Source organism: Pseudomonas sp. TE12508 (assembly GCF_056279485.1).
The window spans coordinates 113,398-217,151 of the sequence record NZ_JBWCCN010000014.1; the positions used below are offsets into that span (position 1 = coordinate 113,398).

Here is a 103,754-nt window from a genome sequence, read left to right on the forward strand (position 1 = left end):
CGACGCCGCCCACGAATTACGCACGCCGCTGGCCGTGCTGCGGGTGCATGCGCAGAACCTGCAGGAAGCCGGCACGGAACAGGAGCGTCGTGAGTCCCTGGCGTTTCTGATTGCCGGGGTCGACCGCACCAGCCGCCTGGTCAATCAGTTGCTGACCATGGCCCGTCTCGAACCCAAAGCCGTGGCACCAGTGGAGCAAAGCATCGACCTGAGCGAAACGGTGCGCGCCAGTCTGGCCCAACTCACGCCCTGGTTATTGAGCAAGAACCTGGAGCTGGCCTTCGATGTCGCTGACCAGCCTTTTGAAGTGCTTGCCGACGCTGCCACCATCGACATCGCCCTGAACAATCTGGTCACCAACGCCGCGAATTTTTCGCCGGAGCATGGTGTTATCACTGTGCGATTGAGCCAGGAGGACGGGTTCTACAATTTGAGCGTCCAGGACCAGGGGCCGGGCATCGACGAAGCGGATCGCGCACGGTTGTTCGAACGTTTTTACAGCCGCGGAAATACCGGGGGCGCGGGGTTGGGACTGACCATCGTCAGCACCATTGCGACGCGGCTGGGTGGGCGGATTACGCTGGTCAATCCACCTGAAGGCGGGGTGCGGGCGACCCTGTCGATTCCTGATGGCCAGAACCACAACCCTGCGCAACGGACGTCCAATGGCTGAATGTCTGTGCGCCGAACGCAGGTTTGATCATGGTGAAACTCCTGATTGTTCATTAGGAGCTACCTGCATCACTTGCAGATGATAGGTGGCAGCTAAGTGCGGGTCTGCAAGGCCGGGAAACCAGGAACCCGGCAGATCCGAAGATCTCCCGCACAAAGCCGCCATTTCGCGGACATAAACGAGCGTCCTGTGGCAGGGCTATGCGACTGGTATTCCGACGGGCTTGCAGACCCGATCACTGATGAGCAGTGACGGAAATCAAGTTACCGAGCGAGCCCAAGGCGCACAAGCCGGCGGATTCTGTCTTACGCGTAGGCGGTGGCGCAAGGCGTTGTAGCCTTTGGATGGTAACTGCAAGCTTCATTTAAACGATCGTGATTTTTCTTGTTTAAATGGGCTGAGAGCGAGCTGTTGGTGGGTTGGGATGGGCCAGAGAATTGCAATCTGCGCCCTTCCCGCCTTACTCGAAAGCCTTCTCACTCACGTTTTAGCGCTCGCCAGATAATGCGCAACCAACGCATTGGCATGACCATGCCCCATACCGTGTTCAGCCTTCAGCCAAGCCACCATTTCCATATGTTTCTTGCCACTCACTGTTCCGAGCAGATCCAGCCAATGGTCGATTGGCTGGCCGTACTTTTTTTCAATTGAGGGGAAGTACGACGCCGGCCCTTTCACTTTTGTATCTTCGGTCATGCTGCAAGCTCCCTTGTTCGCGACAGAGTGTCGGTGGACGCTCCTTGTCTTCATCCCAAGAATTGAAGTCCAGGACGGCTGCGTAGTCCAGCGCAAACAAGCTCGCCGTTAATAAGCAATGATTAAAGTTATCGCGAAGCGCTCTAATGAACTGTCAGTTCTAACAGGTCACTTTCAGTTTGGCCGGGGCTAAGCTGCCCCCACTGGAATGAATTGAGGTGTTCATCATGTCCCGAAATCGTTACCTGTTGCCGCTGGGCGTTCTCTTGTTGGCAATGCTGCCGGTGTTCCGCGATGTTCAAGGCGGCCAGTGGATACCCTTACGATCCGAAGTGAACTTTCAATGCGACAACGGCGTCACGACGCGGGACTACAGCGTTTATGTTGTCGGTAAGAGTTAGGTGATTGGGATCCGACCAAAGCAGTAAGGCTCGCTCCTACTTCCTACTTCCTACCCTACATGGACCGGCAAGGTACTTTTCCCAGGCACGGACGACGGCAAAGATGTGGAATGGAAGTGTATCGTGCGCCACGAGACCATACCGACCGACGTGCAAAAGTGGCAGGACGATCCCAACAACATAGTGAAAGTGACTTTCACAATAACGAGTGTCGGCACGTTTTGAGGCGTGCGTGAACATATGGAAAAATGAATCTGACACTCTCCCAAGATCAAAAGATCGCGGCCTTCCGGTAGCTCCTACACCTCTCCCTTAGGAGCCGCAGAAGGCGGCGATTTTTTGATGTTTACTATCCCAGCAACAACCCCTGCTCGCGCTCACACAACTCCACCACGTAATCCCACAGCACCCGCAACCGCACCGACTTGTGCAGCTCGCGCCGCGTGCTGATCCAATAACTGCGCTGGATGCTTTCGTCCGGCAGCAACGGCACCAGCTCGGGATCGGCGCTGGCCATGTAACACGGCAACACGGCGATCCCCAGGCCCGAGCGGGCGGCCTGTTGCTGGGCGATGACGCTGGTGCTGTGAAAGACCACCTGGGGGTTGCGGCAGAAGCTGTTGAGGAACATCAGTTCCTGGCTGAACAGCAAGTCGTCGACGTAGCCGATCCACGCATGGCGACCGAGGTCTTCGCGGCTGCGCAGTGGTGGTGAACGGTCCAGATAGGCCTGGCTGGCGTAGAGCGCCAGGCGATAGTCGGTGAGTTTGCGGGTGACCAGCATGTCGGCGGCCGGGCGCTCCAGGTGGATGCTGATCTCGGCTTCACGGTTGAGAATGCTGACGAAGCGCGGCACCGCCACCAGTTCCACTTCCAGCCCTGGATAGCGTTCGAACAACCCGTTCATGCGGCTGGCGAGGAACATGATGCCCAGCCCTTCCGTCACCCCAACGCGGATCTTGCCCAGCGGCGCGGATGACTGGGTGATTTCTTCCTGAGCCAGCAGCGCGACATTTTCCATGGCTTCGGCGTGTTTGAGCAGCGCTTCGCCGGCCGGGGTCAGTTCGTAGCCCTGGGCATGCTGGACGAACAGCGCAGTGCCGAGGCTTTTTTCGATGGCTTCGATGTGCCGGGCCACGGTGGCGTGAGTGGTGTTCAAACGGCGAGCGGCCGTCAGCAAGCGGCCGCTGCGCTGCAATTCGAGAAAAAACCGCAGGTCATTCCAGTCGAACATGAACCATCCTTGACGTTATGCCGTTAATGACGCTGTTTAAAAACGCACAGCGGCTGCGCAAAAACTAACATTCTTTTAACGAAAGCTAACAACTAGGATGACCGACAACAAGAACAACAATACGAGGTCAGGGATGCAGACTTCCCTTGATGAATACGACTACATCGTGGTCGGCGCCGGGCCGGCCGGTTGTTTGCTGGCCAATCGACTGTCAGCCAACCCGCAGCATCGCGTGTTGCTGCTCGAAGCCGGCGGCCGCGATAACTACCCGTGGATTCACATCCCCGTGGGTTACCTGTTCTGCATCGGCAACCCGCGCACCGACTGGTGCTTCAAGACCGAAACGCAACCGGGCCTGCAAGGCCGCGCCCTGAGCTACCCGCGCGGCAAGGTGCTCGGCGGCTGTTCCTCAATCAACGGCATGATCTACATGCGTGGCCAGGCTGGCGATTACGACGGTTGGGCGGCCGAGGGTAATGCCGGCTGGGGCTGGCAAGACGTGCTGCCACTGTTCAAGCAAAGCGAAAACCATTTTGCCGGCGACTCGGAATTTCACGGCGCTGCCGGGCAATGGCGAGTCGAGCGGCAGCGGCTGTCGTGGCCGATCCTCGATGCGTTTCGCACGGCGGCCGAGCAAAGCGGCATCGCCAGCATCGATGACTTCAATCAGGGCGACAACGAAGGCTGCGGCTACTTCCAGGTCAACCAAAAGGCCGGAGTGCGCTGGAACGCGGCCAAGGCGTTTCTCAAACCGATCCGCCAGCGCGCCAATCTCACGGTGCTGACCGACGTCGAAGTGGACCGCGTGCTGCTGGAAAACGGCCGTGCTTCAGCGGTCAGCGCACGTTGGCAAGACCAGGCGAAAACCTTCAAGGCGCGCAAGGAAATCGTCCTGTGTGCCGGTGCCGTCGGTTCACCGGGCATTCTCCAGCGTTCCGGCATCGGCCCTCGCCCGCTGCTGCAAAAACTGGGCATCGGCGTTGCCCATGAACTGCCCGGGGTGGGCGGCAACCTGCAGGACCATCTGCAACTGCGGCTGATCTACAAACTTGAAAATGCCCGCACCCTGAACCAGATCGCCGGCACGCTGTGGGGCAAGATGGGCATGGGCCTGCGTTATCTGTATGACCGCAGCGGCCCGCTGTCCATGGCCCCGAGCCAACTTGGTGCCTTCGCCCGTTCGGGGCCGGAGCAGACCTCGGCGAACCTCGAATACCACGTGCAACCGTTGTCGCTGGAGCGTTTCGGCGAACCGTTGCACGCCTTCCCCGCCTTCACTGCATCGGTCTGCGATCTGCGCCCGCAAAGCCGCGGCCGAATCGACATTCGCTCTGCCGACCCACGGGAAGCGCCGCTGATTCAGCCCAACTACCTGAGCCATCCCGAAGACTTGCGAGTGGCAGCCGATGCCATCCGCCTGACCCGCCGCATTGTCTCCGCTCCCGCCTTGCAAGCGTTCAAACCGGTCGAGTATCTGCCCGGCGACAGCTTGCAGAGCGAAGAGCAATTACACGAAGCCGCCGCCCGGATAGGCACGACGATTTTCCACCCGGTGGGCACCTGCCGGATGGGCAACGATGCGCACGCGGTGGTCGACGCCGAGTTGCGCGTCCACGGCATCCCCGGCCTGCGCATCGCCGACGCCTCGATCATGCCGCGCATCACCTCGGGCAATACCTGTTCGCCGACGTTGATGATCGCTGAGAAAGCCGCGCAATTGATCCTCGAAACTACCGCCAACACCCCCACTGTGGGAGCGAGCCTGCTCGCGATAACGGTCTGACATCCAACATCTATGGTGACTGATACACCGCCATCGCGAGCAGGCTCGCTCCCACAGGGGATTGCACTCCAACAGGGATTGCAGCTGATTCGCGAGCATTGAGCATTACCCCAGCAAGGAACACGCAACACCAGTGGAACAACAAAAACAATCACTGTGAGGGATACCGATATGTCAGAACATGTTCAGCCCCTGGAAGCCGTCCGCAGCGCCGGCACCAGTCAGGAAACCCAGAAAGTCATCTTCGCTTCGTCCCTGGGGACGGTGTTCGAGTGGTACGACTTTTTCCTCTATGGCGCCCTCGCGGCGGTTATCAGCAAACAGTTCTTCGCCGGGGTCAACGACACCACGGCGTTCATCTTCGCGCTGATGGCCTTCGCCGCCGGCTTCATCGTGCGGCCATTCGGTGCGCTGGTGTTCGGACGCTTGGGGGACATGATCGGGCGTAAATACACGTTCCTGGCAACCATCGTCCTCATGGGGGTGGCGACGTTCTGCGTCGGCTTGCTACCGACCTACGCGAGCATCGGCATTGCCGCGCCGATCATCCTCGTGGTGCTGCGTATGCTTCAGGGTTTGGCACTGGGCGGTGAGTACGGCGGCGCTGCCACTTACGTCGCCGAACACGCACCGATGGGCAAACGCGGTTTCCACACCAGCTGGATTCAGTCCACCGCCACCCTCGGCTTGCTGCTGTCGCTGCTGGTGGTGCTCGGCTGCCGCTACTTCACCGGCGACCAGTTCGAAGTCTGGGGCTGGCGCATTCCGTTTCTGTTTTCGATCGTGCTGCTGGGCATCTCGACCTGGATTCGCCTGAGCCTGCATGAGTCGCCTGCGTTCGTGAAAATGAAAGAAGAAGGCAAGCTCTGCAAGTCGCCGCTGCGCGATTCTTTCGGCAAATGGGACAACCTCAAAGTGGTGCTGATTGCGCTGTTCAGCATCAACGCCGGGCAAGCGGTGACCTTCTACGCGGCGCAGTTCTATGTGCTGTTCTTCCTCACCCAGTTCCTGAAAATGGACCCGGCGCTGGCCAACAGTTTGCTGATCGTCAGCGTGATCATCGGCGCACCGTTCTTCATTTTTTTCGGCTGGCTGTCGGACAAGGTCGGGCGTAAACCGGTGCTGATGATCGGCCTGTTGCTGGCCACCGCGCTGTACTTCCCGATCTTCAAAACCTTGGCCCACTACGCCAACCCGGCCATCGACCTGGCCAGCCGCCAGGCCCCGATCACCGTGCTGGCTGACCCGGCCACCTGCACCTTCCAGTTCGACCCGGTGGGCAAGGCTAAATTTGATAGCCCGTGCGACAAGGTCAAAACCTTCCTGGTCAAACAGGGCCTGCCCTACAACAGCGAAGCGGCCCCGGCCGGCAGCGCCGTGCAGGTGAGCATCGGCGAGGTCAGAATCGATGGCTACGATGAAGCCGCCCTGCGCGGCGCAGTGACCCTGGCCGGGTATCCGTCACAAGCCGACACCCAGCTGATCAACAAACCGATGATCGTGGCGCTGATCGTCGCGCTGATCATCATCTCCGCCATGTGCTACGGCCCGCTGGCGGCGCTGATGGTTGAACTGTTCCCGACGCGCATCCGCTACACGTCCATGTCCCTGCCCTACCACATCGGCAACGGCTGGTTCGGTGGTTTCCTGCCGACGGTGTCGTTTGCCCTGGTGGTGTACACCGGGGATATTTTCTATGGGCTGTGGTACCCGGTGGTGATTACCGGGGTGAGCCTGGTGGTGGGGATGATCTGTTTGCGTGAGACGAAGGATGTTGATCTGGACAAGAACTGACGGTACGAACCTCTAGCGGAGGTTTCCTGTAAGAGCGGGCTTCCTGTGGCGAGGGAGCTTGCTCCCGCTCGGCTGCGAAGCAGTCGCAAGACGGCCACCATGCTCTATCTGAACTTCTGCGCGTTGACAGGTTTCGGGGCCGCTACGCGCCCCAGCGGGAGCAAGCTCCCTCGCCACAATGCTTTCTGCAAATCACGTATCGAGCACCTCAAACGTCACTTCTTCAGGATAAAACGCCACATACCCGCCAATCTGCGCAACCGACACCTTCGGATGCTCATAACTCCATACCGCATTGGCGCCTTCATGCCCGGGGATTTGCAGGCTGAAATAGCTGGCATCGCCCTTGTACGGGCAATAGCTGGTGTGGTCGGTGCGGGCGAAATATTGTTCGGCGATGTCCTCCCGCGGGATGTAGTACACCGGAGGATAATTGGCCTCATGCATGACCAGCGCCCGAGTGGATGACGCCACTTGAATGCCATGGAACTTCACCACCACGCAGCCGGGTTGAGGGCTGATGGCGATGGGATTACCGGGTCCGGGGGCTTTCATAGAGTAGGATCCTCTGTCGCTGCTGCGCTGTATCGCGATCCGACAGGTATACCTCATGTTTCGGTATCGCGACTGCTTCACAGCCGAACGGAGCATGCTTGGGCTACAGTGAGGCCCCAAAACAGCATGCCTCAACCTGGAGAGCAGCATGGACATTGCCAACATCCCCTTCGGCACCACCGACTGGTCGCAAATCGAACCCACCGAACACCCGGGTGAGACTGGCAGCGCCCTGTGGCGCACCCGGCAGTTCGGCGCGATTCGCGCGCGTATCGTCGAATACACGCCCGGGTATCTGGCCGATCACTGGTGCTCAAAGGGGCATGTGCTGTTTTGCCTGGAGGGAGAACTGCACACCGAACTGGAAGACGGTCGAGTCTTCGTTCTCACACCGGGCATGAGCTATCAAGTGGCGGACAATGCCGAAGCGCATCGTTCATCCACCGCCATTGGCGCCCGGTTGTTTGTGGTGGATTGACCGCTGTCATCAACCGCAACAGCTTAAGCTGTACATCCATACAGATAAAGATTGCTCCATCGCTCATCAGCCGCCATTCTGTGCACCTCTCGAACACTGATTGATGATGGTGGTTATGCAGCTGTACCTCTGTGAAAAACCCTCCCAGGCCAAAGACATCGCGGCCGTACTCGGCGCCAAGCGCCGGGGCGACGGCTGCTGGCTGGGAACGGGTGTCACGGTGACCTGGTGCATCGGCCATCTGCTGGAAACCGCACCGCCGGATGCCTATGACGCGCGTTACAAGCGTTGGGTGCTGGCGGATCTGCCGATCATTCCCGAAAAATGGAAGATGACCGTCAAACCGCGCACGGCCAGCCAGTACAAGGCGGTCAAACGCTTGCTCGGCGAGGCCAGTGAACTGGTGATTGCCACCGACGCCGACCGTGAGGGCGAGATGATCGCCCGGGAGCTGGTGGAACATTGCCGTTATCGCGGGCCGATCCGGCGGCTGTGGCTGTCGGCGCTGGACGATGCATCGATCCGCAAGGCACTGGCGGCGCTCAAGCCAGGGGCCGAGACGTTCAGCCTTTATCATTCGGCATTGGGGCGCTCCCGGGCCGACTGGCTGATCGGGATGAACATGAGTCGGCTGTTCACCCTGCTGGGGCGTCAGTCCGGCTATCAGGGTGTGTTGCCGGTCGGTCGGGTGCAGACGCCGACCTTGCGCCTGGTGGTGGATCGCGATCGCAGCATTGCCGATTTCGTCCCGGTCGCTTATTGGGCGATCGATGTGCAACTGCTGCACGACGGCACCGCGTTCACCGCCCAATGGCGCGCGGCCTCCGACGCTTGCGATGATCAGGATCGCTGCCTGAATCAGGCCTTGGCGCAACAGGCAGCCTACGCAATGGGCAACGCAGCAAGCGCTCGGGTGATCAAACTGCGCACCGAACGCATGCGCGAAGTCGCGCCTTTGCCGTTCGACCTGGGCACGTTGCAGGAAGTCTGCTCGAAGAAACTCGGGCTCGGCGCCCAGGAAACCCTCGACATCGCCCAGGCGCTGTACGAAACCCACAAAGTCATTACCTACCCGCGCAGCGACTGCGGCTACCTGCCGCTGAGTCAGCACGGTGAAGCCCCAAGTATTCTTGCTGCGCTGCGGCTGGCCGACCCGGCCCTGAACGCCTTGCACGATCACCTGGAGCCCCAGCGTCGCTCACGGGCCTGGAACGATGCCAAGGTCAGCGCTCACCACGGCATCATTCCCACTGCAGCGGCGAAAAATCTCGAGCGACTGGCAGGCAAACAACGGGCGGTCTACACCCTGATTCGTGCTCGTTACCTGGCGCAGTTCCTGCCCAACCATGAATACGACCGGACCCAGGCCGACTTCGACTGCGCCGGTGAAGCCTTGCGCGCGGTGGGCAAGCAGATTGTCGAGCCTGGCTGGAAACGCGCCCTGCCCGAGGCCCTCGCACCCGCCAAGGGCCGCGAAGCACCGGCACCACAAACACTGCCGGCACTGGCCGAAGGGCGTGACTGCGCGGTGGCCGATGTAAAGCTCAAGGACCTCTGGACCCAGCCGCCCAAACCGTTCACCGAAGGCGATCTGATCAAGGCGATGAAGAACGTCGCCAAACTGGTGGAAGATCCACTGCTCAAGCAAAAGCTCAAGGACACCACCGGCATCGGCACCGAAGCCACACGCGCCTCGATCATTCAGGGTCTGTTGGACCGCGGCTACCTGATCAAGAACGGCAAGGCCCTGGCGGCGACACCGGCAGCGTTCAGCCTGATCGATGCCGTGCCGCGCGCGATTGCCGATCCCGGCACCACGGCGATTTGGGAACAGGCCCTGGACATGGTGCAGAGCGGTGAAATGAGCCTGGAAGAATTCGTCACCAAACAGGCGGCGTGGATGAGCAAGCAGGTGGCACGTTGCGCCGGCCTGAACCTGACCATCAGCGGGCCGGCAAGCCCCGCCGGACGTGGCGCCACACCGTGGAAAAACAAACGCAAACCGGCCAAACGCAAGTCTTCGACCGGTGCCAAACGCGCAGCGAAACCGGGTTGACGCAAAGGCTCAGGGCGTGAAGAGGACATACACTGGCATCAGGCATCAGCCCCTGCTTTCTGAAAGGTACAACCATGACGACAGTCAGAAGCCAGCCCTCAATAGAACTGCACGCCGCTCAGCGCGACGAACTGGAAACTATCGAGAACCTGATGCAGTTCTACGTGTATGACTTCAGCGAATGGTTGCCGCTGAAACTCGGTGAACATGGCTTCTTCAACATCCAGCCCAAACAGAACTACTGGCGAAACCCGGCAACCAGGCCGTTTCTGATCAAGGTTGACGGCGAGCTTGCCGGTTTCGTGACCGTGGATAACGAAACCCATGTCGTCGGTGCGGAGTTCAACATCGGCTACTTTTTTGTCAGCCGCCGCTTTCGTGGCCAAGGCGTCGCGAAGTTTGTCGTCTCTGCCCTCTTGAACCGATTCCCCGGTCAATGGCAGATTTTCCACATCGATGCCAACCAGCCTGCGCGTCGGTTCTGGGCCAAGGTGATACCCGATCTCACGGGCTCAGCATTTACCGTGCATCAACTGGCAGTGGACGGCTACCCCTGCACCGTTTACCGCTTTAAAAGATCGCAGCCTTCGGCAGCTCCTACCCCGGCCCCGTAGGAGCTGCCGAAGGCTGCGATCCTGACGATTCCAGCACCGCCAAAGCTCTGCTGGTGCTAGCCACGCCGACTTTCTAATTCCAAAACCACTTTGTCCGACAATATGTAGTGAACAAAAATAATCACTACAAAACCGTTGACGCCTCCGATTTGCCCTTGCATGATGCAGACATCTCCCCGATCGGGAGTACAGGCAACACGTTTGAGCAAGCTCGTCTGACCGCCGAGCTGTTTTTCCCGGATACACGCTGCCCACAAGGCAGATTGAAGAAGCTGACCTGGCCTGAACGTCCAGTACAAAGGACGAGAAGCGCTGGCGATCAATCCTCATGAAGCTTGTGGCCGACCCTGAAAATGTCGGCAGTGGCCTCCAGGTTTTCGCTGCTTCTCTTCGTTGTGACGCTATTGCGTAGCAGTTATTCAACACGACTACATGCAACAGACGCGAGACCCCGTCGTATTGACGGCCGACCGCTGACGTCCTGGTTTCGGTGCCAGGGATCAACTAACCGATGGGCTACTTGTATTAGCGAATCAACTTTGAAAGATCACCAAATGGTCAAGGGGCTTACAATGAATCTGAACAATCAACCTACTATCGATGAACTGGCTCGCTTGTTCGCTGCGCAAAAAGACAGCCAGGACAGCCATATTCTGTGGATCAGCAAATCGGGCCAGGTCCATATCGACTGCCTGTCGCCCCATGCCCACGAAGAAGAGTTCGACCGGAACAACCAGAACCTGCTCGCCCGACTGAAGATGTACCGTCGCGGCCAGGGTTATGTCGGCAAGAAAGCCGCGGCCGACAAAGACTTCATCGGTAATGTGCTGCAAACGCTGAAACAGGCGTGGGCATCGATGCAGAACCAGAACGAAGTTCGGGTGATTGATCGGTTGTATTGATATCCCCCTCAGTAAAGAAAGAAGGCCCCGCTCGGAGTATCGAGCGGGGCCTTTTCGTTTGTTTCGTGCGCACCAAATAAAGCTATGGTTAACCGTATGTCCTGCTGGATCCCTGGAGGCTTGCGATGAACAGAATCCTGACATTCATAGTGTTGGCAATGGCCAATGTTGCCCACGCGAACACCCTCCCTGGCATTCCCTCATTCGATGTGGACTGCCCCGGTAAAGTCGTCGTCCATGCGGATCAGGACGGCCCGGTATTGATCAACAGTAAAGAGGCGGTAACCAAAGCCATCAACGATCGCCACTTCGAAGCCAGGGGTTCGGGCATCACGATCTCGATCATCCTCGCCGATGACGATTCGGTGACCGTGTCCTCCACCGGCAAGGCTCCCAATGGGCTGTGCCAATCAGTGGATGACTGACTTCGCCGACTCGACCGCAGCCGCGCCCAATACCAGATCCATGAAGGCCACCGACGCCGCACTGTGATAGTTGTTTTTGCGCCGAAGCAGCGCGGCCCCTCGGTTGGGCGCCGCCCCCTGCAGCGGAATTTTGCGCAATGCCCGTTCTGCGGTGGCGATGGGTTCCGGCAGGATGGTGGCCATCGGCGCGTGACGAATGACCTCCAACAGCGTACTCACCGAGTTCACCTCGATCGCCACTTTGGGCGTGATGTTCTGTTGCCGAAAATACCCGTCGATGGAGGATCGGGTGATGAAGTCCTGCGTTAGCAACGCGAAATCCAGTTGCGCCACTTCCTTTGGTGATAGCGGGTTCTGGCGCTCGTACAACGGATGACTGCGCCCGACCATCACGCCCAACGTCTCGACAAACGCCGGCAGGCACTCGATGTCGGGGCTTCTCACCGGGGTAAAGGCAATGGCGATATCCAACGAGTCATCGAGCAACCCGGCCTCGATGTCATCCATCGATAACTCGAAAATCTGCAGATGGATGTTCGCAAACTTCGCCACGTAGTCGCGCACCAACGGCCCCACCAGATACGCCATGAACGTTGGCGTCATGGCCAGTCGCAAACTGCCGCGGGACAAATCCTTCACGTCATGCAGCGCGCGTTTCCCTGCTTCAAGTTCCACCAGTACCCGACGGGCACTTTCGATATAGGCCAGCCCCGCATCGGTCGGCTTGACCGTGCGCGAGGTGCGGTCGAACAGGCTGACGCCGAGGGTTTCCTCCAGCTGCCGGATCTGCTGGGACAGCGTCGGTTGGGAGACATGCAACGCCTCGGCGGCGCGGGTGAAGCCGCCGTGGTCGGCGACTGCCAGCAAGTAGCGCAAATGTCGGAGCAGCATGGGGCACACCATCTATAGGCAAGACTTATGCGAAGCATTGTATATCGGTCTTGGACGCTATGGATCAATCGACCGAAGATGGCTGCACTTTCCAGCCACAACCGATAGGAGTCACACCATGCAACAGTCCCATGCTTACCAAGACCCGAGTCTGGCCCTGACCACTTCGATCCTCGATGCCAAGGCGCGCAAGCATCTGTCCTGGCAGGATCTGACCGATGGCACCGGCCTGGGCCTGGCCTATGTCACCGCCGCCCTGCTCGGCCAACATCCGCTGCCCGAAGCTGCCGCCAAGGTGATTGGCGAGAAACTCGAACTGGACGCCGACGCCGTGGCTCGCCTGCAGGTCATTCCGCTGCGCGGCAGCCTCTCGGGTATCCCGACCGACCCGACCATCTACCGTTTCTACGAAATGATCCAGATCTACGGCACCACGCTCAAAGCCCTGGTTCACGAGCAATTCGGCGACGGCATCATCAGCGCGATCAACTTCAAGCTGGACATGAAGAAAGTTGAAGACCCGGAAGGTGGTTCTCGCGCAGTGATTACCCTGGACGGCAAGTTCCTGCCATTGCGTCCGTTCTGAAATAGCCCGCACCAACTAATGCCAGTCAGTTAAGAATTTGAACACTGCCCCCTGTGGGAGCGAGCCTGCTCGCGATAGCGGCGGGTCAGCCAACATTGATGCTGAATGTACCGCCATCGCGAGCAGGCTCGCTCCCACAGGGATTGTGCCTAACTGACTGGCATTAGCCCCTTTCTCATTCATTGCAAGGAAGTCCGCCATGAAAGCCCTCATCGAAGGTTTATTGAAGTTCCAGAACGAAGCCTTCCCGCAACGTACCGACCTGTTCAAACACCTGGCCACCACCCAGCATCCCGGTACGTTGTTCATCACCTGCTCCGACAGCCGCGTAGTGCCGGAATTGTTGACCCAGCAAGAGCCCGGCGAACTGTTCGTGGTGCGCAATGCCGGCAATATCGTGCCCTCGTACAGTCCGCATCCCGGCGGTGTGTCGGCCACGGTCGAATATGCAGTCGCGGTATTGGGCGTGACGGACATCGTGATCTGTGGGCATTCGGACTGTGGCGCCATGACCGCCATCGCCCAGTGCACATGCATGGATCACCTGCCCGCCGTCAGTGGCTGGTTGCAACACGCCGAGTCGGCCAAGGTAATCAATGACTCCCGCCCTCACGCCAGCGACGCAGCCAAGGTAAGTTCGATGGTCCGGGAAAATGTCATCGCCCAACTGGCGAATATCCAGACTCACCCGAGCGTGCGTCTGGCCCAGGAAAAAGGCCGGCTGAATCTGCATGGTTGGGTTTATGACATCGAGACCGGCACCGTCGATGCGCTGGATGCCAGCCGGCGCAACTTCGTGTCTCTGGCCGAACATCCGGACACCTGTGCGGTGTATGGTCAAGCGGTCGAAGCCGCCTGAAGGTTTGGCGCAGCGTTACAAAATGGGCTGGCACGCGACTACGCCCGTCCACGGCTGCGAACAGGCATGACACTCACTGGATCACCATAGTCATTTGTCGTCTGACGAGGGTGGCCGACGCTCAGTGGTCTCTTCGGCATTCGGTGCTTCTGGAGAATGTCCTGGGGTGAACACGTGAGTGAGCAATTCGCTGGCATCGATATTGACGACACCAGGAACCGAACGGGCCAGAGCAACAGCCTGCTCACACTGCCTGTGAGTGTTGACGCGACCGCTCAATGCCACCGTGCCCGCATGGGTTTTGACATGGACATTCAGGCCGAGGGTGGTTTCGGCCAATGCCAGGGCAGACTTCACCCGGGCGGTAATCCACGTGTCGTGAACGACCGTTTCCAGACCATGAGAATAATGTTGAAAGGAATGAAGTTTCATGGCGCAACCCTCTCTGACGTAATCAGATGCGCTGTCCGTCCCCGCAGACACGGACACACATTAAGTATAGTGCGTGCCGTTGCCTGCGGTCGGGGGGCTGTCCCTGATGCCGGTAAGATATGAAGAGCGACGAATATCCTGTGGGAGCGGGCTTGCTCGCGAAGACGGCGGCACAGTCAACAATGATGTCGCCTGACACGCCGCTTTCGCGGGCAAGCCACGCTCCCACAGGTTTGCGCGGCTGTTCTGGAGTGCCGTCTCAGCGCTTGACCGACAGACTCGTCTGCGTCATGCGGCTACGGATGGTAAATACGCCATCCCCCGAGAGAATCGCGCTGCGCGCAAACAGGCGCCCACTCTCCCAGTTCGAAAGCCCCAGTTCCGGCTTGTTCAGCGCGTACTGACCGTCAACCCAGCGGGTAATCCCGTTGCCAACAAAAGGCGCGTTGACCGCGTTGTAGAAACGCTCCTGCGCCGGGGCATCTTCACTGATCAGCGACACGGTGAATTGCGGGCTGTAGCGGTTGAACAAGACGATGGCCTGGTCCAGGTCGTCGACGATCTTCAGGCTGACTTCCGGGGTTTCTTCCCATTCCCACTCGCGACCCAATTGATCCTCGGGCAGCGGTTCGGCCAACGCTTCGGTCTGATAGCCTTCGGCGCGGTACACCTCGACGCTAGCGGTCTGCCAATCGGCCGGCAAACAGGCCTCGCTCCCCTCGACGATATGCAACTTGCAGCCCTGGCCCCGAGCGGTGCCGGCCTGTTGCAGTGCATCGAGAAACAACGGCACCAGTTCGGCGGCGCGGTCGCGGTGGATCAGGCAGACGTTCAGGGTGTTGCAGACTTTGCGGTCCAGCGAGTTGCGCACCACGGCGGCAAAGCGCTGGGCATCAGCATCCTTGTCGGCGATCAGCCAGGCGCCACCGGTGCCGTGCAGGCTGACGGCCGTGCCGGCCTGTTGCGCGATGCTGCCCAACTGGCTGACCGCCCGTCCCGACCCACGGGCCACGGCCAATGACAGGCGCCGGTCGGCGAACATCGCCCAACCGGCGGCGTGATTGACGCTTTCCACTAGCGAAACTGCTCCGGTCGGCAATCCGGCGTCAGCCAGTGCCGGATTCAATGCATGGGTGACGATGGCCTGGGCGGTGCCCAACGCGTCGCTGCCAATGCGCAGCACTGCGGTGTTACCGGTGCGTAATACACCGGCGGCATCGGCAAAGACATTCGGTCGGCCTTCGAACACGAACGCGACGATGCCCAGCGGCGAGACCACTTGCTCGACTTTCCAGCCGTCGTGCTCGACGCAGCTCACGACCTTGCCGCGAGTGGCCGGTGCATCACGCCAGGCCCGCAGGCCGGCGATCATGTCGCCGCGCATGCGTTCATCGGCCAGCAACCGCGTGGTGGAACGCCCGCGCGCCTTGGCTCGCTCGATGTCGGCCAGGTTGGCGGCTGCAATCAGGGCCCAGCATTCCGGGGTTTCCAGGCGTTGTGCAAAGCGATCGAAGAATTCGCTGATGGCTTGGTCCGAAACGCTGGACATCGCGGCGAACGCCGCTTCGGCGCGCTCGATGGCGACCGCCGCCGCTTGCTGGTCCGCTACCGGGATCAGCAACAACTCGCCGCTGACCTGCTCCACCAGCAGATGGTCGCCGGGCTGAAAGCGCGCCGCCAGTTCGGGGCTGACGACAGTGACACGATTACCGGCAAAAGGGATTGGCGTGCCAGCGACTAGACGTTCGAGCGCAAGAGACATGAAACGGTTTCACCATGCAGGAGAGCGGCCAGAAAATGTATAGGAAAATCCATGAAGCGTCATTCACCGGGGCACACTGGCGGTTACTTTTTTGCCAGTCGAAATACATCTTGCTCCAGGCGATTGCTCCCCTGTTTGCGCCACGCGGCGTTTGCGTCATAGACCACCAGCAGCAAGGGCTCTTCTACGCCGGCGGTGCTGACAAAGGTCATTCCTTCGGCATGATCGCGGCCTTTATCCTCTCCTTGCCCATAAGGAACCTCCAGGGCCGGCGTCAGTTGTTCGCTGAAGACAAAACTTTCGTCTGTTGGTCTGGCGCCGTTGTGCCATCGAAACAAGCTGACAGGCCCGTCGAGGTTCATTGTCGGCCCGGCCAGGATCAACATGTCGTCACCATCGATGCATAAGTCCCTGACGCCGAGTCCATCCAGCTGGAGAAAATGCTTTCGGTATTTGCGCCCCTTGGGCCCTATTTTTTTCAGCGTCAGCGTGTGGACGGCCTTGGGATGGTCTTCGGGTTCGACCTCCAGAACAATGGTCCAGCCCCGCAGCACAGGCCCTCGCAACCCGATAAAAACCCGCTTGCCATTGACCTCGAGGCCTTCGGTATCGAACCCGTTGTCCTTACCGGGAATGTGCAGAAATGCCCCTATATGCTCGTCGTCCTTGAGTTCATCGAGCAATTCGTTACCCAGTTGATCGCCGGACAATTGGGCGGCAACTCGAGCATCGTTGATGGTGCTCTTTACCAAAGTGAACGTCCCGTTTTCTTCGACCACCGGAATCCGGGCCAGGAGAAAACGATTGCCATCGCGGCTGACAGTTGCCAGACGCTCGGCGTTTTTCTTCAGGGACTTGGTGCTATCGGGTTTTTTCCGTTTCAGGCTGTGAGACCCCACAACCCAGAGATACCCCGTGTCGCGGTCGTAGCTCATGCCTTCCAGGTCTGCCTCAACGAATTCTTCGCCAATCGTCGGGATGACCGGCAGCGCCAACAGGGACGCCAACGGGAATTGTTGGTGCTGATCAAACAGAAACTCGCCCGCACCGACGCGCTCACGCAAGGTGAAGCGCTCCAGGCTCAAGGATTCATCATTGGCGACCCACAGGGTGTCGCCAATCTGGACCACGGCAGACAAGCCTTTGCGCAAATGAGTGTCCGGGTCATTGAAGACTAGAAGCGCGGAACCGAAATTCACCATGAAGTCACCCGCCCCTTGAGTCAAAGAATGCCTGCTTCACGGTAGCGTTCATCGGACGCTAGTCAAGACAGGTCATCAGAACACCGACCAGCCAATCCGCTGACTCAACAACTCCAGCGCGGCCATGCCAGCCAGGGAGTTGCCGGCAGCGTTCAATTCCGGAGACCAGACGCACACCGTGAATTGCCCCGGCACCACCGCGACGATGCCACCGCCCACGCCGCTCTTGCCCGGCAGACCGACGCGATAGGCGAAATTGCCCGCTTCGTCGTACAGCCCGCTGGTGGCCATGATCGAGTTGACTTGCTGGGTCTGGCGGGCGCTGAGGATCTGTGCGCCGCTGTGTTTGCAGAAACCGTCGTTGGCCAGAAAACAGAACGTGCGGGCCAGATCCACGCAACTCATGCGCAGCGCGCAATGGCTGAAGTAGCTGCGCAGCACGGCTTCGACGTCGTTATGAAAGTTGCCGAACGATTGCATCAGATAAGCCATGGCCGCGTTGCGCGCGCGGTGCTGGTATTCCGACTCGGCGACCTTGCCGTCCACCATGACATTCGGGTTGCCGGACAAACGCCGGACAAAATCGCGCATCGACAACGCCGGCGCGGCAAAGCGTGATTGGTTGATGTCGCAGATCACCAGCGCGCCGGCGTTGATGAAGGGATTGCGCGGGCGCCCGCGCTCGAACTCCAGCTGCACCAGCGAGTTGAACGGCTGCCCGGACGGTTCGTGGCCCAGACGCTCCCAAATCGCTTCGCCGGAATGGTCGATGGCCTGCACCAGGCTGAACACCTTGGAAATACTCTGCACCGAGAACGGCGTGTCGGCGTCTCCGGCACAAAACAACTCGCCGTCATTGCCATACACGGCAATGCCCAACTGATTGGACGGCACGGTGCCGAGGGCGGGAATGTAGTCAGCCACTTTGCCCTGACCGATCAACGGTCGGACTGCGTCAAGGATCTCGTTCAACAGCGCTTGCATGCCGGGTTCCGAAGTCTCGCCCCATGGGATTGCGGGGACACTGTCCCTAGACGCCGCTGGTCGGGGCTGAATCACTTTTGTATGGGAATGTATCTGGCGCGCCCCGGGATACATGAACTTGCGCCGGGCGATCTTTCGGACATACCGCCTATACACCCGGTTGAAAAACTCCTGCTGTCCGCTGACCACCGGCAAAAACCGGGTCGGCCCATTGCTCAGGAGTGTTGTCATGATGACCCAAATTCCCCGTTACCACGGCTGGTCGTTGTTTGGCCTGCTGTCCTTGCTGGTGCTGGTGATGACCGGCCTGATTCTGTTGCTGAACCCGGATCTGGTGGAAGCCACCCGCAGCGCCATTCGCGCTACCGCGCGCACTTCGTTTGCACTGTTTCTCGCCGCGTTCACCGCCTCGGCCTTCGCGGTGCTGGTGCCCTCGCCTTTCACCCGTTCATTGGTGCGCGAACGACGCTTCATCGGCCTGGCCTTCGCGTTTTCCCACCTGGTGCACGCCCTCCTGATCTACAGCTATGGCCAACTGAACCCCGAGTTCTGGCCCGGCCGCACCACGGTCGGCAACATCCCGGGCTCGGTTGGTTACCTGTTCATTCTGCTGATGGCGCTGACCTCATTCAAAACCACGGCGCGACTGATCGGCCCCAAACCCTGGAAAGCCCTGCACGTCAGCGGCATGTGGGTGCTCGCGGCGGTGTTCACCTACTCCAACTTCAAACGCATCCCCATGAGCGCCTGGTACGGACTGCCGTTCGGTTTGATGTTTTCGGCGATCGTCGTTCGGCTGCTGGGCAAGATTGCGCTGAAGTACAAACGGGCGGTCAGAAACACGCTATTGACCGAATGAAACCCCATCAACACCAACATTCCCCTGTGGGAGCGGGCTTTTGTGGCGAGGGGGCTTGCCCCCGTTCGGCTGCGAAGCAGTCGTAAACCCGTTACATGCGGTTTGACTTTGAAATGCCGGGGCCGCTTCGCGACCCAACGGGGGCAAGCCCCCTCGCCACAAAAGCCCGCTCCCACAATGAATGCACCTGTCGATCAAACCCCGGAGCTAAAGCCCATGAACACCTCTCTCTCATCGGCCCTCAAAGGCCTGCACCTGAACCTCGACCGTGCCGGCAGCTGGATCGCCCCCCTGACCTTGCGGGTGTTTCTGGCCTGGGAATTTTTCGAGTCCGGCCTGGAAAAATGGAACGGTCAGAACTGGTTCGCCGACATCCAGAACCGCTTCCCGTTTCCCTTCAATCACTTGCCGGCCACGCTGAACTGGGAACTGGCGATGTGGGCCGAATTGATCTGTGCCCTCGCCCTGCTGGTGGGCCTGGGGACGCGGGTTTCGGTGGTTATTCTGACCGTGGTCACGATCGTCGCGACCGCTGCCGTTCACTGGCCGGCTGATTGGTCTACATTGAGTGAACTTGCCCAGGGTTATGCCATCAGCAATAAAGGCCACGGCAACTTCAAACTGCCGCTGATCTACCTCGCAGCCCTCATGCCGTTGCTGCTCTCGGGGGCCGGAAAGCTCAGCGTCGACGCGCTGCTGGCTCGATACTTCTGGCGGCGCAGTCACCGCTGATCCATCGGCGTCTCGATAACCCCTCCAACTTATATAAAGGAGCCATCATGAGCGTAACCACCCAATGGATCGAGATCACCAGCACCGAGGGCACCTTCGGCGCTTACCTGGCCATTCCCCACATCCGTAAAGGTCCGGGGATTGTGCTGATTCAGGAAATCTTCGGCGTCAACGAGCACATTCGCTCGGTCGCCGAGCAATACGCCGCCGACGGCTACCTGGTGATTGCGCCGGATCTGTTCTGGCGCCACGGCCACCGGACCGAACTGGGCTACGACGAAGCCGGCTGGAAACGCGCCGTCGAGCTGATGAACGCCACCGACACCCAAAAAGCGCAGGCCGACATCAAACTGGCCATTGACGCCCTGAAGGCTCATCCGGGGCTGGACGGCAGGATCGCGTCTATCGGTTTCTGCTTCGGTGGCATGCTGTCGTACAACACCGCGGCCAATGGTTTCGTCGACGTGGCGATCGCCTACTACGGCGGCGGCATTCAAAACCAACTGGATCGAGCCGGTGAAATCAAGGTGCCGATGCTGATGCACTTCGGCGAACAGGACAGCCACATCCCCATCGACGCCGTGAAGCAAATCGCCGAGCGTTTCGAGTTCAACGATGACGTCGATATCGAGGTGTATCCGGGGGCCGAACATGGCTTCAACTGCTCACACCGTGACAGCTACAACCAACGGGCGGCGGTCGAGGCGCATGGCAATACGTTGCTCTTTTTGAGTCAGAACCTCTGACCCCAAAAAGCCTGACGCTCGCACCCGCCGGGTTGGTTGAATGTCGCTTCGCCACGGCAAGCGCCAGGATGGTTGCGCCTATGCAATGAACTGTGACGTCGGCAACCCACAGCGTTCGCTGAAGTCCCTGCGCGCGGACTCCACGACAATGGGGGCACCACACGCGTAGATATGGCAGTGGCGCATATCTGGAAAGTCAGCCATGACCGCCTGATGTACGTTACCGCCGCGCCCGCTCCATTGATCCTCTGGTTGCGGATCGCTCAGCACAGGAGTGAACGACAGGCAGGGCATCATCTCCATGACGCGCGCCACCCATGACTTCAGGTAAAGATCGGCACCACAGCGACCGCCCCAGTAAAGGTGGACCGGATGTTGCGAACCGGTTTCAAGCAACGCTTCGATGATCGCCTTGATTGAACTGAACCCGGTCCCGGATGCCATCAAGATGATCGCCGAACCCGGGGCCTGCGGTTCGCCACGGTAATAGAGCTCCCCAAAGGGCCCCGCAATGGCCAGGCTGCCTGTCTTGCCACGGGTTTCCAGAACATTAGCAATGAACTGACTGCCCGTGACCTCCCGGACATGCACATCGATCGTGCTCGACGTGCATGTGCCGCTGGCAATGGAGAAGCTACGTCGTGAGCCGTCGGCCAATACCAGATCGATGTACTGGCCTGCTCGATAGGAAAAACTCTCGGCATCCAGTGCCAGCGTAATGCCGAGTATGTCCGTGGCGAGTCGGTTGACGTCCTGAATCTGGCACGCGATGAGTCCTTTCAAGTGTTGCTCCACTCTATGGTTTCAAGTTGGTTATCGGTCGAGGGTTACTCGTCCAGCGCCGGGTAGATGACGATCCCGTGGCCCGAGGCAGCCGAACCCTGCAGCGCAGGCAGAATCCTCTGAACCTGCCCCGTGGAAATGCTATGGGTGGTGATGATGATGTCGGTCAGGCCACCATCACCTTCATCCTGGAAAATGGCACTGACCGACACGTCGGCATGGGCAAAAATCGAACTGACTTCAGCCAGTACACCTACTTTGTCTTCAACCTTCATCCTGAAATAGAACCGGCTTTGCCTGGCGTCGACGGCAAGGTACTGCCGGGCCTTGATCGCGTTCCGTTTGAAGCCCATGTTCGGCAGACCTACGTAGTGGTCACCGCGCGAACCTTGCGCCAGATCAATCAGGTCTGCGAGTACCGCACTCGCGGTCTGCACACCACCGGCACCGGACCCGTAGAGGAAAGCGGAACCGAACAGGTCGCCGATCAACGCGATACCGTTCATGGAGCCATTGACATGCGCCAGCATGGAGGCATTAGGTACCAGCGTAGGGGCTACCGAAACCCACACTTGATCATCGTGCAACTGCGTCTGGGCAATGAGTCTGAGCTGATAGCCAAGCCGGGCAGCCGCGGCAATGTCGACGGCCTCAACCTCGGTGATGCCTTTGAAATTGACCGCGGTGAAATTGACTGGCACACCAAACGCCAGCGAAGAGAGCAAGGTGATTTTATGCGCCGCGTCTTCGCCATTCACGTCCAGGGTCGGATCCGCTTCGGCGTAGCCTTTTTGTTGGGCCTGGGCCAGCGCTTCGTTGAAAGAAGCACCGTGCTGACTCATTTGCGTCAGGATGTAGTTCGAGGTTCCGTTAAGAATGCCGATGATCGAGGTGACCCGATTGGCGGCTACCGACTCCTTCAGCGTTTTGATGATCGGGATGGAAACCGCCACGGCGCCTTCGAACAGGACGCTCACGCCCATTCGGTCGGCGAGTTCGAAGATGGCTTCACCATGATGAGCCAGCAAGGCCTTGTTGGCTGTAATGACGTGCTTCTTGTTGCTAATCGCACGCATCACCAGATCCTTGGCCAGCCCCGTGCCGCCAATGAGCTCGATGACGACATCGATAGCAGGATCGTCGACCACCGACCAACAGTCCGTGACGATCTCGCACCCCTCGGGCACATACCCTTCAGCTCGTGCCGCAGTGCGGGTGGCAACCTTGACGATCTCCAGCCGAACGTCGGTCTTGGACGCGATCAAGTCCCGATTCGACATGAACTTCTGTACCGTCGCCGAGGCCACGTTGCCGAATCCCAATACACCTATTTTCATGATTGCCTCACTCTGTTCGAAATCGTTCTTCAGGTACTCAACTACGGCGTCCTGCCGCTGTCATTGAGCAGTGGATTCAATAACGGTGCTGTCCCGATCACGTAGCCACTCGAGCATGTCGTCGGTCAAGGGGATATCCAGGTCGAACCCCTTGCCGGGAAGCTGACCGGTAAACCAGGTGGCATAGGTGGTTTCAAATGCAGGCTCAGCCATAAGCCGCTCCAGCTCGAAGTCGACTTCGGCCTGGAACATCGCATCGTCAAGGTGAATCATGAAACCGTAAGGCTCGGCACCGAGGCGATGTGGCAGCAGTTGCACGCTGGTAATAGCGGCGTCGAGCATCAGGGCTTTCAGGATGACCTCATCCGCCACCATGGCGTCGATCTGCTCATCCCGGCGAAAGCGCTCGAAGGCTGAAGAAATGTTGGCATAGCCGCAGAATCGATAGTCGACATTCGCGTCAGCCCATTCCATGAGCGCGGCATGGCTGGTCGAGCCCTGTATGCCGACGACCGTCATCGGTTTTCTCGGTTCACCAGCGCGCGTCAGGGCTGCATTCTTGACCAGAATCCGATGCGCCGTGAAAAAAATCGGTCTGCTGAAGCGGTTACTGTTTCTGCGCTCCGGCGTAATCGTAGTGGAGCCGCATTCGACATCGATGTGTCCGTCTTCAAGCAGCGCCAGACGTGTAGCAGACGTCACTTCAACAGCGCGAATTTCGCACGTGGCGATTCCATACCTGCGGGCAATACCGGTCAGGACCTGACGGAACAGATCCACCGAATAGCCGAGCGGTACGAATGGGGCATCGGTGCAATATGAGAAGGGTGGCGTGTGCCGCTGAAAACCGACTCGTATCACTCCTTCTTTGCGGATCTTCTCAAGGACAGATTGTGTCGGCATGGGTTTTCCCGGTGGCGATGATTCGTTTCATGTAGTCGATGATTTGTCGCTGAGCGCTCAATGGGTACAGATGACCTCCCGCAATCTCGGTCAATGCAAACGAGCCGGTAGTCAACCTCGCCCAGTTTTTCATGGCTTGCCGGTCCACAAGGCCGTCGTCGCGGCCATACAGGCAATGGACGTCCAGCGGATAAGGCCCTGGAGGCGTCCCCGCAAGTTCCCGATCCATCCAGTTCAGGTCATGCTCGAAGGTCAGACAGAACAGCGCCCGGACCTCTGGATGATCAAGCGCAACGGGATAAGGCTCGCCCATCCGCGCAAACCAGTCCCTCAGATCAGCGGTGGGCTTCAGCGCGCCAACGCGCCGAGGGTCGGGGGATTGCGCCGAAAGGATCAGTGTGGGGCGCACACCATAACGCTCCCACAAGATGCCTGCGACCGCCCAGACTATTGAGGCTCCCATACTGTGCCCGAATAGCACGAGTGCGCGCGGAGCGAGCCCCATCAGAGCCTCGGCGATTAGCGACGCGATGTACGTCAAGGGTTGTGTCAGCGACTCCTGGAGCCGATCCTCCCGCCCGGGCAACTGGACGCAAGCGAGTTTCACGCTATCGCCCAAAAGGCGATGCCAGTCCTTGAATACCGAGACACCCGCGCCTGCATGAGGAATGCAGACGAGTACGTCACGGGAGGCGGCATCTCTAACCCGCACCAGCCGGGAAGGATCCAGCGACATTGAGGGCTCAGGGCTGCAATCGTTCAAGGTTATCCCGGTATTCATTGGCCAGTGCCTGATACTCCAGAGCCGTATCCCTGAGGTTTTGAATATCACTCTTGCTCAACTCCACCAGTCGCTTGGCCGGAGAGCCGGCAATCATGCTTCCGGGCTCAAACCGAGGCCCTGCACTCAAGATCGAACCGGCAGTAACCAGCGAGTCCGCCGGTACACTGGAGCCATTAAGCAAGATAGCGCCGATGCCGATCACCGAGTTTTCGCCGACAGTGCAGCCATGCAGGACTGCTGCGTGCCCAACGGTGACGTTTTTATCGATGGTCAGTGGATACCCGGGGTCGGCATGCAGGATCGCGTGCTCCTGAATATTGCTGCCTTCCTTGATCACGATAGGTGCCTTGTCTCCCCGGATGGTCACCCCAGGCCAGATGCTGACGTTCTTCTCGATGCGCACGTCGCCAATAATGACGGCATCGTCGAACACATAGGCATCGGAGTGAATTTCGGGCGTCACGCCCTTGAAGCGGTAAGTGGTCATTGCTGCTCACGTATCAGAGAGGAAAGAAGGCGCAGGCTGTTCAAGGTGTCGTCGCGGTTCACGCCAAAGTCGAGCAGGCAGGCCACCTCATCGACCCCCATCGATTTGAAGGATTTGAGCACCGTTGCCGCGCGCTCGGGGCTGCCGATCAGGGAGCTGGTATTGATGTAGCGACTGAACACCATATCGACGAAATCATCGTTGTCCGTGCCGACCGCGCTGATGGCATTGACCTTCGCATCCTTCTCGGTATTGGCCGTCTGGTGTTGCCCCACGAACGACTTCAGGTACTCGCTCAGCGGCGCCCGGACGGTTTCGATGGCGGCATCGTCGGTGTGATCCAGGTAAGTGTGGAGCATCAGCGACACCACGCCTTTGGCCGGATCCAGCCCCGCAGCGGACCTCGCTTCACGGTAGATCCGAATGCGCTTCTCCAGATCCCTGGGACCAAAGTTGATCAACGCCGTCAGCACGTTCAACCCGTTTTCGCCGGCAAAGCGCCAGGCGTCTTCCTTCTGCGAGGTGGTGAGCCAGAGTGGCAACTGCCGTTGCACGGGACGTGGGTAGGTGACGATGCTCTGCATGGCGCCATTGGCATCCATCCTTGAGCTCTCGCCGCCTTCCCAGAGAGAAGCAAGTTCACGGCGGTACGCATTCAGAACGTCAGACCTTGCGACAAAATTCTCCGGTTTCAGGACGAAATCACGCACATGCCAACCTGGGGCCAGCGCCAGATCCACACGGCCGCCGGACAGGTTGTCAACCACCGCCCACTCCTCTGCCACTCGCATCGGATCATGCAGCGGCAGGTTGATGCTGCCGGCCCGTAGACGGACATTGCGCGTGATGGTGGCCAACGCGGCTGCCAGCACGGACGGGTTCGGGTAGGCTCCGCCCACTTCGGTGAAGTGTCGTTCCGGAGTCCAGATAGCATTGAACCCGTTTTCATCGACGAACTTCGCCACCTCCAGCAGCAATTCGTAAGGATTCTTGCCGGCACTTAATCCGGAAAAAAAGATGACGCCCAGTTCCGGGATCGTCTTGACCGAGACCGGCGTCTTCGCGCAAGGGTCCTCGGCGGGACGTAGCGCCTTGAGCCTGGCATGCAACGCCGCCAATTGACTGGACGAAAAAGTGACTGCTTCAGACATGTTCAACCTCGTCCTCTAGCAGTTGTTCGGCGATCTGCAATGACATCGCGAACACCGAGCTGTTGTCATAGAAACCACGCAATGGAATGTCCAGATTGAAGGTCTCGCGCAGCTTGTTGATCATCTGAATGGCGATCAAAGAGTTACCGCCCAGATCGAAGAACGATAGCGACGGGTCGATCCCCTCCCCCAGATAGGAGGCGTAGATGCCCGAGACAATGGCTTCCACCGGGTTGGTTTCACCCATGGCCTGCTGTGCTGCCGGGGACGGCTCGGCACGGACGACGCTCACCGGAGCAACAGGCCGTGCCGTCTCGGCACAGGCGGCTTCCCTGCGCGGTCGGAAGCCGATGACCGGGTCGATCCAGTGCCGGGTCTTTTCGAACGGGTAGACAGGAAGCACGGCATTGCGCTTACCCTCGACGAACGGTGCGAGCTCAAGTTTCCCGGACAACGTCCAGTAGGCTGCGAGGACCGAAAGGAACGATTGATACTCCTCCTCCACTGCGCCGAGCGCTGGCACGATGCGCACCGGATCGGCTGATTTCCCACCCCAGTTCGATTGAATCAAGTGCTTCATGGCAAAGCCGTGACCGACCTCCACGAAGGTGCGTACTCCCAACTCGCGCAAGGTCTGGATCGACTTGGAAAACTGCACGGTTTTGAGCAGGTGATCTGCCCAATAGATCGGGTTTTTGTACTCGTACTCGGTGAGCAGATGGCCCGTGATATTGGAGATCAGCGGGATGCGCGCCTGGCCAAACTCGACATCTTTCATGAACACCAGAAATTGCGAGGCGCCCTCTTGCATCAGTGGCGAATGGAAAGCGTGCGACGTGCGCAAGCGTTGATGCGCCACGCCCGCTACGGTTGCCTGGGCGATGATTTCGTCGATGCGGTCGAACGAGCCAGCCAGCACGCTTTGCGTCGGCGAGTTGTGGGCGGCGATGGCGACCCCGCCGAGCAGCGGCCCAAGCCCATCCAGCCGTTCGATAGCTAGCATCGCGCCGGGCTCGCATTGATCCATGCATTGCGCACGCCTGATGATCAGGGCGGCGGCTGTCTGCAGATCGAATACCCCTGAAAACGTCGCGGCGATCACTTCGCCCAGGCTGTGCCCGAAAACGAAGTCCGGGACGGCGCCGAACTCGCTGAGAGTCTGCGCTGTTGCAAGTTCCACAGCGAACAACAGCGGCTGGGTAATGAGCGTTGACGTAATGTCCTGGGCTTTGTCGAGGTGCCAGAGATAGGCCCCCAGATCGAGGTCGTGTTCTTCCTTGAAGATCGCGAGTATACGTTCAAGGTTGAGTTTGAAGGCCGGGCATTGCGCGGCGAGGGCAGCCCCCATCTCGATATTCTGGGTACCCTGTCCGGAGAATACGAACGCCGACAGGTTGGATTCGCCGCCAATGTACTGATGAAAGTTGCCGGCGGCCAGCAGCGACGCAGCCTGGCGGTTGGACTGCGCAACCAGCGCGACCCGGCAAGGCAGAATCGGTCTGCCATGGTAGGCGGTATGCACCGTATCGGCGAAGACCGTATCTGTCTCATCCTCGAAGTAATGCTGGTAGCGGGAAACCAGACGCTCGATGGCCGGTCGGGATTTGGCCGAAAAGGTAAAAATTCCCGGTTTGTCGGTCTGCTCCACGGCCGGCATCTCAATGGCGACATCCGGATAACCTTCGAGGATCACATGGCTGTTGGTCCCGCCCATGCCAAAGGCACTGACAGCGACCACCTGCGCTCGTTGCGGATCCAGCGATCGCGCCTGAGCGGTCACGTAAAAACGCGAGTCGTCCAGGGACAGGAGCGGGTTTGGTGTCGAGACATGCAAGGTCGCCGGAATGGTTTTGTGTTTGAGAATCAAGGCGGCCTTGATCAGACCAATGACCCCTGCCGCTATGTTGAAATGACCGAAGTTCGCTTTCAGTGAGCCAATGCCACATGCATGGCCGGCCTCACCGTAAGCCTGCTTGATCGCTTCGACTTCAATCGGGTCACCCAGCGCCGTTCCAGTACCATGGGCCTCGATGTACTGGATGTCCTCGGGGTCGATACCGGACACTGCAATGGCTTCGGTCAAGGCTTGAACCTGCCCCGTCACGCTCGGCGCAGTGAAGCCAACCTTGCTGGCGCCATCATTGCTGATGGCTGCACCCTTGATGATCGCGAAGATCTCATCGCCATCGTGAATCGCCTGTTCCAGAGGCTTGAGCAGTACAAGACCCAGGCCGTTGGTGAACAGGGTTCCATTGGATTGCGAATCGAACGGGCGGCAATTGCCGTCGGGCGAGAGCACACCATCCTGTTGGTAGAGGTAGCCCGCATGCTGCGGCACCTTGATGTTTACTGCGCCAGCAATGGCGGTGTCGCATTCGCCGAGCATCAAGCTTTGACAGGCGGCATGGACCGCGACCAGTCCGGTTGAACAAGCGGTCTGAATATTGACGCTCGGACCACGCAAATTCAGCTTGTAGGAGATGCGGGTCGCCAGGAAATCCTTGTCGTTGCCATGGCGAACCATCATCTCGCCCAGCGAGTCGACCACGTCACTTTTTTCCAGAACGCCGAACAGGTAAGAACTGAACGACGAACCGGCGAACACACCAATCCGTCCCGGGTAACGTCCCGGATCAATGTTGCCGCGGTTGAGCAGCGTCATCGATGATTCCAGCATTGTGCGCTGCTGCACATCGAGAACATCGGCCTCGATGGCGCTCATGTCGAAATACTGCGAGTCGAAACAATCGATATCCGGCAATACACCCGCGCGTTTGACATAGTTGGGATGGCTCAGGCGCGATTGCGCTACACCACAGCGCAGAATATCGTCGTCATCAAGGTCGGACAGGGTGCATGTTTCGTCACTGAGCACGTCCCAGAATTGTTCGATGTTGGCAGCGCCCGGAAGCCTGCAGTCCATGGCAATAATTGCGATTGCGCCCTGGTCATGGTTCTGTTCGATGGTCATTGCACACTCGCATGGTTGGTTCGACGAACTCGCGAAGCGATCAGGCTCCGTCGATTCACAAGTCTGGGATCAGACGCGTTCTTGTCGGCGCGCAGAGCCGTTGTTTCGCCAGAATGCGCACGGACCAGTTCGACTTGGGTTTCAATGGTGGAGTACTGAAACAGCCGAACGAGGGGGATCTTCAGGTTGAATTCCCGCTGCAGGCGTTCATGCAAAACCACGATGGAAAGCGAGTTCCCTCCGAGGTCGAAGAAGTTCTGCGTTCTGCTCAACTGTTGGCGCTCAAGAACTTCCCGCCAGACGTTTTCAAGCCGGTGTATCGCACTGCGACTGTCGTTCAGGTGGGCATTGGGCGAGAACTCGATCGGCTTATTGGCCTGTTCAGACAAGCGCTTGCGATCAAGCTTGCCATTAGGCAATCGCGCCAATGTGCCGTGGACATGCATATCGGAGGGCACCATCACCGAAGGCAGTCTGTCGCGCAGATAACCGAGCAACTCCTCGACTACGCAACACTCGGACTCAACGAAAGCGACGATCGCCTTGGTAAAGCGCGTACTCCTGGCACAGACAAAAACATTGGTGATGCCCGGATACCCCAGGATCACCGATTTCACTTCCCCCAGATCGATTCTTACGCCATTGATCTTGATCTGGTCATCCTGGCGTCCAAGGATCTCGAGCTCGTTATTATGACTGCGGCGACCGATGTCACCGGTGCGATACACCGCAAGGCTCGGGTCAGGGGCAAAAATCCCTTCGACAAAGGGCGATACCAATGCCCCCTCGACGAAATATCCGTGGGAGCGGAAAGGCGTTGCGATGCAAATTTCGCCGGTTTCGCCGGCACCGCAGAGCCTTCCATCCTCGGCAAGCACAAAGCTCATCGCACCTTCCATGGGACTGCCCACCGACTGAATGCCATCCGCCAGAGGTGCACACACACGCTTGAAATGCTTGGCCAGCGTAGTTTCGGTTGGCCCATACAGATTAACCACTTGTGAACCCGGGAACAGGATCGTCCACCGGGCCACCAACGCAGCATCCAGCGGCTCGCCGGCAAAAAACGACACCCTGAGCGATTCGACAGGAAGCTGATCAGCCTGCTGATTGAGCCATAGGCCCGCAATGGAAGGCACCACATGCACGGCGGTGATTGCGTTATCACGGATGAACGAAATGGCCGCCTGCGCACCGAGTAATCTTTGCGCAGGAATACACACCGTCGCCCCGCTGATCAACGGAGTGAAAACATCCCGAAACCAGACATCGAACGACAGATTGGTGAACTGGGCGAAGCGATCCTCGGGCGTGATCGAGAACTCGATGCTTTGCCAGAGAAGAAACTGCGATAACCCATTGTGGCTGCCAACAATCGCTTTGGGTTTTCCCGTGGATCCGGACGTAAAGGCGATATATGCGTAGTCACTGCCAGCCTTCTGGAACACGCCGGCCCCCTCTTCGGCCGCTGGCTCTAGGATCTCGATCATCGAGTCAGGGTCAGCCACATCCCTCGCTTGGCAACGTATTACCGCGCGCGTCGGAACAGCGTTCAACATGGCGTGCTGACGCTCGCCGGGCAAGCCGGCATCAATCAGCATGAGCGTACAGTTCGCGGCCCAAACGGCCAGTGCAGTGGCTATCGCCTGCGCAGAACTCTGCGCGATGACTGCCACGATACTGCCCTCATCCAGTTTGTAGCCTGCGATGCAGGCCTTGAGCACTTGTACGGTACTTTGCAGCTGCGCATAGGTTATCTGCTCATCGCCCTCGCAAATGGCGATACGACTGGCATGCGCCTCGCAAGCGCGCTGGAACAGCGTATGGACGGAATCGAACGTACTGACTGACGATGTTTGGTCTTCCATGATGTGCCACCTGAAAGATGAATTAGATGCCAACCTGGTGGAAAGTCGTCAGAACGGCCGCCGCTACCATGAACAGGAAACCGAACACCTTGTTCAGCATTTTCATGTGGGCTTCGGTTTTCAGGTAGGACAGGGCTTTGGAGGCCAACCCGGTGTAACCCGCCATGACCACCAGATCGGTGAAGGCGAAGGTGAGTGCGATGAACAGATACTGAGCGGGCAAGGAGGCTTTGTAGTCGATGAACTGTGGAATCACTGCCAACATGAAGATGTAGCCTTTGGGGTTGACCACATTCAATGCCCAGCCTTTGGACACGAGGCGCCCCAGGGAGGTATTGCTAACCTGATCGCGGTTGATGCTCACCGGCGAACCTTTTGACACCCACTGGCACACGCCAAGGTAAAACAAGTAAGCCACACCAGCCCACTTCAATAGGTTGAAAGCGAGTGGGGATTCCTGAATCAACGCACCCAGTCCGATGACCACTGCAATGAAGACGGTCCACAAACCGAGCACTAGCCCGACGACACCGAAGTACCCGCGGCGAAAGCCGTAATTCAAGCCGTTGGTCATTGAAAATACGGAACCCGCTCCCGGCGACAATGAAAAAATCCACGATGCCAAAAAGCATGTAACCCATATACTGACGGTCATATTTAATTACCCCTGATAAGTAACTGCCAAACTAAAGGCAAAGTAACGCCGCGACCGTTATATTCGGCCATGTTCGCTTATTGCCAGGAAAGATATTATCGCCAGAAACGATAATCAAAATTCGGACATGCGAAATACGTCAAGTCTTCATAGAGGAATGACCTTATTGTGATGTCTATGGCAGTGCATGCTCCAAGCAACCCTACTTTGACGGAACGTCACGTTAAACGCGATTCCCGACTGAGCATCGACGCATACGCCTTGATTCACTAGCGCCCAAGGCAACACAGGCCGACAAAGGGATCATCCACACGCTGACAACAAGCGAAGGCTTGCAGATATATATATTCAGGAATGCAGACTTGCACTAAAAGTGAGCACAGCTACAGTGCGCTGCACTATTTTGGGATTAATTGCTTCATTACTATCCTTAGTAGTTGGATCCATGTTTGGAAATTATCAGCTGCGCGACCCGTCGTCAAACCAATACCCAAAATTAAATAAAGAAACCAAGCAAATTTATAATTAAGCAATTTTGTCTTCCCGAGCAAGCGAAGGCAGGCGTGGTACTGGATGCTAGATAGGTACATTGAACATTAAACCCGAATACATTGACGCCGGATATTTGGCGCAACTTGCATGTTGTACGTTGTCATGACAAGGCTATATATCTGCACTTCAGATTCGCGGGAACATCTTAAGCTAGTGTGGAGAGAGTGATGTCCATAAGCGGTGAACGGTTCACCCCGCCAACAACCGCTATGATCCATAGATGTCAACGCAGTCATGCGAGAGCCTGATGTTCATCGAGGACGCAACATGAACAAACACCTCTCAAAGCCCAAACCGGCCTCATTACGTATCCCCTCCACGGTCTGGGCCCTGGGTTTTGTCAGCCTGTTCATGGACCTGTCTTCAGAGCTGGTGCATAGCCTGCTGCCGGTGTTTCTGGTCACGACCTTGGGCGCGAGCGCTTTGACCGTCGGGGTGATCGAGGGCATCGCCGAGGCGACCGCGATGCTGACCAAGATCTTCTCCGGCGCTATCAGCGATTTTATCGGCCGGCGCAAAGGCTTGCTGTTGATGGGCTACGGTCTGGCCGCCTTGTCGAAACCGCTCTTTCCCCTCGCGCACTCGGTCGATGTGGTGTTCACCGCGCGTTTTCTGGATCGCATCGGCAAAGGCATCCGTGGCGCGCCGCGAGATGCGCTGGTCGCCGACATCGCCCCCGCCGAAATCCGTGGCGCCTGCTTTGGCTTGCGCCAGTCGATGGACACCGTGGGCGCCATTCTGGGTCCGATTCTGGCCATCGTGCTGATGCTTTGGCTCGGGCAGATCCATCTGGTGTTGTGGTTTGCGGTGATCCCGGCGGTGATATCGGTGGCGCTGATTGTCGGTGGGGTCAAAGAGCCGAGCACTGTCGCTGGCGAACGCGCCTTTCGCTCGCCTATCCACTGGAAAGTCCTGCGCGACTTCTCCCGCGATTATTGGTGGGTGGTGATCGTCGGTGGGCTCTTCACACTGGCCCGTTTCAGCGAAGCCTTTCTGGTTTTGAAGGCGCAACAAACAGGTCTGACGGCCACTTGGGTGCCGACGGTGATGGTGGTCATGTCGCTGCTCTATGCCGTGTCCGCCTACCCTGCCGGCTGGTTGTCCGACCGGATCAGCCGCACCAAAGTGCTGTGTGTCGGCATCGTCCTGCTGATCCTGGCGGACCTGTTATTGGCGCAAGCGGATTCGATCATGACCATGCTGGCAGGCGTGGCCCTGTGGGGTCTGCACATGGGCTTCAGCCAGGGCATTCTCGCGACGCTGATCGCCGACAACGCGCCCGAACACCTCAGGGGCACGGCGTTCGGCCTGTTCAATCTGATCAGCGGCGTGTGCCTGTTGATCGCCAGTGTGCTCGCCGGTGCGCTGTGGGAGACCTCGGGCTCGGCCAGCACCTTCATCGTCGGGGCGGTGCTGGCGGCTGCGGCGTTGTTGTTGCTTCTGCTGCGCAAGCCCTAGTCCACAGCGGCGGCAAACCCGTGTTGCAAATCCTCGATCAACGCGTCGACATCTTCCAGGCCGATGTGCAGCCGCAGCACCGGGTTCAATGCACGATCTGCCGCGCTGTTGCGATCCTTGGTATCCGCGACGGTGACCAGGCTTTCATAGCCGCCCCAGGACGCGCCCAGACCAAACACCTGTAGCGCATCGATAAACCGTTCGACGTACGTGGCGTCGGCCTCGCGCAGTTCGAAGGAGAGCAAACCGTTGCTGCCATTGAAGTCCCGCCGCCACAGTGCGTGATGGGGATGATCGGGCAGCGCTGGATGGAACACCCGTTTCACCTGCGGTTGCGCCTGTAGCCATTGAGCGATTTCCAAGGCTTGGCGTTCGTGTACGTCGAGGCGCGGCGCCAGGGTTCGTGCACCTCGCAGCACCAGATAGGCATCGTCGGGGCTGACGGTGATGCCAAAGGTGTCACTCATGGATGCCAGTGGCTGCCAGACTTCTTGCCGGGTACAGACGCTACCCATGACCACATCGCTGTGACCACACAGGTACTTGGTCAACGCCATGATCGAGATGTCCGCGCCCAGGGTCAGCGGCCGGTACAGGTAGCCCGAGCCCCAGGTGTTGTCCACGGCCAGTAGAATGCCGCGCGGTTTGCACAATGCGGCAATGGCCGGCAGGTCGCAGAGTTCATACAACAGCGAGCCGGGCACCTCGGTGTAGACCATTTTGGTATTGGCTTGCAGTTGCGCTAGCAGACCGCTGCCGTCAGGCGCGAAGTAGCTGACCTGGATGCCGAACGGCTCAAGCAGCTCCCGGGCCAGACGCCGCACGGGCGCGTACACCGCGTCGGTGATCAGCACATGATCGCCGGGCCGCAGATAGGCCAGGAACGTCTGCGCCACCGCCGCCAGCCCGGTGCCGTACAAGCGGGTGCGGTAACCGCCCTCCAGTTCCGTCACCAGATCTTCCAGGGCGAACGTTGTCGGATTGCCTCGGGCGCCATAGCTCAGAACCCGTTCACTATCACGGCGAGCACGGGCGTCGCGCATTTGCGCCAGATTGTCGAACAGCACCGTGCTCAAACGAGTGACTGGCACGTTGACGCCCCGGCTGCCACTGCCCTTTTCAGTTCGCGCCGAATGCACCAGACGGGTACGAACCCGTGCATCACGGCTGGCTTGAGACTGCGCGCACAGCGGTTTGAGGCTGGCGATTTCGTCTGCGCTCATTTGCGCCAACAAGCCTATTTCCCAGGCCAGGTACTGACGCGCCGCGTCTTTGTTGCCGGAATGGCGATCATGGGTGAAGAACAGAAAATCGATGCACTGGTGATCGGGCGGTGTGTTGGCATCCTCCTGCAGCGCAAACCCCGCCGCACGCCAGGCGTCGAGACCGCCGTCCAACAGGCGGGTTTGTGCACGCTGAGCGTCGGGCAACTCCAGCGTCGCGAACGCAGCCAGCAGCGGATCATCGGCCAGCAGCACCAGAGGCCGCTGTTCACCGGCCACGTCACTCGCCAGCAACGAGCGGATCGACCAGCGCGAGCCTGCGATATGGGCTTTGCGATGGTTCATGCTCGGGCGCAGGTCAATCAGTGCCACGGCGTTATCCTTCAGCGCATCGTTCAGGGCTTGTGCCGTGATCACTGGCAACGCTTCGTGAGCGAGGGGCTCAACCGCAGGCAACGCCAGATCGCTATTCACCCCGTCCGCTAGAACATAAGCCTCATGTCCCAACTGCCGAAGCCAACTGGCAACAATCGGTGCCCGCACGCCATCGCTGTCAATCAGCACCACCCGCGCCTGGCGCACGCCGATGTACAGATCGGTGGATTGAATCAGCTGGCCACCCGGCGTATGTTGCGCGCCCGGCAAACTGCCAGCGGCAAACTCCTCGGCGGTACGCACATCACACAAAAACAGACTGCGTTCGGCCTCCCCGGCCCACTGCTCAACCTGCGCGGTCGCAACGGTTTTTACCCCGGCCCGTTCGGCCAGTTGTGCCGCGGCAAGACGCTGTTGCGGCAAGGTCTTCGATGACACCTCATCGGCATAGCGACGGGTGCTGCCATGCTCCAGCTGAAGGTCTTCCAGGTACCAGCCCTGGGTCCCATTTTCCAGGGCGTAGACCGGGTTCTTCAGACCCAGATTGATCAGGGTCTGGGCGCCAATAATGCTGCGGGTACGACCGGCGCAATTGACCACGATCGGCGTGCTGTCGTCCGGCACCAGATCGTGTACGCGATAGCCGAGTTCACCATTCGGGCAACAGACGGAACCGGGGATGGTCATCTTGCGGTATTCGTCGAACGGCCGACCGTCCAGCACCACCAGCGATTCGCCCCGGGCTTGCCATTCGGCCAGCTGTTTGGCGGTGACATGCGGCGTATGAGTGGCCTCTTCCACCAACTCGCCAAAGGCCTTGGACGGCACGTGCACGCCGGCAAACAGTTGCAGGCCGGCCGCCTGCCAGCCATCGGCACCACCGTCGAGAATATGCACGCGGCCATACCCCAACGCCTGCAGACGCTGAGCGGCGCGGGCCGCGACGTCCCCACCGTTCTGGTCATAAATCACCAACCGCACCTGTGGATTCGGCGCCAGGCGTCGGACCTCCAGCTCCAGGCGGCTGTAGGGCAGGTTCACCCCGTGAAACAAATGGGCTTCGCCATATTGGCCGTGCTCACGCACGTCAAACAGGGCAATTTCCTGCCCGTCGAACAGCCATTGCTGCAGTTGCCCTGGAGTTACGGTCTGGCTCATGAGAGTCCCGCTTTGAAAGATAAAAAAACCAAATTATTGAAGGGCTAACGACCAAACCTGTGGCGAGGGGGCTTGCCCCCGTTGGGTCGCGAAGCGGCCCTTATTCCTGTAATCGCGGTGTGTCAGATACGACGCATGCACTGGTTTTACGACTGCTGCGCAGCCGAACGGGGGCTAGCCCCCTCGCCACAGGTTTTGTGTTCGCCTCAGCTCCTTGCGCAAGATGCCGATCTTCAAGCCATTGCCAGTGGGCCAGATCGATCATGCATAGGCCTTGATCGACGGTGCCATCTGCGAGGCGTTGTAATTGAGAATGCGCCCGTCGGCCTCGACCCCGTAACGGCCATTGAGCGATTCCAGCGGCAAGCCGTACAGGTGGAAATGCAAGGTCGGTTGTTCGCCCTCGACACGGATGCCATGCAGGTCTTCACCGAGGAACGAGATCGAGGTGCCAGGCTGCACGATCACTTCTTTTTCCAGGTGCAGGGTGGTGAACCCAGGCTCGCGGCCCTCGTCATCACGGGCGTAGACGTAGTTGATTTCCTGGCCTTCGACGGCGCTGATGATCGCCCAGGTTTCGTGGTTGTGAGCAATGGTGCTTTTGCCCGGCAACAGCGAGTTGAGGTACAGCGTCGGCGTGTCGCCATCGTCGTTGAGACGGTAGCGGAACGCGGTGCTGCCCTGCCCCGGCACTGGCGCCGGGAACGCGTCGAAATTGAACAGATCGCGGCGCTCAGCCAGGGTTTCGAGCAAGGCGACGATTTGCGTCAATGCAGCACGGTCGACGCCGCGTTGATTGATGACGCGGATTTTCTTGAGGAAATCTTCGATGACGGCGGCACGGTTATCGGTACTCATGAACAGGCTCCTCGGTATTAGACGGACAGGCTGTAGCGGCTCAGGTTGGTCAACAGATACGGATCGTTGGCGACGCGGGGACGGCGTCCCGGATCGCCCAGGGCATGACGCAGAAACTCTTGAGTGCGTTCGCTGGTGGGGTGCTGGAAAATCTGCGCGGCGCTGCCGTGCTCGACGATCACACCGTTTTCGGTGAAGTAGACGATGTCGCTGATCTCTTCGGCGAAACGCATTTCGTGGGTCACCAGCACGCAGGTCATGCCCTCTTCGGTCAACTCGCGAATCACCGTCAGCACCTCACCGACGGTTTCCGGGTCGAGGGCCGAGGTCACCTCATCGAACAGAATCAATTCCGGGCGCATGGCCAACGCCCGGGCAATCGCCACTCGCTGCTGCTGACCGCCGGAGAGTTGCCCCGGATAAGCATCGGCCTTGTGCTCCATGCGCACTTTGGCCAGCAAGGCGCGGGCGTCTTTCTCCGCCTCGGCGCGGTTGCGCCCCAGCACTTTGCGCGGTGCGATCACCAGGTTCTCCAGCACCGACAAATGCGGGAACAGGTTGTACTGCTGGAACACAAACCCCACGCGCGTGCGCAACTCGATGCGCTGGGATTCCTGGGCCAGGGTGTGAACCTCGGTGGTGCCGACGCGAACACTGCCGCGCTGAGGCTGTAACAGGCCGGTGATGCAACGCAGGATCGTCGACTTGCCGGAACCGGACGGGCCGATGATCGACACGGCCTGCCCACGGTGCACGTCGAGGTCGATGCCCTTGAGCACCGGGTTGCTGCCAAACGACAAGTGCAGGTCGCGCAGGCTGACCAGGGGCTCGGCGACGGTTTCAGTAGAAGGCATAACGTCGCTCCAGGTGTTGGGTGAGTCGGGAAATCGGGTAGCAATAGGCAAAGAACAGCACCAGCAGGCTCAGGTAAATCACCACGGTAAAACCGGTCAGGTTCACCGTATTGCTGGCGATTTGCGCGGTGTCGATCACGTCATGCACGCCCACCAAAGACGCCAGCGCGGTGCCCATGGTGATCACCGCGTAGAGGTTCATCCACGGCGGCAACATGCGCTTGAAGCACTGCGGCAGGATGATCGAGCGAAAAATCTGCCCACGGGTGAACGCCAGGGAGCGTGCGGCTTCCCATTGGGTACTGGGGATCGAGGCGACCGCGCCACGGAAGATTTCCGCGACGTTGGCACTGGCCGGCAACGCCAGGCCAAGGGTGACCTTGACCCAGTCCGGAAACGAGACATAGGCGCTGCCGATGTGGATCTCGAACGGGAACACATAGGTGGTGAAATAGATCAGCACCAGCCACGGCGCATTGCGAAAAACCTGCACCCAGATCCGCGCCGGCAAGCGCAGCAACCACAACGGCGACAATGCCAGGGCCCCCACCAACAATCCGAGCAACGACCCCAACCCGATCGCCACCAGGCTGATCAGAATGTTCTGACCAAAGCCCACGACCAGCGCTGGCGACCATTGCAGCAAGGCCTTGAGCACCGGGCTGTGCGGGGCGAAGTAGACCAGCCAGAGCACAACGCAAATCAACAGCAGCAACTTGCCGACATGCCGACGCGGCCAGGCCACTGGCGCGGTGACGGACGATTCAATGACCATAACCGGGCATCCTCAGGCGCGCTTCAAGCAGGCGCCCCACACAATTGACGGTAAAACTCAGCAGACCGAAAAACGTCAGGATCAGAATCATCAACTCCAGCACGTTATCGCTCTGGGTCCAGATCATGATCGCCGCGTAGGTGATGTCGCCGACGGCAATCGCCGAGGCGACGGCGGTCATCTTCACCAGGTCGATCAGGTTGTTGATCAGCGACGGCAAGGCGAAGCGCAGGGCCAGCGGCAGTTGCACATTCCACAACAACTGCCGACTGCTGAACGCCAGCGAACTGGCCGCCTCCATCGTCACCGCCGGCACGGCTTCGATGCCGGCGCGCAAGGCCTCGGCATGGAACGCGCCCTTGTGCAGCGAGATCACGATCACCACCCAGGCGAACGGTGTCAGCGGGTTGGCCGCGCCGACGGCCTGGGTCAGCAGCATGTTCAGCACCAGGAACGCGCAATACAGCTGCACCAGCGTCGGCGTGTTGCGGGTGACTTCGATAAACACCCGCGCAGGTTTCGCCAGCCAGGGGTTACCCGAGGTCAACATTGCCGCCAACCCGACACCCGCCAGCAGGCTGCCGACGATAGTGAACAGGCACAGCAACACCGTAGTCAGCGCACCCTGCTCCAGGGTGCCGCGCTGATAGGCGTCCAGCAGAAAGCCGTAGTTCAGGCCGAACCCGGCGGCCCAGTGGATGAACAATTCCAGCCAGTGATTCATGGTTCGCCCCGCAATTGCCCGCAGGCTTGAGCGATGCGTCGTCCGGCCTCGGCGACGGTTTCAGTTGCAGTGGCAATGGACAGGCGAAACCACGGCGACAAGCCATAAGCGCTGCCCGCTACGCCGGCCACGCCCTCCTCCAGCAAATACGCAACGACGTCGGCATCGGTTTGCAAGCGCTGACCGTCCGGGCGATAGCGGCCCAATAATCCGGCGCAGCGGATAAATACGAAGAAACCACCTTGAGGTTCGAGCACTTCGAGGCCGTCTACTTTGCGTAAAGCACTCACCAGTAAATCCCGGCGTTGCTGATAGGCCGCGACCTGCGACCGCAAGAAATCCAGTCCGCCCTCGAAAGCTGCCAACGCGGCGGCTTGCCCTACCGAAGAAGCGCCCGAGGTGGATTGCGATTGCACGACGGTCATCGCATTGGCCAGCACTAGCGGCCCGGCACCGAAACCGATTCGCCAACCGGTCATGGCGTAGGTCTTGGACACGCCGCCCACCAGCAGGCAGCGCGACTGCAAATCCGGCGCGACGTTGAGCAGGCTCTGGGCCGGCCGACCGTCGAAGCGGATATGTTCGTAGAGCTCATCCAGCAGAATCAGCACCTGGGGATGGCGCCGCAGCACCTCGGCCAAGGCTTGCAACTCGGCCGCGCTGTATACCGCGCCGCTGGGGTTGCCCGGGCCATTGAGGATCAGCCAGCGAGTTCGCTCACCGATGTATTGCTCCAACTGCTCGGCCGTCAGCTTGCAGCCTTGCGCCAACCCGCATTCGATGAACACCGGCTCGCCACCGTTGAAGCGCACGCTGTCCGGGAAGGACGGCCAGTATGGCGTTGGCACCAGCACTTGATCGCCGTCGTCGAGGGTGGCGGCGAAGGCATTGAAGATGATCTGTTTGGCACCGTTGGCAATCACGATGGACTCCAGCGGGTAGTCCAGATGGTTTTCCTGCTGGAGCTTGCGTTGCACCGCAATTCGCAAGGCCTTCACGCCCGGTGTCGGCGTGTACTTGGTGGCACCGGCAGCGATGGCGGCATAAGCGGCTTGTTTGATGTGGTCCGGAGTGTCGAAATCCGGCTCGCCGGTGGTCAGGTCGAGGATGTCGTGACCGGCCTCGCGCAGGGCCGTGGCTTGGGATTTGGCGGCGGCATTGGCCGACAGCGAGACGCGCTGCACACGTTTGGACAGGCGAACATTCATGACTCGATCGCCTCCAGTACCTTGCCCGGATTGAGCAGGTTTTTCGGGTCCAGCGCCTGCTTGATCCGGCGCATCAGGTTGAGTTCTACCGGACTTTTATAGCGCCCGAGCAAGTCCCGTTTGTGCTGGCCGATACCGTGTTCAGCGCTGATTGAACCGCCGTGGGCGTGGGCGCTGTCGTGCACCAGTTGGCTGAGTGCCGCGTAATGGACCATGTGCGCCTCGACCGTTGAATCCTGCGGATGGGCGACGTTGTAGTGCAGGTTACCGTCGCCCAGATGGCCGAAGGTGTAATGCCGCACACCGGGAAAATGACGCTGCAACAAAGCATCGGTATGGGCGACAAACGCCACCACCTGGGAAATCGGCACCGAGATGTCGTGCTTCATGTTGCGACCGGCACGCTTCTGCGCCTCGCTCATGTTTTCGCGCAATAGCCACAACGCCTGGCTCTGGGCGAGGCTTTCGGCGATCAGCGCATCGGCCAGCAAGCGCTGTTCGAAGGCTTCGCCCAGTACCTGTTCAAACGCTTCGCGGGCATGATCTTCACTGTGGTTATCGGACAGTTCCAACAGCGCGAACCAAGGCTGACGGGCGCCAAGAAAGGGTTGCGGACCTTCGGGAAATTGCTCACGCAGCAGCGCGAGGCACTCGGCGCTGAGCAGTTCGAACGCAGTGAGGCTGGCACCGAAACCGGCGCGGGCATGGGACAGAAACGTCACCGCTTGGGCCAACGAGTCGAAGGCTAGCAGCGCCGTGGCTTGGGCCTTGGGCAGCGGAAACAGTTTCAGGGTCGCGGCGGTGATAATGCCGAGGGTGCCTTCGCTGCCGATAAACAGGTCGCGCAAGTCGTAGCCCGTGTTGTCCTTGCGCAAACCGCGCAAGCCATTCCAGATTTCGCCTTGGGCGGTGACCACTTCCAGGCCGAGGGTCAATTCGCGGGTATTGCCGTAACGCAGCACCGCGGTGCCGCCGGCATTGGTGCCCAGATTACCGCCGATGGTGCAGCTGCCTTCGGCGCCCAGGCTCAACGGGAACAGACGCCCGGCGTCACGGGCGACATCCTGAATGGTTTGCAGAATGCACCCCGCCTCGACGGTCAAGGTGTCGTTGTCGGTGTCCACCGCCCTTACGCGATTCATCCGGTCGAGCAGCAGCAACACCGCACGCCCACTGGCGTCCGGGGTCGCGCCACCCATCAGCCCGGTGTTGCCGCCCTGCACCACCACCGGCGTATCACACGCCACACAGGCACGAACCACCGCGGCGACTTCTTCAGTGTTTGCCGGGTGCACCGCGGCCACGACCTGCCCCACATAACGACCCTGCTTGTCGGTCAGGTACGCAGCGGCCTCTTCGTTGCTCTGCACATGACGGGCGCCGAGCAGTTGCTGCAAGACGACGAACAACGGCCGACTCATGGCCGCACAGCCAACGGTGCCGCGTTGCGGTATTGCTCGTGCAGGTCACGCAAGGCCTGCGACGGCGCCATGCCGGTACGCTCGCCCAGTTCGATCAACCAACCGCTGCGGTGCCAGTCGCGCACAATGGCATCGAGTTTCGCCTGGGTATCGTGTTCGCCCTTGCGGATCCAGATTACCGAGTTCGACGGGATCAAATCACCCGGCAGCGGGATTTCATAGTCGGCCCACTCGGCATCGCTCAACAAGGTATGCATGGTCGGGCTGACATGCACCGCCGCCACGCAGCCATTGCCGCGCAACGACAACAACGATTCGGACTGGCTGCGGAACGCCTTGATCTGCGCGCCGTAGGTTTCCTGCAAGGGCTTGATGAAGTTGCTGCCCTGGGACACGCACACCGGTTTGCCCTTGAGGTCGCTCCACTGGGTGATGCCCGCACCTTTACGAATCAACGCGGCACCGCCGACTTCTTCATAAGGCGTGGGCACGTAATCGAGAATCTCGGCGCGCTCTTCGGTGAACTGCATATTGGCGATCAGGATGTCGACCTTGCCCTGTTGCAGGAACTGCACCCGGTTGGGCGCCAGCACAGAAACCGTTTGCGCCTCGACGCCCAGCGCCTTGGCGATGCCCTTGGCCAGTTCGACGTTGTACCCCAGGTGCTCGCCGGTCTTGGGGTCGAGAGTGCCGAATGGCGGGCCACTGAGAATCACCCCGACGCTGATGGCGTGGCGTTGCTCGATCTTGTCCAGTGTGGCGTCGGCCTGAGCGAGGCTGGCGCCCAGCACGGCGCATCCTGCCAGGCACAACGTGGCCAGGCCTCTGGCGGAAAAATATCGGTTCATGCACGACTTCCTTGAACGACCGCCGAGCCAGTCGGCGGCTTATTGAAACGATGAGGTGGACCGGTCAGGCACCGTTGGCCTGGAACTGTTTCTGTAAATCCACCAAGGCCGGTGACGCGGGGGTGATGCGATTGCGGGTCTGGGCTTCGATCAGCCAACCACTGCGATGCAGTTCCTTGACGATCGGGTCGAGTCGAGCCTGGGTATCGCGCTCGCCAGGTCGGGTCCAGATCACTGAAGGGGCCGGGTTGAGTTCCGGGCTGAGCGCGCGATAGCCCTGCCATTCGGCGTTGTCGGCGATCAACGGGTTGATCAGCGTGGCGTCATGCACCGCCGCGACGCAGTTGTTGCCACGCAGCGCGAGCAAGGATTCCGACGAGCTCTTGAAGGCCTTGATCTCAACGCCCAACTCGGTGAGCGGCTTGATGTAGCTGCTGCCTTGGGAGGTGCAGACGGGTTGGCCTTTGAGGTCTTCCCAACGGGTGATTTTGCTGTCCTTGAGCAGCGCCGCGGAACCGCCGACGCGGTAGAACGGCGTCGGCACAAAACCGAGAATCTCGCCGCGTTCGGCCGTCCATTCCATGTTGGCGATCAGCAGATCAACTTTGCCCTGCTGCAAAAACTGCACGCGGTTGGCGGGCAATACCGGTACCAGTTGCACCTCGGCGCCCAATTGCCGGCCCAGCTCCTGAGCGAGGTCGACGTTCAAACCCCGTGGCTTCTGGGTGCCCGGATCGATACTGCCGAAAGGACCGCCGGACAGTACAACCCCCACTGTCAGCACATGGCGTTGCTGGATCTTGTCCAGCGTTGCATCAGCCTGAGCACCGGCACTGGCGGCCAATGAGATCAAGGCGCCCAGCATGGCAGGCAACAATCGTTTTACAGGTGAGCGCTCAAGCAACATGGATTTCCCCTCATGGAATGATCGGCGTCCCCCGACCTGATGTGAGGGCATCCTAGGTACAGCGTTGGTGTAACGGAAATTCAAATATCTAATATCGTTATAACTTGCCGTGTTGTCGCTAAGCGACAATCATCACAACCCCAGTAATTACTGAGCCTTATGACATGAGCACTAAAATATCGCCAAAAACACATAAATAAATGTAATGTTTATGTTTGCAGCCTTGATATAAGGAATGGCCATGTCGACCTCATCTACCCTCGATCTCGAATTACTGCGCACCTTCATTGCCGTGGTCGATCACCACAGTTTTGCCGAGGCCGGCGCGCAACTGGCTCGCACGCAATCGTCGGTCACCCAACACATGCAACGCCTGGAACAACAAGTCGGGGTGAGCCTGTTCGAGAAGCGCGGGCGACAGAAGCAACTCACCGAACCCGGTTTGCAGTTGCTGCGCCATGCACGGCAGATGCTTTCGCTCAACGACGATGCATTGAACTCCCTGCGCGAAAGCAACTTGAGCGGTGTATTGCGCATCGGCTCGCCCCATGACATTGCCGACACCATCCTGCCGCCGATCCTCAGCCATATCGCTCGCTCGGCCCCTCGTTTGCGCCTGGAGATCGATGTCGGCCGCAGCCCGTTTTTGATGGATGATCTGCATCGGGGCAAGGTCGACATGGTGATTTCCACTCGCGAAGACCCGACGCTCGAAGGATTTGCCTTGCGCACTTCGCCGGTATGGTGGATCTGCTCGGCGCAGTACATCCATACGCCCGGCGAACCTTTGCCGCTGATCCTGGTGGATGAGCCAAGCATCTATCGCCGCTATGCGCTGGAAGCCCTGGAACGCGCGAACATTCCCTGGCGCCAGGCGTACCTGGCGTCGAACCTGATCGGCATCAAAGCCGCGACGCGTGCCGGGCTGGGCGTCACGCCCAGAAGCATGGAAATGCTCGGCCCGGACATGCGCGTACTCGGCGAGACTGATGGCCTGCCACGGCTGCCGGACGTGACCTACCACTTGTGGATTCGGCCCAACACGGTGAATCCGCTGGTGCGTCGGGCCTATGAGTTGATCAGAAGCAGCCGGGGGCTCTGACCCACTCAGCTTCCCTCGCTGCTGTGTGCTTCCTCAAAGAAGTAATCCTTCCAGCTGGCAGCCTTGTTTTTCAGCACACCGAGTTCCTGGAGTTTCTCGGCGTAGATGAAGGTGCGCTGGGGCACGACGGTGAAGTCGATTTCAGGGTCGGCGACGATTTTCTCAACCAGTGGCAGCGCCAGCTTCGATTGTTCCACCCGGATATAGGTCTGGGCGGCTGCGGGCTTATCGGCCTTGATTATTTTCTCGGCCTCGGCGAGTGCCGCGTAAAACGCCTTGTAGGTTTTCGGATTTTCGTCGTGGAATTTCTCGGTGGTGTACAGCACGTTAAACGTGGCCTGGCCACCCAATACGTCGTAGGAACTCAGCACCTTATGTACGTTGGGACTCTGCAGCTCCTGGTACTGGAACGGCGGACTGGAGAAATGTGAGTTGATCTCCGAACCGCCGGCAATCAGCGCCGACGTCGCATCCGGATGGGCGAGGCTGATCGAGATGTCGTCAAACTTCTTGAAGTTCTGCGCGCCAAACTGCTTCGCCGTTTCGATTTGTAAAGTGCGCGACTGAAAACCTACCCCTGCTGCCGGCACCGCGATGCGGTCCTTTTCGGTGAAGTCCTTGAGGCTTTTTACGTTCGGATTATTGGTCAGCAGGTAATTGGGCATCGACCCCAGCGAGGCGATGGCCTTGACGTTTTGCTTGCCCTTGGTCCGGTCCCAGATCGTCAGCATCGGCGGCACGCCTGCCGACACCACATCCAGCGCACCGGCCAACAACGCCTCGTTCATCGCCGTGGCACCCGAGATGCTGTTCCAGTCGACCTTGATGTCGAGGCCCTGCTCCTTGCCATGTTTCTCGATGAGCTGCTGATCGCGCACCACATCCAGGATCAGGTAACCGATACCAAATTGCTGGGCAATGCTGATTTTGCCTTCGGCCTGAGCGCCGGGGCTGAGTAACGCACTCACCGCAGCCACGGAGGCTGCCAACCGTGTCAATGCGGAGCGCTTGAAAGGAGTCGCCATGAAAACCTCAACGTTATGGAAGTCAAGACGCAGACCCTGTAGGAGCGAGGCTTGCCCGCGAAGAACGCTGACGCGTAATACCTGAAAAAATTGCGATGCATTCTTCGCGGGCAAGCCTCGCTCCCACAGGATTTTCGTCGCTCAAATTTCAATTTCAGAGCTTGGCGATCGACACCTCGGTGGATTTGACGAAGGCAATCACCTCGCTCCCCACCTTCAATTCAAGGTCGCGCACCGAACGGGTGGTAATCACCGAGGTGACGATCCCGGAAGCGGTTTGCACGTCGATTTCGGATACCACTTCGCCCTCTAGTATTTCCTTGATGACACCCTTGAACTGGTTGCGGACGTTGATCGCTTTGATGGTCATGATGAGGCTTCCTGTCTGGTGTCGGGCGCATCCACATGGATGTGCAGGCCCTCAAAGTGCACCACCTGAACAGACAACAAAAGAAATAGATAATTATCTGCTTATTCCTTAATAGAATATAAATTCAAATAACCAAAATGAATTAACAAATACAAAATCAGTATTTATAGTTATAAAAATATCCACGTACTCTCAGCTCATCCCGTCATTCATCACCACAGTGAAGTGCCCTATGAATCCGACTGACAACCTCATCGACTTCGCCAGTTACCGCAAACGCAAACAGGCTCAGCAACGGGCACGGGCCATGTGGGAAATGTATGCACGTAACGCCGGCCTACAGGCCTATCAATGGGTCCAGGCCGCTCATTCGACCGAGACCCGTCACGCATGAACGCGCAGCAACCCTCGCGATTTCTGGCGAGCGCAGACGAACCCGTGACGGACTTGAATAATCTGGAGCCGCTGGAAGAAAACCCGATCTGCGAGCGAGTCGCACAGAACCTGCAACGGCTGCGGGGCAAGCGTCACTTGTCCCTCGACGCGCTGGCCCGGCAATGCGGTGTGAGTCGGGCAATGCTGGCGCAGATCGAGTCCGGACGCAGCGTGCCTTCCATCAAAGTGCTGTGCAAAATTGCCAAAGGCCTGAAGGTCTCGGTGGCCGCCTTTCTGGAGCATCGGGCCTTCGAAGGTGTGGCCGTGCTGTCGGCGCGAGAGAGCAAACGCTTGGTCAGCGCCAACGGAGCCTTCATCAGCCGCGCCCTGTTCCCGTTCGACGTGGCACGCCAATCGGAGTTTTACGAACTGCGCCTGAGCCCTTTGGGCGAAGACCACAGCGAGGGGCATGGGCCCGGTGTCCAGGAGAACCTGGTGGTGTCGCAGGGCGTGCTGGAAATCAGCGTCAACGATGAACGTTACCTGCTGTCTACCGGCGACTCGATCCTGTTCTACGCCGACCAGCCCCACCGCTACCGCAACCCCGCTGACAGTGAGGCAGTGGCTTATCTGGTGGTGACTTACCCGGAACGGCTGGATTAAACACCCTCAATCTAATTCCTGTCCAAGACACAAGCGGGCTTGCTCGCGAAGACAGTGTGGCAGGCGACATCAATATTGACTGACAATCCCCATCGCGAGCAGGCTCGCTCCCACAGTTTGATTACCGTCACCCACAAATACCGCGTCGAACCCAAATCTCCTGTGGGAGCGAGCCTGCTCGCGATGAGGCCAGTACATCCAACATTGATATTGGCTGACACGCCGCCTTCGCGGGCAAGCCTCGCTCCTACAGGGGGATGTGGTGCCTTCTGGAATGAAAAAGCCCCCGTAACCATAAGGTCGCGGGGGCTTTTTTGTGCTGTTTGCCGGGATCAGCAGGTGCAGCACATCAGCGGCATGCCATTGCAGCTCATCATCATCGGCATGCTGCAATCGTTCATCATTTTCATCATCAAGTCGCAGCAGCTTTTCATCATGTCCATGTTCATGCCGGCCATCGGCATGATTTTGCACATCATGCAGTCGGCCATCATCGTGCATTCCATCACGCACTTCATCGACGGCATCGGCATGCCCATCACCGGCATTGGCATCATCATGTTCATCATCGGCATGGCCATGCTCGCCTGGGACATGCACATCATGCTCATATTGCCGCAGTGCATCATCATCGGCATGCCGCAGTTCATCATCATCTGCATCATTTCAGCGCTGTTCTTGAACATGGTCATGTCCATGCCAGCGGCCGGCATCATTTTGCACATCATGCCGTCGTCCATCATTTCGCAGCTCATGGTCGCCATCATCATCGGCATGCCCATCATTGGCATCATCGGCATGTTGGCGTTCATCATCGGCATTGGCATCTGCATGGCGTTCATCATGGTGTAACTCCCTAAGCGATTCGATAGTTGGACGAAGCTGATGGAGGCGGATTCTAAGGACTGGCGAAGGGACGACAAGATGATGGCCGAGCAGCAGGATTTGATGTTGAAACCGATTTAGTGGCGTGGTCGGCACGGCGCCGTCTGTTATAGCGGCGATAGCGTCTTCATCGCATACAGAATCAAAACGAAGACGTGGTTTTATCAGTTACGGATATTCGCCCCAGAGCTATATAAAGAACCGAAAGAAATAATCGATCTAAACAGTGCCGATTTTTTATTCGAGAGCCCTAGAATCGATCAGTTAGCCGCCTAGAACAATTTACGTCGACGTATTGAGCGCCACCGCCGCACGAATCAGCATCTTCAACGCGTCTTCATCCATCCTGTCGCCCTCATGGATATCGATGGCACGTCGGGTGTTGCCCTCGAGGCTGGCGTTGAACAGACCTGAAGGGTCCTCCAACGAGGCCCCCTTGGCGAAGGTCATCTTTACGACATTCTTGTATGTCTCACCGGTGCAGATGATGCCGGCGTGCGACCACACCGGAACCCCTCTCCACTTCAATTCCTCAACCACTTCAGGGTCGGCCTGCTTGATCAGCGTTCGAACCCGAGCGAGGGTCTCACCCCGCCAGTCAGTCAGCGCCTTGATTTTTGCTTCTATCAGTGCAGAGACAGAGCCTCCCTCCTCGCCGTCTTTTGGGTCGATCTTCTTCATGATGGTTGTCACTCCTCAGGATGGGCGCCGGTAGAACCAGGCCAGCATAAATTCATGCTTATGCGTTATAGCACTGGTTCACAATGGGTATATCCGCGCTCCGGCATTCGGCTACCGTCAACGTATATATGACTTGATTGCACAGGCTCTGCTCCTGTGCGTTGAGGCCCCCAGACACGAGGAAACCATGATGATTGCCCACAAAGCGGCCGCTGTTTTGTTGGCCTTGCTCAGCCCTGCCTTTCTGACATTGACCGCCCTGGCCGAGGAAGCGGGTTTTATTGCCGCCACCCCATCCGGACTCAACTGGAAACCTGCGCCGGCGGTGGGCCCCGGCGCAATGATTGCTGTGATTGAAGGTGACCTGAAAGCCGCCGAGCCCTTCACCCTGCGCTTGAAGCTGCCGGCCAATACAAAAATCGGCGTGCATACCCATCCCGTGACCGAACGCGTAACCGTTATCTCGGGCACCTTCTACTTCGCCACCGGAGATACATTCGATCCGGCACGGGCCAAGGCCTATCATCCGGGTGACACCCTGATCATTCCTGTCGGCATGTCGATGTTCGGCGCCAGTCGAGAACAGGAAACCGTGCTTCAACTCCACGGCACAGGGCCTTGGGGAATCACTTACCTCAACCCGGCGGACGATCCCAGGAACAAAAAAATGCAGTGAGCGATAGCCAGACACAATGAATCAATCATGCCTGGCCACCGCACTATCACCCCTGCGAGACACTTTTGAAGTCCGGCAACAGGCTTTTGGCTGGCATCGCTGAAGACACAGCAACAATGTCCGCTTGGACCGTTTCGGGCTTCTGCTCCGCGGCCTCCCCGTTAAGCGCTTTGTGCATCTTGACGGTATCCAGCGCCCCCACCCATTTGGCAATGGCCATGGTCCCGACACCGTTGCCGATGGTGTTGGTGATCGCCCGCGCTTCCGACATGAACCGGTCGACGCCCAAGAGCAGCACCATGCCCGCCACCGGAATGGTGCCGAGGGACGATAACGTCGCTGCCAGAATGATGAACCCCGAACCAGTCACCCCCGCCGAGCCTTTGGAGGTGAACATCAGCACCGCCAGAACGATCAACTGATCCGTCAGGGTCAGCGGCGTGTTCGTGGCCTGGGCGATGAAGATGGCGGCGATGGTGTAGTAGATCGCCTGGCCATCCGGGTTAAAGGTCAAGCCCGAGGGAATGATCATCCCGGCAACGGGTTTGGAAACACCGGCCTTTTCCATCTTGGAAATCATTTGCGGCAGCACCGATTCCGAAGAGCTGGTGCCCAGTACGGTGAACAGTTCTTCCTTGATGAATTTCAGAAACTTCCACAGGCTGAAACCGCTGTAGCGGCAGATCGGACCGAGTACGAAGATCACAAACACTGCGCAGGTCAGGTAGACGCAAGCCATCAGTTTGCCCAAGGAGAACAGCGAACCGAAGCCATACTTGCCGATGGTGAAGGCAATCGCCCCGAAGGCGCCAATGGGGGCCAGGCGCATCACCATGTTGACGATGCGAAACATCCCTTGCATCAGACTATCCAGCGTGTCGACGAACACCTTGGCGCGTGGTCCGACATGCGCCAGGGCAACGCCCAGCAGAATGGAGAACAGCAAGATTTGCAGAACGTTGCCCTTGGCAAAGGCATCCACGATGGTGTCGGGGATGATGTTCATCACAAAGTCCATGAACGACGCATGCTTCACCGCCGTGGTGTAGGTGGCCAGGCTGGATGTATCCAGCGAGGCGACATCAATGTTCATGCCTGCACCGGGTTTGAACACATCGACCACGACCAGGCCGACCACCAGCGCCAGCGTGGAAACCACTTCGAAATAGATCAGCGCACGAAAACCAACACGCCCCAGCTCTTTCATGTTCTCCATACGTGCAATGCCCGTCACCACCGTGAGGAAGATTACCGGTGCGAGCAGCATTTTGATCAATTTGATGAACGCGTCGCCCAAGGGTTTGAGCGCTGTTCCGGTTTCGGGAACGAACACCCCGACAATGGCGCCGAGGATGACTGCGATGAGCACTTGTACGTAGAGTTTGCCAAATATTCTTTTCATGACAGGGCCCTGATTTTTTATTGTTGTCAGGAGATGCCAAGGGGTCGGACTCAGTGATCCGCCCCTTGGCGTTGTGCCGCAGTACTACTTTGAATCGCTGGAAAATTTCAGCGGTTGATCAAGGCGATGACGGCATCGGTGATCTGTCGGGTGGTGGCGTTACCGCCGAGATCCGGGGTATGCAGACCGCTTTCGGTCACGGCTTCGATAGCCGACATCAGCTGTTTGGCCGCGGTTGTCTCGCCTAGGTGTTCGAGCATCATCGCCGCTGTCCAAAACGTCGCGATCGGGTTGGCAACACCCTTGCCAGTGATGTCGAAGGCCGAGCCGTGGATGGGTTCGAACATCGAGGGGAATTTACGCGAAGGGTTCAGGTTGGCGGTCGGCGCGATACCCAGGCTGCCGGACAAAGCGGCAGCCAGATCGGACAGGATGTCGGCGTGCAGGTTGGTGGCGACGATCACGTCCAGCGTCGACGGTTTAAGCACCATGCGCGTGGTCACCGCGTCGACCAGTTCCTTGTCGATCTTCACATCCGGAAAATCCTTGGCGACCTCGTAGAAAATCTCGTCCCACAACACCATGCCGTGACGCTGAGCGTTGGATTTGGTGACCATGGTCAGGTGCTTGCGAGGACGGCTCCGGGCCAGTTCGAAGGCGAAACGGTGAATACGCTCGACCCCGGCACGAGTGAACACAGACACTTCCGTGGCGACCTCTTCAGGCAGGCCCCGGTGAACACGACCGCCGTTGCCGGAGTACTCGCCCTCGGAGTTTTCACGCACCACGACCCAATCGATTTGATCACCATTGAGCAGCGGGCTTTTTACCCCTGGCAATACGCGAGCCGGACGCACATTGGCGTACTGGTCGAAGCCTTGGCAGATCGGCAGACGCAGGCCCCACAAGGAGATGTGATCCGGTACGTTGAGCGCACCGACAGCACCGAAGAAAATGGCATCGAAGGTTTTCAGTTCTTCCAGGCCACCTTCCGGAATGTAGTAACCATTTTTCAGGTAGTTATCGGAGTTCCAGTCGTAGTGTTTGAAAGTCAGGTCAAAACCGGATTTTTTCGACAGGGCTTGCAGTACCTCGACGCCTGCGGCGATCACTTCAACACCGATACCATCACCGGGAACTGCAGCAATTTTGTATGCACTCATCGTTAACTCCACTCTCGTCACGTTCTTGTTGTGCCTGTCGAACGGGGGTGTTCAATCAGGGTGTGAGCGGAGTATATGTAGTGAGCAAATGAGCGTGAGTTACTCCAAATCACTACATAGATGAATTTGGGTTATCAATGAGCCAGACACTGGATTTGTCTTTTTTCTACCTGCTGGCCAACAAGGGCAGCCTGGCGGCGACGGCTCGAGAGCTGGGCGTGACACCACCGGCGGTGAGCAAACGCCTGACCGCGCTGGAAGCACGACTAGGCATCCGCCTGGTCAACCGCACCACGCGCTCAATGAGTCTGACCTCGGAAGGTGAACTGTATTTTTCCCATGCCGCCCGCATCCTGACGCAGATCGATGAGGTCGAGCAGTTGCTCAGCAGCAGCCGGGCAACCCCTAAAGGCCTGATTCGCGTCAACGCTTCGCTGGGCTTCGGTCGGCGCTACATCGGCCCCGCATTGGGCGCATTCTTCGCGCAGTACCCGGAGGTGGAAATACAGCTGGAAATCAGCGATCACCCGCTCGACCTGGCGACTCACGGGTTTGACCTGGGCATTCGTTTCGGCACCCTGCCGGACGCGGCCTTCCATGCACGCAAGATCGCATCCAATCGCCGCCTGCTATGCGCCTCGCCGCTGTACCTGGAAAAGCATGGCGTGCCGCAACGTTTGGCGGATTTACAACAACACAACTGCATCTTCCTGAGACAAAACGAAACGCCCTACGGCGTGTGGAGCTTCACCAACGGCGGGCGCACGCAAAACATCAAAGTGCGCGGCGCCTTAGGCTGTAACGACGGTGAAGTGGCCCTGAATTGGGCGCTGGAAGGTTACGGGATTCTGCTTCGAGCCGAATGGGACATCGCCCGTTACGTGCGCAGTGGGCGCCTGCGCCTGGTACTGGAGGATCAGACACCGACCCGCGCCGATGTCTATGCCGTTTACCCGCAACAGTTGCACCTGTCGGCGCGAGTGCGCAGCCTGATCGATTTTCTGGTCGAGCGCTTCAAGCACATCGATCATCTGGACGAACCGGAATCTTCGCTCGACTGAATAGTGTTGGCTGGGTTCTTTGGAGACGCTGACATAGAATTCAAACTTGAACTGGAAGCAAGCAACACCGGCGGCATGGGTGAATACCTGGCACAGAAAGACCCCTTTATCGAGGAGCTTATGGGGTCAGCAAGCAGAGGTGCAGCCGGGTGCGACACCGATTGCGACCCCTCACGATAGGCAGCTTCCGGGCCAGCGTGTGTAAAAACGCATATGGATTCGCGGTGGAGGTTACGCAGCCGGTTCGAAGACACCTGCAGGGTGCGTCCAGGAAATCAGGAACGATTCAAACCTGTTGTTCTGATCAACGATCAAGACGCTCCCCTAATGACTCTGCCATCCGAACCAAATCAGCAAACGACTTTGCGTGCATTTTTTTCATTGCATGCCCGCGGTGAATTTTCACGGTGATCTCGCTCAGATTCATCTGCCCTGCAATCTGTTTATTCATCAGACCTTTGACTGCAAGGGCCATTACCTCTTTCTCACGAGCTGTCAGCGTCTGATAGTGGGCATGCAGATCTGAAAACTGCTGCTCAAATTGCCGGCGTTTGACATCGGCCTGCAGTGCGGCAGACACCGCATCCAGAAGGTCCTGTTCACGGAACGGTTTTGCCAAAAAATCCACCGCGCCGGCTTTCATCGCCTTGACAGACATTTCGATGTCCCCATGCCCGGTGATGAAAATAATCGGAATACTGGCATTGGACTTAGCTAACTGGCTTTGAAACTCAAGACCACTGTTACCTTGAAGTCGTACATCAAGGATCAAACAGCTTGCACCCTCTGTTTTTGGCTGTTGAAGAAACTCCGCAGTGGATGCGAACGTCTCGACTTGTATACCGGCAGAGCGTAAAAGATTGCTTAATGCATTGCGCATGGAAGCGTCGTCATCCACCACGAACACCATAGAACCTTTACTGCTTTGCTCATTGGATGGTGGATTTCCGTTCATGCACAGCCCTCTTTGGTTGGTTGAGGGAAAAATTCTAGCACAACACTTTACGTTGCGTAAGCGTGCACACAAACATGGTTATAACCACCCGAAAACACTGGGAAAAATCATGCAATAAAATACAGTTCCAACGCTGAAATAAAAGAAAGCAGATAACGTGGGCAATGGAGAAACGCCCTGACCTGGACACTACAACTTTCCCCACTAATGCACCAGTTGCAAAAATGCTCGCAGTTATTGGACAGAATCCTGTATTGACTTTCACCCATTCTAGAATGCGCACGACGGACAATTTCATCGCTTGAATATTCACACGTTTCCCGTATCAACCAGACTGGCTTACCGTTTGCGAAGCTTTCAAGGTCAGTCACTTCGATGGGACCTGGCTTGAGTGAACTGCTAAATCCAGAGTAATGAGCTATGTCTCCACGCCCAAGGTATATGCCATGATGCGCATAAAATTTGCGCGGACTAACCAAGTGCGAACCTATTGGCAAATCACCCACATCCTTTTCGACATGCACTAACCCCAATGGAAACATGAAAGATCTTCTTGGCGACTGACTACCATTGCAGCGCTCGACAAACAGACAACTTTCGAGTATCAGCGCTTTCAAATAACCAGCGAGGTCTATTGCCATTATCGTCAGACAGAAAACGATTGCTGATCGAAGCGATGAAAATCCACTTATCAACTTGATAGCTAGAGTATTCACGACAAACTCTCCGCAGACCCTTGTCATGTAATATATCGCCAGGACTGCGAAGCTTCATTTGTACAAATGATTAATTTAAGCAACCATTAATATACCTCCCCGAAACCTAAGTATTAAACAGAACACTTGGTTGCAGGCGACCAGACTGCAGTAGATTCAACCATGCTCGACAGGAAGGGTGAATTGAACGGTAGCACCGCGGGGGCGGTTGACGCTTGCCCACAAATGGCCGCCATGTGCCTCGATGATCGAACGGCAGATTGATAACCCCATCCCCAATCCGGTGGGCTTGGTGGTGTAGAAAGATGCGAAAATCTGCTCGGTGTTTTCCGAGGCAAACCCTGGCCCCGAATCGCTCACACTGACGAGCACACAACCGGCGTCATTTAACAGAGCGCTGATGTGCAATTGGCGTTCACCCTCGCTCACACCATTCATGGCCTCGAGCGCATTCATGATCAAGTTGAGCAGCACCTGTTGCAGTTCAACGCGGTCGCCTTCGATAAATGGCAAACCGTCTTTGAGTTGAGTCCGAATCAAGGTCCCACTTTTCATGATCTGGCCACGGGTGAACTCGATCATTTCGCGAATCGCCGCGTTGATGTCCACCGCGCCCTTTTGCGGTGGTGCCTTGCGGATATGCCGACGAATTCGACCCAATACATCGGCTGCCCGATTGGCATCCATGATCAGACTGCCAAGTACTTTGTGGACCTCTTCGATCTCCGGCGGCTGGACGTTCAGCCAGCGCAGCGCGGCGTTGGCATTGAGGATGGCCGCTGCAATCGGTTGATTGACTTCATGAGCAATCGAGGCGACAAGCTGCCCCATGGTCGCGACACGGTTCGCGTGGGCCAATTCCGTTTGCACCTCGCGATAGCGTCGTTCGCTTTCGCGGATTTTTTCTTCCGCCTGTTTGCGCTCGGTCAGATCCAGCACGAAAGCGACCCCTTCCTTGCTGCTGGCTTCGAACATCGCCAAACCGACAATCACCGGCAGGCGGCTACCATCCTTTCTGAAATATTCCTTCTCGTGGGGTTGGGCATAGCCGGTCCGCACGGCTTGTGCCAGAAAGTGCTCGCTGACTTCACGAAATTCCGGTGTTGTCAGATCTCTCCAGCGCAGACAGCCCGAGACAAGATCCTCTCGCTCGTATCCCAGCATGCGAAGAAACGCATCATTGGCCTCGACGATGTCACCGTCGGCGTTCCAGACGAGGATCCCGATGATGTTGGCGTCTACCAGACGTCGAATCTTCCCTTCGCGCTCGGCAACCTCGCGGTACAAACGGGCATTTTCCAGCGAAATAGCAGCCTGTGAGGCCACCAGTTTCAACACGGCAATCCGGGATGGGCTGAACACACGGGCGGTCAGATTGTTTTCGAGGTAGAGCGCACCGGTCAGTTTGGCCTGGTTCATCAACGGCAGGCAGAGAACCGATCGGACGTGGTGCCGACGTATATAGGGGTCTTCGGCAAATGGGGCCTCGGTCAGGGCATCATCAAGAAAAACACTCTCACCCGTGCGCAGGACATGGTAGAGCAGTGACTCCGGCAGCAGTGCCGAAGTCATCGGCTCATCGCGCAACTGCATCGAATGGCTGCCAGTGGTCACTTGCGCTGCTATGCGGTGCTCACCCGTGTCCGACAGAATCAACACGCCTCGTTCGGCACCGGCCTGTTCGATGGCTGTGCGCATGATCATGTCGATGAGTTTTTCCAGGACGATCTCTCCCGACACGGCCTGCGAGACCTTTATCACGGTGGCCAGATCGAGGTGTTCGACCGGTGCAGCCATCGTAGTTGTCGGGCCGAGCGTTTGCTCTTCGGTCCTCAGCAACGGATACCGCGCCTCAAGCTGCCGCACCTTACCATCAGCGCCCCAACGCAGGTAGCCGTAGCGGGCGTCTTGCAAGTAAACGCGGGCTACTTTCCCAAGACCGCGAGCCGCGTAGAAGCGAGACGCCAGTTCGTTGGCAAGTGCTTCGATATGGACAAAGCCGCTCTTCTGCGCCGAATGGACGGCTTGTTCGTAAAGCAACTCGGCCTCGATCAAGCGTCCTTCGACGCGGGCGATCTCGGCGTCGACCAGCGCGGCCCGGCTCGCGAAATTCTCTGGGCACTGTTGAGCCCAGATCTGGAGTTGCCGGTGATCCGTCGCCATTGCGATCAAGTGCTGTGCACGCTCGTCCACCGGGACACTGTCGCACCATCGGGCACGAGCCAGCGCGTCATAGAAGTAAAACTCAGCTTCCTCGAAGAACAAATATGACGCCCATAGCAACTGCTGTGCCTTTGCGGCGGCTTGCATGGCCGCCTTGGGGTCGTCGGCCATGTAGCAGGCCTGTAATTTGCGAACCCAGTACCAGCACTCGGCCAATGCCAGGTCCGGATTGCTGGACAGGTGGGCTTCGGTGCCTGGCTCGTCAAACTGTCCATCATCAAAACAACCGAATATTGGCGTCGAACCCCGGAGCATCCGGATCAGCGCCAGTTGTGTGCCAATGAAATCGGTAACCAGCCCGAACCGCACTTTCCTGGCGTAAGCCAAGCCACGTTCGGCTTCGTCCTGTACCTCGGACAATGGCTCGCCGGCGAAGAGAGCGTCGGAGGTGAGGCTATTGCCCGCATAAGCACCATATGGCAAGTCACCGATCCGGTTCGCCGCAGCAAATGAGCGGTGCAGCAGGTCGCGGCATTGCCCTACAGGCTTCATCCAGCGCACGGAAAAATTCGAGAAACAAAGATAGGTACTGGCTTCAAATCGCTTCAGGCCTCGTTGCTCAACGAGTTCGCAGCCGAGTTGGCCGAATCGAAATCCCGCCTGGTAGTCGCCGAAACGCCGTCCGGCGACTCTGAATGCATTGGCGTAATGCACACATGAAGCATCGCAGTTGCCCCCTTCGAGGCTCAGGCTGATCGCCTTGCAGATCAACAGGTCCGTCAGGTTTGCATCCGTCTGCAAGGCAGGCGGGAAGAGCTTGCTCAGAGCGCTGACGGTCATGAGGGAGCCCGCATCCTCCATCAGCGGCAAATCGATCAGTTCCTCGATTTGCCGATCGCCCAGTAACGACCAGATATGGTCGTACTCCTGACGCACTTCATCGTCGCTCGGATGGGCCGACCACTCGATGCCCACATGCCGCAGATAGGCGAGACAGACAGCGACCGCGCCATCGCTGCGATCCATGAGCAGGTAGACATCCATTTGCAGGCACACGACATTGGCTCGTTCGATCGTAGTCGTGGCGCGATCCGACAGCGCCGCCAGGCGCTTGTCCGCGACCGATAACTGCCCGGTCAGCAGCTCGCATTCGGCCCGGTTCAACTCCAGCGCGAACATCAACCCATGGAGACGCGTCCAACAGCTGTCGTCCAACAGCTGCGCGCCCGTGGTGAGATAGTTGAGCGCCGAAGCATAGGCCGTTGACGCCTTGGCACGCTGGCCGGCCATCAGGTTGAGCTCTGCCAATTGCTCCCGCTCGGCCTGATCGGTGAGCAGCACTGCGCCGCTGTTGAGCTGGCCGACGATGTCAAAGATCGCCTCCTCCCGCCCTTGCAAGGGCGTCTGCGCTGCGAGCAGCCGGCCTATTCGCAGATGAGCCTCGGCGCGAGCCCCCTTGGGGATCAGTGAATAGGCCGCTTCATGAATACGGTCATGAACAAAGCCATAAGCGCCTTCCAGCCGCTGAACCAACTCCTGGCGTACGGCTTCCCACAATACCGTGCGGATCTGTGCCTGGGGGATGTCCAGAACGGTCGAAAGCGTCGTGGTCCCGGCAACGTTCCCCAGACAGGCAAGCTGCTGTAATGCCAGTTGCGTTTCAGCCGGCAAGCGGGTCAGCTTGCCGACCATCAGGTCCACGATGTTGTCGGTGTAGCCCTTGGCATGGATGCGCTCCGGACTCCAGCACCACTGCCTTGCTTGATGATCGAAAGTCAGCAGCTGTTCGTCAGCGAGCGTTTGCAGAAACTGGATCACGAAGAACGGGTTGCCGGCGGTTTTGTCCAGCACCAACTGCGCCAGGGGCTCGATGTGCGCAAGCTCGTCGTGAAGCGCATCCGCAATCAACTGCTCAATGTGTCCCTTCGCGAGCGGCGCCAGCGTGATTTCATCTACCCTGCCCCCCGCGTTCCGAATGGCCTGAAGTTTGCCCGTTAGTGAGTGCGTGACATTCACCTCATTGCTGCGGTAGGCACCTACCAGCATCAGATGCCGCACATCCGAGCTGGTCAACAGATCCTCCAGCAGGTCGAGCGTTGCCGCGTCGATCCACTGCAGATCGTCCAGGAACAGGGCAAGCGGATGCTCCGCCCGGGCAAATACACCGATAAAGCGCCGGAACACCAGGAGGAAACGGCGTTGGGCCTGTTGAGGCTCAAGTGTCTGCACCGGTGGCGGCTCACCAATGATGAGCTTCAGTTCGGGAATGAGGTCGGTCATGAGCCCCGCGTTGGCATCCAGTGCGTTCTGTAATGCGTCACGCCATTGCGCCAGCTCAGTGTCGTTCTTGCCTAGCAGCGTGCGCACCAGGCTTTGAAAGGCCTGCACCAGCGTCGAATAGGGAATATCGCGCCGGTATTGATCGAACTTGCCAGCTGCGAAGAGTCCTCGCGGTGGGACCAGCGCTTTGTGCAGCTCATTGACCACAGAGGATTTGCCAATACCGGAATAGCCGGTGACCAACATCAGTTCCGGCGCGCTGCTGGCGATGATCCGATCGAACGCGGCGATCAAGGTACTCACCTCATGCTCGCGCCCGTAGAGTTTCTCGGGAATCATCAGCCGATCGGATGTCCCTTGCTCACCCAACGCAAAGGCATTGATGTGGCGCAAGGACTCCCAGTCTGCCAGGCATTGCCGCAGATCGTGTTCAACACTCGCAGCCGTCTGGTAGCGCTCCTCAGCAGTCTTGGCGAGCAGCTTCATGACAATCCGGGAAAGCACATCGGGGACGGTTTCGACCCGCACGCTCGGTGGCTGCGGTTGTTTGGCGATATGGCAGTGCACCCACTCTATCGGGTCAGATGCCGTAAACGGCAGCGAACCCGTGAGCATCTGGTAAAGCGTGACGCCGAAGGAATAGAGGTCGCTGCGCAAATCGATCGAGCGATTCATCCTGCCGGTCTGCTCAGGTGCCATATAGGCGAGCGTGCCGGCGATAGTCTCAGGCGCCTGTCGCTCACGCGGTAGCCACGAGGCGAGGCCGAACCCTGTAAGCCGGGCCTGACCGTCGGAGCAGTTCACCAAAATATGAGAGGGCTTGATATCTTTATGGACGAGTCCGCGCTGGTGGAGCTTTCCCAATGCCTGCGCGATGCTAATGGCAAGACGCAGAAAAGTTGGCGTTTCCATGGGGGCAACCAGCAGCTGCACAAGCGGCGTGCCACCCGTATCCTCCAGCAGCAGATACATCTGCCCACTTTCTCGCACCATCTCAAGCGGACGCACAGCCCAAGAGCCATCCAGTTCGTCCTTCAGGCCAAACTCGTGGACGAAACGGCCAAGACAAGCCGGAAGCGGTTGTTCAGCAGCAGGTCGTGCAACCAGAACATTGCGGTTGCCTTCCACACCCGAGCGTAACTCTCGACAGAAGGTACGCTCGCCATCGTTCCATAGTATTTGCATGCTGTTATCCGTCGGAGCGGGAACAATAAGTAGGTTCTTGACTGCCGCACATTGCCGTCACGCGGTATCCAGTGTCGCGCCGCACATGCCGATGCCGCCGCAATAGCCTACAACAGCTTCCAGCACCATTAGAACCTGGATTTGACCCAGCCCACCGGCAGCACAAAGATCAATGCCAGTGATAAAGCTAACGGGGGGACGCTTCACGGAACAACGTAGCCTCAAGTCACGCTACGGCCAGAGGCACGGGCTGCTCTTGATGTTGACCGAGATAGCGACAGAAGCACGAACGCAACCAGCGTTCCCGAGGGTCGTTGTGGGCTGCGCCGCGCCAGGCCATGGACAAGTCCGGCGCCGGTAGCGCCAACGGCGCAAAGTCGGCGCGCATCCCTTCCATTCGCGCCATGGCCCGGGCGACGTAGTCCGGTACGATCGCAATCATGTCGCTGCCGGCGAGCAAAGCGGGCAAGGCACTGAACTGCGGAACAGCCAGGACTACCCTGCGCTGCCGACCGACCAGACTCAGGGCATGGTCGGCATCGTCGATGACATTTCCCATCGACGAGACAACCACATGAGGCCGTCTGCAAAAGTCATCCAGCTCCAGGGCGCCAGGGTCCGAATCGGCGCGCAATAGCATTGGCTGCATCGCTCGCAGGCTTTTGCAATGGGCACTGGCCGGCAACTCCTGGGCGAAGCTGATACCCACGGAAATCTCTCCCGAGGTCAGCAATTGGGGTAGTTGCCGATGGTCCACTCTACGCACTACCAGCGTGATGTTTGGCGCCTCATCTCGCAGGTGCTTGATCAAACGTGGAAGCAGCGCGTACTCGACATCGTCAGAGAGTCCGATATGAAAGGTCTCGTCACTGGTGAGTGGGTCGAACGCCTGGGCACAACTCAAGGCGACAGCGATGCCATCCAATGCTGGCGTCAGCCGCGCATGAATTTCTTCTGCGCGCGCAGTCGGCTCCATCACCCTGCCAGTGCGGATGAACAGCGGATCATTGAACATCGAACGCAGTCGCCCGAGGGCGCTGCTGATAGTGGCCTGGCACAGGAAAAGTTTCTCTGCGGCCCGGGTAACGTTGCGCTCGCACATCACTGTTTCGAAGACAATCAACAGATTGATGTCGGCACGCCGCAGATCATTTCTGTTCATCACGTTCACCGCCCAGGCACAAGGCCGCATGAGTAAGGGAGTTCAAGCTTATGCAGCCCAACAGCAAGCCGTCACTTGTATCTAGGTTCAACCGATGTATCCCTTGGTTGCGCAGCCTTGTACGTGGGTATGCCCGCAATCGCGACCCAGTAGTACAAGACCAACTTGGGTGATTTCATCGAACTTCCAAGTTCCCCCACACTTTGGTCTTAGCAGATTATACATTGGTATACTTCAACACTTTATAAGTCGGCGTATGTTGTAATAACGGCCAAAGCTGTCACGAGGGTCCCAAATGAAGCAAGACACACCAATACGCAACTCAATGATTATCGCCATCGTCGATGATGATGACTCGGTCCGGACAGCGCTTGAAAGCTTGCTGCGATCCAGCGGTTACAAAGTTCAAACTTATTGCAGCGCTCTGGAGTTTCTCAACACGAACGGCCCCGCTCAAACACATTGCCTCATTTCCGATATCCAGATGCCGGGAATGAGCGGTTTGGAGCTTCACAAGCAGCTCGTCGCGATGGGCTTTCACATTCCCACTATATTCATCACGGCTTACCCTGAAGCCCTCCCCCCCCTTGGCACCAATACGCCTGCGCTGATTGCCTGTCTGCCTAAACCTTGTGACGCCAATAAGCTTCTGAACTACATCGAAACAGCCCTCCTCCAGCAGAACTGAGAGCGCTCTGAAAGTTCTCTTTAGCATCCAATACAAACCTTCGTATATACCCATACCCCTGACGTATAGTTTTTCTGAACCGATGTAGAAGTGCGCCAAAAATAATCCAGCCATAACATAAATCCACAGCGGGCGACCTGCTGCATTCAACATAGATACCTGGAACTTCGGCGCCTATGTATCGCTCCACCAAACTTGAAGAACAACTTCAAGAACATTGAAAACCTTTTTGAGGAACAACTAATGAAACAGCATATTCTGGTTATTGGTGCGGGGTTCGGTGGTGTGTGGAGTGCATTGAGCGCCGCCCGCCTACTGGATAAGCACAGTCGTAGCGACGTGGAAATCACGCTGCTGGCACCCCAGGCGCAATTGCGCATCCGTCCCCGCTTCTACGAAAGCGACGTGCACAAAATGTTCGCTCCACTGGATGGCTTGTTCGACTCGGTAGGTGTGCGTTTCATCAAAGGCACCGCCGAGCACATTGATGACCTCGGAAGGACTGTTGGCTATCGCGATGAGGCTGGCCGGTGGAGCACATTGACCTATGATCGCCTGGTGCTTGCCGCTGGCAGCCAGTTAGCCCGTCCGACGGTGCCAGGCCTTGACGCCCATGCCTTCGACGTTGATCAGATCGAAGCCGCGGTGCGCCTGGAGAACCACCTCAAATCCCTCAAGAACCGTCCCTCCAGCGTTGCCCGCAACACGGTGGTGGTCGCCGGTGGCGGTTTCACCGGTATCGAGACCGGCACCGAGATGCCGGCGCGCCTGCGGTCCTTGCTCGGTAACGATCAGGACATCCGCGTGATCATCATCGACCGTGCGCCTCAGATCGGCGCAACCATGGGTGAGGGAATTCGTCCATCAATCATCGAGGCGTCCGAATACCTGGGCATTGAATGGGTGGTCAACGCCAGCGTGACCGCAGTGGACGCCAACGGCGTTACCCTCGCCGATGGTCGCCGCATCGAGAGCCAAACAGTGATCTGGACCGTCGGCTTCCGCGCCAGTCCGCTGACCGAACAGATTTCCAGCGTGCGCGATGTCCAGGGGCGCCTGCACGTCGATGAGAACCTGAAGGTGCTCGGCCAGGAGCATGTCTACGCCGCTGGAGACGTCGCCTATGCCGCCACCGACGACCTCGGCAACTTCGCCGCAATGTCTTGCCAGCACGCGATTTCTCTAGGCCGTCACGCCGGCAATAACGTCGCTGCGGACCTGCTCGGTGTCGCGCCCACCCCCTACCGTCAGCCCAAGTACGTGACCTGCCTCGATCTGGGCGCCTGGGGCGCGGTGTTTACTGAAGGCTGGGATCGTCAGCTCAAGTTGGTCAAGGAAACGGCCAAGGAGCTCAAGACGCAGATCAACACCCAGTGGATCTACCCGCCGGTAGCTGATCGGGCCGCCGCCCTGGCAGCTGCCGACCCGATGATTCCTGTGGCTTGAAGCCCCCTCCACCTGAACCCGACGTGACCCAAGCAATAGGAGAAGGACCATGACAATGCAGTTGAACCAACCCTCCCAAAAGGATGGAACACAGAAAAGGAACGCTCAGCAGGAGTCAAACATGAGCTTGCACAACACGGGGTCCGAGGAGCTGGTTCCTTCGCGCTATGCGCTGCGGATCGGCGAGATTGACGTGCTGGTGGTCAGTGATGGAGTGCTGCCTCTGCCGACCGAGACGATGTCCACCAATGCCGACCCGGCCGCCCGCGCGGCCTGGTTCAAGGACATGTTCCTGGGGCCGGACGCGTTCGATTGGGCGCTGAACGTACTGGTGGTGCGCAGCGGCGACAAGCTCATCCTCGTCGACGCGGGACTGGGCGGGCAGTTCCCCGGCTTTCCGCGGGCCGGGCAGTTCCCCAAACGACTGAAGGCCGCCGGTATCGATCTTTCGTCCGTGACCGACGTGGTGATTACCCATATGCACATGGACCATATTGGCGGGCTGCTGGTCGATGAGGTGAAGAGCCAACTGCGTCCGGATCTGCGCATCCACGTTTCAGCCACCGAGGTCGCGTTCTGGGAGTCGCCCGATTTCTCCCTCACCGCCATGCCGTCGCCGGTGCCGGACGTGCTGCGGGCAACGGCCAATCAGTTCATTAACGAATACCGCAGCAAGGTGCGCACGTTCGAGGATGAGTATGAGGTGGCACCAGGCGTGGTCGTCAAGCTCACCGGTGGCCACACCCCAGGGCACAGCGTGGTCTACGTGACATCCGGCGGCGAGCGGTTGACCTTCGCGGGCGACGCCCTGTTCCCGGTCGCCTTCGAACACCCCGACTGGCATAACGGCTTTGAACATGATCCTGAGGAGTCGGTTCGCGTTCGTGTCCGCCTGTTGCAAGAGGCGGCGGCTAGCGGTGAGCTGTTCGTGGCGACTCACCTGCCCTTCCCCTCCGTTGGCCGGGTGGCAGTGGACGGTGACGCCTTTCGTTGGGTCGCGGGTTTCTGGGACTACTGATCGCTTGTCGGGTTGCGCCTGCGTTCACGGAGGCACGAATCTCCCTGAGCAACAACACATGATCGAGAGACCGCCAATGAAAGACTCCAATCGGGAGATAGATCTCCAGCGTCGGGCCATATTGACAAGTTCAGCAGTAGTGGCCGCCAGTTTGTTGGTTCCGCTTTCCAGTTTTTCCGGGTTGACGCAGGCCGCTGACAAGCCCTCTACAACCCAACACAAACCAGATCACAAGGAGATGCGCGCTATGAACTCTATTACGACCAAAGACGGCACCGAGATTTTCTTCAAGGATTGGGGTCCGAAAGACGCGACGCCCATCGTGTTTCACCACGGCTGGCCATTGAGCGCGGACGACTGGGACAACCAGATGATGTTTTTCTTGCTCAAAGGCTATCGGGTGATCGCGCACGACCGCCGCGGTCACGGGCGCTCGACCCAAACCTGGGTGGGCAACGAAATGGACACCTACACCGCCGATGTCATCGAGCTGACCGATGCGCTCGACCTTAAAGGTGCGATCCATGTCGGCCATTCGACCGGTGGTGGTGAAGTAGCGCGCTACGCCGCTCGAGCAAAACCGGGACGCGTTGCCAAGGCCGTACTGATCAGCGCGGTTCCCCCCATCATGGTTAAGTCAGAGAAGAACCCCGGCGGTTTACCTCTGGAAGTGTTCGACGGGTTCCGTTCGGCACTGGCCGCCAGCCGCGCGCAGTTTTACCTGGACGTACCATCGGGACCGTTCTACGGTTTCAATCGACCCGGGGCGAAGGTTTCACAAGGCGTAATCGACAACTGGTGGCGGCAAGGCATGATGGGCGGTGCAAAAGCTCATTACGACTGCATCAAAGCGTTTTCCGAGACCGACTTCACCGAAGACCTGAAGGCGATTCAGGTGCCCACACTGGTCATGCATGGAGAGGATGATCAGATTGTGCCGATTGCCGACTCTGCACCGCTTTCGGCCAAACTATTGAAGCATTCCACGCTCAAGACGTACCCGGGCTTTCCCCACGGTATGCCGACGACCAACGCGGATCAGATCAACGCCGATTTGTTGGCGTTCATTCGCGGTTGAGCACTAACCTCGTGACGGCGATCTGATCGCCGTCGCGGCGTCTGAAATGGTTGGTGCTGGAAAACCCTGAACGACGAAACACCCGCTGAAAGATTTAGCCAATCTGTTGCATCGACCAGTTGAATCCACAGCAAAAAACGGTCATTCGCCCCCCCGAAACAATCTTTGTGATCCCCCGCACAACCGGTCACCAGTGCCTGCGCCAACCGGGCACTGTTGCGCTTTGCCACGCCACGAACTGATATGAATATTTTCACAAGCATTGCGCATTGATTTTTATTGTGTCATTTATAGTCTCGCCGATCACAGGACTGATCCGCCGCGCCAACCCGGATGGCGGGCACCCGTACCCCCAAATGCCCTCCAAGGAGTCAACAATATGAACAAGACAGAACTTCTAGGTGCTCTGGCGCTATGCGCTTTCAGCTTCCTGGCACATGCCGACGAAGACAGCCTGCGTATCGGTATCGAAGCCGCCTACCCTCCCTTCTCCTTCAAGACACCAGAGGGCAACGTCAGCGGATTCGATTACGACATCGGCAACGCCTTGTGCGAAGAAATGAAGGTCAAATGCGAGTGGGTCATTCAGGAGTTCGACGGCATGATCCCGTCGCTCAAAGTGCGCAAGATCGATGCCGTGCTGTCGTCGATGTCGATCACGGAAGACCGGATGAAGTCCGTGGATTTCAGCAAAAAGTACTACCACACACCGGGCAAGTTCGCGATGAAGGCCGGTAACCTGATCAATGACCCTTTGGTGGACCTCAAGGGTAAGAAAATCGGCGTGCAGCGCTCCTCGACTTACGATCGTTTTGCCACCGAGCAACTGGAAAAAGCCGGCGTCGTCGTGGTGCGCTATTCCTCACAAAATGAAGCCTTCCTCGATCTCGCCTCGGGTCGTCTGGACGCCACCCTCGCCGACATCGTCAACACCGATGAGAGCTTCATCAAGACACCGGCTGGCCAGGGCTTCGCACTGACAGGACCCGACATCAACGATCCGAAGTATTTTGGCCGGGGTGCCGGGATTGCCGTGCGCAAAGGCGACAGTGCCAACGTTGCGCGCCTGAGTGCTGCGATTGACGCCATTCGCGCCAATGGCAAGTACCAGCAAGTGATGGCCAAGTACTTCGCGTTCGATATCTACGGCGAGTAAGCCTTACCCCTGCCCCCCTGACCCCTGACCCGGCGACGGCCCATCGCAGGCGTCTGTCGGGGCTTGTCTTGCGCGCCTCGCGGCGCTTGCTTGAGGAACTTCATGATGCTCCACGGCTACGGATCGAGCATTCTCGATGGCGCCTGGCTGACCATAAACCTGGCCTTGACGTCCATGTCCCTGGCAATTGCCCTGGGGCTGATCGGCGCGGCATTCCGATTGTCACCACTCAAATGGCTGGCCGTGCTCGGGGAAAGTTACACCACCCTGATTCGCGGTATTCCAGACCTGGTGCTGATCCTGCTGATTTTCTACGGTGGCCAGGATCTGGTGAACCGCATTGCCCTGGCGCTCGGTTACACCCGCTATATCGACATCAACCCCTTTATCGCCGGCGTCTGCACCATGGGCTTCATTTTTGGTGCCTACCTCTCGGAAACCTTTCGCGGCGCCTTCATGGCGATCCCCAAAGGTCAGGCCGAGGCCGGCGTGGCCTATGGCATGGGCGGTGCGCAGGTGTTCTGGCGAATTCTGGTACCGCAGATGATTCGTTTCGCCATTCCCGGGTTCACCAACAATTGGTTGGTACTGACCAAATCCACCGCGCTGATCTCGGTGATCGGCTTGCAGGACATGATGTTCAAAGCCAAGAACGCAGCGGATGCCACACACGAGCCATTCACGTTTTTCCTCGCGGTAGCGGCGCTGTATCTGATGCTCACCAGCCTGTCCTTGCTGGTGCTGCGCTATCTGGAAAAACACTACTCGGTCGGCATCAAAGCCGCCGAATTGTGAGGGGAGCCGCCCATGATTCTCGACTACAACCTGATCTGGGAAAACCTGCCGCTGTACTTCAATGGCACCTTGTTGACCCTCAAAGTCCTGTTCATTTCCCTGGCCCTGGGTTTGGTATTGGCAATTCCACTGGCGCTGATGCGGGTGTCGCGATCACCGCTGATCAACTTCCCGGCCTGGCTCTATACCTACGTGATTCGCGGCACGCCGATGCTGGTGCAACTGTTCCTGATCTATTACGGCCTGGCGCAGTTCGAAGCCGTGCGCCAAAGCGTGCTCTGGCCTTACCTCTCCAGCGCCACCTTTTGCGCCTGTCTGGCCTTCGCGATCAACACCAGTGCCTATAGCGCCGAGTTGCTGGCCGGCAGTTTGAAATCCACCCCCCATGGCGAGATCGAAGCCGCCAAGGCCATGGGCATGTCACGCCTGACCCTGTATCGCCGCATTCTCATGCCGTCGGCCTTGCGCCGGGCATTGCCGCAGTACAGCAACGAAGTGCTGATGATGCTGCAAACCACCAGCCTGGCCTCCATCGTCACCCTCGTCGACATCACCGGAGCCGCGCGGACTGTCAGCTCACGGTTCTATCTACCGTTCGAGGCGTTTATCACCGCCGGCCTCATCTACCTCGCCCTGACCTTCATTCTGGTGCGCCTGTTCAAGTTGGCCGAGCGCCATTGGCTGGCGTATCTGGCACCGCGCAAGTACTAAGGAGCTGTTATGGAGCACATTCAATACCGCTTGCCGTGGAGTGCATCGGGCACCGAACGCACGCTGACGCTGTTTCGTTTTGGCAGTGGAGCACGCAAAGCGTACATCCAGGCGTCATTGCATGCCGACGAGTTGCCGGGGATGCGCGTCGCCGTCGAGCTCAAGCGCCGTCTTCTGGAACTGGAAACACAAGGCCGCCTGACCGGGGTGATCGAGTTGGTGCCAATGGCCAATCCGATCGGTATCGCCCAGATGTTCCAGGCCACCCATCAGGGGCGCTTTGAGTTCTCCAGCGGCAAGAACTTCAATCGCGAGTTCCCGGAGTTGGTCGATGCCGTCGCACCCCTGTTGGAAGGCCAATTGGGAGACGATGCCGACGCCAACGTCGCACTCATCCGCCGCGCCATGGGCGATGCCCTCGCCGCCATGCCAGCACCGACCTCGGAACTCGACGGCCTGCGTCGCTTGTTGCTGCAACATGCCTGTGACGCCGATGTGGTGCTGGACCTGCACTGCGATTTCGAATCGATCATGTTGTTGTATGCGATGCCGCAACACTGGCCACGCTTGCAGTCACTGGCCGCTCGCCTCGGCGCCGGGGTCACGTTGTTGGCCGAAGATGCGGGCGGCAGTGCCTTCGACGAAGCCTGCGCAATTGCATGGTTACGCCTGGCTGAGCGGTTTCCTGAAGCCAATATTCCCCTGGCGTGCATGGCCACCACCATCGAATTGCGTGGCATGGCAGACACCGAGCGCGGGCAATGCGTCGACAGTGCACAAGCCATTCTCGGGTATCTCGCCGAACAAGGCCTGATCAGCGGTGACTGGCCAGCGGCACCGCCGAGCCATTGCCAGGCCATGCCATTCGCCGGCGCGCAGTACGCCTGTGCGCCCCATCCGGGTGTGGTGAGTTTTCTGCAACCGCTGGGCGCGCAGGTCAAGGTTGGCGATCCGCTCTTCGAGGTCATCGACCCGCTGACCGACCGCCATAGCGTGGTGAGCGCCAGCACCGACGGGATTCTCTATGCCCGCGAACGGCTGCGCTATGCCCAGCCTGGATTGTGGCTGGCCAAAGTTGCCGGTTCTACCCCCATTCGCCAGGGTCGCTTGCTCAGCGACTGATTCCAGAGAGTTAAAACCATGTACAAACTCGAAGTTCAAGACCTGCATAAAAGCTACGGCGCGCATCAGGTGCTCAAGGGCGTGTCCCTGCAAGCACAGGCCGGTGACGTGATCAGCATCATCGGTTCCAGCGGCTCTGGCAAAAGTACGTTCCTGCGCTGCATCAATCTGCTGGAGCAACCCAATGCGGGCAATATCGTACTCAATGGCGAACCGCTCAAGCTGGTAGCCAACAAGCTTGGCGGGCTGAAGGCGGCCGAACCCAAGCAGTTGCAACGCATGCGTTCACAGCTATCGATGGTGTTTCAACACTTCAACCTCTGGTCACACATGAGCGCTCTGGAAAACGTCATGGAAGCCCCGGTGCATGTGCAGGGCCTGGGCAAAAAAGAGGCACGGGAAAAGGCCGAGCACTACCTTGATAAAGTCGGTGTAGCCCACCGCATGAACGCCTGGCCGGCGCATATGTCCGGTGGCGAGCAGCAGCGCGTGGCCATTGCCCGCGCACTGGCGATGGAACCGCAAGTGATGCTGTTTGATGAGCCGACGTCGGCGCTCGACCCCGAACTGGTCGGTGAAGTGCTTAAAGTCATGCAGGATCTGGCGCAGGAAGGCCGCACCATGGTGGTGGTGACTCACGAAATGGGCTTTGCCCGCGAGGTGTCGAACCAACTGGTGTTCCTGCACAAGGGCGTTGTCGAAGAGCGTGGCGACCCGAGTGAGGTGCTGGTCAACCCGCAGTCCGAACGCCTCCAGCAGTTTCTGTCCGGGAGTTTGAAGTAAGACCGCCGCCCACCCTCCACGGCTCGGCGCTGCCCTGACAAGGCAGGCTTGGGATACACTCCAGCCAACCTTGTCAGGGCATCAGGCACAGCCCTTCGTTCACCTTCAGGAAATGTTGAGCTGGATATGCCAACCCCATCGAAAGACACCACTGTCTATGCCGCGCCGGTCATGCGCAAACTGACGGAAATCGTTTCCGAACTGCCGCCGTCACTGCGCAAGGTGGCGGACTTTATCCTGCGTCACCCGCTCAAGGCCGCGACACTGACCATCGAGGAGATGGCTCACGAAACATTGACCTCACCCGCCGCCGTCAACCGCCTGGCCAAAGCACTGGACCTCGGTGGCTACAGCGGCATGAAGGCCGAGCTGGTCACCACGTTGCAGCAGATGGTGTCGCCGGTCGACAAACTGCGCAACGAACTTGCCCATCGCCCCGGTGGCGCGTTTGGCCTGCATGAACAACTCCAGAGCGCCAGCAGCAACCTGGCCACTGCGGCGAGCAACAACCACGCCGACACCTTTGAAGCTTTCGTCACTCGCCTGACCACGGCACGCAAAATCTACATTCTGGGGTTCGGCAACAGTGTTTACTTCGCCGGTCTTGCCGCCTCGACCCTGATGCCCTTTTGTGCGGACGCCACGGCAATCAGCATGGAAGGCGGCAACGAAAACGCCGCTTACCGTCTGGCCGCAATCACCGACCAGGACGTATTGCTGGCGATCTCCCTGCCGCGCTACTCCCTCGACACCCTGCAACTGGCACGCTTCGCCAATGAACGTGGCGCATCGGTGCTGGCCATTACCGACTCACCCGCCTCGCCGCTCACCGGCATTGCCGAGCACACGCTGTTTGCGCCTTGCGATCACCCGGTGCTGACCAGTTCCAACATCGCCGTGCTGGCCTTGATCGAAGGCTTGGTCGCCGGCGTGATGGCGCGCAATAAAGAAGCGGTCAAACTGGCAACCGAACTGACTGAAAGCGTGATGTCGTACCTGCACATCCCTGCCAGCGGTAAACCACCGAAAAAGTGATTCCGTTCTGGTTTTTACCTGATAGACCTGTGCGGGAGTGGTCTGGAGATGTTTTCTTCGCTACCCACATGCTGAATCGCCTCGGGTTCCGTAGATAGCTTGACGGCAAATTCCATCAAGCAGTGATAGTGGAACCACATATCAGGCTCTCTATACTGGCCATCCCTGGATGGTAGTTAGAGCGCAAAATATGCCCGTCACACCCAATCAAAATTCCCCAGTCGTTTTGGTCCTGGCTCAACAAAGCGACTTGGATAATCTTGTAGCCATTCGAATTGAGGCTATGCGCGAAAGTCTGGAGCGTGTTGGGCGATTTGATCCAGTGCGTGCGCGAGAGCGGTTTCTTGGCGGTTTTGAAGCCCACAACACACACTACATTGAGGTATCTGGAGAGAGGGTTGGTTTTGTAGTGGTCAAGCATCACCACAATGAACTCTTGCTCGACCACTTGTATGTGAGACCGAGCGCGCAAGGATCAGGGATAGGCTCTGCAGTTCTCACACAGATTTTCAAAGAGGCGGATGCGGCTGCGCTCCCTATTAAAGTTGGTGCTCTCAAAGAAAGCGCTTCGAATCGCTTTTATACCCGCCATGGCTTCCAATTCGTCGAAAGCAGTGAATTCGACAATTATTATGTTCGTCAGAGCGTTCCGCCGGTTGGCCCAGCTTGCTAGCTGGATGTGATGCACCTCGACGTACGTTTTTACACACTCTGGGCCATGAGAAGACATTCAACGGTGTCAGGAAATACGGGGCGATTCACCTGCTAGCATTGAGTGCTTGAACATTATAAAAGGGCTGATCATGCAGATGATTAAAATAGATGTGAGCGGTTTGAATCAGCTTCGAGAGTCTTTGAGTCAAGCATCATTGCCTTACGATGATGTAAGCGAGCCCGGGCGACAGTTTTACCGTTTCGAAATGGATGGCAAATGGGTAGCTTATGGAGGACTCGAGGGTTCTGGTCCAGATATGTTGCTTCGTTCAATCGTCGTTTGCGAGGCGCGTCGTGGAGAGGGGCTGGGCAAAGCAGTGTTGTCTGAGCTAGAACGATTTGCTACCTCCCAAGGTGTGACCCGATTGCACTTGCTGACGCAAAGCGCCGCTGGATTTTTCGCAGCCAACGGCTATGAACTGCTTGATAGGGGGGAGGCGCCTTTCGCAATCAATCAAACAGCCCAGTTCAAGCATTTGTGTCCTGCGTCGGCGAGCTACTTACGAAAAACATTAAGCGTTCCCTCTTGTACTGAGTAAGTCATCGATACGATTTTGGATCAGAGAGCGTGTGTCTTTTCCTGGCCGATTTCTGCCTATGCTGACAGGCAGCTTAGGGGCCGATAGCTGCCCGCCCTACGACCACTCCTGCATTAAATCACCCCCCATCATTTGACCCCGCCCGGCAGTCATTCCAAACTTCACGTATCACATCCTTAAGCATCATCGCCTCCGCCCAGCGATCGGTGATGTCGCGTCCGTCGGCACCCGTAATGGCATAAGGCGGTGGGCCGAGTTCACAGGTGAATGACAAGCTGGCGGGCGTGTTCGGTCGGGCCAGCCAATCTTCGATCCCATAGCGCCACCAACCCAGGAAACGCTCCAGCCAGGGTCGATGCTGGGCGAAGCTCAGGGGCACCTGGACTTGTTCGCCGTTGGCGACACGCCCATGAAAACCCCAACTGTGGCGCAGGATGGTGTGGATCTGTTCGTCGTCCTCGGCGGTGGCCGGCTCTGGCAGTTCGCGGCCCACGACATAATGGGACAGGTCGGCCAACAGTTTGAGATCGGGCATTTCCTCGAGAATGTCGAGGGTGAACAACAGGTCATTGGTGAGGCGATAACGGTGGGTTTCCAGCAGAACGGGAAAGTCCACCTGCTCGGCCAGACGCTGCCAGCCTTCGATCAGTTCGATAGCTTGCTTCAACGTGCGCGGCCGCACGTCTGCTTGCAGCGTGAGGTGGTGGCAGCCGTAGCGGGCCGCGACATCGATCGCTGCCGCCAGATCGTCCACGGTGCGGGGGAACACCTGCCCTTCGATTTGCAGGCCCTGCGCCTTGGCGGCGGCATGCAGGCGTGCGGCATGTGGCGCGACCCAAAAATGGTCGGTGATCCCGTCGAAGCCGGCAGCGGCGATTTTCTCCACTTGCGCTTCCAGGGAAAGGTCGCATTGGCCGCGGTGATCTTGCATGGCCCACTGGGACTGAAAGACCAGGAATTCACGCATGTCAGTTCCTCAGCAGTTGTTTGAGCGGTACATCGGCGTCGGCCAGAGCGTCCACCGAGAGAGGGTTATGGTGAGCGATCAGCCGTTCGCACAGCTTGATGTCCTTGGCGACGCTATTCCCCTGCCCCCAGCCGCAAGCGCCTTGCAGACGTTGCTCGGCATCGAGGTAGAACAACAGGAATCCGCCACCCGGTGTTATCCGGCTCGCGTCGGGTTCTGTGTTTGCGATCACGCCCACGGTCTGCAATCCCCAGTCGTATTGATCGGACCAAAAACCGGGAATGACCTCGAAGGGCAACTCGCCGCCCAACAGATTCAGGGCGGCGTGACGACCTTGGGTCTCGGCGTTGCGCCAGGTTTCCTGACGCTGGAAAACGCCTTGCGGGTGCAGACGAAACTCACAGACATCGCCCGCCGCAAAGATGTCCGGCGCACTGGAGCGCAGTTGGGCATCGACGCGAATGCCCTGGCCGACCTCAAGTCCTGCGGCCGCGGCCAGCTCGGTGTTGGGTTGCATGCCGATGCCCACCACCACCAGGTCGCAGGGCAGCAACTCGCCGTCGACCAGTTGCACGAACTCAACATGAGTAGTGCCCTGCACCGCCTCAATCGCCACATTCAGCCGGACATCCACGCCCCGACTGCGATGCAGTTCCAGCAGGACGCTGGACAGTTGCTCCGGCAACACCCGACCCGCCAAACGCGGACTGGCCTCGAGCAAGGTCACGGTGCAACCCAAGGCCCGGGCGGTGGCGGCGACTTCGAGTCCGATGAAGCCGCCACCGATGATCACCACCCGGGCGTCAGGTTGCAACGAAGCGCGCAATGCCAGCGCCTCGTCATGGGTACGCAGATAAAGCACATTGAGCAGGTGCTCGGGCACCGAGGCGAGTCTGCGCGACCGCCCTCCCGTCGCCAATAACAGCCGGGCGTAATGCAGCCAGCTGCCGTCGGCCAGTTGCAGACGATGCTGCTGCGGATCCAGGCATTTCACCGGGTTACCCGCCAGGTGTTCGATGCCCAGTTCGGCGAGCTGAGTGGTATCGCACAGACTGTAACCCGCCAGATCGACCGTGCCCTGCAACAGCCCCTTGGACAGCGGCGGACGTTCATAGGGCGTGTGGGACTCGTCGCCTATCAGAATCAGGCGACCGCTATAACCTTCGTCGCGCAGGGTCAGGGCCGCACGGCCACCCGCATGCCCGGCGCCAACGATGACCAGTGGAGCATTGGCAGGATTCATGGCACAGACTCCGTGCAGTTAAACCGTGATGGCGAGCAGCACACGCCCCGCCTCGACCCGGACTTCATAGGTCTTGAGATTGACGCACACCGGTGCGCCAAGGGCTTTGCCGGAGCGGTAGTCGAAACGCCCGTTGTGCTTGGGGCACTCGACGACATGGTCCATCACCAAACCATCAGCCAAGTGGATGGACTCGTGGGTGCACAGGCCCGCGGTGGCGAAAAACTCGCTGTTAGCGGAGCGGTAGACGGCATAGGTGTGCTGGCCATGGTCGAAACGAATGACATCTTCATCGTCGATATCGTCCACGGCACATACATCGATCCATTGATCGGTCATGGCGTTTTCTCTTGTAGTGGTACAGACAGGAAGGTGTCAGGCCGGCGTTACTTCAGGTTCTGCCTGGACGTTGGCGGCCGGCGCTGCGCGTTGTGGCAAAGGACGAGAGACGAAATACGTCGGGTCTTTGCGCTGCTTCCAGATGGTCGGGAGGATTTCCTTGAAGGCCTCGAACAGGCTGGTGTAAGGCGGCGGGCAGTCACGGCGGATCTCCTCGTGAAGCTGTGCCAACGCGTGAAACGGCACCATCGGATACATGTGGTGCTCAAGGTGATAGTTCATGTTGAGGTACATGAAGCGCAGCACCGGGCCCATATAAATCGTGCGGCAGTTGCTGCGATGATCGAGTACGTCCTCAGCCAGGCCGACATGCTGCGACAGGCCAAACAGGTAGGACAGCCAACCGCCATAGAGGGTCGGCAGGCCGATAAACATCAGCGGCAACCAGCTCTGCAGATAAAGCGCAGTACCCACGGTGAGCGCATAAATCGCTAGCCAGACGCGTGCGTCCCTCACCACCTTGGGCCACTCGGATTCGGGGATGAACGTCTGTTCTTCTTCACCCATCCGCCCTACCGCGTGCTTGCAGACTGACCACATCGTGTTCAACGCGTAAGGCATTCTGAACAGGCTCAGCACCATATTGATCAGGCTTGGCGGACGTGGTTCGACGATCTCCGGATCGCGGCCGACGATCACGGTGTCGGTGTGGTGCCGTGCATGGCTCCAGCGCCAGACTTGGGGTTCGAACATGAACATGAAGCTCGACAGCTGATAGACCGCATCATTCATCCAGCGGGTCTTGAACGCCGTACCGTGACCCGCTTCGTGCCAACGGGCATTGGACGCCGTGCCGTAAAGCAGCCCGTAGACGAAGAAGAACGGAACGCAGGCCCAGGAGCCCCAGAACCAGTAACCGCCGAACCCGGTGACGACCATCGCCGATAGCCAGATTGCGGTATCCAGCAAGGCCGGGCCATCGCGGCGCTGCATCAATTCCTTCATGCGTTTACGAGAAATGGGGGATTGGTACCAGCTTGCCGATACCAGGCCTTTTTGCGCCGCTCGGGCGGCTTCGGGGCCGGTCAATCGATAATCCCGAGGCTTGGGTTTACCGGGGTTTTCAAAGGCTGCGTTTTGTTCAGGCATTTTATTGTTCTCCGCAAGCTTGATTGTTTTAGGCACTTTTCGACGCGGGATCACATCGCTGGGGAAAATATAGAGAGCGCAGAAATCACCCTCAAGCCCTTGAATACATTCCCTATCAAGCTATCATCCAGGCCCATTGAAGCTTGATAGTTTTCTATCAAAGCGTTTGCGGGACCTGCCATGAACAACACTAAACGCCCAACCATCGCCACCGTTGCCGAACACGCTGGCTTGAGTGTCGCCACCGTCGACCGGGTGCTCAACGCCAGGGCTCCGGTCAACCCGGACACCGCCGAGCAGGTATTCCAGGCCGCCGAAGCCGTCGGTTATTTCGCTGCCAGGCTGATCGGCCAGCGGATCCGCGAACGGCGTCCCACCTATCGTTTCGGCATCCTGCTGCTCGGTACCGCCCAGGCGTTCTATGGCAATGTTGCCGCCGCCATCACCGAGGCGGCGCAGCGTCAGGCTGGGGCCAACCTGAGCATTCAATTCGAGTACGTCTTCGATCGCACGCCCAGCGCGATCATTGCCCAGATCGAACAACTGGCGGTGCAGTGCGATGGTCTGGCGGTGGTCAGCTTCGCGCATCCGCTGATCAATGCCGCCATCGCGCAGATCAGAGAGGCCGGCGTGCCGGTGATCGCGATGCTGTCGGACATTCATGAGGCGGCGGATGAGCCTTATGTCGGCCAGGATAATCACGAGGTCGGACGCACCATGGGTTGGCTGATGGCGCACACGTGCGGCGCCCGTAAAGGCAGCGTCGGGGTGTTGCTCGGCGGCCACCGTTTTCTTGGCCATCAGGCGCGGGTCGAGGGGCTGCGCAGCTACCTGGCGGAGCGCGCCCCAGGGTTGCGGCTGCTGGAAGCGGTGATCAATCTGGACAATTGCGACATCACCGAAGAGGCGACGCTGGACCTGCTGGCACGGCATGACGACTTGCGGGGGTTGTGCGTGGTCGGCGGTGGCGGCGACGGGGTCATCAATGCCCTGTCGCAGCTACCGAAGCAGCCGTCGCTGTGCTGCATTCTGCAAGAGTCGACCGAGCTGTCGCGACAAGCGCTGGATCAGGGATTGATCAGCCTGGTGATCGACTCTCAGCCGCGATTGCTGGCGGCAGCACTGGTCGACTTGCTGGTCGAGCTGCAGACCACGCCGGACTTCGATCCGATACGGCATCGAATCCATATTCCGTTGCAGATCGTGACCTCAGAGAACGCTCGAGGCTGAACCTGTGAGGGGTACCGAGAATATCCACACACTTTCGCAGGCACACCAAACCTGTGGCGAGGGAGCTTGCTCCCGCAGGGCTGCGTAGCGGCCCCAAAACCGATCACTGAGTTCTTTCTGAAAAACTGCGGCAGCCCTATTGGGGCCGCTGCGCAGCCCTGCGGGAGCAAGCTCCCTCGCCACAAGGTCGCTCTTCATTCAGCCTACTCATCAGAAGTCGGGTTCCGAACGGAAAGCATCGGCACTCAGCCCGAACCGATTCATCTTGTTGTACAACCCGCCGCGAGAAACATTCAGCTGCCTCGCGGCCAGGCGGATGTTGCCGCGGGTATCCTTGAGGGCGGCGATGATCGCATTCATTTCATGGGTGCCAAGGTCCAGGGCAGCCAGGGGTTCGGGCACACTTCCCGGCACCGGCTGACGTAGCCTTTGCTTGATTTCAAGCGGTAGATCAGCTGGCTGGATCAGTTCGGTCACCGCCAGATTGGTCGCACGTTCAATGGTGTTTTCCAACTCACGAACATTACCCGGCCAGCTATAGGCCGAAAGAATATCCAACGCCTCTGGCGAGATGCCCTGCACCGATTTGCGCAGCGACCGGGCACAACGATTGAGAAAATGCCGCGCCAGCAATGGAACATCTTCCCGACGCATCCGCAGCGGCGGAACCGTCAGGTTCAGCACATTGAGCCGGTAGTAAAGATCCTCACGGAAGGCGCCATCGGCAACCGCCTGGCTCAGGTTGCGGTGGGTGGCGGCGATGATGCGTACATCCACCTGCTGCGATTTTTTCGCGCCCACGCGAGTCACCTCGCCTTCTTGCAAGACGCGCAGCAGGCTGACCTGGGCATCGAAAGACATGTCACCGATTTCGTCGAGGAAGATCGTTCCGCCATCGGCCAGTTCGAACTTCCCGGCAGAGCCTCCACGGGCCGATCCGGTGAAGGCACCCTCGACATGACCAAACAGTTCGCTCTGCACCAGATCTCGCGGAATGGCCCCGCAATTGACGGCCACAAACGGACCGTTGCAACGCTCGCTGGCGTTATGGATCGCCTGGGCGAACAGCTCCTTGCCAGTACCGCTTTCACCCAGGATCAGCGTGGTCGAGTCACTGCGACTGGCAATCCGCCCCAGGTGCAACGCGTCCTGTATGGCTCGCGAACTGCCCTGAATGGTCTCGAAGGTGTAGCTGGCTTGAGTGCCGATGATCCGCCGGGTAATTTCCCGGATGCGCCGGTTCTCGCGCAACGAAACAATGCGCCCGCCTTGCTCCAGTGGGCACACCGAGACCAGGCACGCCAAGTGGCTGCGATCATGCAATTCAAACGTGCAATCCAGGTCCCTTATCCCTTCATACTGCTGCCCTTCCCCGCCGCGCAGCAAAATCTCATCGGTCAGCTCGCTCTGGCCCAGACGCTGGAACGGGCTGCCCAGCAGATCCCGGCCCACGCGGAACAATTGGCGGGCATAGCGGTTGAGCGCCTTGATGCAGCCCCGCTCATCCAGCACCACAAGACCCTCGTTGAGCACTTCGAGGACGGTTTGTTGTTCTTCCAGCAGAGCTTGAAGCGCCATCTGCCGCGAGACCGCTTCGGCCGCTGCCTGGACGGTGCCCAGCGTATGGAAATGAAACCAGCCCGGCTCGGCGGTCAAGGTCAGCATGGCCAGCGTCCTGCCTTGCGCATCCCTGATCGGCGCGGCAGCACAATGCATGCGCCGGCGACGCAGGCCGATCCCGAAGTTCTCCTCGGCCAGCACATACACCAAGCGATCTTCGGCAATCGCCAGCCCGGTGCAGTTGGTGCCCTGCACCGACTCCAGCAGCCGACTGCCCACAGGCGTGAGGTCCAGGCCGCAGAAATACAGGGTCGTGCCTGTGGCATCGGTCAGATTGATATGGCCCCTGGGGTTGTAAGCCAACAATCCCTTCATGACCTCCGCCGCTGCTGCGATCAAGGCGCGATTGGCCGCCAGCGTTGCGGCCAGCACGGCTGGGGCGACAAACCGGTATTCGCCATCCTCAGGATCGAGGCCGGCACTGACGCTGCGCAGCCAGGAGTCCCAGATAACCTGCCTGACCCCGGCCGGTCGATCGGTGCGGCCGTTCAAACAAGCCAGCCAAGCCTGGTCCAACTCGGCGATCGGTCCTTCGTTCAACGATGCAGGCCCGAGCGCGGTGATGTAATCGAGGTCCTGCGCGCTGAAGGTTGTTAGCTGTGGGTTCACCATCATCGATCCGCTTCTATGTTCACGTTTTAGACATGTCAGTGTAGACATGTCATGCGAATGAACACATCTTTCAAAAAATATTAATTAACTCCTTAAATATCAAGCGTTTAGATATTGGCACAGCCCTTGCTCTCTTGATTAACGCCAGCGAGGACATTCCTGCTGCGAGTCATTGAACAACAATAAAAGGGAGTCATTTCATGAGTACGTCCAAGATCATCCGCCTGGGTCTCATCGGTGCTGGCCGCATGGGCAGCTTTCACGGCCTGACTGCCGCCAGACACATTCCCGGCGCCTGCCTGGCCGCCATCGCCGACCCTACCCCCGGTCAAGCCGCCCGTCTGGCTGCAGAGTTGGGTGTGCAACGGGTCTATACCGATCCACAACAACTGCTCGATGACCCGGAAATAGACGCTGTCTTGATTGCCGCCCCCGCCCGCAGCCATGCCGAACTGGTGATCAGTGCGGCCCGGGCCGGCAAAGGTGTGTTTTGTGAAAAACCCATGGCCATCACCCTCGACGAGGCCGACCGCGCCATCGCCGCAGCCGCCGATGCGCGAGTACCACTGCAGGTCGGCTTCAACCGCCGCTTTGCCAAAAGCTTCCGCGCGGCTCACCTGGACGTGGTCGCCGGCCGCATCGGTACGCCGCAACTGCTGCGCTCGCTGACCCGCGACCCGGCGCTGAACAACCCGGCTGCCTCGCCGCAGTGGGTGATTTTCCTCGAAACCCTGATCCATGACTTCGATACCCTGCGCTACCTCAATCCCGGTGCCGAAGCGGTTGAGGTTTTTGTCATGGCCGATGCCCTGATCGCACCGGACTACAAGGCCAAGGGTTTCCTCGACACCGCCGTGGTCACGATCCGTTTCGACAACGGCGCCATCGCGACGGCCGAGGCCAATTTTCAGGCCGTGTATGGCTACGATGTTCGAGGAGAAGTGTTCGGCAGCGCTGGCATGCTGACCATGGGCAGCGTCAGTGAGTCTGACCTGGTTCGTTATCTGGCCAATGGCATCCAGACAGACACCCAGCGCCTGGACACCGACCTGCTGCGTGATGCCTACGTGGCCGAGCTCAATCACTTTGTCGACTGCCTGCGCACCGGCGATAAACCCCTCGCCAGCGGTGAAGATGCCCGGGCGGCACTGGCCATTGCCCGCGCGTGTATCGAGTCCTTCCAGCAGGGCAAACCTGTGCGCGTGCAAGGAGCCCATTCATGAGTTTCACACCGTTCAAACTGGCGATCAGTGCCGAGATGGTCTTCCTTGATCTGCCATTCACAGAGCGCGTTAAACGCATTCACGCGCTGGGGTTCAGCGCCGAACTCTGGGACTGGACGAAGAAAGACATTGCGGCCCTTGTCGCCACGGGCGCTGACTTCACCTCGATGACCGGCTACATCTCGGGCAACCTGACCGACCCCGAAGACATCCAGCATCTGCTCGATAGCGCACGAGAATCGCTGGCCGTCGCCGCACAACTGAATTGCCCGAGTCTCAACCTGCATGGCACTGGCCTGGGCGACCAAGGTTTGCCGGTCAAACCCGTGGCCCACACCACCGGACGCATGTGGCTGAGCGCCTGCAAGACCCTGGAAAAAATCGCTCGCCTGGGCGAAGACGCAGGCCGGGTATTCTTGCTGGAAAACCTCAATACCGAGGTGGACCACCCCGGCACTCCCTTCGCTCGCGCCGACGATACCCTGGCGCTGATCGAGGCCGTGGGCAGCCCTCATCTGAAGATGAACCTGGATCTTTACCATGCCCAGATCGGCGAAGGAAACCTGATCGAACTGATCCAGCGTGCCGGCAGCGCCATCGGGGAAATCCAGGTCGCCGATGTCCCCGGCCGCATGGAGCCGGGCACCGGCGAAATCCATTATCCGGCCATTGCCAAAGCCTTGTTCCGCATGGGATACACCGGTGTCGTCGGGCTTGAGGGCTGGGCCAGCGGCGACAGCGAAGCGGCACTTGAACGCTTTCGGCTAGCTTTCACGCTGGATTGAGGACGCTGGCGCTCTCGACGGGTTTGATTCAGAGAGCGCCAGCCCCCACGTTTTTGATCTTGATGAATTTCAACTCATAACAAAAAAGGAAAAGCCATCATGCGTCGCTGCACACTTCTTTTTGCCACGCTGTTATTCCTCTTCAGCCAATGGGCCGCCGCCAGCTATCGCATCGGCGTCAGCATTGCCAGGGTTGACGACAATTTCATGACCTATGTGCGCAGCGGCCTGGAAGATGCCGCCAGGAAGGAGAACATCCAGATCCAGTTCGAGGATGCCCAGGGCGATGTGGTTCGCCAGCTCAATCAGATTCAGGGCTTTCTCGGCCAGAAAGTGGATGCCGTCATCGTCCTGCCCGTGGACACCGCCGCCACCGCCAATATGACTCGCGCCGCCGTCGAAGCGAACATACCGCTTGTCTACGTCAACCGCCATCCGGACGAAAGCGTCCTGCCCAAAGGCGTGGTCACGGTGGCGTCCAACGACGTTGAGGCCGGGCAACTGCAAATGCGCTACCTGGCTGACAAGATGGCGGGCAAAGGCAACATTGCGATCATCATGGGCGACCTGGCGCAAAACTCCACGCACGACCGCACCGAAGGCGTCAAACAGGTGCTCAAGGACTATCCCGGGATCAAGATCGTCGAACAACAAAGTGCCGAGTGGCAGCGCAACAAAGGGATGGACCTGACCAGCAACTGGCTGCTGGCCGGCACCGGCTTCGATGCCATCGTGGCCAACAACGACGAGATGGCGATCGGCGCCGCCATGGCATTGCAGCAAGCCGGCAAAGCCAAGGGCGAGATTGCAATTGTCGGCATCGACGGCCTGCCTGACGGTCTGGCGGCCATCAAGCGCGGGATGCTCGTAGCCTCGGTCTTTCAAGACCCCAAAGCGCAAGCGACCAGCGCGCTGCAAGCGGCCATCAAGATGATCAAAGGGGAGCCGGTCGAGACGGATGTCTGGGTGCCCTTTCAACTGATCACGCCGGAGCAGGTAGCGGTTTTTGAGCAGCATTATAAATAGCGTCAAACGGCAGAATTTGAAGATGGCCGCGGGGAATCTCAACCTCAGCGTATTACCTTCCAGGCGAGGCAGGTAAACGACTGATGCCTGATGTCCGCTTTGGGTCCGCTTTGGGTCCGATTTCGGTCAGTCGCAACAGGCAGAAATCGGCCAGAAACGGACACCCACAAGCCTCCGACTTTCTCCTAGCGATTGCAGATTTTCCTAGCTACGCTTGCCAGCAAGGGAATGGCGTAAGTACGGCCTCTCCTTAATTGTCAGGCCAGGGAGCCAACATCTATGGATAGCATGCAGAGCGTTTATCCATCAGCCACCGTTCTGGTGGTCGACGACACCCCCGACAACCTGATGTTGATAGCCGAGTTACTCAAGGACAGCTATCGGGTCAAGGCAGCCAACAGCGGCGAGAAAGCGTTGCGTCTTCTCCAGAGCGACCCACTTCCCGACCTGATCCTGCTGGACATCATGATGCCGGGCCTGTCCGGCTACGAGGTTGCCGGGCAGCTCCAGCTTGACCCCCGCACTCGCCATATTCCGATCATTTTCCTGACCTCCATGGCTGCCACAGAGGACGAGATTCGCGGCTTGAGCCTGGGCGCCGCGGACTACATCACCAAACCGATCATCCCCCCGGTGCTCATGGCCAGGGTCGCGACCCAGATCAAGATCAAGGCGGCTGCGGATTTCCTGCGTGACAAGAACGAATTCCTGGAGCAGGAGGTGCAGCGCCGCACCCGCGAAGTGATTGCCATCCAGGACGTCACCATCCACGCCATGGCATCGCTGGCCGAAACCCGCGACAACGAAACCGGCAACCACATTCGCCGTACTCAGCACTACATCAAACTGCTGGCCGAGCTACTGCGCGAGCATCCTCGCTTCCGCCACTTCCTCGACGAGGAAACCATCAAGCTGCTGTTCAAGTCGGCACCGCTGCACGATATCGGCAAGATCGGCATTCCCGATCGCATCCTGCTCAAGCCGGGACGTCTCACTCCGGAAGAGTTCGAGATCATGAAGACCCACACGACGTTGGGGCGCGATGCCATCCAACACGCCGAGGATCAGTTAGGGATAGGCGTCGACTTCCTTCATCTGGCCAAGGAAATCGCCTATGGCCACCAGGAAAAATGGGATGGCAGTGGCTATCCGCAAGGGGTGGCCACCGACGACATCCCCATCAGCGCCCGTTTGATGGCCGTGGCGGATGTCTACGATGCGCTGATCAGCCGCCGCGTGTACAAACCCGGTATGCCCCATGAGCAGGCGGTGGAAATTATGCGCGAAGGCCGGGGTTCGCATTTCGACCCAGACATCTGCGATACCTTTCTGGCCAATGCCGAACGGTTCCGGGAAATTGCCGAGCGGTTCGCCGACAGCGATCAGGACATGGCCAAGCAGTTAGCCTCGCTGGAGAAGATCGCTGAGCAGCCCTGAGTCCTTGCATCCTTGTGCACACCCAGCTGAATGAGGCGGTATATGAACAGACTGTTCGAGCTGCTCGAGCGCCTGTCCCTGCGCAGTAAATTGATCATCGGCTTCTCTGCGTTGCTGGTACTGATCCTGGTGCTGGGCGTGCAAAGCCTGCGCACCCAGTATTCACTCCGGTACGAAATGCAGCAGTTGTACCAACAGGATTTGGTCGGTATCCAGCATGTGCAGGAGATTCGGGTGCGGCTGCCGCATCTGTTGCTGGCACTGCAACGCGCCGTCGCTACCAGCAACGCGGACATCCGCATCAGCGCCAGAGCGCAGATGGACGTCGCCCAGGAGCGTCTGCACGAGGCCCTGGAGCAGGTTCGCCCAACGCTGCGGCGACCGAGCAGCCTCAACAGCTTGCTGGAGTTTGAGGTGGTCTTGCAGCGCCTGCAGAAAAATGGCGATGAAGCGCTGGAACTGGCTGGCAAGGGCTCCCTGGGTCAGGCGCTTATGTTACTCAACAGTAAGGAATTTCTCGCGCGGGAGCAGGAAAGCGAAGAGCTGCTTCTGCAGATAGAGAAAAACAAGGAAGCCGACATCCACGATACGGCGAAGAATCTGGCCGAGTATGCGCAGCACAGCAGCACGATCACTTATGTGTTGCTGCTGGGCGGATCGACGCTGGCCTTGCTGTTGACCTGGCTGGTCAGTCACTCCATCCGCGTGCCGCTGAATCGCGTACGCGCGGCGGTTGACGAGCTGGCATCCGGCAAACTGGACGGTCAGATCCCTCACACCGACCTTCGCAACGAAACCGGCGACCTGGCGCGCGCCATCGCTACGTTGCAACTGGAGGCTTGTCAACTTGAGCGCCAGCGCTGGGTCAAAACCCACGCCTCGCTCCTGCAAGTGGATCTGCAACAGGCAGAGACGCCGCAACAGTTGGCCCAGGTTTTTTTTGGCCGCATCGCGCCACAGCTGGGCATGTGCCAAGGGGCGCTGTACGTGCTTTATGAAGGCGCACCACGCCTGCAATTGTTGGGTGGTTATGCGGTGGACAGTGAGCGGCCACTGCGCGCTGAACTCGAGCTCGGTGAAGGGCTACTTGGCCAGTGTGCGCTGGATCGCCAACCCCGCCAGCTCAAGGATCTGCCCGAGCAGTTCTGGCGTGTGCGCACACAGTTGGGCGAAGCCCCCGCCAGCCATCTGCTGGTTCAGCCCGTACTGCGTGGCGAGCGTCTGCTGGGGGTTATGGAAATGGCCGGCTTTCGCTCCCTGGAAGAGAACGAGGCGTTGCTGCTGCAGGAAGTGCTACCAAGGTTGGCCGGTGCCATGGCCATTATGGAACGCAGCGAGGCGGCCCAGGCGCTGCTGCAGGAAACTCGCCGCCAGGCTGACGAGATGGGTGCCCAAACCTTGCAACTGGAATGCCAGGCCAGGGAACTGGAGGCCCAGCAGGCAGCACTGCGCGCCACCGAGGCCTGGTACCGCGGCATTATCGAGGCGGCACCGGACGGTATGCTGGTGCTGGGGGCCGACGGCCGCATCCTGATGACCAATCCGCAAATGGACACGCTGTTTGGCTATGAACAGGGCGAACTGATCGGTGCCAGCATCGAGCGCCTGGTGCCGCAGGCTGCCCGCGAGCGGCACGTCAAGTTACGCGACGGGTTCATTGCCAGCGGCGGCACCCGGCAGATGGGCGGCGACCTGGATGATCTGAGCGGCGTGCGCAAGGACGGCAGCCTGTTCTCCGTGGAAATTGGCCTGTCCCATCTGCCCCGCCTGGAGGGCCGTGGCGTCTGCGTTTGTGCCTCGGTGCGCGACGTGAGCGAGCGCAGGGCGATGGAGGCCAAGCTGCGTATTGCCAGCGATCGCCTGAACCTGGCGCAGGAGGCCGGCGACATCGGTTTGTTCGACGTTGATCTGATCAGCGGCAAAAACTATTGGACGCCACAGCTCGAAACGCTGTTCGGGCTTGAGCCTGGCGAATTCGGTGGCACTCTGGAGCACTGGAAGGCGCTGGTGCATCCGGATGACATGGCGCGTGCCAGTAGCACGTTCGAGCGCGCAATCCAAAGTGATGATGATCGCGCCGAGTTCGACTTTCGCATCGTGCGGCAAAACGATGGGCGGGTGCGCACATTCAAATCGCTCACCCGCTTCTCACGTACACCTGACGGCAAGCCCTTGCGCGCAACCGGCATCAACATCGACGTGACTGCACTGGCAGAGGCGAGGGCGGCGGCCGAGGACGCGACCCAGGCCAAGAGCGAGTTCCTCGCCAACATGAGCCACGAGATCCGCACGCCCATGAACGCCATCATCGGCATGAGCCACTTGGCACTGCGTACCGATCTGGATAGTCGCCAGCGCAACTACATTGAAAAGGTGCACCGCTCGGCGGAGAACCTGCTGGGGATCATCAACGACATCCTCGATTTTTCCAAGATCGAGGCCGGCAGGATGAGCCTCGAACAGACCCCCTTCCGCCTGGAGGACGTACTCGACAGCTTCGCCGCCATGATTGGCCTGAAAACCGAGGACAAGGGCCTGGAATTGTTGTTCCAGACCCCGCCCGATCTACCCACTGCACTACTCGGAGACCCCCTGCGCCTGGGGCAAGTGCTGATCAACTTGGGTAATAACGCTGCGAAGTTCACCGAACGTGGCGAAATTGTGGTTGGTATGGAAGAAGTTGGCGTGCAGGACGACCGCGTGCAACTGCATTTCTGGGTGCGCGACACGGGCATCGGCATGACCGTCGAGCAGTGTTCGCGCATGTTTCAGTCGTTTAGTCAGGCCGACAGCTCGACCACGCGCAAATACGGCGGCACTGGGCTGGGTTTGTCCATCTCGAAGAAGTTGGTGGAGCTGATGGACGGCCACATTTGGGTTGAGAGCGAGCCGGGAGTCGGCTCCACGTTCCATTTCCAGGTGCGCCTCGGCGTTCAGCAAGGCGTTCAGCCGCGTCGTATGTTCAAGGCCGATGAACTGCTGGGTATGCGGGTGCTGGTCGTGGACGACAACGCCAGTGCCCGTGAAATCCTCTCGGGCATGGCGCGCAGCTTTGGCCTGGAAGTGGATGTCGCGCATAACGGTAGTCTGGCGCTGCGCATGTTGGCCGACGCCGAGCATAAGGCGCTGCCCTACGATCTGGTGCTGATGGATTGGCGGATGCCCGGCATGGATGGCGTGGAAACCGTGAGCAGAATGCATTCCGCCAGCCTGATGCATACGCCGTCGGTCATTATGGTCACCGCTTTCGGTCGCGAAGAGGCACGCGAGGAAGCCGAGCGCCAAGGCATCCAGTTACCGGTGGTGCTGACCAAGCCAGTAACACCGTCCTCTTTGCTCGAAGCCATCGGCGTGGTGCTGGGCAAAGGCCCGCAGAGCGATACTCGGGCCGGCGAACGCTCCCAACAGAATGCCAGCACCTTAGCCAGCCTGAATGGAGCCCGGCTGCTGCTGGTAGAAGATAACGAGCTGAATCAGGAACTGGCCTGCGAGCTGCTGGAGAGTGTCGGAATACGGCTGAAACTGGCCAGGCACGGCCAAGAGGCCCTGGACATCCTGGCTGAGGATGGCAACTTCGACGGCGTGTTGATGGATTGCCAGATGCCAGTGATGGACGGTTACACCGCCACCCAGCGGATTCGCCAGCAGCCGCGCTTTAACGCGTTACCGGTGATCGCCATGACTGCCAACGCCATGGACGGTGACCGCGAGCGAGCCCTGAGCAGTGGCATGAACGACCATATATCCAAGCCACTCGATGTCGATGACATGTTCGCCACACTGGCAAAATGGATCAGGCCACAGCCCGCTGCCCAGGCAGCACCATCATCGCCAAATGCAGGCCTGCCGGATGGGTTGCCGGATCGTCTTGCGGACATTGATATGGTTGCCGGCCTAGCCACCTGCATGGGCCGGCGAGAACTCTATCTTCGCCTGCTCTGCAAGTTTCGCGACTCTCAGACAGGCTTTGCCGAGCATTTCCAGGCGGCACTGGCTGACCCGGATGCTGGCGCGGCCAGACGAGTGGCTCACAGCCTGCGTGGCACGGCCGGCAACATCGGCGCCAAAACCGTGGCGCAGGCTGCCGCTGTGCTGGAACAGGCCTGCCAGAACGGCGAGCCCACTACGGTGATGCAAGAGCTGGCGACGGAGGTCGAGAGTTGCCTGCTGCCGACCTTGGCGGCCCTGGCTGACCTGACCGCAAACGCCCCTGCATCGATGAGCGATGGCCTGCAGAATGCCCCCAAGTTGAGCGAGCAACTGAACAGGCTCAAAGGTCTTTTGGCCGAAAGTGACACGGCGGCCATGGAAGCGCTTACCGAACTGCGCAATCTGTCACTCGATCGCGCCTTGGCCAAACGCCTGGTTCTGGTCGCGGAGCAGGTGGAACTGTTCGACTTTGATCGTGCCCTGGAACTGTTGCAGGACGGGTGAGCCACACGGTGGTGTCCGTTCTCGGCGTCTTCGCACCGTACATGCGACCTACTCCTCAAAGCGCCCCGTGGCGTCACGATCGCGCTCGTATCGTCGCGTCAGCGGAAACGGCGGCAACCAGGATTCGCGACGCACGATCCAGCTTTCGTAGGTAGGTGTCAGTTGGTCAGGGGTATCCAGGGATCCCAGGCTCACTTCGATTTCGTCGCCGGTGCGGGCGAAAACGGAGGAGCCGCAGCGAGGACAGAAAAACCGCCCGGCGTAGTCGCGTGTTTCACCCTCGATCGTCACCGCGTCCTGAGGGAATATCGCGCAGGCGTGAAACAGAGCCCCATGATGTTTGCGGCAATCGAGACAGTGGCAAAGGCCGACCCGGTATGGGTGTCCCGACGCCTCGATTCGGACGTTGCCGCACAGGCAACCGCCGGTGAATCGGTCCATGCTGCGTCTCCTCTGATCAAGCGACGGTTGTGACTTTGCAAACTGTGAAAATAGTAGCGAAGCCACGGCCATGGGTCGACTAATCTGAGTAGAGCACCAGCACAAACACGCCTCTAGCCTCAGGGGAAACGGGATGACCGGAAAAACAGCGCGCCAGTGTTCGTCATGGGTCCTGCCCTCCCTGCTCGCGATCAGCCTGGCGCTGATGGCGGGATGTGCAGGCAAAGCTTCCACGGCAAGCTATTCAGCCTCAAATACAGGCTCAAATACAGGCTCAAACTGCTACGCAAAAGCGATACCCACTGCCGGCGAGGGCGGCCTGGCTTGGGGCGATACCTTGAGCATCGCTCGCAAAAAATCCATGGATAATTGCATTCGCTATGCCGGCCGATCCGGGGGTACGCCCAATACCTGCCAGGTGGTGTTGTCGGAGTGCAAAAATTAATAGAGCGTCATCGAAACGGTCCATTCTGTTCGCGGTCAATCGTCTGAACAAACACCCGTCGGTCATGACCGACGGCACTGAATAACACGCCAATTCTGGAGAACCAAGATGATCAGCAAGAACACGATCTGTCTCTGGTACGACGGCACCGCGCTGGACGCTGCGACGTTCTACGCCCAGACATTCCCGGACAGCGCCGTGGGAACTGTCCTTCGCGCGCCTGGCGACTATCCGGCGGGCAAACAGGGCGATGTCTTGACGGTGGAGTTCACGGTGATGGGTATCCCTTGTCTGGGGCTGAACGGCGGGCCGGAGATTAAGCATAACGAGGCTTTCTCGTTCCAGGTTGCGACCGACGACCAGGCCGAAACCGACCGCTTGTGGAACGCGATCGTCGGAAACGGCGGCCAGGAAAATGTATGCGGCTGGTGCAAGGACAAGTGGGGACTGTCGTGGCAGATCACTCCACGCGTGCTGACTGCCGCGATAGCCAATCCTGATCGAGCGGCGGCCAAGCGTGCGTTCGACGCCATGATGGGGATGGGCAAGATCGACATCGCTGCGATTGAAGCGGCTTTGAAAGGTTAACCAGCGCTGCAGCCCTGCCATACTGTTTAACATGACCCGTGCAACCTTCCGCTTCTACGAGGAGCTCAACGATTTCCTGCCGGCCGACCGCCGGCGGCAGTCCTTCACCTGCGAGTGCGCACGCGGGGCGACGGTCAAGCACATGATCGAAGCGCTCGGAATTCCGCACACCGAGGTCGAGCTGGTGCTGCTCAATGGCGAGTCAGTGGGCTTGGAGCGGGTGATTTTCGACAATGACCGGCTGGCGGTGTATCCCAAGTTCGAAGCGCTGGACATCAGCCCGCTGCTCAAGGTTCGTGCGCAACCTTTACGGGTGCTGCGCTTTATCGCTGATGCGCACCTTGGCGGGCTGGCCAACCTGCTGCGCATGAGCGGCTTCGACACCCTCTACGACAATGGCTTCGAGGACGGCGAGATCGCCGAGATCGCAGCGCAGCAAGGACGCATCGTGCTAACCCGCGACCGCGAACTGCTCAAGCGGCGGATCATCAGCCACGGCTGTTACGTGCATGCCCTGAAACCGTCGCTGCAGCTGCGCGAATTGTACGAGCGCCTGGACCTGGCGCGTAGCGCGCGACCATTCAGCCTGTGCCTGCATTGCAACCTGCCTCTGCACGAGATCAGCCCGGAAGTGGCCCGGTTGCAGGTGCCGCCCCGCGTTGGCGCCCTCTATTCGCACTTCCTGCGCTGCGACGCCTGCCAACGGGTTTACTGGGAGGGTTCGCACTGGCGCAGCATGTGCGCACTGCTGGCACCTCTGCTGGGCCGATAGCCGAGCGCATCGGGACGGCTGCCAGGGAAACTGGCTTTTGCGGGGTCTTGGAGCCTATGCAAACCCGAGGAACGACAGGATAACCACGACGATCACAATTACCCCGACGATGTAGATGATGTTGTTCATGAAATCCACCTCTCAACCTGGACAGGACTGCGTTAGAAAGACAAGACACTGCACCTTTGCCCGGGAAAACACATCGGCTGCGCCGCACACTATTTTTGCGAGCGACGATTTGAGTACAGCCAGACTGCCCTGGCTTACCGTTACCGGGCGGGATTGACGCGTGTGCCGTGCGCCAATCCCGCCCTTCCTAGTTCTGACCCCCCGACAACGGTGGGGTTCGCGGCGGAATCAATCGCTTCGTCCCCGTCGACTCAAACGCCGAAGCCAAGCGCAGTAGCGTCGAATCGTCATAGGCCCGACCGGCGAAGGTCAGCCCGACGGGCATGCCGATGTCCGGCATGATTCCCATCGGCACCGTGACCGTGGGAACACCCAGGTGGCGGATGGCGAGATTGCCGTTGGCGACCCAGACACCGTTACTCCACGCGATGTCCGCAGACTTCGGATCGACATCGGCATTCGCCGGCCCAACGTCGGCCACCGTCGGGAAGATCACTGCGTCGAGCCCCAACCGATCCATCCAGTCCTCAAGATCGATTCGGCGCGTCTGCTCAAGGCCGCGTAGTCCGTCGGGTACCGTAGTGATCTGGTCCCAAGGGGTGATGCCGCGCTCGGCCATCCGCACATATTCATCCATGCCAGCGGCAAGGTCGCCCTCACGGTTGGGCAGCGTTCCCGGGTCGTGCGGGAAAATCAGCGGCCCGTTCACATCGACCAGGCGATTGAGTTCTGGATCGCCGTTGGCCCGCAGAAAATCGTCGAACGCCCAGGCCGTCAGATCCCACAACTCATGGTGAAGGAACTCTTTGGAAACCAGGCCCCGGTTAAACACCGTTGGCGCACCGGGACGATCACCCTCGCAATTGGAAACCAGCGGGAAATCGACCTCGATCACTTCGGCCCCAAAGGCTTCGAGTGCCTTGCGTGCCTCCTCCCAGAGCCCGATCACGGAAGGACGGGTGTTGATTCGCTGCCCCGTCGGACCACCGATACCCGGCGCATCGCTCGTGCCGGCATCGGGATCCGCGTTGATGTACATACGAGGAACGCCGAAGCGTTTGCCAGCGAGGGCATCGGTATTGGCGGCAAGCGACCCATAGGAAGCGGGACGCACCGAGGCGACACTTGGAATAGGCACCCAGGGTTGCATCCGCCACAGATCGCCTCGTGTATCGGGATCGTCCGCCACCACCACGTCGAGCACTTCGAGCAGGTCGGCCATGGTTCTGGCAAACGGCACGACAACGTCCATGGTCGGCGTCAACGGCCAGTTCCCGCGCACCGAGATCACTCCGCGCGAAGGCGTATAGGCACACAAACCATTGTTCGACGCCGGGCCACGTCCGCTCGACCAGGTTTCTTCGGCGAGGCCGAATGCCGCGAAGCTGGCGGCGGTTGCAGTACCGGCGCCGTTCGATGAGCCCGAGGCGAAGGGTGCGGTGAGATAGCCAGCGTTGTACGGGCTCTCAGCCCGGCCATACACCCCGCGCTGCATGCCGCCGTTGGCCATGGGCGGCATATTGGTCTTGCCCAGGCAAATTGCGCCAGCGGCACGAAGCCGTTCGATGGTGAACGCATCGCGATAAGCAATCAGGTTCGCGAACGCGGGACTTCCAGAAGCGGCGGTAAGCCCCTTCACCAGATAACTGTCTTTAGCCGTATAGGGAATGCCATCGAGCGGCCCCAGCGATTCGCCCTTGGCCCGACGGGCATCGGACGCCTGCGCTTCCTTGAGCGCATCGGGGTTGCGAACCACCACTGCGTTGAGGGCGGTGGGCGTGTCGGGGCCGTCGTAGGCATCGATCCTGGCGAGATAGGCCTGGACCAGTTCAACCGCCGTCGTCTGGCCCGATTCGAGCGCAGCACGCAGTTGGGCAATGGAAACCTCGGTGACCTCGATCATGCTATTACCGCCGGCGGCTGATGGGTTACTTGATCTTGGGCTCAAAGACATCACTTATCTCAAAATGGTTTTTCATATGGGTTCTCGTTGCACTGCATTAGCGCGGTCGATTACTCACAATACGGGCTTAACATCTTTCTTTCAGGGCGCTTGGTGCAGGATCTGCGATCAATACGCGGTAGTACGTCGTACCCGTGATTTTGCACAAGATTTGAGAAAGAGCCCACCCCATGAACAGCCCGGATCGCTACGCATCCTGAAGCCGCTCACGCAGAAACTCGATAAACCGCTGGGTTTTAGCTGGCAACAGCCGCGTCTCGGTGAGGGCGTAAACCGAGACGGGTGAAGCCTGCCACTGCGGCAAGACTCTGCGCAGTGTGCCATCGGCGAGGTCTTGCGCAACGATACCTTCCCCCAATAACGCGATACCCAGATCCAGCGTCGCCAGCCGTCGAATCATTCCCACGCTGTTGAGTTCGAATCGACCGCCAACCTCAACCTCCACCTCCCCTTCACTGCCGGAGAGTATCCAGCGGTCGGCGCGCGTGCCGCGCATACGCAGGCATTCGTGGCTGGTCAGGTCCGTGGGTTGAATCGGATCACCGTGCAGTTCGAGATAACGGGGTGAGGCATACAGGCCGCGGCGCAAACTGGCGAGCTTACGGGCGATCAGATTCGAACTCGCGGGTTCGCCCATGCGAATGACCACATCAACCGGCTCACTCACCAGATCGACCTGACGCGGAGTCAGATCCAACTCGAAGCTGATACCGGGATACAACCGGGCAAACTCCGCAATCAGCGGCGCCAGGTAGATATTGGCGAAATCCACCGGGAGTGAAGCCCGCAGCACTCCGCTGGGCCGGGCAAGCATTTCGCCGAGCTGCTCGTGCGCGAGCCGGGCTTCGTCGACGATGCGTTTGCAGCGATCGAAGTACAACTGCCCTGCCTCGGTCAGCTCGATTTTGCGCGTGGTGCGATGCAAAAGCCTTAGCCCGATTTCCTTTTCAAGGCCACTTATCCGACGCGACAGCGTCGAGTTCGGCATCCCCATCGCCTCCGCCGCCCGGCGGAAACTGCGCGCCTTCACGACTTCGACGAACAACGCCATGTCGTTGAGAAACTCCAATGTCATTGCTCCATCAGTGGATCAGTCATTTCAGTTTTACCCGGTTTATCCCGGATTCGGATTGATCAATGATAGCCACATCGTTTACCGAGGAGTACCGCAATGCATTCGCTTTTTTCTCAGGTCCAGATCGGTCGCCATACACTGACCAACCGCATGGTCATGGCCCCGATGACCCGTTCGCGTTCCGATGATTTCGGGGTACCTACCGAGCTGGTGCCGACCTACTACGCGCAGCGCGCCGGTGCCGGATTGATCATCTCTGAAGGGGTGTTCCCTGTGGCCTTGGGCAAGGGTTATGTGCGCACTCCCGGTATCGAAACCGCCGAGCAAGTGGCCGCCTGGAAGCACGTCACCGAGGCCGTACATGCTCGCGGCGGTCGGATCTTCATGCAGCTGATGCACTGCGGACGCATATCGCACCCTTCGCTGCTGCCGAATGGCGCCCTGCCACAGGCCCCCTCCGCGATCAAACCCGCCGGCCAGACCTGGACAGCCACGGGCCTTCAGGACTTCGTCACCCCACATGCGCTGACCGTGGTCGAGATTGCCGCGGTCATCGAGGGCTACCGTCGGGCCGCACGCCTGGCCATCGAGGCCGGTTTCGACGGTGTCGAACTGCATGCCGCTTCGGGGTATCTGCCTGAACAGTTTCTCTCGACGAGCAGCAATCAGCGCACGGATGAGTACGGTGGATCGGTTGAAAAACGTGCTCGTTTTGTACTGGAGGTGTTGAACGCCATAGCGACGGAAATTGGCAGTGATCGCGTCGGCATCAAGCTCTCCCCTGAAATGAACTTCAACGACATCGTCGATGCCAACCCGCAAGAAACCTACACCTGGCTGGTCGAGCAATTGCGCGGGCTGAATCTCGCTTATCTGCACGTGGCCCTGTTCGGCGCCAGCGTCGACTACCACGCCTTGCTGCGCCCACTGTTCGATGGCAGCTACCTGATCGGTGGCGGACTCGACCAAAACGCCGCCCAGTCCCTGCTCGCCAAGGGCCAGGCCGACGCGGTGGTGTTTGGCAACGCATTCCTCGCCAACCCCGACCTGCCCGAGCGTTTTCGCACAGGCGCCGAGCTGAATGTGCCGGACAAAGACACGTTCTACGCAGCGGGCGCTCAGGGGTATATCGATTACCCGACCATGAGCCCGGCTCAAAGCGCCTGAGGAAACTGCCATTCCCATGCATGCCCCAACCTTGCTGCCAGGAGAATCATCATGACGTACGAAAAATTCAGTGCCGACAATGCCGCCCTGCTGTTGATCGATCACCAGGTGGGGACGATGGGGTGGGTGAAATCCATTCCGTTCGAAGAGCTGAAACGCAATGCGCTGATGCTCGCCAAAGCGGCCAGTATTCTGAAGCTTCCGGTGGTCCTGACCTCCAGCATGGAGGAATACGCTCAGGGGCCGCTGCTCAGTGAACTGGAGCAGATCCTGCCCGCCGAATTCGCTTCCCGCGTCAAACGACTGGGTATCGTCAACGCGATGGACGATGAACACTTCGCCGCCGCCGTCAAAGCCACGGGCCGTAAAAAACTCATCATTGCCGGTGTCACCAATGACGTCTGCACGGTCTATCCGGCGCTGAGTCTGGTGCGCGAGGGGTATGAAGTTCAGGTGGTGGCCGATGGCGGCGGCTCACCGAGTGTCATGGCCGATGACATCGCCCTGCGGCGGATGGATAAAGGCGGCGTGACGCTGACGACCACTAACCAGCTGATTGCAGAACTCGCCGGAAGCTGGGCTACGCCGCAAGGTGGGCAGTTGGTGCAAGTGCTGATGGAAGCGCTTCAAGGCTAAAGGCTTCCAAACAGTAGAAGTGCAAAACCTGTGGGAGCGAGCCTGCTCGCGATAGCGGTGGATCAGCCAACATTACCTGGAATGGCTGAATGCAATCGCGAGCAGGCTCGCTCCCACAGAGATGAATCGCGTCTACATCTCAACCTGCGTGCCCAGTTCTATCACGCGATTGAGCGGCAACTTGAAGTATTTGAGGTTGCTGTTGGCGTTCTTCAGCAAGAACGCGAACAGGCTTTCACGCCAACGGGCCATGCCGATACGTTTGGTCGGGATGACAGTCTCACGGCTGAGGAAGTAAGTGGTGCGCATCGGGCTGAAATCCAGCTCTTTCAAATGGCACAGGCTCAACGCCAGAGGCACGTCGGGCTCCTCGATAAAACCAAAGTGCAGACTCACTCGAAAGAACCCTTCACCATAAGCCTCGACCTCGAATCGCCGGTCCGCCGCCACGCGTGGGCTGTCTTCAGACACCACGGTGAGCAACACCACCTGCTCGTGCAGCACCTGGTTATGCAACAGGTTGTGCAAGAGGGCATGAGGGACCGCATCAGCCCTGGCCGTCAGAAATACCGCGGTACCCTGCACACGATGGGGTGGTTGCGAGCCAATGCTGCTGATGAACAACGGCAGCGGCAGCGAGGTTTCGTCCAGTCGCTCGACAATGATCTTTCGGCCCCGTTTCCAGGTGGTCATCAATATGAACAGGGCAATACCAGCAATCACCGGGAACGCACCGCCCTGGAAGATCTTTGGAGCGTTGGCGGCGAAGTACAGGCTGTCCACTATGAGAAAACCCAAGAGCATCGGAATAGCCAGCCAACGAGGTGTTTTCCAAAGCAGCAATACAACAGCCGAGGACAGAATGGTGGTAATCAGCATGGTCCCCGTCACCGCCACGCCATAAGCCGCTGCCAGCGCACTGGACGATTCAAAACCGATGACCAGCAACACGACGCCGACCATCAGCGCCCAGTTCACCATGCCGATGTAAATCTGCCCCTGCTCCTGACTGGAGGTGTGCTGGATAAACATACGCGGCACGTAACCCAGCTGAATGGCCTGGCGAGTCAGTGAGAACGCGCCGGAAATCACCGCCTGGGAGGCGATGATGGTGGCCAGTGTCGAGAGCGCGACCATCGGCAGCAACGCCCAGTCAGGTGCCAATAGATAGAACGGATTACGTACCGCTTCCGGGTTCCCGAGGATCAGCGCACCCTGGCCAAAATAGTTGAGTACCAGGCCGGGGAGCACCAGGATGAACCAGGCTCGGGCAATGGGTTTGCGACCAAAATGGCCCATATCGGCATACAGTGCTTCGGCACCGGTCAATGCCAACACGACGGCGCCCAGAATGGCGACGCCAATGCCCGGATGGACCACGAAAAATTGCACCGCCCAGGCAGGGTTCAGCGCTTGCAGAACTTCCGGCCGTTGCAAGATGCCGTAAATGCCAAGTGTGCCCAACACCACAAACCACAGCACCATGACCGGGCCGAACAGGATGCCGATACGAGCCGTGCCGTGTTTCTGTATCAGGAACAGTGCGACCAGGACGACCACGGACAGCGGAACCACCCAATGCTCAATGCCATCGAACGCAAGCTGTAGCCCTTCAACCGCAGAGAGCACCGAGATGGCCGGGGTGATCATGCTGTCGCCGTAAAAAAGTGCCGCGCCAAACAGGCCAAGCAACACCAGGACCCTGCTCATTTTGGGATACGGCGCCGCGGCCCGACGTGCCAGTGCCGTCAAGGCCATGATGCCCCCTTCGCCCTGGTTGTCGGCACGAAGGATAAACAGCACGTACTTGATCGAGACGACCCAGATCAGTGACCAGAAGATCAACGACAGAACGCCCAGTACACCGTCGTGATTGGCCTGGACTCCGTAATGACCGGCGAATACTTCCTTGAGGGTGTAAAGAGGGCTGGTGCCGATATCCCCATAAACCACGCCCACCGCGGCGACGAGCAAACCCACTCCTGAGGTTTTGGAATGGGATTCTTCATGGGCCGGGGTCGCTGTTTCGCTCACGGGTTGCTTCTCGATAAGGAGGAAGGATTGCAATGTCAGTCAGTTTAGAGAGATCCGTGTGGGAGCGGCGGTGCGACGATTCGACTTGCTCGCGAATGTCGCCTGACACACCGCTTTCGCGAGTAAGCCCGCTCCCACAGGTTTCGCACTTAACTGACTGGAATCAGGAAAAATTACAGGCATATTCATGATCAAAAAAACGCGGCAAGTATCGTCGCGAGGGAGAATATCGACCGTAAAGAATCCGTAAAATTGTACGAATAGCACCCTCCCCCAATGCTCATCAAGCGGTTCACTCCTATTTTGCCGTCCCGCCACGAGGTTTATAGAACAGGAATTTCCGGGTCTCAGCCGTCTTGGTGTATTTCTTCGCCCAGGCGGGCTTCACCGTTCTGTCGTGGAAATACAAGGCACCATGGGTTCGATCCGTGAGTTGCTTGTTGAGTGCCTTGCGCGCGATTTCCTTGGCGAGGGCATATTCGTCGTCTTCCTTTACCTGATCTGCACGGCCGTCGCACCACCATGAAAACTGGCAGGAGCCCGTTTCAGAGCCTTGCTTGACCACGGCGCACACCGTATCGGGAAACCCACCATGGCCGAGCCGGTTCATAACCACGCTGGCGACGGCTTCCATGTTGGCAGGTGCAATACCTTTGGCTTCCCAATAGATACTGCGTGCAAAGCAGGTGATTGCATCGTCCAGAGGGGCTGCGCCTGCCGGATCGACCGCCTGCACTTCGGAGGGGGTGATGACCTCGGACTTGGGCACCGGAAGTTCGCTGTCCTTCTCGGCGGCTTTCTCTTCCAGGACCTGCGCCTTGTCTTCAGCCACTTCCTGTTTTTGCTCCTGCTCAGTCGCCAACACCTGGCCGCACAGAAGGATGATTGCGAAGCAGGTGACTACCCATTTTAATCGCATGATCGATCCTTCCGATGACACTGGCTTGAGCAATGAAACTGCGATGTTGTAGTGCTGACCTGCTGTGATTGTAGTCGTCGCACGTCATTCCAGCCGTCTGACAATAAACGCACTTCGGCGCAAAAAGGCATTGCGTGCGCAGGGGGGAAATCGCGCATCATGAGTGCAGTCCGTCCAAGGGAGATTTTCATGCGCAGCCTGTCATCCGTTTTGCATCTTGCCGTGTTGTCAATCGGGCTGGTGTTCAGCGTCGCCGCGTCGGCGGCCGATGAAACGCAACTGGTCGAGTCGATCAACATTTACCGCAGCCAGGCGCAGCGCTGCGGCGGCCAGGCGTCTTCGGAGTTGCCGCCGCTGGCGAGCGATCCGCGTCTGGTCCTGTCCGCCAACAGCATCGGTAACTTGCAACAGGCACTGGCCCGCGCGGCGTATCCAATGGTCAATGTGCAGGCGATCAGCCTGTCCGGCCCGCGTGATGCGCCGTCCGCCATGAAGGCGATTCAGGAGAGCTTCTGCCAAGTGGTGCTGGACCCGCAATTCGTCGACATCGGCGTCAGCCGCGATGGCCGTGAGTGGCGCATCGTGCTTGCGCGTCCGCTGTTGACCGGGCGTTTGGGTGATTGGCAGGCCGAGGGACAGAAACTGCTTGAAGCGATGAATAGCGCCCGCGCTCAGACGCGCCAGTGCGGCACCCAAGCCTTCACCGCCACGACGCCGCTGGCCTGGAACGCCACACTGGGCTCCGCGGCCGAGACCCACAGCCGCGCCATGGCCAACAATAACTATTTCGATCACAAGGACCGCGACGGCCGCACACCGGGTGATCGGGCTGAATTGGCCGGTTATGCGGGCCAGCAGGTCGGCGAGAACATCGCCGCCGGGCAAGACACCGTGCGCAAGGTGGTCGATGGCTGGCTGGCCAGCCCGGGCCATTGCGCCAACCTGATGAACCCACAATTTCGCGAGCTGGGTGCGGCCTACGCGGTGGACCCGAAGAGTGACGCAGGCATTTACTGGACGGCGATGTTTGGTACGCCGTGAAGGCTTGAATTGCCCTTTGAAAAAGGAATCGTGATTTGAATAAAGCCCCCTCTTCCACCGTCGAACAGGACCTGTCGAAGCCTGAGGCGATCAGCCTGCGAGAAGCCTTTCTGTTCTGGCTGAAGCTGGGTTTCATCAGTTTCGGCGGGCCGGCCGGACAGATCTCGATCATGCACCAGGAGTTGGTGGAGCGCCGACGCTGGATCTCGGAACGGCGCTTTCTGCATGCCCTCAACTACTGCATGTTGTTGCCTGGGCCTGAGGCTCAGCAGTTAGCGACCTACATCGGCTGGCTGATGCACCGCACGTGGGGCGGCCTGATTGCCGGCGTGCTGTTTGTGCTGCCTTCGCTTTTCATCCTGATCGGGTTGTCGTGGGTGTACATCGCCTTTGGCGAAGTGCCGGTGGTGGCCGGGCTTTTCTATGGGATCAAGCCTGCCGTGACCGCCATTGTGGTGCAGGCGGCCCACCGAATCGGCTCGCGGGCATTGAAGAACAATTGGCTGTGGGGCATCGCCGCGGCTTCATTCACGGCCATCTTCGTGTTCAATGTACCGTTCCCGTTGATTGTGCTGGGCGCCGCGATCATCGGTTATGTCGGCGGACGTCTGGCACCTGAACGGTTCCGCACCGGGGGCCACAGCACGGAGAAAAAATCCTTCGGCCCAGCCTTGATCGATGACGATACCCCGCCTCCCGAACACGCCCGCTTCAACAGTTTTAAATTGCTGCGTCTGGTGCTGGTGGGTGCGGCGTTGTGGGTATTGCCGATGGGCATTCTCACCACTCTGTTCGGCTGGGAAGGCACCCTGACCCAGATGGCCTGGTTCTTTACCAAAGCGGCATTGCTGACATTCGGCGGCGCGTACGCCGTGCTGCCTTATGTGTATCAGGGCGCGGTCGGCCATTATGGCTGGCTGACACCCACGCAGATGATCGACGGTCTGGCACTCGGCGAAACCACCCCCGGGCCGCTGATCATGGTGGTGGCCTTCGTCGGCTTTGTCGGCGCCTATGTTCAGCAGGTGTTCGGCCCTGATCATGTGTTCCTGGCCGGCGCCCTCGCCGCCACGCTGGTGACCTGGTTCACCTTTCTGCCATCGTTCCTGTTCATCCTCGCCGGCGGTCCGCTGGTAGAGTCGACGCACAACGAACTCAGGCTCACCGCGCCGCTGACCGCGATTACCGCGGCGGTGGTCGGCGTGATCCTTAATCTGGCGTGTTTCTTCGGCTACCACGTGCTCTGGCCCAACGGCTTCGGCGGCCAACTCGACTGGCCTTCGGCGCTGATCGCCATTGCAGCGGCCATCGCTTTGTTCCGCTTCAAGCGGGGTGTGATCGAGGTGTTGATGGGGTGCGGGCTGATCGGGCTGGCGGTGCATCTACTGCGCTAGCCCATCAAGACGCAAATCAATGACGTTGCCGTTGCCTCTGTAGCTCAGTCTTCAGCCAGAGGCTGGCCGGTTGTACCCCCGCCGGACAGCGCACTTCATAGGCGCGGCCACTCATACTGCTTTGGGTGGCCGCCAGCTCGATGAAGTCTTCGGCGCTGTTTACCTTGTTTCTGTCTTCGAGGTACGTCAGTTTCTTCTGCAAATGTACCCGGGCCTCAGCGCCCGGGTATTCGCTCCCGTTGCGCACAAACCGGCACTCACTGTGCTCGACGAAGTCCAGCAAGCTGTTTATTTCCTGAGTGGCTTGAGGTGGGGTTTGCGCCTGTGCATTGGGCATTATGGCGGTCAGGCCGATACCCGCCGCGATCAACCAGTGGCTGACATGCCGAGTGAAACGTCCAGGCAGAATTCCCATGGTGACACCTCGCAGGACTGACGGCAGATCAGAGCGGTGGTGCCCGCTCTGAAGGCTGGCGAGCAAGTATCAATCGTCGTCGCGGTCGTCGCGGTCCCGGTCACGGTAACGACGGCGATCATCACGCCGGTCGTAATCCCGGTCATACCGTCGATCATCACGCTGGTCATAACCTCGGTCATGGTCGCGACGGTATTCACGGCGGTGATCCCGATCGTACCTGTCATCATCTTCCCAGTGAGGAAAGCAGCCTCCCAACAGGAGGGTACTTGCAATGGCCAGGGTCATTATCGCGGTGCGCTTCATTTGAACGTCCTAAAAGGTCAGAGCTGCGGGGATGAGGTGACGCTTCCCGCGAAATAAATCGCAGTGCGTTCAAACCCATAACTACGACCTTCCAGCCAATCAATGATTCAGTTATCGCAGGGCCTTACAGCGTTCTTTGGCTGTTACCGATGGTTTTGGCTTTTTCGATAGCCCACTCCATCGCCGCTTCCATGTCCAGCAGATGCGGCGACGGATGGTTGTCCTCAACGATGGCCGAACCGTCCGGCCAATAGACACCCATGAACATCTTCAACGAGCCGTCTCTCAATATCTCGGCTTTAACCTCGATGCTGCATCCGTTCGATAGCGTTTCCGAGTGGATCATATGGCGCTCAGTCATGGCTGCATTCCTCCCGTCGTTGCTATCAGCGTAACCCATGCAGCACTGAGCGCGATGACGCTCAAGCGTCTATCTGCACCACCTCGATCCCCAGTTTTTGATAATCCTCGACATTGCCCGAGGCCACGTGACGTTCGGTGATCAGGGTATGCACGCGGTTGCAAGGCGCAACAACGAAAGGCTCCACCGCCCCCAGTTTGTCCGCGGTGGTGACGGCAATCACATGGGAAGCGCTGGCGAGCATCGCCTGCTTCACCGGTACCTCATCGAAATGCAGCGAGCTGATGCCGACTTCCGGATGAATGGCGCAGACCCCGGTGAACAGCAGATCGGCCTTGATGCCTTCGATCAACCGCAGGGTTTCATGGCCGCCGGAAGACATCGTCGCGGGATTGAGCTGACCACCGGCAACAATCACCGTGATGCCTTTGTATTCGGCCAGGGTGATCGCGATCATCGGCGACGCGGTGATGGCCGTGATGGAGATGTCAGCGGGCAGCGAGCGCGCAATCTGCAGCGTGGTGCTCCCGGAATCGAAAATCACGATCTGACCATCTTTGACCCGGCGTGCGGCGAGTTGGGCCAGACGGGTTTTCACTTCATCGGTTTCGCCGACCCGGGTGAAGTAATCCTTGCCCGTATCCTTGGGCCGCGGCAGCGCCCCGCCATGCACCCGCTGCACCAGCCCGGCGCTGGCCAGCTCCGACAGATCCCGGCGAATGGTGTCTTCGGACACAGCGAAATGCTGGCTCAGCTCGGAGGCCATGACCTTACCGTCGCGTTCGAGGATCAAAAGGATTTTCTGACGGCGCAACTGCGGGAGTTCGGTGATGGAATGCTCGGCTTGCATGGTTATGCCTGTTTTTGCGTGTTTGTGCGAGATTAGTCAAACACTGGAGCGAACACAACCGGCATGGCAGCGCAGAACCTGTGGGAGCGGGCTTGCTCGCGAAGGCGGCGGCACATCCAGCATTGATGTTGACTGACACACCGCTTTCGCGAGCAAGCCCGCTTGTATGCTGGGACTTGAAGGGAGGAGGAGGGACAAAGCCCGATTCTGACTGTTGACGCAGTACAGATCCGTGGGAGA

Annotated in this window: 95 protein-coding genes and 1 pseudogene (1 of these 96 running past the window's edge); 46 read left to right on the forward strand and 50 right to left on the reverse strand. The window is 59.0% G+C overall.

Annotated elements, in window-relative coordinates:
• Positions 1-673: the final stretch of an ATP-binding protein gene (locus ACZ9IM_RS19800; RefSeq protein ID WP_476224772.1), read on the forward strand. The gene continues 731 nt to the left of window position 1, outside the view; the window shows 673 of its 1,404 coding nt (coding positions 732-1,404); its start codon lies beyond the left edge, outside the window; the stop codon is at positions 671-673.
• 480 nt (positions 674-1,153) lie between these two features.
• Here the strand turns inward: ACZ9IM_RS19800 and ACZ9IM_RS19805 are convergent, their stop codons facing one another.
• Entirely contained in the window at positions 1,154-1,369 is a 216-nt protein-coding gene (locus ACZ9IM_RS19805) for a DUF4287 domain-containing protein (protein WP_476224773.1), read from the reverse strand.
• A gap of 227 nt (positions 1,370-1,596) precedes the next feature.
• Between ACZ9IM_RS19805 and ACZ9IM_RS19810 the strand changes: the two genes are divergently transcribed.
• Together ACZ9IM_RS19810 and ACZ9IM_RS19815 are read left to right on the forward strand one after the other, a co-directional pair.
• Positions 1,597-1,770: a hypothetical protein gene (locus ACZ9IM_RS19810; RefSeq protein WP_476224774.1), complete on the forward strand. Its 174-nt coding sequence runs from the start codon at positions 1,597-1,599 to the stop codon at positions 1,768-1,770.
• A gap of 57 nt (positions 1,771-1,827) precedes the next feature.
• Positions 1,828-1,995 (forward strand): annotated as a pseudogene (locus ACZ9IM_RS19815) (CBM20 domain-containing protein); the annotation flags it as partial.
• Positions 1,996-2,119: 124 nt separating this feature from the next.
• Here the strand turns inward: ACZ9IM_RS19815 and ACZ9IM_RS19820 are convergent.
• The gene (locus ACZ9IM_RS19820) at positions 2,120-3,004 is read right to left on the reverse strand and encodes a LysR family transcriptional regulator (RefSeq protein ID WP_007940101.1); all 885 of its coding nucleotides are present in this window, start codon (positions 3,002-3,004) and stop codon (positions 2,120-2,122) included.
• A gap of 133 nt (positions 3,005-3,137) precedes the next feature.
• Here ACZ9IM_RS19820 and ACZ9IM_RS19825 point away from each other — a divergent pair, with 133 nt between their 5' ends.
• A complete protein-coding gene (locus tag ACZ9IM_RS19825) occupies positions 3,138-4,787 on the forward strand; it encodes a GMC family oxidoreductase (RefSeq protein ID WP_476224775.1) in 1,650 nt (549 codons plus the stop codon).
• A gap of 171 nt (positions 4,788-4,958) precedes the next feature.
• A complete protein-coding gene (locus tag ACZ9IM_RS19830) occupies positions 4,959-6,581 on the forward strand; it encodes an MFS transporter (protein WP_476224776.1) in 1,623 nt (540 codons plus the stop codon).
• Between the two features lie 192 nt (positions 6,582-6,773).
• Here the strand turns inward: ACZ9IM_RS19830 and ACZ9IM_RS19835 are convergent, their stop codons facing one another.
• Positions 6,774-7,136: a DUF427 domain-containing protein gene (locus ACZ9IM_RS19835; RefSeq protein ID WP_007907061.1), complete on the reverse strand. Its 363-nt coding sequence runs from the start codon at positions 7,134-7,136 to the stop codon at positions 6,774-6,776.
• 148 nt (positions 7,137-7,284) lie between these two features.
• Between ACZ9IM_RS19835 and ACZ9IM_RS19840 the strand changes: the two genes are divergently transcribed.
• The 5 genes from ACZ9IM_RS19840 to ACZ9IM_RS19860 all read left to right on the forward strand — a co-directional run bounded on the left by ACZ9IM_RS19840 (position 7,285) and on the right by ACZ9IM_RS19860 (position 11,611).
• Complete coding sequence (locus ACZ9IM_RS19840; RefSeq protein WP_007907062.1) at positions 7,285-7,614, forward strand: DHCW motif cupin fold protein; 330 nt, start codon at positions 7,285-7,287, stop codon at positions 7,612-7,614.
• Positions 7,615-7,729: 115 nt separating this feature from the next.
• Positions 7,730-9,670: a DNA topoisomerase III gene (locus ACZ9IM_RS19845; RefSeq protein ID WP_476224777.1), complete on the forward strand. Its 1,941-nt coding sequence runs from the start codon at positions 7,730-7,732 to the stop codon at positions 9,668-9,670.
• A 74-nt stretch (positions 9,671-9,744) separates the two neighbouring features.
• On the forward strand, positions 9,745-10,284 hold the full coding sequence (locus tag ACZ9IM_RS19850; RefSeq protein ID WP_476224778.1) for a GNAT family N-acetyltransferase: 540 nt from the start codon (positions 9,745-9,747) through the stop codon (positions 10,282-10,284).
• 572 nt (positions 10,285-10,856) lie between these two features.
• Positions 10,857-11,186 carry a hypothetical protein gene (locus ACZ9IM_RS19855; protein ID WP_008072022.1) on the forward strand — a complete coding sequence of 110 codons (330 nt, stop codon included), beginning with the start codon at positions 10,857-10,859 and terminating at the stop codon, positions 11,184-11,186.
• A 125-nt stretch (positions 11,187-11,311) separates the two neighbouring features.
• Complete coding sequence (locus ACZ9IM_RS19860) at positions 11,312-11,611, forward strand: hypothetical protein (protein ID WP_008072021.1); 300 nt, start codon at positions 11,312-11,314, stop codon at positions 11,609-11,611.
• On the opposite strand, the gene cynR is transcribed toward ACZ9IM_RS19860, so the two are convergent.
• Entirely contained in the window at positions 11,597-12,502 is a 906-nt protein-coding gene (cynR, locus tag ACZ9IM_RS19865; RefSeq protein WP_427623549.1) for a transcriptional regulator CynR, read from the reverse strand. The genes ACZ9IM_RS19860 and cynR overlap by 15 nt on opposite strands.
• 118 nt (positions 12,503-12,620) lie before the next feature.
• Between cynR and cynS the strand changes: the two genes are divergently transcribed.
• The gene (gene cynS, locus ACZ9IM_RS19870) at positions 12,621-13,088 is read left to right on the forward strand and encodes a cyanase (RefSeq protein WP_476224780.1); all 468 of its coding nucleotides are present in this window, start codon (positions 12,621-12,623) and stop codon (positions 13,086-13,088) included.
• 199 nt (positions 13,089-13,287) lie between these two features.
• Entirely contained in the window at positions 13,288-13,947 is a 660-nt protein-coding gene (locus tag ACZ9IM_RS19875; protein WP_476224782.1) for a carbonic anhydrase, read from the forward strand.
• 90 nt (positions 13,948-14,037) lie between these two features.
• Here ACZ9IM_RS19875 and ACZ9IM_RS19880 read toward each other — a convergent pair whose 3' ends face one another.
• The 4 genes from ACZ9IM_RS19880 to glsB all read right to left on the reverse strand — a co-directional run bounded on the left by ACZ9IM_RS19880 (position 14,038) and on the right by glsB (position 18,327).
• Entirely contained in the window at positions 14,038-14,379 is a 342-nt protein-coding gene (locus ACZ9IM_RS19880; protein ID WP_427623547.1) for a BON domain-containing protein, read from the reverse strand.
• 259 nt (positions 14,380-14,638) lie between these two features.
• A complete protein-coding gene (locus tag ACZ9IM_RS19885; RefSeq protein WP_476224783.1) occupies positions 14,639-16,141 on the reverse strand; it encodes an aldehyde dehydrogenase family protein in 1,503 nt (500 codons plus the stop codon).
• A gap of 83 nt (positions 16,142-16,224) precedes the next feature.
• Positions 16,225-17,343 carry a DUF3616 domain-containing protein gene (locus ACZ9IM_RS19890; protein ID WP_476224785.1) on the reverse strand — a complete coding sequence of 373 codons (1,119 nt, stop codon included), beginning with the start codon at positions 17,341-17,343 and terminating at the stop codon, positions 16,225-16,227.
• Between the two features lie 75 nt (positions 17,344-17,418).
• Entirely contained in the window at positions 17,419-18,327 is a 909-nt protein-coding gene (glsB, locus tag ACZ9IM_RS19895; protein WP_052962965.1) for a glutaminase B, read from the reverse strand.
• Between the two features lie 229 nt (positions 18,328-18,556).
• Here glsB and ACZ9IM_RS19900 point away from each other — a divergent pair, with 229 nt between their 5' ends.
• From ACZ9IM_RS19900 to ACZ9IM_RS19910, 3 genes are all read left to right on the forward strand, one after another.
• Positions 18,557-19,186, forward strand: coding sequence for a hypothetical protein (locus ACZ9IM_RS19900; protein WP_476224787.1), 630 nt, complete (start codon positions 18,557-18,559; stop codon positions 19,184-19,186).
• 216 nt (positions 19,187-19,402) lie between these two features.
• Positions 19,403-19,918 (forward strand): HvfX family Cu-binding RiPP maturation protein, encoded by a 516-nt coding sequence (locus ACZ9IM_RS19905; RefSeq protein ID WP_427623540.1) that lies wholly within the window; start codon positions 19,403-19,405, stop codon positions 19,916-19,918.
• Positions 19,919-19,965: 47 nt separating this feature from the next.
• Positions 19,966-20,664 (forward strand): dienelactone hydrolase family protein, encoded by a 699-nt coding sequence (locus ACZ9IM_RS19910; protein WP_427623539.1) that lies wholly within the window; start codon positions 19,966-19,968, stop codon positions 20,662-20,664.
• A gap of 78 nt (positions 20,665-20,742) precedes the next feature.
• On the opposite strand, the gene ACZ9IM_RS19915 is transcribed toward ACZ9IM_RS19910, so the two are convergent.
• Genes ACZ9IM_RS19915 through ACZ9IM_RS19955 form a run of 9 tightly spaced genes read right to left on the reverse strand, consistent with a single transcriptional unit; the run spans position 20,743 to position 31,603 of the window.
• Positions 20,743-21,447 carry an FAD-binding oxidoreductase gene (locus ACZ9IM_RS19915; RefSeq protein ID WP_427623538.1) on the reverse strand — a complete coding sequence of 235 codons (705 nt, stop codon included), beginning with the start codon at positions 21,445-21,447 and terminating at the stop codon, positions 20,743-20,745.
• 44 nt (positions 21,448-21,491) lie between these two features.
• Entirely contained in the window at positions 21,492-22,784 is a 1,293-nt protein-coding gene (locus ACZ9IM_RS19920) for a homoserine dehydrogenase (RefSeq protein ID WP_427623536.1), read from the reverse strand.
• Between the two features lie 60 nt (positions 22,785-22,844).
• Positions 22,845-23,687: a transporter substrate-binding domain-containing protein gene (locus ACZ9IM_RS19925; RefSeq protein ID WP_476224791.1), complete on the reverse strand. Its 843-nt coding sequence runs from the start codon at positions 23,685-23,687 to the stop codon at positions 22,845-22,847.
• Positions 23,665-24,423 (reverse strand): thioesterase II family protein, encoded by a 759-nt coding sequence (locus tag ACZ9IM_RS19930; protein WP_476224793.1) that lies wholly within the window; start codon positions 24,421-24,423, stop codon positions 23,665-23,667. The genes ACZ9IM_RS19925 and ACZ9IM_RS19930 overlap by 23 nt, the downstream gene beginning before the upstream one ends.
• A 7-nt stretch (positions 24,424-24,430) precedes the next feature.
• On the reverse strand, positions 24,431-24,958 hold the full coding sequence (locus ACZ9IM_RS19935) for a gamma carbonic anhydrase family protein (protein WP_476224794.1): 528 nt from the start codon (positions 24,956-24,958) through the stop codon (positions 24,431-24,433).
• Positions 24,955-26,109, reverse strand: coding sequence for a MupA/Atu3671 family FMN-dependent luciferase-like monooxygenase (locus ACZ9IM_RS19940; RefSeq protein WP_476224796.1), 1,155 nt, complete (start codon positions 26,107-26,109; stop codon positions 24,955-24,957). The genes ACZ9IM_RS19935 and ACZ9IM_RS19940 overlap by 4 nt, the downstream gene beginning before the upstream one ends.
• Positions 26,102-29,080, reverse strand: a complete 2,979-nt coding sequence (locus tag ACZ9IM_RS19945; protein WP_476224798.1) for a beta-ketoacyl synthase N-terminal-like domain-containing protein — start codon at positions 29,078-29,080, stop codon at positions 26,102-26,104. Before ACZ9IM_RS19945 ends, ACZ9IM_RS19940 begins: the two co-directional genes overlap by 8 nt.
• Positions 29,077-30,948, reverse strand: a complete 1,872-nt coding sequence (locus ACZ9IM_RS19950; protein ID WP_427623529.1) for a non-ribosomal peptide synthetase — start codon at positions 30,946-30,948, stop codon at positions 29,077-29,079. Before ACZ9IM_RS19950 ends, ACZ9IM_RS19945 begins: the two co-directional genes overlap by 4 nt.
• A gap of 22 nt (positions 30,949-30,970) precedes the next feature.
• Positions 30,971-31,603, reverse strand: a complete 633-nt coding sequence (locus ACZ9IM_RS19955) for a LysE family transporter (RefSeq protein ID WP_427623528.1) — start codon at positions 31,601-31,603, stop codon at positions 30,971-30,973.
• A gap of 819 nt (positions 31,604-32,422) precedes the next feature.
• Here ACZ9IM_RS19955 and ACZ9IM_RS19960 point away from each other — a divergent pair.
• Complete coding sequence (locus ACZ9IM_RS19960; protein WP_476224801.1) at positions 32,423-33,613, forward strand: MFS transporter; 1,191 nt, start codon at positions 32,423-32,425, stop codon at positions 33,611-33,613.
• Here ACZ9IM_RS19960 and metC read toward each other — a convergent pair.
• From metC to ACZ9IM_RS20005, 9 genes are all read right to left on the reverse strand, one after another.
• Complete coding sequence (gene metC, locus ACZ9IM_RS19965; protein WP_476224803.1) at positions 33,610-36,369, reverse strand: cystathionine beta-lyase; 2,760 nt, start codon at positions 36,367-36,369, stop codon at positions 33,610-33,612. The genes ACZ9IM_RS19960 and metC overlap by 4 nt on opposite strands.
• A gap of 261 nt (positions 36,370-36,630) precedes the next feature.
• A complete protein-coding gene (locus tag ACZ9IM_RS19970) occupies positions 36,631-37,227 on the reverse strand; it encodes a cysteine dioxygenase family protein (RefSeq protein WP_427623524.1) in 597 nt (198 codons plus the stop codon).
• Positions 37,228-37,244: 17 nt separating this feature from the next.
• On the reverse strand, positions 37,245-38,081 hold the full coding sequence (locus ACZ9IM_RS19975; RefSeq protein WP_476224806.1) for an amino acid ABC transporter ATP-binding protein: 837 nt from the start codon (positions 38,079-38,081) through the stop codon (positions 37,245-37,247).
• The gene (locus tag ACZ9IM_RS19980) at positions 38,068-38,856 is read right to left on the reverse strand and encodes an amino acid ABC transporter permease (protein WP_476224807.1); all 789 of its coding nucleotides are present in this window, start codon (positions 38,854-38,856) and stop codon (positions 38,068-38,070) included. The genes ACZ9IM_RS19975 and ACZ9IM_RS19980 overlap by 14 nt, the downstream gene beginning before the upstream one ends.
• Positions 38,846-39,580, reverse strand: a complete 735-nt coding sequence (locus ACZ9IM_RS19985) for an amino acid ABC transporter permease (protein WP_476224809.1) — start codon at positions 39,578-39,580, stop codon at positions 38,846-38,848. The genes ACZ9IM_RS19980 and ACZ9IM_RS19985 overlap by 11 nt, the downstream gene beginning before the upstream one ends.
• Complete coding sequence (locus tag ACZ9IM_RS19990; protein ID WP_476224810.1) at positions 39,577-40,788, reverse strand: aminotransferase class I/II-fold pyridoxal phosphate-dependent enzyme; 1,212 nt, start codon at positions 40,786-40,788, stop codon at positions 39,577-39,579. Before ACZ9IM_RS19990 ends, ACZ9IM_RS19985 begins: the two co-directional genes overlap by 4 nt.
• Positions 40,785-42,209 carry an FAD-binding oxidoreductase gene (locus tag ACZ9IM_RS19995; RefSeq protein ID WP_476224811.1) on the reverse strand — a complete coding sequence of 475 codons (1,425 nt, stop codon included), beginning with the start codon at positions 42,207-42,209 and terminating at the stop codon, positions 40,785-40,787. Before ACZ9IM_RS19995 ends, ACZ9IM_RS19990 begins: the two co-directional genes overlap by 4 nt.
• Positions 42,206-43,057, reverse strand: a complete 852-nt coding sequence (locus tag ACZ9IM_RS20000; RefSeq protein WP_476224812.1) for a transporter substrate-binding domain-containing protein — start codon at positions 43,055-43,057, stop codon at positions 42,206-42,208. The genes ACZ9IM_RS19995 and ACZ9IM_RS20000 overlap by 4 nt, the downstream gene beginning before the upstream one ends.
• 64 nt (positions 43,058-43,121) lie before the next feature.
• Entirely contained in the window at positions 43,122-43,964 is an 843-nt protein-coding gene (locus ACZ9IM_RS20005) for a transporter substrate-binding domain-containing protein (protein ID WP_427623517.1), read from the reverse strand.
• A gap of 241 nt (positions 43,965-44,205) precedes the next feature.
• Here ACZ9IM_RS20005 and ACZ9IM_RS20010 point away from each other — a divergent pair, with 241 nt between their 5' ends.
• Positions 44,206-45,066 (forward strand): LysR substrate-binding domain-containing protein, encoded by an 861-nt coding sequence (locus tag ACZ9IM_RS20010; RefSeq protein WP_007904461.1) that lies wholly within the window; start codon positions 44,206-44,208, stop codon positions 45,064-45,066.
• 5 nt (positions 45,067-45,071) lie between these two features.
• On the opposite strand, the gene ACZ9IM_RS20015 is transcribed toward ACZ9IM_RS20010, so the two are convergent.
• Both ACZ9IM_RS20015 and ACZ9IM_RS20020 read right to left on the reverse strand, forming a co-directional pair.
• On the reverse strand, positions 45,072-46,091 hold the full coding sequence (locus ACZ9IM_RS20015; RefSeq protein ID WP_476224813.1) for an ABC transporter substrate-binding protein: 1,020 nt from the start codon (positions 46,089-46,091) through the stop codon (positions 45,072-45,074).
• 154 nt (positions 46,092-46,245) lie between these two features.
• Positions 46,246-46,461 carry a TOBE domain-containing protein gene (locus tag ACZ9IM_RS20020; protein ID WP_007904463.1) on the reverse strand — a complete coding sequence of 72 codons (216 nt, stop codon included), beginning with the start codon at positions 46,459-46,461 and terminating at the stop codon, positions 46,246-46,248.
• Between the two features lie 232 nt (positions 46,462-46,693).
• On the opposite strand from ACZ9IM_RS20020, the gene ACZ9IM_RS20025 reads away from it, so the two are divergent.
• Both ACZ9IM_RS20025 and ACZ9IM_RS20030 read left to right on the forward strand, forming a co-directional pair.
• Positions 46,694-46,855, forward strand: a complete 162-nt coding sequence (locus ACZ9IM_RS20025; RefSeq protein ID WP_008011108.1) for a hypothetical protein — start codon at positions 46,694-46,696, stop codon at positions 46,853-46,855.
• Complete coding sequence (locus ACZ9IM_RS20030) at positions 46,852-47,499, forward strand: helix-turn-helix domain-containing protein (protein ID WP_476224814.1); 648 nt, start codon at positions 46,852-46,854, stop codon at positions 47,497-47,499. The genes ACZ9IM_RS20025 and ACZ9IM_RS20030 overlap by 4 nt, the downstream gene beginning before the upstream one ends.
• Positions 47,500-47,831: 332 nt before the next feature.
• On the opposite strand, the gene ACZ9IM_RS20035 is transcribed toward ACZ9IM_RS20030, so the two are convergent.
• Together ACZ9IM_RS20035 and ACZ9IM_RS20040 are read right to left on the reverse strand one after the other, a co-directional pair.
• On the reverse strand, positions 47,832-48,344 hold the full coding sequence (locus ACZ9IM_RS20035; protein ID WP_427623514.1) for a hypothetical protein: 513 nt from the start codon (positions 48,342-48,344) through the stop codon (positions 47,832-47,834).
• Between the two features lie 322 nt (positions 48,345-48,666).
• Positions 48,667-49,065, reverse strand: coding sequence for a DUF1801 domain-containing protein (locus ACZ9IM_RS20040; RefSeq protein ID WP_427623513.1), 399 nt, complete (start codon positions 49,063-49,065; stop codon positions 48,667-48,669).
• 190 nt (positions 49,066-49,255) lie between these two features.
• Between ACZ9IM_RS20040 and ACZ9IM_RS20045 the strand changes: the two genes are divergently transcribed.
• Positions 49,256-49,741: a cupin domain-containing protein gene (locus tag ACZ9IM_RS20045; RefSeq protein ID WP_427623624.1), complete on the forward strand. Its 486-nt coding sequence runs from the start codon at positions 49,256-49,258 to the stop codon at positions 49,739-49,741.
• A 46-nt stretch (positions 49,742-49,787) separates the two neighbouring features.
• Here the strand turns inward: ACZ9IM_RS20045 and ACZ9IM_RS20050 are convergent, their stop codons facing one another.
• Positions 49,788-51,143 carry a dicarboxylate/amino acid:cation symporter gene (locus ACZ9IM_RS20050; protein ID WP_427623512.1) on the reverse strand — a complete coding sequence of 452 codons (1,356 nt, stop codon included), beginning with the start codon at positions 51,141-51,143 and terminating at the stop codon, positions 49,788-49,790.
• A gap of 107 nt (positions 51,144-51,250) precedes the next feature.
• A complete protein-coding gene (locus ACZ9IM_RS20055; protein WP_008076642.1) occupies positions 51,251-52,306 on the reverse strand; it encodes a tartrate dehydrogenase in 1,056 nt (351 codons plus the stop codon).
• Between the two features lie 137 nt (positions 52,307-52,443).
• On the opposite strand from ACZ9IM_RS20055, the gene ACZ9IM_RS20060 reads away from it, so the two are divergent.
• Complete coding sequence (locus tag ACZ9IM_RS20060) at positions 52,444-53,367, forward strand: LysR family transcriptional regulator (protein WP_063343356.1); 924 nt, start codon at positions 52,444-52,446, stop codon at positions 53,365-53,367.
• 304 nt (positions 53,368-53,671) lie between these two features.
• Here the strand turns inward: ACZ9IM_RS20060 and ACZ9IM_RS20065 are convergent, their stop codons facing one another.
• The 4 genes from ACZ9IM_RS20065 to ACZ9IM_RS20080 all read right to left on the reverse strand — a co-directional run bounded on the left by ACZ9IM_RS20065 (position 53,672) and on the right by ACZ9IM_RS20080 (position 61,828).
• Positions 53,672-54,322, reverse strand: a complete 651-nt coding sequence (locus ACZ9IM_RS20065; RefSeq protein WP_427623510.1) for a response regulator transcription factor — start codon at positions 54,320-54,322, stop codon at positions 53,672-53,674.
• Positions 54,323-54,429: 107 nt separating this feature from the next.
• Positions 54,430-55,038, reverse strand: a complete 609-nt coding sequence (locus ACZ9IM_RS20070; protein WP_476224815.1) for a lecithin retinol acyltransferase family protein — start codon at positions 55,036-55,038, stop codon at positions 54,430-54,432.
• A gap of 156 nt (positions 55,039-55,194) precedes the next feature.
• Positions 55,195-60,666, reverse strand: coding sequence for a trifunctional serine/threonine-protein kinase/ATP-binding protein/sensor histidine kinase (locus ACZ9IM_RS20075; protein WP_476224816.1), 5,472 nt, complete (start codon positions 60,664-60,666; stop codon positions 55,195-55,197).
• Positions 60,667-60,892: 226 nt separating this feature from the next.
• Positions 60,893-61,828 (reverse strand): LysR family transcriptional regulator, encoded by a 936-nt coding sequence (locus ACZ9IM_RS20080; protein WP_218396514.1) that lies wholly within the window; start codon positions 61,826-61,828, stop codon positions 60,893-60,895.
• Between the two features lie 295 nt (positions 61,829-62,123).
• On the opposite strand from ACZ9IM_RS20080, the gene ACZ9IM_RS20085 reads away from it, so the two are divergent.
• The 12 genes from ACZ9IM_RS20085 (at position 62,124) to arsN2 (ending at position 72,913) form a co-directional block, all read left to right on the forward strand.
• On the forward strand, positions 62,124-62,516 hold the full coding sequence (locus ACZ9IM_RS20085) for a response regulator transcription factor (protein WP_427623507.1): 393 nt from the start codon (positions 62,124-62,126) through the stop codon (positions 62,514-62,516).
• Between the two features lie 243 nt (positions 62,517-62,759).
• Positions 62,760-63,962, forward strand: a complete 1,203-nt coding sequence (locus tag ACZ9IM_RS20090) for an NAD(P)/FAD-dependent oxidoreductase (RefSeq protein WP_427623506.1) — start codon at positions 62,760-62,762, stop codon at positions 63,960-63,962.
• Positions 63,963-64,011: 49 nt separating this feature from the next.
• Entirely contained in the window at positions 64,012-64,980 is a 969-nt protein-coding gene (locus ACZ9IM_RS20095) for an MBL fold metallo-hydrolase (protein ID WP_427623505.1), read from the forward strand.
• Between the two features lie 247 nt (positions 64,981-65,227).
• Entirely contained in the window at positions 65,228-66,058 is an 831-nt protein-coding gene (locus ACZ9IM_RS20100; protein ID WP_008011081.1) for an alpha/beta fold hydrolase, read from the forward strand.
• 379 nt (positions 66,059-66,437) lie between these two features.
• Positions 66,438-67,214, forward strand: a complete 777-nt coding sequence (locus ACZ9IM_RS20105) for an ABC transporter substrate-binding protein (protein ID WP_063343350.1) — start codon at positions 66,438-66,440, stop codon at positions 67,212-67,214.
• A 105-nt stretch (positions 67,215-67,319) separates the two neighbouring features.
• Positions 67,320-68,009 (forward strand): ABC transporter permease, encoded by a 690-nt coding sequence (locus ACZ9IM_RS20110; RefSeq protein ID WP_032830789.1) that lies wholly within the window; start codon positions 67,320-67,322, stop codon positions 68,007-68,009.
• Between the two features lie 12 nt (positions 68,010-68,021).
• Positions 68,022-68,720: an ABC transporter permease gene (locus tag ACZ9IM_RS20115; protein WP_476224817.1), complete on the forward strand. Its 699-nt coding sequence runs from the start codon at positions 68,022-68,024 to the stop codon at positions 68,718-68,720.
• Between the two features lie 9 nt (positions 68,721-68,729).
• Positions 68,730-69,842, forward strand: coding sequence for a succinylglutamate desuccinylase/aspartoacylase family protein (locus tag ACZ9IM_RS20120; RefSeq protein ID WP_476224818.1), 1,113 nt, complete (start codon positions 68,730-68,732; stop codon positions 69,840-69,842).
• 18 nt (positions 69,843-69,860) lie between these two features.
• Positions 69,861-70,625, forward strand: coding sequence for an ABC transporter ATP-binding protein (locus ACZ9IM_RS20125; protein WP_007904480.1), 765 nt, complete (start codon positions 69,861-69,863; stop codon positions 70,623-70,625).
• A gap of 126 nt (positions 70,626-70,751) precedes the next feature.
• Positions 70,752-71,660: a MurR/RpiR family transcriptional regulator gene (locus ACZ9IM_RS20130; RefSeq protein ID WP_427623502.1), complete on the forward strand. Its 909-nt coding sequence runs from the start codon at positions 70,752-70,754 to the stop codon at positions 71,658-71,660.
• Positions 71,661-71,850: 190 nt separating this feature from the next.
• On the forward strand, positions 71,851-72,333 hold the full coding sequence (locus tag ACZ9IM_RS20135) for a GNAT family N-acetyltransferase (RefSeq protein ID WP_427623501.1): 483 nt from the start codon (positions 71,851-71,853) through the stop codon (positions 72,331-72,333).
• A 130-nt stretch (positions 72,334-72,463) separates the two neighbouring features.
• Positions 72,464-72,913, forward strand: coding sequence for an arsenic resistance N-acetyltransferase ArsN2 (arsN2, locus tag ACZ9IM_RS20140; protein ID WP_116265249.1), 450 nt, complete (start codon positions 72,464-72,466; stop codon positions 72,911-72,913).
• 118 nt (positions 72,914-73,031) lie between these two features.
• On the opposite strand, the gene ACZ9IM_RS20145 is transcribed toward arsN2, so the two are convergent.
• From ACZ9IM_RS20145 to ACZ9IM_RS20160, 4 genes are read right to left on the reverse strand one after another with little or no spacing between them, the layout of a single operon-like run.
• Positions 73,032-73,880, reverse strand: a complete 849-nt coding sequence (locus tag ACZ9IM_RS20145; RefSeq protein WP_476224819.1) for a sugar phosphate isomerase/epimerase family protein — start codon at positions 73,878-73,880, stop codon at positions 73,032-73,034.
• A gap of 1 nt (position 73,881) precedes the next feature.
• Positions 73,882-75,123 carry an NAD(P)/FAD-dependent oxidoreductase gene (locus tag ACZ9IM_RS20150; RefSeq protein ID WP_476224820.1) on the reverse strand — a complete coding sequence of 414 codons (1,242 nt, stop codon included), beginning with the start codon at positions 75,121-75,123 and terminating at the stop codon, positions 73,882-73,884.
• An 18-nt stretch (positions 75,124-75,141) separates the two neighbouring features.
• Positions 75,142-75,462, reverse strand: coding sequence for a MocE family 2Fe-2S type ferredoxin (locus tag ACZ9IM_RS20155; RefSeq protein ID WP_007904516.1), 321 nt, complete (start codon positions 75,460-75,462; stop codon positions 75,142-75,144).
• 36 nt (positions 75,463-75,498) lie between these two features.
• Entirely contained in the window at positions 75,499-76,611 is a 1,113-nt protein-coding gene (locus tag ACZ9IM_RS20160) for a fatty acid desaturase family protein (protein WP_476224821.1), read from the reverse strand.
• A gap of 180 nt (positions 76,612-76,791) precedes the next feature.
• Between ACZ9IM_RS20160 and ACZ9IM_RS20165 the strand changes: the two genes are divergently transcribed.
• Complete coding sequence (locus ACZ9IM_RS20165) at positions 76,792-77,841, forward strand: LacI family DNA-binding transcriptional regulator (protein ID WP_427623497.1); 1,050 nt, start codon at positions 76,792-76,794, stop codon at positions 77,839-77,841.
• Between the two features lie 210 nt (positions 77,842-78,051).
• Here the strand turns inward: ACZ9IM_RS20165 and ACZ9IM_RS20170 are convergent, their stop codons facing one another.
• Positions 78,052-80,073 (reverse strand): sigma-54 interaction domain-containing protein, encoded by a 2,022-nt coding sequence (locus tag ACZ9IM_RS20170; RefSeq protein WP_476224831.1) that lies wholly within the window; start codon positions 80,071-80,073, stop codon positions 78,052-78,054.
• 200 nt (positions 80,074-80,273) lie between these two features.
• On the opposite strand from ACZ9IM_RS20170, the gene ACZ9IM_RS20175 reads away from it, so the two are divergent.
• From ACZ9IM_RS20175 to ACZ9IM_RS20195, 5 genes are all read left to right on the forward strand, one after another.
• Entirely contained in the window at positions 80,274-81,296 is a 1,023-nt protein-coding gene (locus tag ACZ9IM_RS20175) for a Gfo/Idh/MocA family oxidoreductase (protein ID WP_427623496.1), read from the forward strand.
• Positions 81,293-82,081 (forward strand): TIM barrel protein, encoded by a 789-nt coding sequence (locus ACZ9IM_RS20180; RefSeq protein WP_427623495.1) that lies wholly within the window; start codon positions 81,293-81,295, stop codon positions 82,079-82,081. The genes ACZ9IM_RS20175 and ACZ9IM_RS20180 overlap by 4 nt, the downstream gene beginning before the upstream one ends.
• 99 nt (positions 82,082-82,180) lie before the next feature.
• The gene (locus tag ACZ9IM_RS20185) at positions 82,181-83,107 is read left to right on the forward strand and encodes a sugar ABC transporter substrate-binding protein (RefSeq protein ID WP_476224822.1); all 927 of its coding nucleotides are present in this window, start codon (positions 82,181-82,183) and stop codon (positions 83,105-83,107) included.
• A 279-nt stretch (positions 83,108-83,386) separates the two neighbouring features.
• Positions 83,387-84,544 carry a response regulator gene (locus ACZ9IM_RS20190; RefSeq protein WP_427623492.1) on the forward strand — a complete coding sequence of 386 codons (1,158 nt, stop codon included), beginning with the start codon at positions 83,387-83,389 and terminating at the stop codon, positions 84,542-84,544.
• A 42-nt stretch (positions 84,545-84,586) separates the two neighbouring features.
• Positions 84,587-88,978 (forward strand): response regulator, encoded by a 4,392-nt coding sequence (locus ACZ9IM_RS20195; RefSeq protein WP_476224824.1) that lies wholly within the window; start codon positions 84,587-84,589, stop codon positions 88,976-88,978.
• Positions 88,979-89,026: 48 nt separating this feature from the next.
• Here ACZ9IM_RS20195 and ACZ9IM_RS20200 read toward each other — a convergent pair whose 3' ends face one another.
• Positions 89,027-89,419, reverse strand: a complete 393-nt coding sequence (locus tag ACZ9IM_RS20200; protein WP_063343341.1) for a GFA family protein — start codon at positions 89,417-89,419, stop codon at positions 89,027-89,029.
• A 133-nt stretch (positions 89,420-89,552) separates the two neighbouring features.
• Here ACZ9IM_RS20200 and ACZ9IM_RS20205 point away from each other — a divergent pair, with 133 nt between their 5' ends.
• The 3 genes from ACZ9IM_RS20205 to ACZ9IM_RS20215 all read left to right on the forward strand — a co-directional run bounded on the left by ACZ9IM_RS20205 (position 89,553) and on the right by ACZ9IM_RS20215 (position 91,224).
• Positions 89,553-89,864 (forward strand): hypothetical protein, encoded by a 312-nt coding sequence (locus tag ACZ9IM_RS20205; RefSeq protein ID WP_427623490.1) that lies wholly within the window; start codon positions 89,553-89,555, stop codon positions 89,862-89,864.
• A gap of 108 nt (positions 89,865-89,972) precedes the next feature.
• On the forward strand, positions 89,973-90,452 hold the full coding sequence (locus tag ACZ9IM_RS20210; RefSeq protein ID WP_476224825.1) for a VOC family protein: 480 nt from the start codon (positions 89,973-89,975) through the stop codon (positions 90,450-90,452).
• 31 nt (positions 90,453-90,483) lie between these two features.
• Positions 90,484-91,224 carry a Mut7-C RNAse domain-containing protein gene (locus ACZ9IM_RS20215; RefSeq protein WP_476224826.1) on the forward strand — a complete coding sequence of 247 codons (741 nt, stop codon included), beginning with the start codon at positions 90,484-90,486 and terminating at the stop codon, positions 91,222-91,224.
• Between the two features lie 316 nt (positions 91,225-91,540).
• On the opposite strand, the gene ACZ9IM_RS20220 is transcribed toward ACZ9IM_RS20215, so the two are convergent.
• Positions 91,541-93,256 (reverse strand): amidase, encoded by a 1,716-nt coding sequence (locus ACZ9IM_RS20220; protein ID WP_476224827.1) that lies wholly within the window; start codon positions 93,254-93,256, stop codon positions 91,541-91,543.
• A 247-nt stretch (positions 93,257-93,503) separates the two neighbouring features.
• Positions 93,504-94,385 carry a LysR family transcriptional regulator gene (locus ACZ9IM_RS20225; RefSeq protein ID WP_427623621.1) on the reverse strand — a complete coding sequence of 294 codons (882 nt, stop codon included), beginning with the start codon at positions 94,383-94,385 and terminating at the stop codon, positions 93,504-93,506.
• Between the two features lie 102 nt (positions 94,386-94,487).
• On the opposite strand from ACZ9IM_RS20225, the gene ACZ9IM_RS20230 reads away from it, so the two are divergent.
• Together ACZ9IM_RS20230 and ACZ9IM_RS20235 are read left to right on the forward strand one after the other, a co-directional pair.
• Complete coding sequence (locus ACZ9IM_RS20230; RefSeq protein WP_476224828.1) at positions 94,488-95,558, forward strand: alkene reductase; 1,071 nt, start codon at positions 94,488-94,490, stop codon at positions 95,556-95,558.
• Positions 95,559-95,609: 51 nt separating this feature from the next.
• A complete protein-coding gene (locus tag ACZ9IM_RS20235; RefSeq protein WP_008068209.1) occupies positions 95,610-96,194 on the forward strand; it encodes an isochorismatase family protein in 585 nt (194 codons plus the stop codon).
• Positions 96,195-96,326: 132 nt separating this feature from the next.
• Here the strand turns inward: ACZ9IM_RS20235 and ACZ9IM_RS20240 are convergent, their stop codons facing one another.
• Complete coding sequence (locus ACZ9IM_RS20240; protein WP_427623486.1) at positions 96,327-98,228, reverse strand: potassium transporter Kup; 1,902 nt, start codon at positions 98,226-98,228, stop codon at positions 96,327-96,329.
• Between the two features lie 298 nt (positions 98,229-98,526).
• Positions 98,527-99,147, reverse strand: a complete 621-nt coding sequence (locus ACZ9IM_RS20245; protein ID WP_427623485.1) for a cell wall hydrolase — start codon at positions 99,145-99,147, stop codon at positions 98,527-98,529.
• 189 nt (positions 99,148-99,336) lie between these two features.
• Here ACZ9IM_RS20245 and ACZ9IM_RS20250 point away from each other — a divergent pair, with 189 nt between their 5' ends.
• Both ACZ9IM_RS20250 and chrA read left to right on the forward strand, forming a co-directional pair.
• Positions 99,337-100,188, forward strand: a complete 852-nt coding sequence (locus tag ACZ9IM_RS20250; RefSeq protein ID WP_476224829.1) for a CAP domain-containing protein — start codon at positions 99,337-99,339, stop codon at positions 100,186-100,188.
• 35 nt (positions 100,189-100,223) lie between these two features.
• Positions 100,224-101,582 (forward strand): chromate efflux transporter, encoded by a 1,359-nt coding sequence (gene chrA / locus ACZ9IM_RS20255; RefSeq protein ID WP_476224830.1) that lies wholly within the window; start codon positions 100,224-100,226, stop codon positions 101,580-101,582.
• A 16-nt stretch (positions 101,583-101,598) separates the two neighbouring features.
• Here chrA and ACZ9IM_RS20260 read toward each other — a convergent pair whose 3' ends face one another.
• The 4 genes from ACZ9IM_RS20260 to ACZ9IM_RS20275 form a co-directional block, all read right to left on the reverse strand.
• Positions 101,599-101,997 (reverse strand): YfeK family protein, encoded by a 399-nt coding sequence (locus ACZ9IM_RS20260; protein WP_427623482.1) that lies wholly within the window; start codon positions 101,995-101,997, stop codon positions 101,599-101,601.
• Positions 101,998-102,066: 69 nt separating this feature from the next.
• Positions 102,067-102,303 (reverse strand): hypothetical protein, encoded by a 237-nt coding sequence (locus ACZ9IM_RS20265; protein WP_427623481.1) that lies wholly within the window; start codon positions 102,301-102,303, stop codon positions 102,067-102,069.
• Positions 102,304-102,427: 124 nt separating this feature from the next.
• Positions 102,428-102,664 carry a hypothetical protein gene (locus ACZ9IM_RS20270; protein WP_008006271.1) on the reverse strand — a complete coding sequence of 79 codons (237 nt, stop codon included), beginning with the start codon at positions 102,662-102,664 and terminating at the stop codon, positions 102,428-102,430.
• 61 nt (positions 102,665-102,725) lie between these two features.
• Positions 102,726-103,514 carry a DeoR/GlpR family DNA-binding transcription regulator gene (locus ACZ9IM_RS20275; RefSeq protein ID WP_427623480.1) on the reverse strand — a complete coding sequence of 263 codons (789 nt, stop codon included), beginning with the start codon at positions 103,512-103,514 and terminating at the stop codon, positions 102,726-102,728.
• Between the last annotated feature and the right edge of the window lie 240 nt (positions 103,515-103,754).

Excerpts from the sequence above, each read along its gene's own strand:
- ACZ9IM_RS20125 (WP_007904480.1), top strand. The coding sequence starts at position 69,861 with ATGTACAAACTCGAAGTTCAAGACCTGCATAAAAGCTACGGCGCGCAT.
- ACZ9IM_RS20170 (WP_476224831.1), bottom strand. The coding sequence starts at position 80,073 with ATGGTGAACCCACAGCTAACAACCTTCAGCGCGCAGGACCTCGATTAC.
- ACZ9IM_RS20145 (WP_476224819.1), bottom strand. The coding sequence starts at position 73,880 with ATGCGTGAATTCCTGGTCTTTCAGTCCCAGTGGGCCATGCAAGATCAC.
- ACZ9IM_RS20015 (WP_476224813.1), bottom strand. The coding sequence starts at position 46,091 with ATGGCGACTCCTTTCAAGCGCTCCGCATTGACACGGTTGGCAGCCTCC.
- ACZ9IM_RS20270 (WP_008006271.1), bottom strand. The coding sequence starts at position 102,664 with ATGACTGAGCGCCATATGATCCACTCGGAAACGCTATCGAACGGATGC.
- ACZ9IM_RS19810 (WP_476224774.1), top strand. The coding sequence starts at position 1,597 with ATGTCCCGAAATCGTTACCTGTTGCCGCTGGGCGTTCTCTTGTTGGCA.
- ACZ9IM_RS20080 (WP_218396514.1), bottom strand. The coding sequence starts at position 61,828 with ATGAACAGAAATGATCTGCGGCGTGCCGACATCAATCTGTTGATTGTC.
- ACZ9IM_RS20025 (WP_008011108.1), top strand. The coding sequence starts at position 46,694 with ATGAATCCGACTGACAACCTCATCGACTTCGCCAGTTACCGCAAACGC.
- ACZ9IM_RS20035 (WP_427623514.1), bottom strand. The coding sequence starts at position 48,344 with ATGATGAACGCCATGCAGATGCCAATGCCGATGATGAACGCCAACATG.
- ACZ9IM_RS20090 (WP_427623506.1), top strand. The coding sequence starts at position 62,760 with ATGAAACAGCATATTCTGGTTATTGGTGCGGGGTTCGGTGGTGTGTGG.
- ACZ9IM_RS20130 (WP_427623502.1), top strand. The coding sequence starts at position 70,752 with ATGCCAACCCCATCGAAAGACACCACTGTCTATGCCGCGCCGGTCATG.
- ACZ9IM_RS20120 (WP_476224818.1), top strand. The coding sequence starts at position 68,730 with ATGGAGCACATTCAATACCGCTTGCCGTGGAGTGCATCGGGCACCGAA.
- ACZ9IM_RS20165 (WP_427623497.1), top strand. The coding sequence starts at position 76,792 with ATGAACAACACTAAACGCCCAACCATCGCCACCGTTGCCGAACACGCT.
- cynS (WP_476224780.1), top strand. The coding sequence starts at position 12,621 with ATGCAACAGTCCCATGCTTACCAAGACCCGAGTCTGGCCCTGACCACT.
- ACZ9IM_RS20200 (WP_063343341.1), bottom strand. The coding sequence starts at position 89,419 with ATGGACCGATTCACCGGCGGTTGCCTGTGCGGCAACGTCCGAATCGAG.
- ACZ9IM_RS20010 (WP_007904461.1), top strand. The coding sequence starts at position 44,206 with ATGTCGACCTCATCTACCCTCGATCTCGAATTACTGCGCACCTTCATT.
- ACZ9IM_RS19820 (WP_007940101.1), bottom strand. The coding sequence starts at position 3,004 with ATGTTCGACTGGAATGACCTGCGGTTTTTTCTCGAATTGCAGCGCAGC.
- ACZ9IM_RS19975 (WP_476224806.1), bottom strand. The coding sequence starts at position 38,081 with ATGCCTTCTACTGAAACCGTCGCCGAGCCCCTGGTCAGCCTGCGCGAC.
- ACZ9IM_RS19845 (WP_476224777.1), top strand. The coding sequence starts at position 7,730 with ATGCAGCTGTACCTCTGTGAAAAACCCTCCCAGGCCAAAGACATCGCG.
- ACZ9IM_RS20215 (WP_476224826.1), top strand. The coding sequence starts at position 90,484 with ATGACCCGTGCAACCTTCCGCTTCTACGAGGAGCTCAACGATTTCCTG.
- ACZ9IM_RS20230 (WP_476224828.1), top strand. The coding sequence starts at position 94,488 with ATGCATTCGCTTTTTTCTCAGGTCCAGATCGGTCGCCATACACTGACC.
- ACZ9IM_RS19930 (WP_476224793.1), bottom strand. The coding sequence starts at position 24,423 with ATGTCGCTGGATCCTTCCCGGCTGGTGCGGGTTAGAGATGCCGCCTCC.
- ACZ9IM_RS19980 (WP_476224807.1), bottom strand. The coding sequence starts at position 38,856 with ATGGTCATTGAATCGTCCGTCACCGCGCCAGTGGCCTGGCCGCGTCGG.
- ACZ9IM_RS20045 (WP_427623624.1), top strand. The coding sequence starts at position 49,256 with ATGATTGCCCACAAAGCGGCCGCTGTTTTGTTGGCCTTGCTCAGCCCT.
- ACZ9IM_RS20275 (WP_427623480.1), bottom strand. The coding sequence starts at position 103,514 with ATGCAAGCCGAGCATTCCATCACCGAACTCCCGCAGTTGCGCCGTCAG.
- ACZ9IM_RS20110 (WP_032830789.1), top strand. The coding sequence starts at position 67,320 with ATGCTCCACGGCTACGGATCGAGCATTCTCGATGGCGCCTGGCTGACC.
- ACZ9IM_RS20005 (WP_427623517.1), bottom strand. The coding sequence starts at position 43,964 with ATGTTGCTTGAGCGCTCACCTGTAAAACGATTGTTGCCTGCCATGCTG.
- ACZ9IM_RS20265 (WP_427623481.1), bottom strand. The coding sequence starts at position 102,303 with ATGAAGCGCACCGCGATAATGACCCTGGCCATTGCAAGTACCCTCCTG.
- ACZ9IM_RS20050 (WP_427623512.1), bottom strand. The coding sequence starts at position 51,143 with ATGAAAAGAATATTTGGCAAACTCTACGTACAAGTGCTCATCGCAGTC.
- ACZ9IM_RS19905 (WP_427623540.1), top strand. The coding sequence starts at position 19,403 with ATGAACACCTCTCTCTCATCGGCCCTCAAAGGCCTGCACCTGAACCTC.
- ACZ9IM_RS20220 (WP_476224827.1), bottom strand. The coding sequence starts at position 93,256 with ATGATCGAGGTCACCGAGGTTTCCATTGCCCAACTGCGTGCTGCGCTC.
- ACZ9IM_RS20245 (WP_427623485.1), bottom strand. The coding sequence starts at position 99,147 with ATGCGATTAAAATGGGTAGTCACCTGCTTCGCAATCATCCTTCTGTGC.
- ACZ9IM_RS20000 (WP_476224812.1), bottom strand. The coding sequence starts at position 43,057 with ATGAACCGATATTTTTCCGCCAGAGGCCTGGCCACGTTGTGCCTGGCA.
- ACZ9IM_RS19825 (WP_476224775.1), top strand. The coding sequence starts at position 3,138 with ATGCAGACTTCCCTTGATGAATACGACTACATCGTGGTCGGCGCCGGG.
- ACZ9IM_RS19990 (WP_476224810.1), bottom strand. The coding sequence starts at position 40,788 with ATGAATGTTCGCCTGTCCAAACGTGTGCAGCGCGTCTCGCTGTCGGCC.
- ACZ9IM_RS19805 (WP_476224773.1), bottom strand. The coding sequence starts at position 1,369 with ATGACCGAAGATACAAAAGTGAAAGGGCCGGCGTCGTACTTCCCCTCA.
- ACZ9IM_RS19940 (WP_476224796.1), bottom strand. The coding sequence starts at position 26,109 with ATGTCTGAAGCAGTCACTTTTTCGTCCAGTCAATTGGCGGCGTTGCAT.
- metC (WP_476224803.1), bottom strand. The coding sequence starts at position 36,369 with ATGAGCCAGACCGTAACTCCAGGGCAACTGCAGCAATGGCTGTTCGAC.
- ACZ9IM_RS19970 (WP_427623524.1), bottom strand. The coding sequence starts at position 37,227 with ATGAGTACCGATAACCGTGCCGCCGTCATCGAAGATTTCCTCAAGAAA.
- ACZ9IM_RS20135 (WP_427623501.1), top strand. The coding sequence starts at position 71,851 with ATGCCCGTCACACCCAATCAAAATTCCCCAGTCGTTTTGGTCCTGGCT.
- ACZ9IM_RS20095 (WP_427623505.1), top strand. The coding sequence starts at position 64,012 with ATGACAATGCAGTTGAACCAACCCTCCCAAAAGGATGGAACACAGAAA.
- ACZ9IM_RS19875 (WP_476224782.1), top strand. The coding sequence starts at position 13,288 with ATGAAAGCCCTCATCGAAGGTTTATTGAAGTTCCAGAACGAAGCCTTC.
- ACZ9IM_RS19900 (WP_476224787.1), top strand. The coding sequence starts at position 18,557 with ATGATGACCCAAATTCCCCGTTACCACGGCTGGTCGTTGTTTGGCCTG.
- ACZ9IM_RS20085 (WP_427623507.1), top strand. The coding sequence starts at position 62,124 with ATGAAGCAAGACACACCAATACGCAACTCAATGATTATCGCCATCGTC.
- ACZ9IM_RS20155 (WP_007904516.1), bottom strand. The coding sequence starts at position 75,462 with ATGACCGATCAATGGATCGATGTATGTGCCGTGGACGATATCGACGAT.
- ACZ9IM_RS20105 (WP_063343350.1), top strand. The coding sequence starts at position 66,438 with ATGAACAAGACAGAACTTCTAGGTGCTCTGGCGCTATGCGCTTTCAGC.
- ACZ9IM_RS20115 (WP_476224817.1), top strand. The coding sequence starts at position 68,022 with ATGATTCTCGACTACAACCTGATCTGGGAAAACCTGCCGCTGTACTTC.
- cynR (WP_427623549.1), bottom strand. The coding sequence starts at position 12,502 with ATGCTGCTCCGACATTTGCGCTACTTGCTGGCAGTCGCCGACCACGGC.
- ACZ9IM_RS19985 (WP_476224809.1), bottom strand. The coding sequence starts at position 39,580 with ATGAATCACTGGCTGGAATTGTTCATCCACTGGGCCGCCGGGTTCGGC.
- ACZ9IM_RS19855 (WP_008072022.1), top strand. The coding sequence starts at position 10,857 with ATGAATCTGAACAATCAACCTACTATCGATGAACTGGCTCGCTTGTTC.
- ACZ9IM_RS19910 (WP_427623539.1), top strand. The coding sequence starts at position 19,966 with ATGAGCGTAACCACCCAATGGATCGAGATCACCAGCACCGAGGGCACC.
- ACZ9IM_RS20055 (WP_008076642.1), bottom strand. The coding sequence starts at position 52,306 with ATGAGTGCATACAAAATTGCTGCAGTTCCCGGTGATGGTATCGGTGTT.
- ACZ9IM_RS19920 (WP_427623536.1), bottom strand. The coding sequence starts at position 22,784 with ATGAAAATAGGTGTATTGGGATTCGGCAACGTGGCCTCGGCGACGGTA.
- arsN2 (WP_116265249.1), top strand. The coding sequence starts at position 72,464 with ATGCAGATGATTAAAATAGATGTGAGCGGTTTGAATCAGCTTCGAGAG.
- ACZ9IM_RS20160 (WP_476224821.1), bottom strand. The coding sequence starts at position 76,611 with ATGCCTGAACAAAACGCAGCCTTTGAAAACCCCGGTAAACCCAAGCCT.
- ACZ9IM_RS20150 (WP_476224820.1), bottom strand. The coding sequence starts at position 75,123 with ATGAATCCTGCCAATGCTCCACTGGTCATCGTTGGCGCCGGGCATGCG.
- ACZ9IM_RS20100 (WP_008011081.1), top strand. The coding sequence starts at position 65,228 with ATGAACTCTATTACGACCAAAGACGGCACCGAGATTTTCTTCAAGGAT.
- ACZ9IM_RS19995 (WP_476224811.1), bottom strand. The coding sequence starts at position 42,209 with ATGAGTCGGCCGTTGTTCGTCGTCTTGCAGCAACTGCTCGGCGCCCGT.
- ACZ9IM_RS20260 (WP_427623482.1), bottom strand. The coding sequence starts at position 101,997 with ATGGGAATTCTGCCTGGACGTTTCACTCGGCATGTCAGCCACTGGTTG.
- ACZ9IM_RS20030 (WP_476224814.1), top strand. The coding sequence starts at position 46,852 with ATGAACGCGCAGCAACCCTCGCGATTTCTGGCGAGCGCAGACGAACCC.
- ACZ9IM_RS19935 (WP_476224794.1), bottom strand. The coding sequence starts at position 24,958 with ATGACCACTTACCGCTTCAAGGGCGTGACGCCCGAAATTCACTCCGAT.
- ACZ9IM_RS20250 (WP_476224829.1), top strand. The coding sequence starts at position 99,337 with ATGCGCAGCCTGTCATCCGTTTTGCATCTTGCCGTGTTGTCAATCGGG.
- ACZ9IM_RS20185 (WP_476224822.1), top strand. The coding sequence starts at position 82,181 with ATGCGTCGCTGCACACTTCTTTTTGCCACGCTGTTATTCCTCTTCAGC.
- ACZ9IM_RS19950 (WP_427623529.1), bottom strand. The coding sequence starts at position 30,948 with ATGGAAGACCAAACATCGTCAGTCAGTACGTTCGATTCCGTCCATACG.
- ACZ9IM_RS19835 (WP_007907061.1), bottom strand. The coding sequence starts at position 7,136 with ATGAAAGCCCCCGGACCCGGTAATCCCATCGCCATCAGCCCTCAACCC.
- ACZ9IM_RS19945 (WP_476224798.1), bottom strand. The coding sequence starts at position 29,080 with ATGACCATCGAACAGAACCATGACCAGGGCGCAATCGCAATTATTGCC.
- ACZ9IM_RS20040 (WP_427623513.1), bottom strand. The coding sequence starts at position 49,065 with ATGAAGAAGATCGACCCAAAAGACGGCGAGGAGGGAGGCTCTGTCTCT.
- ACZ9IM_RS20075 (WP_476224816.1), bottom strand. The coding sequence starts at position 60,666 with ATGCAAATACTATGGAACGATGGCGAGCGTACCTTCTGTCGAGAGTTA.
- ACZ9IM_RS20190 (WP_427623492.1), top strand. The coding sequence starts at position 83,387 with ATGGATAGCATGCAGAGCGTTTATCCATCAGCCACCGTTCTGGTGGTC.
- ACZ9IM_RS20235 (WP_008068209.1), top strand. The coding sequence starts at position 95,610 with ATGACGTACGAAAAATTCAGTGCCGACAATGCCGCCCTGCTGTTGATC.
- ACZ9IM_RS20205 (WP_427623490.1), top strand. The coding sequence starts at position 89,553 with ATGACCGGAAAAACAGCGCGCCAGTGTTCGTCATGGGTCCTGCCCTCC.
- ACZ9IM_RS19925 (WP_476224791.1), bottom strand. The coding sequence starts at position 23,687 with ATGCCGACACAATCTGTCCTTGAGAAGATCCGCAAAGAAGGAGTGATA.
- ACZ9IM_RS20065 (WP_427623510.1), bottom strand. The coding sequence starts at position 54,322 with ATGAACGGAAATCCACCATCCAATGAGCAAAGCAGTAAAGGTTCTATG.
- ACZ9IM_RS20020 (WP_007904463.1), bottom strand. The coding sequence starts at position 46,461 with ATGACCATCAAAGCGATCAACGTCCGCAACCAGTTCAAGGGTGTCATC.
- ACZ9IM_RS19840 (WP_007907062.1), top strand. The coding sequence starts at position 7,285 with ATGGACATTGCCAACATCCCCTTCGGCACCACCGACTGGTCGCAAATC.
- ACZ9IM_RS19880 (WP_427623547.1), bottom strand. The coding sequence starts at position 14,379 with ATGAAACTTCATTCCTTTCAACATTATTCTCATGGTCTGGAAACGGTC.
- ACZ9IM_RS20210 (WP_476224825.1), top strand. The coding sequence starts at position 89,973 with ATGATCAGCAAGAACACGATCTGTCTCTGGTACGACGGCACCGCGCTG.
- glsB (WP_052962965.1), bottom strand. The coding sequence starts at position 18,327 with ATGCAAGCGCTGTTGAACGAGATCCTTGACGCAGTCCGACCGTTGATC.
- ACZ9IM_RS19860 (WP_008072021.1), top strand. The coding sequence starts at position 11,312 with ATGAACAGAATCCTGACATTCATAGTGTTGGCAATGGCCAATGTTGCC.
- ACZ9IM_RS20060 (WP_063343356.1), top strand. The coding sequence starts at position 52,444 with ATGAGCCAGACACTGGATTTGTCTTTTTTCTACCTGCTGGCCAACAAG.
- ACZ9IM_RS19850 (WP_476224778.1), top strand. The coding sequence starts at position 9,745 with ATGACGACAGTCAGAAGCCAGCCCTCAATAGAACTGCACGCCGCTCAG.
- ACZ9IM_RS20180 (WP_427623495.1), top strand. The coding sequence starts at position 81,293 with ATGAGTTTCACACCGTTCAAACTGGCGATCAGTGCCGAGATGGTCTTC.
- ACZ9IM_RS20195 (WP_476224824.1), top strand. The coding sequence starts at position 84,587 with ATGAACAGACTGTTCGAGCTGCTCGAGCGCCTGTCCCTGCGCAGTAAA.
- ACZ9IM_RS19960 (WP_476224801.1), top strand. The coding sequence starts at position 32,423 with ATGAACAAACACCTCTCAAAGCCCAAACCGGCCTCATTACGTATCCCC.
- ACZ9IM_RS19890 (WP_476224785.1), bottom strand. The coding sequence starts at position 17,343 with ATGGTGAATTTCGGTTCCGCGCTTCTAGTCTTCAATGACCCGGACACT.
- ACZ9IM_RS19830 (WP_476224776.1), top strand. The coding sequence starts at position 4,959 with ATGTCAGAACATGTTCAGCCCCTGGAAGCCGTCCGCAGCGCCGGCACC.
- ACZ9IM_RS19885 (WP_476224783.1), bottom strand. The coding sequence starts at position 16,141 with ATGTCTCTTGCGCTCGAACGTCTAGTCGCTGGCACGCCAATCCCTTTT.
- ACZ9IM_RS19955 (WP_427623528.1), bottom strand. The coding sequence starts at position 31,603 with ATGACCGTCAGTATATGGGTTACATGCTTTTTGGCATCGTGGATTTTT.
- ACZ9IM_RS20175 (WP_427623496.1), top strand. The coding sequence starts at position 80,274 with ATGAGTACGTCCAAGATCATCCGCCTGGGTCTCATCGGTGCTGGCCGC.